The sequence below is a fragment of the Streptomyces polyrhachis genome, from assembly GCF_042663125.1.
GTDB classification, from domain to species: domain Bacteria; phylum Actinomycetota; class Actinomycetes; order Streptomycetales; family Streptomycetaceae; genus Streptomyces; species Streptomyces polyrhachii.
In genome coordinates this window covers 1-111591 of record NZ_JBHSZO010000014.1, presented here as the reverse complement: position 1 = coordinate 111591, position 111591 = coordinate 1, and the positions used below count along the sequence as shown (strand labels likewise).

The window sequence follows — 111591 nt, the reverse complement described above, 5'->3', positions numbered from 1 at the left end:
TCCTCGCACCAGACGTCCACGGCGTCCAGCAGGCCGGCGTCGTCGGGTTCGGGGTAGTCGCCTTCGCGGGGCTCCAGTTCGTCGGGGTCCAAGACGACGTCGGCGGCCCGTACGAGTGCGAAGTCGGCCTGGACGCCGACGGCGGTCAGCGGGCCCCGGCCCCAGCGCTCGGCCAGCGCGGCGTCGCAGGCGGCCAGCTCCCCTTCGCGGACGAGCTGGGCGAACGGGCTGCCGGGGAGGAGGAGTTCGCCGGCGGGGGCGAGTTCGCCGTCCTCGTCGGGGAGGGCGAGGGCGGCGAGCCAGGGCTCGTCGCCGGGCTGGAGGCCGGCGTCGCGGACGAGGGTCAGGACGAGGTCGGCCAGCGCCTCGGGGGTGGGGGCGGCGGGCTCGTCGTCGAACCAGGTGTCGTCACCCTCGTCGAGGGAGGCGGCGACGGCTGCCCGTACCTGCGGGGTGGTGAGGATCGCGCGCGCGGTGGCGGGGGTGGCGCCGAGGCGGGCGAGGAGGGGGTGGGCGGCGTCGGGGTGGACGATCCGCAGGCCCAGGCCCGCGAACGCGGCGGCGTCCGTGCCGGGTTGGGGCAGCAGGGTCTGGCGGGGGCCCAGGGCGGTGCCGCCGCCGGCCAGCGGGACGGGCAGGCCGGCGAGGCGGTCGGGGTCGGTGCCGGCGAGCGCCTCGTACAGCCGCCGCCACCAGGACGGCTCGCGCTCCACGCCGGCGAGGCGGTCGATCGCCTCGCCCAGGGTGAGGCGGGCCACCTCCAGGGTGCGCAGCTCGGGGCGGCGCTCCTGGCCGGCGGGCAGGAGCGCGGGGAACAGCTCGGCCAGGACGGCCGTCGTCCCGGCGTTCGCGCCCTCGATCAGCTCGGCGTCGCGGGGACGCAGGCCGGGGGCGTCCTCCCCCTCTTCGTTCGCGGGCGTCAACGCCGGGGCGAGGAAGGGGACTTCGGGCAGGCGGCGCAGGATGCGGGCGCGCAGTTCGCCGTCGATGCCGCCCCGGCCCAGGACGGCCGGGACCAGGTCGAGGACGGCGGGGTGGACGGGGCGCCAGTCGCGCAGCAGTTTGGCGTAGGTCTCGGCGGCGCGGTCCAGCAGGTGGTCGGTGAGCGGGCCGGGGGCGACGTGGCGGCGGGTGGGCTCCAGCGGCAGGGTGGCGATCAGCAAGGCGGGCAGGCCCAGGGGTTCGTCGGTCGGGGTGGGCGCGTGCAGCACCTCGGCGGTGCGCGGGCGCGCCGGGGAGCCGTCCTCGGCGACGGGGACGGCCCAGGTCACCGACCAGTAGGGGCGCAGCCGCTCCTCGACGGGGCGGTCGGCGAGCAACCGGGCGTCCAGTGGGCCGGATTCGCTCTCCACCCGCCAGCGGGTGGTGCGCCCGCCGTCCGTGATGACGACATGGGCGCCCTCCTGTGTACGGGTCAGGGTGCGGCTGCCCGCCGGGGTCTCGACGACCACCTCCGCCAGCCCGGGCAGGGCGAGGAGCAGCGCGTCGTCCACGCCGGCGGCGAGGCGGTGGGCCAGCTCGCGGGCGGCGGCGTCGCGGAAGGGGAGGACGACGGCGGTGTCGTAGCCCTCGGGCACCTCGCCGGTGGCGGGCAGCGGCAGGCGCAGGGCCGGGACGTGGCCGCCGCGCCGCGCCAACTCCTCGGCCAGTTCGGGGACTTCGGCGGCCCGCTCCTGTACGGCCGCGCGGGCCTCGGCGCGCGACCAGCGCACCCCGGCGCCGTCGCTGCGTACGATCGAGGGCGCGTCGGTGACGGCGAGGACGGCGTTGAAGCCCACCCCGAAGCGGCCCACGGAGCCCTGCGCCTCCCCGTCGCGCTTGGCGGAGGCGCGCAGGGTGGACAGGGAGGCGGCGCCCGCCGCGTCCAGCGGGGCGCCGGTGTTGGCGGCGGTCAGGCCCTCGTCGTCCAGCACCAGCCGCAGCCGCCCCGCGACCCCGGCGCGCACGGCGGCGTCGGCGGCGTTCTGCGCCAACTCCACGACCAGGCGGTCGCGGTAGCCGCCGAGCGCCAGGTCCTCCTCCGCGTTGGCGTCCTCCCGCAGCCGGGCGGCCGACGCGGCCCAGGCGTCGAGCGCGGCGGTCCGCAACTGCGCGGTGCGGAACGGGTCGGCGTGGGACATCGGGAACTCCTGTACGGCGCGGCGGCGGGCTGTCGGGGCAGCGTAGCCCCCCGGTGGAAACGGGAAATTCCGTGCGCGGCCCCGCGATAGCCTGAGGGCCTGTCGGCCCGACAGGGGCGGGAGTGCGGACGGCTTCGCGAGCGGCCGCCGGTCCCGCACCGCGACCGCGTAGGGACATCGTGGGTATCGAAGGCGACCAACTGATCCTCGACTATCTGAGCCGGGTCGGCGACCTGGCCCAGCAGCGCGCCCTGCCCTCCGGCGAGCGGGTGCGGCTGGTGACGCGGCTGCGGACGCGGATCGACCGGGTGCGGGCGGAGGAGGGTGCGTACAGCGCCGCCGAGGTGCGCCGTGTGCTGGAGCGCTTCGGATCGCCCGGGGAGATCGTCGAGGCGGCGGCGGACGATCCGGCGTCCGCGATCCCGGAGGTCGCCGCCCGGCCGCCGAAGCCGACGGGCCTCACGGCGCTCGCGGGGCGGCTGCCCAAGCCGCGCCCAGGGGCCGGCGGCCGGCTGCCGCGCCCGAGGGAGGAGGCCGAGGTGCCGCCGCCCTCGACGGCCGCCTCGCCGCCGCACCGGGCCGGGGAGGACGAGATAGGGGCGCCGTCGCCGGACTGGTGGCGGACGCAGCCGGGGCCGTTCGGCGCGGGTGCGGGGGACGGCCCCCTGGGCGACATGATGCCGGGCTTCACGGGGGGCATCGAGGTCCCGGAGCTGCTGCGGCCGCCGGAGGACGCGCCGGCCGCTCCCCCGGCCCGCGCGGTCCGCAAGCGCGAGGAGGCGGAGGCTGCCGGGCCCGCCGGCGAGGGCGCCGTGCGCCCCGCCCTGCGGCTGCTCGCCGCCTGCGGACCCCTGCAGCTGCTGGCGCTGGCCGCGCTGCTGGCGGGCGCGGTGCTGGGCCAGCCCCTCGCGGTGGGGGCGGGCCTGCTGCTGGCGTACGGCTCGCGGCGCCTGTCGCGTACGGAGGCGAAGTGGGCGGCGGCCGGGATCCCGGCGACGGTCGGGGCGCTGATGCTGGTCTGGCTGTACGGGCGGGTGGCGGGCCGGTGGGGCGCGCCGCTGCCGGAGAAGGCGTTCGGGGAGGCGCTGGGGGACGCCGTCCCGTGGCTGGTGCGGGCGGCGGCGCTGGCGTCGGCGGCCTTCCTGCTGTGGCGCACGCACCGGCGGGTGGTGGCGGAGGAGGCCGCGGCGGCTGCGGCGGACGAGGAGGGGTAGGCGCTGGCCTACCCTGGACGGGTGAGTACGCAGACGCCCGCCCCCGCCCCCGCCCTCAGCGCCGCCGACTGGCTGGTCCGGATCGGCGCCGTCGTCTTCGCCGTCGGGGCCCTGGGCACCCTGGTCACGCTCGTCCCGCTGTTCACCGGCGCGGACCCGCTGCCGACCGCCGCCTACCTGGTGTCGATGCTGATGGGCGTGGGCTTCGCCCTGGCCCTGGGCGGGCTGCTGGCGCAGGCGCGGTCGGGCGCTGCGGCACGGTAAGGGCCGGTCCGGCATCCTGGCCCGCACCTCCCTGGAAAGCAGAATCAACCGAGTCGAGTTCCGCCCATCCCACACCGCCGAGGCGTACCATGTTGAATATGAGTACACACAGCCTGCGGGACCTCCGCACCAACCTCGGCAGCACCGTCCGCCAGGTCGCCCTGACCGGAGAGGAGGCGATCGTCACCGACAGCGGTACCGAGATCGCTGTCATCATCTCCATGGAGGACTACGAGCGCCTCCACGAGCACGCCGACGTAGCCGACGCCCTGGGCCTGAGCACCCGCCGGAGCACCTCCGACGACTACCTGACCCTCACCGAGATGATCGCCGCCCTGCAGCAGGCCGAGCGGGCCTCCGCGTGAAACTGCTCTTCCACCGAGAGGTCTACGAGCAGCTCCGCCGACTGCCCCGCCAAGCGTTCGCCCCGGCCTTGGACCTCGTCACCGGTCTCGCCACCGACCCGCGCCCGCCAGGCGCCAAGAAGCTGGCCGGCCAGGAGCGTTGGCGGGTCCGGGCAGGCGAGTACCGCGTCCTCTACACGATCGACGACGCGGACCGAACGGTACGTATCGAGCGCATCGCCCACCGCAGCGCCGTCTACCGCGACTAGGTCCTGTACGGATGACCGCTGCGCCGCCCCCCTCTATCCCTGGTGACGCCCGCGCGCCTTTGGGATAACTTGCCAGTGGGTAGATACAGGGAACTGCGGCGCGGGTGCGGGGCAGGTCGAGAAGGGACAGTGCTTTGCCGACTGGCAAGGTCAAGTGGTTCAACAGCGAGAAGGGCTTCGGCTTTCTCTCCCGCGACGACGGCGCGGACGTCTTCGTGCACTCCTCCGTCCTGCCCGCCGGTGTCGAGAGCCTCAAGCCCGGCCAGCGCGTGGAGTTCGGCGTGGTCGCCGGCCAGCGCGGCGACCAGGCCCTCTCCCTCATCCTGCTGGAGGCGGCTCCCTCGGTGGCCGCCGCCCAGCGCCGCAAGCCCGACGAACTGGCCTCGATCGTCCAGGACTTGACCACGCTCCTGGAGAACGTGACCCAGCAGCTGGAGCGCGGCCGCTACCCGGACAAGGCCCACGGCCGCCAGATCGCCGGCATGCTGCGCGCGGTGGCCGACCAGCTCGACGTCTGACGCCCGCCCCTGCGGGGGCGTCCCGCGGGTACGCCGTAAACGCATCGACAGCGCCCCGCCCGTCGGGGATGCTCTCCCCGATGACGAGAATCGACGATATTCCGCCCGCCTGGGACGAACGCGCCCAGCTCACCACCTTCCTCGACTACGCGCGCGACGCCGTCCGTGCCAAGTGCGAGGGCGTCTCCGAGGAGAGCGCCCGCACGGCGCTGCTGCCGGGGTCGCCGCTGATGACGCTGAGCGGGGTGGTCAACCACCTGCGCTGGGTCGAGTACTACTGGTTCCAGGTCGTCTTCCTCGGCGAGGAGGACCAGGGGCCCTGGACGGAGGAGGACCCCGACCGCGAGATGCGGATCGCGGTCGACTTCCCGCTCGCCCAGCTGCTCAGCGAGTACGCCGAACAGAGCGCGCGCTACCGCGAGTTGGCCGCCGCACACGAGCTGGACACCCGGGCCGCGCGCCCCACCCGGGGCGACGTCCGCGTGGACCTGCGCTGGATCCTCCTGCACCTCACCGAGGAGACCGCCCGCCACAACGGGCACCTGGACATCCTGCGCGAGCTGCTCGACGGGGCGACCGGGCGCTGAGATCCGCCCGGGGGGCGCCGGCCCACCGGCCGGCGTCCCCCGCCCTACGCCGCCAGCTGCTCCGGCAGTTCCTCCGCGTGCAGCACCGTCAGGCCCGACACCGCGCGGGTCAGGCAGACGTACAGGCGCCGCAGGCCGGTGCGTTCGTCCGGTTCGCCCGCGACGATCGACGCCGGGTCGTCCAGGACCACGTAGTCGTACTCCAGGCCCTTGGCCAGGGAGGCCGGGACCAGGGTCAGGCGGGCGTCGGCGGTGGTCTCCTCACCCGGGGCGAGGTGGGGCAGGCCCGACTCGGTGAGTGCGGCGCCCAGTCGGGGGCAGCGGGCGTCCGCCGCGATCAGGCCGACCGAGCCCTCGCGCTCCAGCGCCGCCACGCAGGCCCGTACCACCTCGGCGTCCAACTCCCCGGCTGGCAGCGGTCGTACGACCAGGTCGCCCTCCGACTCCCGGATGGACGTGGCCTCCTTCAGACCCGGCGCGATCGACGGGAGCAGGCGCGAGGCGTAGGCGATGACCGCGCGCGGGACGCGGAAGCCCGTCGTCAGCTCCTCGACCTGCGCGCCCGCCTTGCCCAGGTGCTCCAGCGCCTCCTCCCAACTGGCCGTCGCCCACGGGGTGGTGCCCTGTGCGATGTCGCCCAGGACGGTCGCCGAGCCGGTGGTGCAGCGCCGGCCCACCGCCCGGTACTGCATCGGGGAGAGGTCCTGCGCCTCGTCCACCACCACGTGGCCGAGCGAGGGGGTGCGCTCGACCAGGTCCCGCACCTCGTCGATCAGCACGGCGTCCGCCGCGGACCACTTGGCGCTGCGGACCGAGCGCGCGGGCTTGTCCCACAGCAGCAGCCTCTGCTCCTCCTCGCTCAGTACGCCCGCCGCGCACCGCGCCAGGAACTCCGCGTCGCCCAGCAGCCGCAGCACCAGCTTCGCCGGGTCCACGGCCGGCCACGCCTCCTTGACCGCCGCCTTCACCGCCGCGTTGCGCGCCACCGCGTCCTGCACCCGGTCATCGGGGGCCTCCCCGGCCCGTTCCATCCGGACCAGGACGGCGTGCGCGATGCGCTGGGGCAGCGCCTCGCGGGCGGCCCCGTAGCGGATGTCGCGGTCGAGCAACTCGCGGACGGTCTCCTGCAGTTCGTACGCCGGTACGCGCCAGCGCCGCGAGCCCCGTACCACCACGACGGTCTCGGTCGGCATCGTCACGCCGTCGTAGACCGCCCGGCGCAGCACCTGCGCCAGCCGGGCGTCGCCCTTGAGCGTGGCGGTGGCGGCGGAGTCGCTGCCGCGTACCTCCACGTGCGCCACCAGGTCGTCCACGGTGGCCTGCTTGACCTCCAACTCGCCGAGCGCCGGGAGGACCTGCTCGATGTAGCGCAGGAAGGAGGCGTTGGGTCCGACGACGAGCGTGCCGGTGCGGGCCAGGCGCTCGCGGTGCGCGTACAGCAGGTACGCCACCCGGTGCAGGCCCACGGCGGTCTTGCCGGTGCCGGGCGCGCCCTGGACGCAGACGGTGCCGCCGATGCCGGCGCGGACGATCTCGTCCTGCTCGGGCTGGATGGTCGCCACGATGTCGCGCATCGGGCCGACGCGGGGCTTCTCGATCTCGCTTTGGAGGAGCCGGGAGGCGTGCGCGTCCTCGGTGGGGTCGGTGAGGTGCTCGTCCTCGTACGCGGTCAGCTCGCCGCCGGTGTAGCCGAAGCGGCGGCGCAGGGCGATGTCCATCGGCTCGGTCTTCGACGCCCGGTAGAAGGGCTGGGAGACGGGAGCGCGCCAGTCGATGACCATCGGGTCGCCCTCGGCGTCGTGGACGTGGCGGCGCCCGATGTAGAACTGCTCCCCCTCCGCCCCCTCGGCCTGCTCGGCCCCTGGGGCGTGCAGGTAGTCGAGCCGGCCGAAGAAGAGGGGGGTGTGGGCGAGGTCGGCGAGCGCCTTGATCCGGGCGTCGACCTGGCTCCGCAGCACGGCGGCGTTCACCCAGTTGGCGGTGACGTCGCGGATGTCGAGGGCCTCGACGTCGGCGCGCATGGCGCGCAGGGCGGCGCGGGACTCGGTGAGGTGGGTCTGTTCCCGCTGGAGGGGGTCGTGGCTGGGGTCGGACATGACGGTGGTGCCTCCGGGCGTACGCAGGGCGACGCGGCGCTGTGGGGCCTCAAGGTCTTGAGGAGCAGCACGGCGCCGCGTGCGGAGAAGCTTGCGGATTCCCGGCCGGTTTCCGTCCGGCCGGCGGCACTCGCGGCATGGGGCATCCCCTGCTCAAAGAGCTTGGGGAAAGCCGTCGAGGCGGGGCAGACGCGCGACCTTACACGAGTCCGCACCCCCGGGCGACCGGTTATCGCGGCCCTCCCGACTACGCCCCCGCCGGCCGCACAAGGGCGACGACCTCCACCAGGCCGTCCAGGCCGTGGAAGTCCTTCGGGTTCGCCGTGTAGAGAGGGAGTCCGTTGCCTGCGGCTGTCGCGGCGATCATCAGGTCGGCCGCACGGCTGCGCCGCTTGCGTCCCGCGGCGATCACGGCGGCGCACATCCGCCCGTACATCCTGGCCGCCTCGCGGTCGTACGGGAGGGGGTCGAAGGTGGCCTCCACATGCTGGAGCACCGCCATGCGCGCAGCCCGTCTGGCCGGGTCGTCGGTGGCGTGGGGTCCGTGGGAGAGCTCGCCGAGCGTGACCGCGGTGATCAGCAGCTCCTCCGGGAGCGCGGCGGGGTCGTAGGCTGCCAGCGCGGCGATGACGTTCGTGTCGAGAACGCCCTCGGGGTGGGTCACAGCCCCGTCCCCTCGTAGGGATCGCGCGTCTCCTGGGCCACGGTGGCGTCCAGGTCGCCGCGCAGGCCGTCGGCGTCGAGCAGCGGCGCTGTCGCGAAGATCGCGAGGGCCTCGTCCCTGGGGACGGACCGCCGACGGCGGATGGGAATCATCTGGGCGAGCGGCTCGCCGTTGAGGGTGAGTACGTAGGGACGACCCTGGCGCAGGCCACGCGTGACGGCGCCGGAGTCGGCGACGAACTGGCGCACGCTGACACCTGTGGGGGGGCGCTTGGGACCGGTCATGAAGCCAGGATAGCGTGGAGTACCACGCCGTGGTACGGGTGCGGGGCGTCGATCTCCGCTCGCTGGACGGCAGCGGCCCCGGCACGCGGTCCGCGCCGGGGCGCACCGCACACACGAAGGGGAGTCCCGGCCTCCGCCTCAACGCAACCTCAAACTTCGATCATGCCGTTGACCTGGGAAATCTCACGGTCCTACAGTCCGCGTACCGGCCTCTCCACTGGAAGGGCCCAGGGGGAGAGCAGGTCCCATGTCGCGTTCCGTCCAGCCCAGTTCCGCACGCCGCGCCCCGGCCATCGCGGTCGCCGTCCTCGCGGTCACGGCCGCTGCGGCCGGTTGCTCCGCGGAGGGTGCGCGCACCGCCACCCCCGAACGGCCGGCCGCCGCGCCCCGAGCCGCCTCCGCGGTCAGGGCGGCGGACCCCGTACCGGACGGCGGGGTGCACGCCGACTCCGTCACCAGGGCGCCCGCGCTCGTGGACGGGGAGCGCCTGATCGTGCGGGCCGCCGCGCGGCACGGAAGCGCCACCGTTCCCGTCGATCACACCCGCATCACCAGCGGGAAGGTGGCCGTCCTCATCAACTGCCAGGGCAGCGGCACCGTTCACGTCGCCCTCGGATCCGAGGTGGCATTCGACCAGCCGTGCACGGAGGGCGAGGTCACCGCCACCTACAACGTGGTGAAGGACACCCTCGCGAACGTCACCGCCCTCACCGTGCAGGCGCCCCCAGCCGTCCACTGGTCGGTAACCGTCGGCACCTGAGCCAACGCCGCCGACGCGGACAACTACTCCGCCAGGACCTCCGTCGCGTCCACGATCCGGTACGCGTAGCCCTGTTCCGCCAGGAAGCGCTGGCGGTGGGCCGCGAAGTCCTGGTCGACGGTGTCGCGGGCCACCACCGAGTAGAACGTCGCCTGGTGGCCGTCCTCCTTGGGGCGCAGGACGCGGCCCAGGCGCTGGGCCTCCTCCTGGCGGGAGCCGAAGGTGCCGGAGACCTGGATGGCGACGGTGGCCTCCGGCAGGTCGATGGAGAAGTTCGCCACCTTGGAGACGACCAGCACGCTGATCTCCCCCTCCCGGAAGGCGTTGAAGAGCTTCTCGCGCTGCGCGTTGGACGTCTCGCCCTTGATGACGGGCGCGTCCAGGTACTCGCCCAGCTCGTCCAGCTGGTCGATGTACTGCCCGATGACCAGCGTCTGCTGCCCGGCGTGCCTGCGCACCAGCGCCTCGGCGACCTTGCGCTTGGTGGCGGTGGTGGCGCAGTAGCGGTACTTGTCCTCCGTCTCGGCCGTCGCGTACGCCAGCCGCTCGCTGTCGGTGAGGTCCACGCGGACCTCCACGCAGTCGGCCGGCGCGATGTAGCCCTGCGCCTCGATCTCCTTCCACGGGGCGTCGAAGCGCTTGGGCCCGATGAGGGAGAAGACGTCCGACTCGCGCCCGTCCTCCCGTACGAGCGTCGCGGTCAGCCCGAGGCGGCGCCGCGCCTGGAGGTCGGCGGTGAACTTGAAGACGGGCGCGGGCAGCAGGTGCACCTCGTCGTAGACGATCAGCCCCCAGTCGCGGGAGTCGAACAGCTCCAGGTGCGGGTAGACGCCCTTGCGGCGGGTCGTCAGCACCTGGTACGTGGCGATGGTGACCGGCCGGATCTCCTTCTTCGCCCCGCTGTACTCGCCGATCTCCTCCTCCGTCAGCGAGGTCCGCTTGATCAGCTCGCTCTTCCACTGCCGCGCGGAGACGGTGTTGGTGACCAGGATCAGCGTCGTCGCCTTGGCCTGCGCCATCGCGCCCGCGCCGACGAGGGTCTTGCCCGCGCCGCAGGGCAGCACGACCACGCCCGAGCCGCCGTGCCAGAAGCCCTCGACGGCCTGCTGCTGGTACGGGCGCAGGGCCCAGCCGTCCTCGGCCAGTTCGATGGGGTGCGCCTCGCCGTCGACGTAGCCGGCGAGGTCCTCGGCGGGCCAGCCGAGCTTGAGCAGCACCTGCTTGACCTGCCCGCGCTCGGAGGGGTGCACGGCGACGGTGTCGGGGTCCAGGCGGGCGCCGACCAGCGGCTGGACGCGCTTGGAGCGCAGGATCTCCTCCAGCACCGGCCGGTCGGTGCTGGTCAGGACGAGCCCGTGCACCGGGTGCTTGCTGAGGGTCAGCCGCCCGTAGCGGGCCATGGTCTCGGCGATGTCGACGAGCAGCGCGTGCGGCACCGGGTAGCGGCTGTACTTCACCAGCGCGTCCACGACCTGCTCGGCGTCGTGCCCGGCGGCGCGGGCGTTCCACAGGCCCAGCGGGGTGACGCGGTAGGTGTGGATGTGCTCGGGCGCCCGCTCCAGCTCGGCGAAGGGCGCGATGACGCGCCGGCACTCGTCGGCCAGCTCGTGGTCGACCTCCAGCAGAAGCGTCTTGTCCGACTGGACGATGAGCGGTCCACCACCGGTCACGTGGGAGTCTCCTTGCGTCGCGGGGCTGTCGCGGGCGGTCCCGCACCGGCGCGGGGATCGCGCCGAGGCGGGGGCAAGCGTCCAGTGTCGCTCATCGGCGGGGCTGTGCGCGGACGGTACGGGCACGGACGGTACGGGCACGGGCGGTACGGGCACGGGCGGCCGACGGCCGGACGGCCCTCTGCCGGGCCCGGCGTCAGTCCGCCAGCTCCGCCACCCCCGTGATGCGGTGCAGCGGGTAGGTGCGGACCTCCTCCGCCGTGTGGTCGAAGCCCGTGACGAAGCCGCCCTCGACCCGCAGCGGCGCCAGCACGCGCTGGCTGGCGGCGCCCGCCGCGTCGACGTAGCCGATCCACAGCGGGGTCGCCGTCATGACCGCCGCCTGCATCGAGGCCAGGGTGTCGGCCGCCGAGGTGCGCGGGACGGCGCCGCCGCGGGCGGGCTCGGCGCGCAGGGGGGCCGTCGCCGCCCGGTCTCCGGCGCGCACGGCCCGTACCGCCGCGCCCAGCAGCGTGGCGTCCGGGTGCGGCGGGCCGTCGTGGACGGGGGCGGGTGCCGTACGCGGCGGGGTGCGGGCGGCGTCCGCGCGGGCGACCAGCACCGCGCCGTCGGCGGACTCCGCGGCGGGCGCGTAGCCCATCTCGCGCAGCCGCTCCAGCAGCAGGTCCGGGGGCGCCTGCGAGACGAGCACCGCCGGCGCCAGCCGCCGCAGCCGCAGCTCCGCCGAGCGCCGGTCGGCGAGGATCTCCGTGAGGGTGGCGTCGTCGTCGCAGCGCAGGTAGGCGGAGGCGATCCCGACCCGCAACTGCCCGTGCCGGCGTGCCACATCGTCGATCAGGTAGCTCAGGGGCTGCGGTACGGGCGTACGGGAGTGCGCCGCGAGGAAGTCGTGCAGCTCGGCGGCGCTGCGCCCGGCGTCCAGGGCGCGGCGCACGGAGTGCGGGGTGAAGCGGTAGACCGTCGCGCCGCCCTTGGACTCCACCTCCGCCAGCACGGCGAGCATCCCCGCCAGCGGGCGCTCCAGCGGGCCGGGGGCGATGGCGGTGAGGTCGGCCTGCAGGAGGATGTGGTCCAGCGGCTCGGGCAGCAGCGGGCCCAGGACGCGGGCGGCGGCCGTCTCGGCCGTCGCCGCCTCCAGGGCGGTGGGCGTCTCGCCCGGTCGGCCGAGCAGGGCGCGGCCCTGGGCGGTGAGGGCGCCGCGGCCGGTCACGCCGAGCAGCTCGGCCTCCTCCAGCGCGCTCAGCGCGAGGCGTTCGCGGGCGGCGGCGGCCTCCTCGTTGCGTACGGGACGCTCCCAGCGCAGCCGCGTCAGCAGCGCCTGGGCCGGGACGGCGCCGCCCATGGGGCCTCCCGTGCTCGGAGAACCTGGGGTGGGGGCGGGCGCGGCGAGCAGCTCCAGCATCCGGCGCCGCAGGAGCGGGGCCGCCCCCCGGTCCATGCCGTCGCCCAGGACGGCCAGCGCGCGGCCCTTGGCGTCGCGGCCGCCGGCCAGGGCGGGGACGCGGGTGGCGGTGAGCCAGGCGGCGGCCAGTCGCGCCCAGCGCTGCTCGGTGGGCCGCTCCAGCCAGTCGTCGTAGGCGGGGGTGGGGGCGTAGCGCTCGTCGGAGGCGCCGTCGGAGGCCAGCAGCCCGGCGGCGTAGACGAGTTCGACCCAGAAGGCGGCCACCGGCTCGGGTACGTCGAGCAGCACCGCCGCCCGCTTGAGGTCGCGCACGCTCAGGCCCCCGGAGCGCAGCACGGCCGGCGGGGCGCTGCCCCAGGCGGTGAGCAGCTCCTCGACGGTGCCGAGCGCGCCCAGCGCCTGCGCGGCGCCGGCGGCGTCGGCCTCCCCCTGTGCGATCACGGCGGGGTCGAGCGGCGGGGGCAGCGGTTCGGGCGTACGGTGCACGCGCCCGCCGCGCAGCTGGAGCCCGGCCTCGCGGGGCAGCACGACGTGGCCGGGCGCGGAGGGCAGCAGCAGCCCCCGGTCCAGCAGCCAGCGCACGGCCGGGGAGGGGGCGGCGGAGACGGTGCCGTGGGGCGGGCCCCAGGTGAGCCGGTCGAGGATCTCGATGGCCTCCGGCGGGGCGCCGGTCAGCAGCTCCACCATCCGGGGGCGGTCCTGGAAGAGGGCGCTGAGCGCCTCCCCGGCGGAGACCGGGTCGTGGGTGGCGGGCAGGCCGGCGGTGGACAGGATGGTCTGCAGCCGGCCCGGCGACATCCCGGCGACGGCCTCCCCGGCGGGCGGGCCCAGGCCGGTCGGCGAGGGCGAGCCGAGCAGTTCGCGCACGGTGCGCACCAGGCGCAGGCGCTCGTCGCCCCCCCAGACGAGGGCCCGTTCGCGCAGGGTCGCGACCGCGCGGGGCAGGGCTTCCTCGATCGCGCTGTCACCGCTGTCGCCGCTGAGGAGGCCGAGGAGTTCCTCGTACGAGCAGAGGTCCGGCGCGACGGCCAGCGCCTCCGCCGCCTGCAGGGCGAACCGGTCCAGGCCCTCCAGCGCGCGCAGCACGGAGGCGCGGGTGCCGGCCCGGGTCGCGAGCTGCGTCAGATCACCCGGAACGGGCGTCAGCAGATCGGGTCGGGCGCGAAGCAGCGCGGCAAGGGAGTCGTCGGTGCGGGATCGGAGATCCTCCGCGAGCGTACGAGGGGGGCTGCTCATCCGCCCCACGATACGTGGACGGCAAGGGGCGGACACCGCAACGGCGATTCCCCGGCCGGGTCCGGGGGCGCCGGGGCGCGGACGGGGAACTCCGTACAGGACCTACACGAGCGGGTCGGCGCCGAGGGAGTCCAGCACGGGCGGGGAGGGGCGCTGGGGCTTGGGGACGACGGCGGCCTCCGAGTGCGCGCCGCAGCCGTAGTCGAGGGCCACCACGCGGCCGTCGGCCGGGGAGAACTCGTTGGCGCAGACCCCGAACGCCTGCCGCAGCGAGCCGGCCATCGGCACCAGGAAGGCGCAGCTGATGCACGGCGCGGGGGCGGCCTGCGCCATCAGCGACTTGTTGCCGAACTCCTCCGACCAGCGGTCGGCCGCCGAGTACAGCCCGTAGCGGGAGAGGACCCGGGGGCGGGCCATGCCGATCTCCTCCGCGACCACGCCGATCTCCGCGCGGCGCGGGGACGCCTCGCCGGGGGCGGGCTCGGCGATCTCGGGGGCGGCGTTGGGCGGCGGGGCGTCCTCGCCGGAGACGCCCGGCTCCAGGCGCAGGTCGTCGGCCTCGGTGGGCAGCAGGTCGCCGGGGCCCAGGTCGCCCGGCTGCAGGCGCTCGCTCCACGGCACCCACTCGGGCGCGAGCATCGCCTCGGCGCCGGGCAGCAGCACCGCCTCGTCCAGGGTGACGAGCTTGGCGCGCGAGGCGCGGGCCACCGTCACCGCCCAGCGCCAGCCACGGTAGCCGGGCAGCGAGCAGGCGAAGAAGTGCGTGACGACGCGCTCGCCGTCGGGCTCGGCGATCACTCCGAGGTGCTCGCCGACCACCTCGAAGCCCGCCGTCTCCACGGCCGCCTCCCGGGCCAGCTCCACGGCCTCGGCACACAGGCGGTCGGGGGTGCGGCTTCGCATCGCAGCGCTCACAGGAATCGATTCTCTCGTCACTAAAGGGCCGGGCCGTCCGTCGCACATCAAGCTCGCAGCGGAGCGGACCGAGGGACCGCATCAACGCGCGCGCTCAATGACAACCGAACAACCCCTTCACCCTACCTCCCGCCGGTGAGTGCTTGCCGGGGTTGCGGCGCCCGGAGCACGCGGTGGGTTCCCCGGGCGCGGGGGCGGGGTGGGCTCCGTCGGCATCGCATACGGGGTGCCGTGCGGCACTATGGCTGGGTGGTCACGGACGAGACCGGCACGTCGGCGGACCGGCCCTCGCGGATGCGGCGGGCCGGGAGCGCGCTGCGCCGGGGCGGGCGGGCCACCGGGCGGGCGGCGGGCGCCGTGGGGCGGGCCGTGAGCCGGCCCGTCACCGGGACCGGGCGGCGTATCCGAAAAGCCACGCACGCGCAGGGCGCCGGGGAGACCGGGCTCGGACGGCTGATCGAACTGCACGCGGTGAACGCCGCCGGCGACATGATGATCACCATCGCCCTGGCCTCCACGGTGTTCTTCTCCGTCCCCACCGACCAGGCGCGCGGCCGGGTGGCGCTCTACCTGCTCGTCACCATGGCGCCCTTCGCCCTCCTCGCCCCCGTGATCGGCCCGCTGCTGGACCGCGTCCCGCACGGCCGCCGCGCCGCGATGGCGGCGACGATGCTGGGGCGCGCGTTCCTGGCGCTGGCGATGGCGGGCGCGGTGACGACCGGCTCGCTGGAGCTGTACCCGGCCGCGCTGGGCGTACTGGTGGCGTCCAAGGCGTACGGCGTGGTGCGCTCGGCGGTGGTGCCCCGGCTGCTGCCCCCGCGGATCTCGCTGGTGAAGGCGAACTCCCGGGTCACGCTCTCCGGGCTGCTGGCCACCGGCGTGGCCGCCCCCGTCGGCGCGGGGCTGCAGGCGATCGGGCCGCGCTGGCCGCTGTACGGGGCGTTCGTCATCTTCGTCATCGGCATGTTCCTGTCGTTCTCCCTCTCCCACGACGTGGACTCCGCGCGCGGGGAGGACCGGGCGCTGCTGGCCTCGGGGGTGTCCTCCGACCGGCCGGGCCCCCTGCGCGTGCCGCCCAAGCCCGGCCTGCGCACCGTCGGCCCCTCCGTGCTGCACGCCCTGCAGGCCAACGCGACCCTGCGCTGCCTGTCGGGCTTCCTCACCTTCTTCCTCGCCTTCCTGCTGCGCGGCCACCCGCCCGGCGGGCTCTCCCCGGAGCTGACGCTGGGTCTGGTGGTGGTCGCGGCGGGGGCGGGCAACGCGCTGGGCTCGGTGTTCGGCTCCTGGCTGCGCGACCGGGGCCCGGAGCTGATCATCGCGGTGCTGCTGGGCTTCGCGCTGAGCGCCGCCGTCTGCGCGGCGTTCCTCTACAGCCTGCCGGCGGTCGTCGGGCTGGCCGCCTCGGCGGGGCTCGCCCAGTCGCTGTGCAAGCTCTCCCTGGACGCCCTGATCCAGCGCGACGTGCCCGAGCGGGTCCGTACCTCCGCCTTCGCCCGTTCGGAGACGATCATGCAGCTGGCCTGGTGCGCGGGCGGCGGCATCGGCATCCTCCTCCCCCTCAACGGCACCCTGGGGATGGCGGTGGCCGCCGCGCTGGTGGCGGTGGGGGCCGCGGTGGCCGTACGCGGACTGCTGGACGCCGCCAGGCGCGGCACGCCCCACCCCCACGCCGCGTGATCGGACGAGACCGGTAGCCTGCCCCCTATGAGCACGCATCCCTTCCGCAGCCTCTCGCTCGGCACGAGCCGCCGCGTCGCCGCAGCCGCCGGTGTCGCCGCCATGTCCGTGGCCCTCCTCGCCGCCTGCGAGAAGCCGACGCCCGTCGCCCAGCTGACGGTCGGCGACCGGACCGTGACGTCGGAGGCGGCGTGCTACGGGCACGGGGAGCCCCTGGCGCAGGCGAAGCTCATGAAGTGCCTCACCAAGTCGGACGCGGAGTCCATCACCCTCTCCCCGTCCGAGGAGCTGCGCATCGGCGTGGACCCGGACGTCGCGGACACGGGCTGGTACCTGCTGGTCAACGGCAACCCGTACTACCCCGTGAAGATCAAGGACACGTACTTCACCCTCAAGGGCGAGAACGTGCTCTACGACCAGCAGGCCGGCGGCTTCGCCGACAAGGTGCGCATCCAGATCGTGGAGACCGGCGCCAAGGGCAAGCAGATCACCGGCGCCGAGGGCGTGTGGAACTTCGTGGTGAAGGGGAAGTCCTGACGGACTTCGGGGGCGGCTTTCCCGGGCCCGCGATGAGCGCGCCCCGTGTCCTGATCGCCACCGCCGTGGCCGCCGAGCGCGACGCCGTCGCGGCGGTGCTCGCGGGGCGGCCCTCCTTCGAGGTGCGGGCGGTGGGCGTGGGTCCCGCCGCCGCCGCCGCGGGGACGGCGTTCGCGCTGGCCGAGGCGGAACGCTCTGACCTGGGGGCGTACGCGCTGGTCGTCTCGGCCGGGATCGGGGGCGGTTTTCCCGGGCTCGCGCCGGTGGGCTCCCTGGTGGTCGCCGAGCGGATCGTCGCGGCGGACCTGGGGGCCGAGACCCCGGAGGGTTTCGCGTCGGTGGCCGAGCTGGGCTTCGGCGCCGTCGAGCACCTGCCGCCCGCCGCTCTCGTACGGGGGCTGCCCGGCGCGGTACGCGGGGCGGTGCTCACCGTCTCGACCGTCACGGGCTCCGCCCGCCGCGCGGCCGAGCTGCGCGAGCGGTGTCCCGGTGCGGTGGCGGAGGCGATGGAGGGCTTCGGGGTGGCGGAGGCCGCCGCCCGGTGGGGCGTGCCCGTACTGGAACTGCGCGGGATCTCCAACGCAGTGGGCCCCCGCGATCGCGGCGCCTGGCGGATCGGGGAGGCCCTCGCCGCGCTGGGGCAGGGCTGCGGCGCGCTGCCGGCGGCGGTGGACGCCTGGCTGACCGGGGCCGTACCCGGCGGGGAGCGCGACGGGGAATCCGACGGGGAATCCGACGAGAAGGAGCGCCTGCGATGAGCGACGACCGGCTGCGGATCGCCTACTCCCCCTGCCCCAACGACACCTTCGTCTTCCACGCCTGGGCGCACGGGCTGCTGCCCGAAGCGCCGCCGATCGACGTGGAGTTCGCGGACATCGACGTCACCAACGCGCGGGCCGAGCGCGGCGAGGGCGACATCCTGAAGGTCTCCTACGCGGTCCTGCCGTACGTCCTGGACACCTACGCCCTGCTGCCCTGCGGCGGCGCGCTGGGCCGGGGCTGCGGTCCGCTGGTGCTCACCCGCGGGCCGGCCGACCCCGTCGACCTGGCGGGCCGTACGGTCGCCGTGCCCTCCGAGCGCTCCACCGCCTACCTGCTCTTCCGGCTCTGGGCGGCGGCGGAGGTGCCCGGCGGGGTGGGCGAGGTGGTCGTCCTGCCGTTCCACGAGATCATGCCGGCGGTGCGCGACGGCCGCGTGGACGCGGGCCTGGTGATCCACGAGGCGCGCTTCACGTACCGGGACTACGGGCTGCACCGCGTCGCCGACATGGGCGAGCACTGGGAGGCCGCGACCGGGCTGCCGATCCCGCTGGGCGCGATCATCGCCAAGCGCTCGCTGGGCGGCGGGACGCTGGCCCGGCTGGCGGCGGCGGCGCGCGCCTCGGTGCGCCGTGCCTGGGCGGACCCGGAGGCGTCGCGGGAGTACGTGCGCGCGCACGCGCAGGAGATGGACCGCGCGGTGGCGGACCAGCACATCGGGCTGTACGTCAACGAGTTCACCGCCGACCTGGGCGCCGACGGCTACGCGGCGGTCCGGGGGCTGCTGACCCGGGCGGCGGCGGAGGGCCTCGTACCGGCGGTGGAGGCTTCGGCGCTGCGGCCGGTGGGCTGAGCCGCGGCTCAGCTCCCGCCGTCCACCAGCGTGCGCCAGCGGCGCACCGCCGCCGCGTCGACCGGGCCGCTCCAGCCCTGCGGGCGGACGGGGCCGCCGACGTGGAAGGCGTCGATGCCGGCCGCTCGTAGGGCGGGGACGTGGGTCTCCTTCAGGCCGCCGCCGACCAGGGTGCGCGGGATGCGGGGCCATGGGGTGTCCCCTGCTTGGGGAAAGGTCGCGGCCTCCGCGCGCAGGGTGTCGAGGCCGTGGGCGACGCCCTGCGCGGAGCCGGCGGTCAGGTAGGTGTCGAGGCCGGGGAGGCCGGCGAGGGCGGCGCGCAGTTTCGTACGGTCGGCGGCGCGGTCCAGGGCGCGGTGGAAGGTCCAGGGGGCGCCGTCGAGGGCTTCGGTGAGCGCCGTGAGGGCGGGCAGGTCGGGGGCGCCGTCGGGGGTGAGGAAGCCGAGGACGAACTCCCGTGCTCCGGCCGCCCGCAGCTCGCGGGCCGACTCCGCGAGAGCGTCCACGTCGCCCGCCGCGAAGCCGTCCGCCGCGCGCAGCATCACCCGTACGGGCAGGTCGACGGCCTCGCGGACGGCCGCGAAGACCGCCGGGTCGGGGGTGAGTCCGTCCGCGGCCATGTCCGCCACCAGCTCCAGGCGGTCGGCGCCGCCCTCCTCGGCGGCGCGGGCGTCGCGCGCGTCCAGGGCGATGACTTCGAGGAGCACTGGTCTAGACATGTATGCCAGCCTCCCACACCCGTGCGCGGCGCCACCTGCGGTGGGCACAATGGGCGCATGGTCCCAGCAGCTCCGCAGCCGCCGATCGATCCCGCCGCTGCCTCCGACGAGGAGGATCTCGTACGGCGCTGGGGCGCGACCGTCGTACGTACGGGCGCGCAGGACACCCCCGACCCCGCGCCGTACGCGCGCAAGCTGCTGGAGCGGTGGGCGGAGCCCCAGCGGCGCTATCACACGGTGGACCACCTGCGCGCCGTGCTGGACCGCGTCGCGGAGATCGAGGGCGCGGGGGCGTACGCGGACGACCGCGCGGCGGTGGAGCTGGCGGCCTGGTTCCACGACGCGGTCTACCGGCCCGACCGCAGCGAGAACGAGGAGCGCAGCGCCCACCTCGCCGAGCGGGCGCTGGCGGAGCTGGGGCTGGACGCGGGGCTGACGGCGGAGGTCGCCCGCCTCGTCCGCCTGACCGTGGCACACGACGCGGCCGACGGCGACCGCAACGGCGCCGTACTCTGCGACGCCGACCTCGCCGTGCTGGCGGGGACCCCGCAGGAGTACGCGGCCTACGCGGCGGCGGTGCGCGCGGAGTACGCCTTCGTACCGGACGCGGACTTCCGGGCCGGCCGCGCGGAGGTCCTGCGCCGGCTCCTCGCCCTGCCCCGCCTCTTCCGCACCCCGTACGGGGCGGAGCACTTCGAGCAGCGCGCCCGCCACAACGTACGCACGGAGCTGGAGCTGCTGGCGGCGGGCGGCTCCTAGGAAGCGGCCTCCGCCGTGCGCTCCAGCTCCGTCGAGCGCGCCACCACCCGGCTCCCCCGGCCCGCCCGCGATTGCAGCGCCACGCCGCCCACGCCCAGGGTCGCCAGCAGGGCGCCCGTCCACGCGGTCGCCGGGTAGCCCAGGCCCGCGCTGATGACCAGGCCGCCGAGCCAGGGGCCGATCGTGTTGCCGATGTTGAACGCCGAGGTGTTGGTCGCCCCGGCGAGGGTCTGGGCCTCGTGGGCGATGTTGAACATGCGGGCGTTGAGCGCGGGCGCCGTCATGAAGAGCGTGGCGCCCATCAGGCCGGTGAGGGAGACGACCGCCCAGGCGTACTCGGCGAGCAGCGCCACCAGCGCCAGGACCACGGCGGAGGAGGCGAGGCCCGCGTACATCGTGCCGATCAGGTTGCGGTCGGCGATCCGGCCGCCCACGACCGTACCGATCAGGGCGCCCGCGCCGAAGACGACCAGCACGACGGGCACCCAGCCCTCGCCCAGCCCGGTCACGTCGGTGAGCAGCGGGGCGAGGTAGGAGAAGAAGGCGAAGGAGGAGGCGGCGAAGAGGGCGATGGTGACCAGGACGAGCCAGACCTGCGGGTTGGCGTAGATCCGCAGCTCCTGGCGCAGGCGCGGCGGCTCCTTCGGTACGGGCACGCGCGGCACCAGCGTCAGCACGCCCACCACGGCCACCACCGTCATCAGCGCCACCGCCCAGAACGCCGAGCGCCAGCCCCAGAGCTGGCCGAGGACCGCGCCGCCGGGGACGCCGACGACGTTGGCGACGCTGAGCCCGCCGATCATGATCGCCATGGCCTTGGCGCGGGCGCTCGCGGGGACCATGGATATCGCCACCGCCGCGCCGACCGCCCAGAAGCCGGCGCAGGCCAGCGCGCTGACCACGCGGGTGGCGAAGAGGACGGCGTAGGAGTCGGCGACCGCGCCCACCACGTGCCCGGCGCCGAAGAGCAGCAGCAGCCCGGTCAGCGTCGCCCGGCGCGGCAGCCGCAGGGTGGCGGCGGCGAGCAGCGGGGCGCCGACGACCATGCCGATCGCGAAGGCGGAGATGAGCAGTCCGGCGCGGGGGATGGAGACGTCCAGGTCGCGGGCGACCTCCGGGAGGAGGCCGGAGAGCATGAACTCGCTGGTCCCGAGGGCGAAGACGCTGAGCCCCAGCACGTAGACGGCGGCGGGGACGCGGGCGGGCGGGGTGGCTGCGGGGGGTGGTGCGGGCATGAGGGTGCCAACCAGGTGCATCCGACATGTATTCCGGCGGCGGAGGCGGTGGCGGACATCCGCCCGCGGCGGGGGCGGCGCGCCGGTGCCGTGCCGTCCGGTTGCGAAGCCCGCTCACCGCGCTCGTTTACGGTGCCTGCTCACGGCGCCCGCCCACCGCGCCCGTTGACGAAGCCCGCTTGCGCCGCCGCAGTCCCGCCGCCGTGAGCCGGGCCACCAGCTCGCGGGAGCCGACCTCCACCGCGCCGAGCCGGACCGCGTCCGCGTACCGCGTCGAGGGCAGGTCGTAGTGGTCACGCTCGAAGGCGCGCGGCGGCACGCCCAGGCGGCGGGCGAAGTCGTGCAGCTCCGCCAGCGAGCTGTCGCTGACGAGGTGGGACCACAGCCGCCCGTGCCCCGGCCAGTCCGGCGGGTCGATCAGGATGGCCACCGGGCCGCCAGCCGCTCAGGCACGCCCGAAGAGCGCCGGGCCCAACCGCCCCACCGGCGCCACCGAGGTGCCGGTCTCCCCGCACACCCAGTGCGGGTCCGCGCCCAGCTCCGGCTCCACTTCCAGCGCGTGCGGCCCCTCGTCGTCGGTGTCCGTGCAGACGGGGCACAGCGGCCAGCGGCCGTGCTTGTCCTGCACGGCCTCCTTCACGTCCTGGGCGACGAGCCCCGTGACGTACGCCACGCCCTCGGGCCACTGCTCCACCCACCAGCGGCGGTGGGCCACCGACTCCTCCAGCATCGACACCGCGTCGGCGCCGGCGAGGTCGGCCGCGCCCAGGTCGGCCAGCACCAGCGCGCGGGCGAGGTGCAGGGCCTGCTCCAGGCCGGGGACGCCCGGGGCGCCGGAGTCGTCGAGGGCGGCGGGGGTTTCGCTCTCCATGGGGGCATTCTTCCCCACGGGGGACGGCGCCGCGGGGTTGTCCACAGGGGGGTTGACGCCCGCCGCGGCTGAAAATACCTTTCATGGCGTGAGCTACAGCGTGAAGGAAACTTTCAGTGCGCCGGGTCGGAGCCCCCTCCCGCCCCGGGGGGCCGTGCCGCCCGCCCCGGGCGCGCTCGCGGCCAAGGTGCGCACGGTGGGGCCGTCCATGACGCGCTCGATGCAGCGGGTCGCCGAGGCCGTCGCCGGCGATCCGGCGGGCTGCGCCGCGCTCACGGTCACGGGGCTGGCCGAGCGTACGGGCACGTCGGAGGCGACCGTCGTGCGCACCGCGCGGCTGCTGGGCTATCCGGGCTACCGCGATCTGCGTCTCGCGCTGGCCGCCGCGGCGGCCCAGCAGGAGGCCGGCCGCGCGCCCGCCGTCACGGCGGACATCGCCGTCGACGACCCGATCGCGGACGTGGTGGTGAAGCTCGCGCGCGACGAGCAGGAGGCCCTCGCCGACACGGCCGCCGCGCTGGACCCGGTGCAGCTGGAGGCGGCGGTCGCGGCGATGACCGGCGCCCGGCGCATCGATGTCTACGGGATAGGGGCGTCCAACCTCGTCGGCCAGGACCTGGTGCAGAAGCTGCTGCGGATCGGCGCGCTGGCCCACGCCCCCGCCGACCCCCACCTGGCCGTGACGAACGCGGTGCAGCTGCGCGCCGGCGACGTGGCGATAGCCATCACGCACTCGGGGCGCACGGCGGACGTCATAGAGCCGCTGCGGGTCGCCTTCGACCACGGCGCCACGACCATCGCGATCACGGGCCGCCCGGACGGCCCCGTCGCGCAGTACGCGGACCACGTGCTGACCACGTCCACGGCCCGCGAGAGCGAGCTGCGCCCGGCGGCGATGTCCAGTCGCACGGGCCAGCTGCTCGTGGTGGACTGCCTGTTCATAGGCGTGGCCCAGCGCAGCTACGAGCGGGCGGCCCCGGCGCTGGCCGCCTCGTACGAGGCACTGGCCCACCGCCACAGCGCGACCTGACGCGACGCCCGGCACGCACTCTCGCCGCACGGCGGCCTTGGACAGGTGGCTCCGCCACATGACCAAGACCACCGCACACCGAGAGCACGCACCGGACGCCGCTAAGCCCACCTAACGACCGAACTGACGAAAGAGCCGCCACCGTATGTCCACCACCGCTGACCCGGCAGAGCTGCGCCGCCAGTTGGAGACGATGACGACCGAGGCGTTCCGCCCCGAGCTGTCGGAGATCGACCGGCTGCCGACGCTGGAGATCGCGCGTCTGATGAACGGCGAGGACGCCTCCGTCGCCGCCGCCGTCGCCCGGCGGCTGCCCGAGATCGCCGCGGCCATCGACGCGGCGGCCGAGCGGATGGCCCGCGGCGGCCGGCTGGTCTACCTGGGCGCGGGCACGGCGGGGCGGCTGGGCGTGGTGGACGCCAGCGAGTGCCCGCCGACCTTCGCCACCGACCCCTCGCGCGTCGTCGGCCTGATCGCCGGCGGCGAGACGGCGATCCGCAGCGCCGTGGAGGGCGCGGAGGACAGCCGCGAGCTGGCGGCCGAGGCGCTGGACGCGCTGGGCGTCGGCCCCGACGACACGGTGGTGGGGATCTCCGCCTCGGGCCGTACGCCCTACGCGGTCGGCGGAGTGGAGCACGCCCGCGCGCTCGGCGCGCTGACCGTCGGGCTGTCCTGCAACGCCGGCTCGGCGCTGGCCGCCGCCGCGGACCACGGCATCGAGGTGGTCACCGGACCCGAACTGATCGCGGGATCCACGCGGTTGAAGGCCGGCACGGCGCAGAAGCTCGTCCTCAACATGATCTCGACGCTCACGATGATCCGGCTGGGCAAGACGTACGGGAACCTGATGGTCGACGTCCGCGCCTCGAACGAGAAGCTGCGCGCCCGCTCCCGCCGGATCGTCGCGCTGGCGACCGGCGCGGCGGAGGAGGAGGTCGAGCGGGCGCTGGCCGCGACGGACGGCGAGGTCAAGCCGGCCATCCTGACCCTCCTGGCCTCGGTCGACGGCCCCACGGCGGTGGAGCTGCTGGCGGCCTCGGGCGGCCATCTGCGGGCGGCGCTGCGGGCGGCGGTCTCGTAGGGGGCAGGGGGCGGGCGTACGGGACGGCCCGCCCGCGCGTACGTCAGCTCCGCAGCTCCGCGGAGGCCGCCGGCGCCTCCTGCGGGGTGAGTGCGCGCAACGACTCCTTCGTGAAGCCGAAGGCGTACGTCGCCATGAAGCCCGCGACATAGCCGGCGGCCAGCCCCGCCGCGTAGACCGTCGCGGCCTTCGCCAGGCCGTCGGCGCCCGACAGCAGCGGGAAGAGCGCCCAGCCCGAGGGGCCGATCGCGGTCGCGCCCGCCGGGGCGCCCCACATGCCGAGCATGCCCAGCACCCCGCCGCCGACCGCGCCGCCCACGCAGGCGGTGGCGAACGGCCGCCCGAGCGGCAGCGAGACGCCGTAGATCAGCGGCTCCCCGATGCCCAGCAGCCCGGCCGGGAGCGCCGATCGGATGGTGCGGCGGATCGACTCGTTGCCGCGCAGCCGCAGGTAGACCGCGACGGCCGCGCCGACCTGGCCGGCGCCCGCCATCGCCAGTACGGGCAGCAGCACGGTGTAGCCCTGCTGCTCGATGAGGGTGGCGTGGATGGGGATGAGCGCCTGGTGCAGCCCCAGCATGACCAGCGGCAGGAAGAGCCCGCCCAGGACGAAGCCGGCCGGCGCCCCGCCGGCGGTGAGCAGCCAGCTCGCGACGTGCCCGATGGCCTCGGCGGCCTCACCGGCGGCGAGCATCAGCACGTACAGCGTCGTCAGCCCGGAGACGAGCACCGTCAGCGTCGGGGTGACCAGCACGTCCAGCGCCTCGGGCACCCACCGCCGGCACCACTTCTCCACCTGGACGGCGAGCAGCGCCGCCGCGAGCGCGCCCAGGACGCCGCCCTGGCCGGGGGCGAGGTGGTGGCCGAAGACCTCGACCTTCGCCACGCCCGGGTAGACGATGACCGCCGCGACCGCGCCGCCCAGGACGGGGGTGCCGCCGAACTCCTTGGCGGTGTTGATGCCGACGAAGACCGCCAGCAGCGACATGAAGCCGGAGGCGACGGCGGCGAGCGCGGGGACGAGCGAGCCGGCCCAGGGGGCGTGGCCGGTGGTGTGCAGGTTGGCGAGCAGTCCCGCGAGGCCGGCGATGATGCCGCAGCCGATGAGCGCGGGGATGAGGGGGACGAAGACGGCGGCGATGCGGCGCAGCGCCAGCTTCACGGGGGTGGCGTTGCGCTGCTTGCGCGCGTCCCGCAGCGCGGCGCCCCGGGCGGCCAGTTCCTCGGCGCCGCGGGGGGTGTCGGCGGTGTTGACGGCCCCTGCCTCGGATGATGCCCCGTCAGAGCCGAGCAGCGTCTCGAACTCCTCGGTCACGCGGGCGACACGACCGGGTCCCAGCACCACCTGGTACGTGCCCTCGTCGACCACGACGCCCAGCACCCCGGGGACCTCCCGCACCCCGGCGTCGTCCACCAGGGCCGGATCGCGCAGGGACAGGCGCAGCCGGGTCATGCAGTGGGCGACCCCGGAGACGTTCGCGGGGCCGCCGACGAGCGCGAGCAACCGCTCGGCGGTGTCCCGGTGTTCGGCGCTCATCCGGCGGCCCGCTTCCCGTACCCGAGGTGGTGATCACGCAGCTCCATCCCTGGACGATAACCACACAAACCACGCGGGAAGGGCTGCCACGCCCCGGTGCACAGCACGAAGGGCGGCACCTCCCCGACCGGGGAGGTACCGCCCTCGTGAAGGACAGTCGAGTCGTCAGACTCAGAAGTCCATGTCACCGCCCGGCATGCCGCCGCCGGCCGGAGCGGCGTTCTTCTCCGGCTTGTCGGCGATGACGGCCTCGGTGGTGAGGAACAGCGCGGCGATCGACGCGGCGTTCTGCAGCGCGGAACGCGTCACCTTCGCCGGGTCGATGATGCCGTTGGCGATCATGTCGACGTAGTCGCCGGTGGCGGCGTTCAGGCCCTCACCGATGGGAAGGCTGCGCACCTTCTCCACCACGACGCCGCCCTCAAGGCCGGCGTTCACGGCGATCTGCTTCAGCGGCGCCTCAAGCGACTTGCGCACGATCTCGGCACCGGTGGCCTCGTCACCTTCGAGGTCGAGCTTGTCGAAGGCGTCGCCCGCCTGCAGCAGGGCCACGCCGCCGCCGGCGACGATGCCCTCCTCGACGGCCGCCTTGGCGTTGCGCACGGCGTCCTCGATGCGGTGCTTGCGCTCCTTGAGCTCCACCTCGGTGGCCGCGCCGGCCTTGATCACCGCGACACCGCCGGCCAGCTTGGCCAGGCGCTCCTGCAGCTTCTCGCGGTCGTAGTCCGAGTCGGAGGACTCGATCTCGGCACGGATCTGGTTGACCCGGCCCTGCACGGCCTCGGAGTCGCCGGCGCCGTCGACGATCGTGGTCTCGTCCTTGGTGACGACGATCTTGCGGGCGCGGCCCAGCAGGTCCAGGCCCGCGTTCTCCAGCTTGAGGCCGACCTCCTCGGAGATGACCTGGCCGCCGGTGAGGATGGCGATGTCGTTCAGCATGGCCTTGCGGCGGTCGCCGAAGCCCGGGGCCTTGACGGCGCAGGACTTGAAGGTGCCGCGGATCTTGTTGACGACGAGCGTGGAGAGCGCCTCGCCCTCGACGTCCTCGGCGATGATCAGCAGCGGCTTGCCCGTCTGCATGACCTTCTCCAGCAGCGGGAGGATGTCCTTCACGCTGGAGATCTTGGAGTTGGTGAGCAGGATGTAGGCGTCCTCCAGGACGGCCTCCATGCGCTCCAGGTCCGTGACGAAGTACGCCGAGATGTAGCCCTTGTCGAAGCGCATACCCTCGGTGAGCTCCAGCTCCAGACCGAAGGTCTGGGACTCCTCGACGGTGATGACGCCTTCCTTGCCGACCTTGTCCATCGCCTCGGCGATCAGGTCGCCGATCTGCGTGTCGGCGGCGGAGATGGAGGCGGTGGAGGCGATCTGCTCCTTGGTCTCCACGTCCTTGGCCTGCGCCAGCAGGGCGGCGGAGACGGCCTCGACGGCCTTCTCGATGCCGCGCTTGAGGGCCATCGGGTTGGCGCCGGCGGCGACGTTGCGCAGGCCCTCGCGGACCAGCGCCTGCGCCAGGACGGTCGCGGTCGTCGTGCCGTCACCGGCGACGTCGTCCGTCTTCTTCGCGACCTCCTTGACCAGCTCGGCCCCGATCTTCTCGTACGGGTCCTCGAGCTCGATCTCCTTGGCGATGGAGACGCCGTCGTTGGTGATCGTGGGGGCGCCCCACTTCTTCTCCAGGACGACGTTGCGGCCCTTGGGGCCGAGGGTGACCCGGACGGCGTCGGCGAGCTGGTTCATGCCGCGCTCGAGGCCGCGCCGTGCCTCTTCGTCGAACGCGATGGTCTTGGCCATGTGAAGTGGTCCTCCCAGGATGAGTGGGCATCCCCCGCCCGAACGGGTCGGGACGTGGGGACGGATTGCTCCGGACCGCGCTGGCGCCCGCGACGGACGGCCCGCGCCGGGGGCGGATCCCTGCTCCGCCCCTCGCGGACCTCACCGAACTCCGGTCCTGTCTGTTGTCACTCTCACGGGGAGAGTGCTAACGCCAATGATTAGCACTCGGGGTGGTCGAGTGCAAGCGGATCCGGGACGCACGCAGGGCCCGCACCGGCCCCGCGCAGGCCACAGGCCCGCATCCCTCCCCGGATGCGGGCCTGTGACCGTGCGCTGTCGTGCGGTTGTACGTAGCCGTGTGGTCGTGCCGTGGCCGAACGCGCTGCGAAGCTCAGCCCGCTGCGAGGCGGACCATGTCCGCCTGCGGCCCCTTCTGGCCCTGCGAGATCTCGAACTCGACCCGCTGGCCTTCCTCGAGGGTGCGGTAGCCGTCCATCTGAATCGCGCTGTAGTGGACGAAGACATCCGCACCACCGTCGACCGCGATGAAGCCGTAGCCCTTCTCCGCGTTGAACCACTTGACGGTGCCCTGAGCCATTCCTTACTCCCCTATTGCCGGCCCTTACACAGGTCCGCACTCCGCGGCCCCGGGTCAGACCTCACCCCCCGACCGCCTCCCAACACCTGGGAGGGGTACGCCGGAACGCGTCGACCGCCGCTGAATGTATCCGCACAGATGCCCAGTGCAACAGGCCATTCGGACGAGAAATCTGGACACGCCGGATCGCCCTTTGTCGCCTCAAGTACCGTATTGGCCGGGCAAATCGGGCCGGGCATAGCCCGCCAACACGACAATTCACGCACCTGTTCACGGCACAACTTGTCGCGTTCTCATATGCGTCGGGCATGGTCCATCCGGCGGACGTCCAACAGAGAGGCCGGGAACGCCCCAACCCTACCGCCACCGGGCCCGTGCCCCGTGCCATCCGGTGCTTCCCCGGCCCCGTCCGGCCGGCCGCGGACAGCACGACGCGCCCCGCCGGTACGGGAGTCCGGCAGGGCGCGTCGTACGAGGGGAGGACGGGTCAGCAGCCGCCCGCGACGGCCGGGATGATCGAGATGCCGGCCCCGTCGGGCGTCGCGGTCTGCAGGCCCTCGGCGAAGCGGACGTCGTCGTCGTTGACGTAGACGTTGACGAACCGGCGCAGTTTGCCCTGGTCGTCCAGCACCCGCGCGCCGATGCCGGTGTGCCGGCGCTCCAGGTCGGCCAGCACCTCGGCGAGGGTGGCGCCCTCGGCGGCGACCTCGGAGGCGCCGCCGGTGTAGGTGCGCAGGATGGTGGGGATACGGACGTTCACACTCATGGGGCGGTGCCTCCGAAAGGATCAGAAGTACGGGGAGGAGGAAGGGGGTGGGGGTGCGGCTCAGACGAGGCCGGCGGCGCGGAAGGCGTCCAGGCTGGGCTTGATGGTCGCGGCCAGGCCGGTGGTCGGCGCCACCGCGTCGAGCGTCTTCAGCCCGTCGCCGGTGTTGATCGCCACCGTCGTCTCATCCGGGGAGATCCGCCCGTCGGCGACCAGCCGGGCCAGTACGCCGAAGGTGACCCCGCCGGCGGTCTCGGCGAACACGCCCTCGGTGCGGGCGAGTTGCTTGATCGCCTCGACCACCGCCGCGTCGTCCACGTCCTCCACCGCGCCGCCGGTGCGCCGCGCGATGTCCAGCACGTAGGGCCCGTCGGCCGGGTTGCCGATGGCCAGGGACTTGGCGATGGTGTCGGGCCGCACCGGGCGTACCACCTCGTGGCCGTCCTTGTAGGCCCGCGAGACCGGCGAGCAGCCCTGCGCCTGGGCGCCGAAGATGCGGTAGGGCCTGTCCTCGACCAGGCCGAGCGCGATCAGCTCCCTGAGCCCCTTGTCGATCTTCGTCAGCTGGGAGCCGGAGGCGACGGGGATGACGAGGTTGTCGGGCAGCCGCCAGCCGAGCTGCTCGCAGATCTCGTAGGCGAGGGTCTTGGAGCCCTCGGCGTAGTACGGGCGCAGGTTGACGTTGGTGAAGCCCCAGCCCTCGCCGACCGGGTCGCCGATCAGCTCCGAGCAGAAGCGGTTGACGTCGTCGTAGGTGCCCTCGATGCCCACGACCGAGCCCCCGTAGACGGCGGCCATCAGGATCTTGCCCTGCTCCAGGTCGTGCGGGATGAACACGCAGGAGCGCAGCCCCGCGCGGGCGGCGGCGGCGCCCACCGCGCCGGCCAGGTTGCCGGTGGAGGAGCAGGAGAGCGTGGTGAAGCCGAAGGCGCGGGCGGCCTCGACGGCGATGGCGACGACGCGGTCCTTGAAGGAGTGCGTCGGGTTGCCGGAGTCGTCCTTGACGAACAACCTCCCCGGCCGGACGCCGAGTTCGGCGCCGAGGCGGTCGGCGCGGATCAGGCGGGTGAAGCCGGGGTCGAGGTTGGGCTTGTCCGCCACGTCGGCGGGGACGGGCAGCAGCGGGGCGTAGCGCCAGATGCTGCGCGGGCCGGCCTCGATGCGGGCGCGCAGCGCCTCGGGGTCGCCGGCCGGCAGCTCGTAGGCCACCTCCAGCGGGCCGAAGCACTCCTCGCAGGCGAAGACGGGGCCGAGCGCGACGCGGTGGCCGCACTCGCGGCAGGAGAGGGCGGCGGCGGAGCCGAGGTCGACGCCGGAGGCGGCGGACGTATCGGCGGACGTATCGGAGGAGGGGCTGGAAGCGGGGGCGCCTGCGGGGGCACCTACGGAGGCAACTGTCTGGACAGCCATGAGAGCGGAGGCCTTTCCTCATCTTCCCCACGGCGGATCTCGCCACGGGCCGGAATTGGCACCAACTCCGCCGGGGGCCTCTGCATCGCGTGCACAGGTGACCGGTCGGAGGGTTGCCGGGGCTTCAACGGGCCGTTCCCTCTGCCCCTCTGGATGAGCGGTATGAAGTTGTCTCGCGCCGGTGTCTCGCACCGGTGCGTGCTGGGTGACCCCGACATGCGGCGGCCACGGGCGCTGTTCAAGACTGTAACCGACACCCGTGAGGGTTGAGACAGACGTCCGAACCGCGAGACACGTCACATTCGAGGACCCCGGGAGGCGGCACCGTGCTGGACGAGGTGGAGCACTGGCTGCGCGCCCGCTCGTACACGGCGGCGGACCGGCCGCTTCCCGCCCTGCTCGCCGCCAAACGGGCGCTCGGGCCGCAGGGGACGGTCAGCGTGGTGCTGCCCGCGCTCGACGAGGAGGCCACCGTCGGCGCCATCGTCACCGCGATCCGTACGACGCTGATGACGCCGCACTGCCCGCTGGTGGACGAGCTGGTGGTGGTCGACTCCGGCTCCACCGACCGTACGGCCGAGGTCGCGGCGGCGGCCGGCGCGCGGGTGGTGCACCGCGACGCGCTGCTGCCCGCGCTGCCGGCGGTGGCCGGCAAGGGCGAGGTGCTCTGGCGCTCGCTGCTGGCGACCTCCGGGGAGATCGTCGCCTTCGTCGACGCCGACCTGCGCGACTTCGACCCGGTGTTCGTCTCGGGCATCGTCGGCCCGCTGCTCACCGATCCGCGCCTGGCCTTCGTCAAGGCCATGTACGACCGCCCGCTGGAGGGTCCCGCCGGCCAACTCCCCGGCCAGGGCGGCCGGGTGACGGAGCTGGTGGCGCGCCCGCTGCTCAACCTGCACTGGCCGCTGCTGGCGGGCTTCGTCCAACCGCTCGGCGGGGAGTACGCGGCGCGCCGCCCGCTGCTGGAGCGGCTGCCGTTCCCGGTCGGCTACGGCGTGGAGCTGGGCCTGCTGGTGGACACCCTGCACCTGGTCGGCCTGGACGCGATGGCGCAGGTCGACGTCGGGGTACGCCACCACCGCCACCAGGGCGGCCAGGCGCTGGGCCGGATGGCGGCGGCGATCTACCGCACGGCGCAGTCGCGGCTGGCGCGCGGGCCGCTCGTACGCTCCCGCCTCACGCAGTTCGACCGCTCGCCGCAGGGCGGCTTCACGCCCCGTACGCATGAGGTGGACACGCAGGAGCGCCCGCCGATGCTGGAGGTCGAGGAGTACGCGCGGCGCCGGGCGGCGTGATCCCCGCGGCTCGGGCCTACGTTTGACGCGGCGTCACGGGGGCTAGGCTCGCAGGCATGGTCGCTGAGCCCGGAGCACAGGTAGTCCTCGCGTCCAATCGCGGTCCCGTCTCGTACGCCCTGGGCGGCGACGGCGCCCTGAGCGCGCGGCGCGGCGGCGGCGGCCTGGTGTCGGGGCTGAGCGCGATCGGACCGGAGGCCGGCGCGGTGTGGGTCTGCGCCGCGCTCGGCGACGGCGACCGGGCGGCGGCGCGGCGGTACGGGACGCGGCTGGCGGCGGCCGACACCGGCGGGCAGGCCGTGCGGATGCTCGACATCGACCCGGAGGTCTTCGAGGCCGCGTACAACGGGATCGCCAACTCCACGCTGTGGTTCCTGCACCACATGCTCTACGACATCCCCCGCGAGCCGGTCTTCGACGCCGCCTTCCGCGAGCGGTGGGCGGCGTACGGGACGTACAACGCGGCCTTCGCCGACGCGCTCGCCCAGGAGGCGGCGCCGGGGGCGGCGGTGATCGTGCAGGACTACCACCTGGCGCTGGTGCCCGGGATGCTCCGCGAGCGCCGCCCCGACCTGCGCATCGGGCACTTCTCGCACACGCCGTGGGCGCCGCCGGAGTACTTCCGCCTGCTGCCCGACGACATCGCCGGGCAGCTGCTGCGCGGCATGCTCGGCGCCGACCGGCTCGGCTTCCTCACCGCGCGCTGGGCGCAGGGCTTCGCCCGCTGCTGCCAGGAGGTGCTGGGCGCGATGGAGTCCAAGGACCACAGCACCGCGCTGGCGGTCCATCCGCTGGGCGCGGACGGGGACTTCCTGCGCGAGCGCGCGCGGCGGCCGGACGTCGGGGAGCGGATGGCGGCGCTGCGGACGGAGATCGGGGGGGCGGAGCGCAAGGTGATCGTGCGGGTGGACCGCACCGAGCTGTCGAAGAACATCGTGCGCGGGCTGCACGCCTACCGCCGGCTGCTGGAGCTGCGCCCCGAGTGGCGCGGCCGGGTCGTCCACCTCGCCTTCGCCTACCCCTCCCGCCAGGATCTGGCCGTCTACCGCGACTACACGGCGGAGGTCTCCCGCCTCGCCCAGGAGATCAACTCGGCCTACGGGACGCCGGACTGGCAGCCGGTGCTGCTGCACCTGGAGGACGACTTCGCCCGCTCCCTGGCCGCCTACCGCATCGCGGACGTGGCGCTGGTCAACCCGGTGCGCGACGGGATGAACCTGGTCGCCAAGGAGGTCCCCGTCCTCTCCGACGAGGGCTGCGCGCTGGTCCTGTCCCGCGAGGCGGGCGCGGCGGCGGAGCTGTCCGAGGACGCGCTGATGGTCAACCCCTACGACGTCGAGGCGACGGCGCGGGCGCTGCACGAGGCACTGACGATGCCGCCCGGCGAGCGCGCGGAGCGCACCAAGCGGCTGGCGGCGGCGGCGACCGCGCTGCCGCCGCAGGCGTGGTTCACCGCGCAGCTGGAGGGGCTGACGGGCGCGCAGTGAGGCGCGCGCCGGCGCTCGGCGCGGGGCCGGGCGTCAGCGCTCGGCGCGGCGGGCCTCGCGCACCCGGCGCAGCCGGTTGACCGTCACCGGGTCGGCCGCCAGCGCCCTCCCGTCGTCCAGCAGGGCGTTCAGCATCTGGTAGTACGTCGTCGGGGAGATGCCCAACTCCTCTCTGATCAGGCGCTCCTTGATCCCCCGGGAGGGCCAGGAGCGGCGCTCGAAGGCGAGGACCGCCTGCTCACGGGGGGGCAGCGGGGCGGGGCGCGCCCCGGGCTCTCCCGGCGTTCCAGGTGTTTCAGGTGGCACGGATTCGACCCTACCGGCGGCCACTGACAGCGATAGGGTCAGTGGCCATGGGCAGCCCCTCCACCGAACCCGCGCTCTCCCACTCCGCCACCCCGACCTCGACCCCCGCGCCGGTGCCGCGCCCCGTGACCGCCGCCGGGCGCGCCGGGCTCGACGCGCTGCTCGCCGATCCCGCGGGCGCGCTCGTCGCCCTCGACTTCGACGGCACCCTCGCACCGATCGTCGCCGACCCCGACCAGGCCCGCGCCCATCCCGAGGCGGTCCCGGCCCTCGGGCGCCTCGGCCCCCTCGTCGGCTCCCTCGCGGTGATCACCGGCCGCCCCGCCTCCGTCGCCGTCCGCTACGGAGGCTTCTCAGGCGCGCCCGGCCTGGAGGAGCTGGTCGTCCTCGGCCACTACGGCGCCGAGCGCTGGGACGCCGTTACGGGCCTGGTCAGCGCCCCGCCGCCGCCACCGGGCGTCGCCGCCGCCCGCGCCGAGCTGCCGGGCGTACTGGACAAGGCCGGTGCCTGGCAGGGGACCTGGATCGAGGACAAGGGCGGCCGGGCGGTGGCCGTCCACACCCGCCGCGCCGCCGATCCGACAGCCGCCGTGGACGCCCTGCGCGCGCCCCTGGCCGCCCTGGCACAGGCCCACGGCCTGGTCGTGGAGCCGGGCCGCCTGGTGCTGGAGCTGCGCGCGGGCGGCACGGACAAGGGCGTCGCCCTGGCCGAGTTCGCCCGCGCCCGGGGCGCCCGCACCGTCCTGTACGCGGGCGACGACCTGGGCGACCTGGCGGCCTTCGACGCGGTCGACACCCTGCGCGCCCAGGGCGTCAACGGCCTCCTGGTCTGCAGCGCCAGCTCCCCCGAGGAGGGCGCCGCCCCCCTGGCCGCCCGCGCGGACCTGGTGGTGAACGGCCCGGAGGGCGTGGTGAAACTCCTCAACGCCCTGGCAGCAGACCTCAGTCCACACTGACAGGAGGAGCACGCCAGCCCGTCCGACCCGCGGACGGAGCCCGCTATCGGATGCAGCGAGGACGAGGCGCGCAGCGCCAATCCAGCCCGGCCGGCCCGCGGGCGGAGCCCGCTATCGAATGCAGCGAGGCCATGGCGCGAAGCGCCATTCCAGCCCGGCCGGCGCTTGAGGCCAGAGGCACGAAGTGCCGATCCGGGGGCCCGGGGGCGAAGCCCCCGCAGCGCGACGCGACCAGCCGGCCCCCCTGCAAACCTCCGCCCCCGCAGCGCGACGCGACCAGCCGGCCCGCGCTCACTCCTCGCGCTGCGTCTCCCGCTGTGCGAACGCCTGCAGGTCCCCCAGGATCCGCTCCGCGTTGCCCCCCGACGTCGCGGCCTTGCCGATCTGCTGCTTGATCTTCGCGCTGACCACCGACCACGTCGTCTTCTCGGCCGGATAGAACACCGCCGTGTCGAGCTGGCGCAGGAACGGCACCAGGTCCGGCCGCTTGGCGCGCAGCGTGTTCACGCCGGTGACGGTCGTCGGCAGCATGTCGTACCGCGCGGAGAACCGCAGCACCTGCTCGTCGCTGTAGACGAAGTCGAGGAAGTCCTTGATCGCCTCGCGGTGGCCGTTGGCCTTGAAGGCCATCAGCCAGTCCACGACGCCCATCGTGGACGAGGAGGGGCTGGACCGGCCGGGCAGCTGCTCGACGATGCCGAGGTCGATGCCGGCCTCCTTGGCCGCCCGCATCAGCGTGGGGTGGCCGAAGAACATCCCGACCCGGCCCTTGGTGAAGTCCGCGAAGACCTGCTCGCGGTCGGTCCCGCGCGGGTCCGCCGTCGCCAGTCCCTTGCCCGTGAGGTGGCCCTGGATCCACTGGAACGCCTCGATGTTCTCGGGGGCGTCCAGGTTGTAGCCGCCGACCTGGTCGGTGTAGCCGCCGCCGTTGCCGAGCATCCACAGCAGGGACTCCGCCTGCGCCTCCTCGGGGCCCAGCGGGAGCCCGAAGGGCGTCGCGATGCCGATGCCCTTCAGCGCCTTGGCGGCGGCCTCGATCCCGCCCCAGCTGCCGGGGCCCTTCGCCGCGTCCAGGCCGGCCCGGGTGAAGAGGTCCTTGTTGAAGAAGAGGAGCCGGGAGCTGGAGGCGAAGGGCAGCCCGTAGGAGGTGCGGTTGACCTGGCCGGCCTCCGCGAGGCTGCTGACGAAGTTCGACTCGGTGGCGATGGAGAGGATCTCGTCGGCGCTGTAGAGCAGGCCGGCGTCGGCGTAGTCGGCGTAACTGCCGGTCTGCGCCAGGTCCGGCGGGTTGCCCGCGTCGACCATCCGCTTGACCTCGGCGTCGACGTACTTCCAGTCGACGACCTTGACCTCGATCCGGGTGCCGGGGTGGCTCTCGGTGAAGGAGTCGGCCAGCTCCTCCCAGTAGTGCTTGGAGCCGGTCTTGCCGCCGGGCTTGCCGTACTCGGCGGCGACGAGCCGCAGCACCACGTCCCCGCCGTCGTCGCCGGAGGCCGCGCCGCAGCCCGTGAGGGATATACCACCCATCGCTGTGGCGGCTCCTGCCGCCGCTACCTGGAAGAACCGTCGCCGCTGCACAGTACCGCTCACCTCAAGCCGGGAAATTTGTTGCGGAGACACCATAGGCACACGGGGCACCCCCTCCAGAACCGCCCTCAGATCTACACCAGCCCCTCAGCTCCTCCGCAACGCCCCGAACCCGGATTTCGACGGATCGCCACCGGGCAACACCCCGAGGAACACCGGAACTTCATCCGGCCCCGCCGAACCGGCTCCGCAGCACACCCGCCGCATTCCACGCCCCCCGGTGTGAATTCCCTCACCCGTGCCGCGCTTCGTACCGGAATCACCCGCAGACTGGACTAGACCTCTCTCGTCCGGCAGGCGAGACTGTCCCCGTGAGACACGTCATCGCCCTGGATGTGGGCGGCACCGGCATGAAAGCCGCCCTGGTCGGGGCGGACGGCTCGCTGCTGTACGAGGCCCGCCGCGAGACCGGCCGCGCGCGCGGCCCCGAGGCGGTCGTCGAGGCGGTCCTGGCCTTCGCGGGCGAGCTGGCCGAGGAGGGGGCACGCCGCTTCGGCGAGCCCCCGGCCGCCGCGGGCGTGGCGGTGCCCGGCATCGTGGACGAAGCCCGCGGGACGGCGGTCTTCTCCGCCAACATCGGCTGGCGCGACGTCCCCTTCCGCGCCCTGCTCGGCGAGCGCCTCGGCGTCCCCGTCGCCCTCGGCCACGACCTGCGCTGCGGCGGGCTGGCCGAGGGCCGCCTGGGCGCCGCGCACGGCGTCGACCGCTTCCTCTTCATCGCGCTGGGTACGGGCATCGCCGCCGGTATCGGCATCGAGGGCCGTATCGAGCCCGGCGCGGGCGGCGCCTCCGGCGAGATCGGCCACATCGTGGTGCGCCCCGGCGGCATCCCCTGCGGCTGCGGCCAGCGCGGCTGCCTGGAGCGCTACGCCTCCGCCTCCGCCGTCGGACTCGCCTGGGCGCGGGCCGGCGGCGGCCCGGGCGCCACCGCCGCCGACTGCGCCCGCGCGGTCCGCGCCGGCGACGAGGCCGCCGGCGCGGTCTGGCAGCAGGCCGTGGACATCCTCGCCGACGGACTGCTCACCGCCCTCACCCTCCTGGACCCGGCGGCGATCGTGGTCGGCGGCGGGCTCGCGGAGGCCGGCGACACGCTCTTCGTACCGCTGCGGGAGGCGGTCGGGGAGCGCATCGCCTTCCAGAATCGACCCGAGATCGTCCCGGCGCGGCTCGGCGACACCGCCGGCTGCCTGGGCGCGGGCCTGCTGGCCTGGGACCTGCTCGCCGGGTCCGCGGGCCGTGACCACACCCGTCGTACGGAGGTAACCGCCTGATGCCCCAGAGCCCCCCCAGCATGGAGTTGACCGGCGCCCGCGTGGTGCTGCCCTCGGGGGTCGTGGACAACGGCACCGTCGCGGTGGCCGGTGGCCGCATCGTGGCGCCGGGGGCGGCCGGCGCGACGCGAGTCGAGCTCGCCGGGCACTGGATCGTGCCGGGCTTCGTCGACATCCACAGCCACGGCGGGGGCGGCGCCTCCTTCTCCGCCGGCGAGGCGGCCGAGGCGATGACGGTGATCGACACCCACCGCCGGCACGGCACCACCACCATGCTCGCCTCCACCGTCACCGGCGACCTGGGCGAACTCGCCCGCCAGGCGGCCGTGCTGGCGGAGCTGACCGAGCAGGGCGAGCTGGCCGGCATCCACTTCGAGGGCCCCTTCATCTCCCCGCACCGCTGCGGCGCCCACCAGCCGGGGCTGCTGCGCGACCCCGACCCGGCGGACGTGCGCAAGCTGGTCGACGCCGCGAACGGCGCCGCCCGGATGATGACCCTGGCGCCCGAACTCCCCGGCGGACTGGCCTCGGTGCGCCTGCTGGCCGAGCTGGGCGTCATCCCCGCGATCGGCCACACCGACGGCAGCTACGAGACGGCCCGCGAGGCCGTGGACGCCGGCGCGCGCGTCGCCACGCACCTGTTCAACGCGATGCCCCCGCTCGGCCACCGCTCCCCCGGCCCCGTCGCCGCGCTGCTGGAGGATGAGCGCGTCACCGTCGAGCTGATCAACGACGGCACCCATCTGCACCCGGCCGCCCTGGAGCTGGCCTACCGCGCCGCCGGACCGGACCGGGTCGTCTTCATCACCGACGCGATGGGCGCGGCCGGATCGGGCGACGGGAGCTACCGGTTGGGGCCGATGGAGGTCGAGGTCAGGGACGGCGTGGCCCGTATCCGCGACGACACGGGCGCCGGCTCCATCGCCGGCTCCACCCTCACCATGGACCGGGTGCTGCGCCGCGCGGTCACCGTCGACCGCATCCCCGTCGCGGACGCGGTGCGGGCGCTGAGCGCCAACCCGGCGCGGCTGCTGGGGGCGTACGAGCGGATCGGCTCGCTGGAGGCCGGCAAGGACGCCGACCTCGTCGTCCTGGACGGCGACTTCGCGGTGGCGGGTGTGCTGCGCAAGGGCGCGTGGGTCGTACGGCCCGCGGTCGGCTGAGGTACGGACCCGGCGTACGACACGAAGCGGTATCGAAAGCGGCGGCGGCCTGTCCCGGCCCTGGGCTGATCGCCGCCGCTTTGGCATGATCGGCTCGACGATGCTACTCACGGTTACTCTCAACGCCGCACTGGATCTGACGTATCGAGTGCCCCGCCTGCGCGCCCACGCCAGCCACCGCGTCACGGAGGCGGTGGAGCGGCCGGGCGGCAAGGGCCTGAACGTCGCCCGGGTGCTGGCCGCCCTCGGCCACGAGGCGGTCGCCACCGGCCTGGCGGGCGGCGCCACCGGCGCGCGCGTGCGCGCCCTGCTCGGCGACTGCGCCGGCGTGCGCGACGAGCTGGTCGCCGTCGCCGGCACCACCCGGCGCACCCTCGCCGTCGTCGACGGGTCCACCGGCGACACCACCCAGTTCAACGAGCCGGGCCCGCACGTCACCGCGGCCGAGTGGGACGCCTTCCGCGCCCGCTACACCGCCCTGCTCGCCGGCGCCGCGGCCGTCGCCCTGTGCGGCAGCCTGCCGCCGGGGGTGCCCGTCGGCGCGTACGGCGAACTGGTGCGCGCCGCCCGCGCGGCCGGTGTGCCCGTCCTGCTCGACACCAGCGGCGAGCCGCTGGTGCGCGGGATCGCCGCCCGGCCCGACCTGGTCAAGCCCAACGCCGAGGAACTCGCCCAGCTCACCGGCTCCACCGACCCCGAGCGCGCCGCCCTCGCCGCCCGCCGGCGCGGCGCCGGCGCCGTCGTCGCCTCGCTGGGCCCCGAGGGCGTGCTCGCCCTCACCGGCGAGGGCGCCTGGCGCGCCGCCCCGCCCCGCCGTATCGCCGGCAACCCGACGGGCGCGGGCGACTCCGCCGTCGCCGGGCTGCTCTCGGCGCTGGCCGAGGGGCTGGACTGGCCGCGGCGGCTGGCGCGCGCCGTCGCGCTGTCGGCGGCCACCGTGGCGGCGCCGACGGCCGGCGAGTTCGACCGCGGGGTCTACGAGACACTGCTCGACACCGTCGAGGTGGGCCCGTACCCCGCCTCCGTCCTCACGTGAACTGGAGCGGGACATGCCGCTGGTGCCCACCGCAGAGCTGATCGACCGCGCCCGCGGCACGGGCCGGGGGGTGGCCGCGTTCAACGTGATCACCCTGGAGCACGCCGAGGCCGTCGCGCGCGGCGCGCAGGCGGCGGGCGCCGCCGCGGTCCTCCAGGTGTCGGAGAACGCGGTGCGCTTCCACGGCGGCGAACTGGCGCCCCTCGCGGCGGCGATCGCGGAGGTGGCGCGCGGCGCGCAGGCGGAGCTGTCGCTGCACCTGGACCACGTGGTCTCCGCCGGACTGCTGCACCGGGCCGCGGAGGCCGGCTTCAGCTCGGTGATGTTCGACGCCTCGAAGCTGCCCTACGCCGAGAACGTCGCCGCCACCGCCGCCGCCGTGCGCTGGGGGCACGCGCACGGGGTGTGGGTCGAGGCCGAGCTGGGCCGCGTCGGCGGCAAGGCGGGGGACGCGCCGCTGGACGCGCACGCGCCGGGGGTCCGTACGGATCCGGTCGAGGCAGCCGCCTACGTCGCCGAGACCGGGGTGGACGCGCTGGCCGTCGCGGTGGGCAGCACGCACGCGATGGTCGAGCGCACGGCGGCGCTGGACCACGAACTGATCGCCAGGCTGCGGGAGTCGGTGCCCGTCCCGCTGGTCCTGCACGGCTCCTCGGGCGTCCCCGACGCGGAGATCGCGCGGGCGGTCGCGGCCGGCATGGTCAAGATCAACGTGGGTACGGCGCTGAACACGGCGTTCACGGGCGCGGTCCGGGAGTACCTGGCGGCGCACCCGGCGGCCGTCGACCCCCGGACGTACCTCGCCCCCGCCAGGGAGGCCGTGGCGGGGACGGTGGAGAGGTTCCTGCGGGTGGTGGCGGGCGCCTAGCGCTCCCCGGCCCTGACCTCCAGGCGGTCGAGGTTGACCTCGCACGTGTCGCCCGGCTGGCAGGAGAGGGCGATCGTGTTCGTACCGGCCTTCAGGTCGGCGAGGGCGTACGTGTACGTCCAGCCCTTGTCCCACTCGCCGGCCTTGGCGTTCGCGAAGTTCTTCATGTTGAGCTTGCGCGTCTGCGCCTCGCCGTTGACCGTCAGCGTCAGTGCCTGGTCCTTGCCGGGCACGCCGTAGTCGACGTAGACGTGGTAGCTGCCGGCCGCAGGCACCTCGACCGTCCAGGTCGCGGAGGCACCGGGCGCGGTGATGCCCGCGATGTACTGACCGCCCGCCGACTTCGCGCCGGGGATGTCCCCGGCCAGGACGGTCCCGCCGGCGAGGACTGCCTTGGCGGCGTCCAGCGGCGGCGAGAGCTTCGGCTTCGCGGCGTCCTTGTCCTTGCCGTCCTGCTTCTTCTTGGCCTCGCCCGCCGGGGCGGACGCCGTCGTGGCGGGGCCGGCGTCCTTCTTCTCGTCGTCCTTGCTGAACAGCATCGCCGCACCGATCGCGATCACGACCGTCGCGACGACGGCGATCGCACCGAGGAGCAGCGGATTGCCCTGCAGCCCGCCGCCGCCACCACCCGCGCCGCGCCGGCCGCCGCCGTGTCCCGGGCCCGGCCCGTAGCCGTCGCCCGGCTCGGGCTGCGGCCGGGCGCCCGGGCCGCCGTAGGTCTCGGGGGCCGCGTAGTGCGGCGCGGGCTGGCCGTACTGCCGCTCGCCGACGGTCCGCACCTGGTTGTACGAGGTCCGGGGCACTCCGGGCGCGTGGCTTATCGGCGCGGTCTCCTCCGCCGGAGCGCCGCCCTCACGCCGGTACAGGTGGGCGAACGGGTCGTCGTCCGCGGTCGGCTGGCCGCCCGGACCACCGCTGTAACCGTCCGTCATTACCTGCCACTCCTCTGTAGGTACCCGGCCCCCGGCACACTGCTGACGAGGGCCGAGCCTACCCGTTCGGGCTAAGACCGGGTTTCCGGACCCCTACGTTCCAGAGTCCGGATTCCGAACGCCCGGGGGCCGCTGTGCCGCCCAGGGCCGCCCAGGACCGCCCTATCCCGCCCTGCGGTGCGCCTTCCCCCGGCGCTTCTCGCGGTACATCAGCTGGTCCGCCGAGGAGAGCACCTCCTTGACCGACATCCCGCACGCCGCCCAGCCCACACCGACGCTGACCCCGACCCGTACCGCCCGGCCGTCGTCCAGGCCGATCGGCGGGATGATCGCGTTGCGCAGCCGGACCGCCAGGTCCGCCGCCTCCACCGTGCCCAGGCCGTCGGCGAGGACGACGAACTCGTCGCCGCCCAGGCGCGCCACGGTGTCGCCGTCGCGCACCGCGCCGGTGAGCCGGTGCGCGACCTCGACCAGCACCGCGTCGCCGGCGTCGTGGCCGTAGCCGTCGTTGATGGACTTGAAGCCGTCGAGGTCGCAGAAGAGCACCGCCAGCCCCCGGGCGGCGGCGTCCTCCTCCACGGGCGCCACGGCGTGCGCGTGATGCGCGTAGAGCGAGGGGTCGTAGGTCCGGTACTCGTACGTCGCGGGGCCCCAGTCCCCGTCGATCGGGAAGCCGCGGCCGCCGGTGTCGGAGACGTCCGGCAGCGGCGCGAGGTACGGGCCGCCGCCGGCCGCCGCGTACGGGTCCGGCGCGTGCTCGCAGAGCCGGGCGGTGAGCCGGGCGCGCAGCTCGGCGCTGTTGGGCAGGCCGGTGAGCGCGTCGTGGCTGGCGCGGTGCGCCAGGTGCAGCTCGCGGTGCTTGCGCTCCTCGATGTCCTCGACGTGCGTGAGCAGGTACTGCGGGCCGTCGGCGGCGTCCGCCACCACCGAGTTGCGCAGGGAGGCCCAGACGTAGCTGCCGCCGCGCCGCTTCAGGCGCAGCTCGGCGCGGCCGCCCTCGGCGAAGGTGCCCATCAGGGTGCCCACGTCGTCGGGGTGGACGAGGTCGGAGAACGACAGCCGCCGCAGCGCGGCCGGGGCGCGGTCCAGCAGCCGGCACAGGGCGTCGTTGGTACGGATCAGGCGGCCGGGCTGGTCGCCGCCCAGCTCGGCGACGGCCATGCCGCTCGGCGCGTACTCGAAGGCCTGGCGGAAGGACTCCTCGCTGGCCCGCAGCGCCTGCTGCTCGCGCTCCAGGCGGACCAGGGCGCGCTGCATGTTGGCGCGCAGCCGGGCGTTGCTGATGGCGATGGCGGCCTGGGAGGCGTAGAGCTGGAGGGCCTCGCGGCCCCAGGGGCCCGGTATTCGCCCGTTGGCCGGCATGTCCACGGACAGGACGCCCAGCAGCTCGCCGTCCGGGTCGTACATCGGGGCGAAGAGGCGGTCGCCGGTGCACCAGTCGACGGGGCTGACGGGCAGCGGGCAGGGGGGGTGGGTCTGCGGGACGTCGTCGGTGTCGAGGACCCAGCCCTCGGTGTGCGGGATGAAGCGCAGGTCGCCCCAGCGCTCGCCCATCGCCAGCCGGCGGTCCCAGGAGGCGCGCGAGCCGACCCGGCCCGCGAGGAGGGCCTCGGTGGTGGGGCTGCCGGAGATGGCGGCGACGACGAGGTCGCCGTCCTGGCGGACCAGGTTGACCACGACCTGCTCGTAGCCGAGAGCGGTCACCAGCCCGTCCGCCACGCTCTGCAGCGTGTCGGCCAGGCTCCACGCCGTGTTGAGCCGGCCCAGCACCTGGTGCAGCCTGCGCAGGCTGGCCAGGCGCACGTACGGCTCCGCCTCGGTGTCCATCAATGCTCTCCCTGAGCCCCCGCCCCCGTAGCAACTCCTGGATGTCTTCCCGAATCCTCCGCGTCCCCCGACTGCCTGCCCCACTGAATCACAGCGAGCTGCCCACTCGGTACACAGGGTCAGCGGATAACCGCCCTCTGTGACTCAAGTCACACCAGTCACAGGGGGGTTGGGCGGTGGTGCCTGTGTCGAAGGACACTGGTCCTAGGACCCGGCCTGGTCCTCATGCCCGATGTGTGCGGTCCGTGGCGGGATTACCGTGGCTGACGTGCTGCAGAAGACGCTTGAGGTGACCCATCCTGTCGGGGTGAGCGAGGACGAGTTCCGTGCCGCCATGTCCCGGCTGGCGGCCGGCGTGGTGCTGGTGACCGCGCGCGAGGACGCCGACCCCTGGGATCCCGCGGATCCCGGCGGTGGCGCGGGCGAGGACGTCGGGATGACCGCGACGTCCTTCCTCTCCGTGTCGCTCGACCCCCAACTGGTGATGATCTCCGTGCGCAACGGATCGCGGATGGACGACCTCCTGGAGGAGCAGCCGCTGTGGGGCGTCTCGGTGCTCTCCGAGAGCCAGCGGCACATCGCCGGGCGCTTCGCGATGAAGGGCCGCATCAGCGACCGGCTGCTCTTCGAGGACATCCCGTACGTACGCGGCGGGCTGACCGGCGCGCCCCTGGTGCGCGGCTCGCTGGCGACGCTGGAGTGCCGCACCGAGCAGCGGATCCCGGCCGGCGACCACACGCTGGTGCTCGGCGAGGTGCTCGGCGCCTCGGTGCCGAGCGCGGAGGGCGGACCGCTGGTGTACTTCCGCGGGCGCTACCGGACGCTGTCGTAACGCCGCGTCAGTCCCAGCCCCCGCCACCCCGGCCGCGCTTGGTCTCCGCGCGCTGCTTCTTCTCCCGCAGCCGCCGCTCGTTGATCCCGCGCGGGATGCGCGTGGCGCGCCGGGCCTTGGGCGGTGGGGCCGTCGCCTCCGCGAGGAGCGCGGTCAGCTTCACGGCGGCGGCCTCGCGGTTGCGCCACTGCGAGCGGTGCTCGCTCGCCCGTACCGAGACGACCCCGCCGTCCAGGAGGCGGCCGGCCAGGCGCTCCAGCGCCCGTTCCCTCCACACCTCGGGCAGCGCCCGGGTCGCGGCGAGGTCGAAGCGCAGCTCCACCTGGCTGTCGCTGGTGTTGACGTGCTGCCCGCCCGGCCCCGAGGAGCGGGAGAAACGCCACATCAGCTCGGCCTCGGGGAGCGAGACCGAGCCGCGGATTCGGTAGCGCTGGGGGGGCTTCGAGGCGTGGCCCCCGGCGGAGTGCGTCGGTCCGGACATGGAGCCATGATCTCGCTCAGCCGTACGAACTGTCATCCCGATTTGCGGAGGTCGTCGCCGCGGGCTGGAACCGGGGAAAGGTCCGCCGCGTTCGGATAGGTGACGGTAGCTTCGTATCGACCGACTGCCGGGAAACGACTCAGGAGGGGACTCTCCATGGCTGTAAGCCTGTCCAAGGGCGGCAATGTCTCGCTGACCAAGGAGGCGCCGGGGCTGACCGCCGTCACCGTGGGCCTCGGCTGGGACGTCCGCACGACCACGGGCACGGACTTCGACCTCGACGCCAGCGCCATCGCGGTGAACCCGAGCGGCAAGGTCTACTCCGACCAGCACTTCGTGTTCTTCAACAACAAGGCGACGCCCGACCAGACCATCGTGCACAGCGGTGACAACCTGACGGGCCAGGGCGAGGGCGACGACGAGCAGATCAACGTCAACCTGGCGGCGCTCCCGGCGGACATCGACAAGATCGTCTTCCCGGTCTCGATCTACGACGCGGGCACCCGCGCGCAGAACTTCGGCCAGGTCCGCAACGCCTACATCCGCGTCATCAACCAGGCCGGCGGCACGGAGATCGCGCGCTACGACCTGAGCGAGGACGCGGCGACGGAGACCGCGATGGTCTTCGGCGAGCTGTACCGCAACGGCGCGGAGTGGAAGTTCCGTGCGGTCGGCCAGGGCTACGCGGCGGGCCTCGCGGGCATCGCCCACGACTTCGGCGTCAACATCTGACGCGAGCGCACACGGACGTGGGGCCCCGGTCGGCGGACCGGGGCCCCACGTCGTGCGTATGCGCCAGGGGGCTCAGAACTCGCTGGTGTCGAGCTCGAAGTCGAGGGGGGCGGGGAGCCGGACCGCCATCCCCAGGCGGGCCTCCTCCATCCGGGTGTACGTACCGTCCTCCGGCTCGCTGTACAACCGGAAGCTGCCGGCCTCCCGGTCTACCAGCAGATAGGCGGGGATACCGGCGCCCGCGTAGCCCTGGAGCTTCCGCACCCGGTCGTTCGCCGCGGTGGAGGCCGAGGTGACCTCGGCCACCAGCAGAACGGCCTGCGGATCGTGCCACTCCAGGTCGTCGCGGAAGCTTCCCTTCGGCGCGAGCGTCAGATCGGGGATCACGCGGTGCGTCGGCGCGGAGCCCGGGAGCTCCAGCCCGATCCCGGTGTAGCTGCCGAGATCCCTGCGCTGGTCACGAAACTGTCCGCTCAGCTCCATGACGATTTCTTCGTGCTCGCCGTTCGCGGGTGGAGTCACGTGGAGTTGCCCTTCGATCAGTTCCACGCGCCAGCCCCGGGGGACAGCCGCGCTTGCCGCGAAGAAAGCGTCCTCGATCGGGTCTGTCACCACCACACGCACCTCGCGCTCCGGGGTTGTCAGTGCCACGGGCCACCTCCTTCGTGAGGGCGACTTTCCCAGCGTATGCGAGAAGGCCCGCGCGGAACCCGTGACCGTTCACCCGAACGGGCGTCCAGGGGCGTTTCTGCAGGCCACGCCCGGCCGTGGGACCATCACCCCGTGCTCGACATCGGCTACAGCCTCACCCCGCGCTTCCCCGACCCGCCGCAGACGGACTACCGCACCGCGGACGTACGGACCCTGCGGCACGACCTCTTCTGCGGCGACGTCTACCTCGCCGACACCGAGACCGACCGCGAGCTGGCCACGAAGTGGGGCTGGGTGCCCGTGCTGGACTTCGCCTGGGCGCTGTGCGACATCGCCGAGCAGCTGGACCGCGACCCGCTGGGCAGCCGCGCCGCCAACCCGCAGTTCGCGGAGCTGGACTTCACCGAGTCGACCGACTGCCTCACCTTCGAGCGCCGCTTCGGCTGGGTCGACATCCACGCCGACTGGCAGCGCGCCGGCGAGCCGCCGCTGCAGTTCGGGCACGCCGAACTGCGCCGCGAGGCGCGGGACTTCCTCCACGACCTGCTCGCCGACCTCACCGACATGCACGAGGGCCTGGCGGAGAACCCGGCGATCTGGGACCTGCAGCGGCGCTTCGCGCGGGTCTGACACGCGCCCGGCGCCCTCTCACCGTCCCCGCACCTCCACCCCTGCCCGCGCCGCGAACGCCGGGGCGAGATCGAGGAGCTGCTCCGGTGTGATCACCGCCCCGCGCATGCTCTCCAGCCCCCGGTCCACCGCCAACTCCCGCGCCCCGCGCAGGTCCACGTCCCGCAGCGCCGCCCCCGTCAGGTCGGCCCCGCGGATCGAGCAGCCCGGGAAGGCCACCCGGGTCAGCCTCGCCCCGCGCAGATCGGGCTCGACGAGGACGCAGTCCTCGAAGACCACGTCCGTCAGCCGCGCGCCGTGCAGATTGAGGAAGTCCGCCTTTCCCCCGCGCACCACCACCCGCTCAAGCACTGCCCCGTGCAGCTGCACACCGCCGAGGCGGGCCTCGCGCAGCTCCGTGTCCCGCAGGACGGCGTCCGCCACCTGCGCCCCCGTGGCCCGTATCCCCTCCAGCACGCAGTCCAGGAACCGCGCCCCCGTCAGCCGCGCGGCGTCGAGCACGACGCCGCGCAGCGCGCAGTCCAGGAAGCGCGCCCCGCTGCCGTCCGCGCCCGTCAGGTCGAGCCCGGCCAGCTCCAGCGCGTCGTAGTCCCCGTCCGGCTCCAGGCCGCCCTCGTACGCCCGCAGCGGCGGCAGGCGCACCTGCGGCCGGCGTGGGGCCTTGGGTGTCCGCTGTCGATCAGCCATGCGCCCATCCTGGACCAGGGGTCTGACATCACACTTGACCTCAACCTTGGTTGAGGTCGCAGCCTGGACGCACACACCCGCCACGGAGGGACCCCCATGCACGCGATCCGACTGCACGCCTTCGGCCCCGCGGAGAACCTCCGGTACGAGGAGGTCCCCGACCCCGAGCCGGGCCCCGGCCAGGTGCGGATCGCCGTCGCCGCGGCCGGCGTCCACCTCCTGGACACGGCCCTGCGCGCCGGCGCCCCGGGCCCGTACCCGCCGCCGGAGCTGCCGACGATCCCGGGCCGCGAGATCGCCGGCACGGTCGACGCCGTGGGCGCGGGCACCGACCCGGCGTGGCTGGGCACCCGCGTGGTGGCGCACATCGGGATGCGCCCCGGCGGCTACGCGGAGCTGGTCACCACGGAGGCCGAGCGGCTGCACGAACTGCCGCCGCACCTGGACGCGGCGGCGGCGGTCGCGATGATCGGCACGGGTCGCACCACGATGGCGTTCCTGCACGTCGCGGCGCTGACGGCGGACGACACGGTGATCGTCACCGCGGCGGCCGGCGGCGTCGGCTCGCTGCTGGTCCAGTACGCCCGCCACCTCGGCGCGACGGTGGTCGGCCTGGCGGGCGGCGAGGAGAAGACCGCGCGCGTACGGGCGCTGGGCGCGGACGTGGCGGCGGACTACACGGCGCCGGACTGGCCCAGGCAGGTCGAGGAGTCCCTGGACGGCCGCCGGGCGAGCGTGCTGCTGGACACGGTGGGCGGCGAGGCGGCCCGCCAGTGCCTCGACCTCCTGGCCCCGGGCGCCCGCCACCTGGTCCTGGGCTGGTCCTCGGGCGCGCCCCTGGAGCTGACACGGGAGGAGCAGCAGGCCCGGGCCATCACCTCGCTCCAGGTCCTGGGCCCGAACTGGCTCCAGTCCCTGGGCGGCGAGAACCCCCTGCGCCGCATGGAGGAGGCAGCCCTCACCGCAGCCGCCACCACCACCCTGACGCCCCTCGTCCACCGCTTCCCCCTGGCCCGGGCGGCCCACGCCCATCACGCCCTGGAAACCCGCCGGACCATCGGCAAAGTGGTCCTGGAGCCCTGACACCCCGCCCCGGAACGGAAGAAGGTCCAGGTCACCGCACGACCAGAGCCTTGGCACCGCAGTCGGAGACCGCACCGTGCGGCCTCCGACTGCGGTGGTCCTCAGCTGCTGAAATAGCCGCTGACGTCGGCGATCACCTGGACATCGCCCACTTGGTTGATGAAGGAGATCCGGCCGTCGACCACCGGCACGACCACCTCGTTGGTGATGGTGGACCCGCTCGGGTAGTTGAGCGCCGCCAGGGACCCCGAGAGCGACTTGCCGTGCGGCCAGACCGTCATCCAACTGTCTGCCGTGGGCGAGGCGGCCGTGACGTTGAGCACCACGGCCGTGACACCCGACGCGGGGATGCCGTTCACACCGGCGACCCGCGTACTCACGGTCCCACCCGGTCCGACGACGCCGGTGCGTGCGCCGAACCCGATGCCGGTGCTCAGCGTCCGTACCGGGTCCAGGGCCGTGTACGCGGAGCCGGAGGCGGTGAAGTACCCGGTGACGTCTCCGAGGATGTCCACCGTCCCCGCGCTGTTGCGCACGTCGATGGTCCCGTTGACGACCCGCACGACCGCCAGATTGCGGAGTGTCGTGCCCGTGGTGTAGTTGAGGCTGCGCGTCGTGGGTGCGGTGATGCCGTCGGGGTAGGCGGTGAGGTAGCCGTTCGTGCTGGGGCCGACCGCAGTCAGGTTGACCATGACCGCGGTGACGCCCGTGGCCGGAATGCCGCGTACGCCGGCCACCTTGAGCTTCACCACTCCGCCCGCGCCGACCCGCGCCTTCGGCGCACCGGTTCCGTTGCGGGTGTCCAGCAGACGCATCGGAGTGACCGCCGTCAGCGCCGAGCCGCTGGTCCCGCTCTTGTAGTAGCCGCTGACGTCCGCGATCAGGTCGACCGTGCCCGCGCTGTTGCGCAGGTCCACCACGCCGTTGCGTACCGCGACCGTCACGAGGTTGGAGATCGTCTTCCCGGTCCGGAAGCTGACGTCGGACGTGCCCGGCAGCGGCTTCCCGTCGGGGTAGACGGTGATACGGCCGCTGGTGGAGGGGGCGGCGACGGTCACGTTCATCACGACCGCTGTCACCCCGGTGCTCGGCACCCCGTTCACGCCGGCCACCTTGAGCTTCACCACTCCGCCCGCGCCGACCCGCGCCTTCGGCGCACCCGTGCCGTAACGGGTGTCCAGGAAGCGCTTCGGCGTGAGGGGGACGAAGCGGCTGCTGGTCGCGGCCGGCGCGGCAGTGACGGTGTACGCGTTCGGGAGGTACCCGGGAGAACGGGTGCCCGACGTGTAGCCGCCGTCGCCCACCGCGATGCCGTAGGCCCCCGGTGCGACGTCACGCGTGCTGAGCAGCACGGTCAGGCGCGTTCCGTCCGCGCTCGCGGACACGGGTTCGGCGGTGCCCGCTCCCGACTCGATGTCCCCGTCCACGAGGCGCACCGAGGTGCCCAGGTGGAGGCCGGTGCCGCGGACGACCACCTGGTTCGCGGTGCCGGCCGGTCCGCCGGCCGGGCTGACCGACGTCACGTCGGGCTGTACGGGCGGCTTCGCGCAGCCCTGTTCGCAGACGCCCTGGAAGGTGTACTCCAGTGGTGCCGCCGCGGAGCCGGGGCTCACCACCAGGACGTACTGGCCCGCAACGGCGGTCGAGTAGGTCGAGCATCCGACACGGAACTGTCCGGCGTACTGCACGCACTGGTAGTCCGATACGAACCCGGTGCCGTTGAACCCGTTGGCCCCGAGCAGCGTCGCCCACGGGCCGGAGCTGTTGCCGGAGCTGTAGGTGCCGTGCAGCGAGAATCGCTGCGAGGGCTTCAGCTGCATCACCGCGCAGTAGCCCGTGGCGGACTCCGTGAAGGTGCCGCTGCGCGGGACGAAGCCCTCGACCGAAACCGGATGAGCGGTGCACTCCGGGACCCAGCCGCTCGACGTGCCGACCTTCCAGGTGTCGAACCGCACCGCGATCGGGACGCCGGAGTACCCGGCGGCCAGGGCGAACACCGTGTACGAGGTGGAGCCGGTCGCGCGGCAGGGCGCCGTCGAGCCCGCGAGGGTCATGCAGACCACGCGGCCCGAGGCGTCCACGACGCCCATCTGGGTGCCCGTCCGGTAGGCCGCGGTCGGGGTCCGTGCGGTGAACCAGAACTTGTCCGTCGCCGCCGCGGTCACCCGCAGGCACGTGCTGTCCAGCGCGGACGTGAAGGTGTAGCCGGTCGACCGACCGCCGACGGCCGTGGTCGCGGGCTTCGCGCACGCGGCTGTCGGGGAGACGTCACGGCGCACCAGCTTGTAGGTGTCCGTACGGCCGGTGCCCATGAGGAGGGCGGTGTAGGCAGCGCCCGCCGTGTACCGGCAGGTGGTCGTGGAGCCGCCGACGGTGGAGCAGACCTGGTTGCCGGCGCCGTCGAACACCCGTACCGAGGCGTTCACCTGGTTGAGGGTGTTGGTGTAGTCGATCATCTCCGCGGTCGAGTGCTTGTCGGCCGGGAGGCCCAGGCAGACCCTCTGCGTGTCGGCGGTGAGCGCTACCTGCACGCCCCAGGAGCCGCCGAAGGCGGACTGCGGCCAGGAGGTGCAGCCCGCGGTGTTGTCGGTGCGGTGGTAGGCGTACCCGTAGGTTCCGGTGGCGGAGTGGGAGTTGGACAGCACGGCGTGGAACGGTGCGGTGCCGGTCAGCCTGCACACCGGAGCGCCGTTGGGGTCGCACGGCTGCTGCACACCCGTCGCGTCGTAGATGGGGCCGCTGACCTGTACGCCGCCACTCGCCGACCCGGGGATCAGGTGGATGCCGCGGCCCGCCGGCGTGGGCAGCACCATGCAGACCCGCTGACCCGCGCCGCTGAGGGTGCCCGTCGTGGGGCCGGAGACGAAGCCGTCGTCGCGGACGGCTGTGCAGCCGTCCGTCTGGTTCGTCGCGTAGAACCACAGGCCGAAGGCGGTGGGGGCCGTGTCGCGGCCCGCTCGCGCCCAGGTGTAGTCACCGGCTGGCAGCTCGCAGGTCGCGACCAGGGCGCAGGCCGGGCTGCCGGTGGCGCTGTAGAGGCTCCCGTAAACGCTCTCGCCCACCACGCCGTACACGTACGGGGCCCGGGTGGTCACGCGCAGGATGCGGCAGCGCGCCGAGGAACTGCTGTCGGGCACCGCGCCGAACGCCTGCGGCGTCACGACCGGGCAGCCGTCGGGGCGGGAGAGGCGGGAGAGGGTCGCCGTGTAGTCGACGGCCGCGCCGTAGAGCTGGCGGGCCAGCACCCGGAAGGGGGCGACGCCCTTGAGGGCGCAGTCGTAGTCCGACTCACCGCTGTCCACCGTGCTGCAGACCTCGGCACCAGTGGCGTCGTACACCGTCTCGGCCACCTGCCAGGCGGACACGTGGCTGCGCAGCACGTCACCGGTGGCCGAGGGAAGGGTGTAGCAGTCACCGGAGGAACCGGTGGGAAGGCTGCGGGTGAAGGAGGCCGGGGCGCCGAGCGAGGTGTCGGCGGCCGTGACCGCGGTGCAGGAGTCGCCGGAGAGCAGGGCAAGGTACGAGACGGTGAAGCCGCCGACGCCGTTCGCCCGCAGCGTGTACGTACCCGGCTGGTCGGTCGGGCAGCGCACTTCGCCGCTTCCGTCGCCGTCGCGGCGGGCGCAGGTGACGGCGGAACCGTCCGGAGCGGTGAGCGCCGGCAGCCCGAAGGTCCATTCGCTGCTCACCACCTGGACGACCACGAGATCGTGCGACGAGGTGAGCGTGAACGTGTAGTCCCCGGTCTGCTCCCCCGCGCACGAGTAGACCGTGTGCGGAGCGAGGGCACCGGAGCAGTCGTCCGCGAGATCGGCCTCTGCGAGCTCCGCCGCGGCGGTGGCGCGCAGCGCCTTGGGATCGCGCTTGGGTGCGACCGCCTTCGGCGCGGCCGCCGGGGGCTTCGACGTGGTCGCCGAACCCGACGCTGCCCGATCACTCCCGGGTTTCACCGTGGCGGCCAAGGCGGTGGAACTGTGCCCCCCGACGACGGCCATGACAGTGAGGAGCACCGCGACAAGCGCTGTGGCCGTCCTCGGTACGGGTCTCGGTGCATGCCGGTTTCCGGCAGGCGGCAGTGACATACGTCCCCCCCTGGGATCGCAGGCCCTGTCCCTACGAAGGCGAGGGACTACTGAGAGCAGCGGCAGCTTATACGGGAGGACGTCGGGCGTCTGTACGAATAAGTGGGTCCGCGCCCGAGGTGGCGGCCCACGACGGGGAAGCCCGGGAAGCAGGGCTCCGGAGCACTCCGCTCACACAAGCCGTCCGACACCTTCCCGCCATACGGCACGCCAGGCACCCAGCACGACGAAGGGCCGGGTCGCAAGCTATGCGACCCGGCCCTTCGTACGCGAGCCCCCTGTCGGAGTCGAACCGACGACCTACGCTTTACAAGAGCGTTGCTCTGGCCAGCTGAGCTAAGGGGGCGTGCCGCCGCAGTCTACCGGGCGGCACCGCGGGTCAGGACACCCCCGCCTCCCGGGCCGTCGCCGAGGCGAAGCCCAGCCAGGTGTGGCGGTTTCCGGCCCAGCACCAGCCGACCTTCGGGGCGTTGCGGCGCTCGCGGCCGTCGCGGCCCGTGCCGTTGCTGATCCAGAGCGCCGGGGTGCGGGCGTCGAGTGCGCCCTTGGGTTTGCGCAGGCGGGAGCCGATCGTCATGAAGCAGTGGTTACGGGCCAGCGCGGCCGGTTCCTGCAGCACCCAGTGGATGCCCTCCGTGAGCAGCAGCGGGGTGCGGTCCGCGGCGGTGAGGGCGGGCAGCGCCTCGTCGGGGCTCCAGTTCGCCATCGCGTCGCCCCGGTCCACGTCCGCCAGTACGTAGAGCGGGGAGTCGGGCAGGTCGATGCCGTCGAGCGGGGTGAAGAGGTCGACGTCGGTCATGTCGGTGACGACGAAGCCCTCCTTGCCCTCCCGCCGCAGCAGCGGCGCCAGGGCCGAGGCGGGGGCGCGCTCGGGGTGGACGGCGAGCAGGGCGCCGGCGGGCGCGGCGGCGGCCGACCCGGCGAAGGCGCGCACCTCGGCGGCGGAGAGCCCGGCGATCGCGGGCACCCCCAGCCCGATCAGGCGCTCGGCCTGCGCGGCCAGGGGCGGCAGGGCGGGGACGGCGGGCGCGGTCGGGGCGGAGACGGCAGGCGGGGCGGATACGGCAGGCGGGGCGGATACGGCGGGGACGGGTCCGGTCACGGTTCTCCCAGGGCAGATGCGGTCGGCCGACATCCCCCTGAACGAGGCGCCGCGCCGAAACATTCCCCCGTACGAAAAATTCCCCCGGGATAAACCTGGTGCGCAACCGCACGCCCGCCCGACGCTCCCGTGCCTCCGCCCGCCCACCCGGCCCCGTCCACAGGGGGCTGACAAACTCCGGCCCACCGGTTACCGTCAGCGACACGTTCACTCAAGTGGACTACACCTTTACTCGGACCGTCCGGCACGTTCCTGCCGGTGAAGGAGAGCGAAACCCATGGCCACAGTCACGTTCGACAAGGCGACCCGGATCTACCCGGGCTCCGACACCCCCGCCGTCGACGGTCTCGACATCCAGATCGAGGACGGCGAGTTCCTCGTCCTCGTCGGCCCCTCCGGCTGCGGCAAGTCCACCTCGCTGCGTATGCTCGCCGGCCTGGAGGACGTGGACGGCGGCGCCATCCGCATCGGCGACCGCGACGTCACGCACCTGCCGCCCAAGGACCGGGACATCGCGATGGTGTTCCAGAACTACGCGCTGTACCCGCACATGACCGTCGCCGACAACATGGGCTTCGCGCTGAAGATCGCCGGCCGTCCCAAGGACGAGATCCGGCAGAAGGTCGAGGAGGCCGCGCGCATCCTGGACCTCAGCGACTACCTGGGCCGCAAGCCCAAGGCGCTCTCCGGCGGCCAGCGCCAGCGCGTCGCGATGGGCCGCGCGATCGTCCGCCAGCCGCAGGTCTTCCTGATGGACGAGCCGCTGTCGAACCTGGACGCCAAGCTCCGCGTCCAGACCCGCACCCAGATCGCCTCGCTCCAGCGCCGCCTGGGCATCACCACCGTCTACGTCACCCACGACCAGGTCGAGGCCATGACGATGGGCGACCGGGTCGCGGTCCTCAAGGACGGCCTCCTGCAGCAGATCGACACCCCCCGCCACATGTACGACAAGCCGGCCAACCTCTTCGTCGCGGGCTTCATCGGCTCCCCCGCGATGAACCTGGTCGAGGTCCCGATCACCGACGGCGGCGTGAAGTTCGGCAACAGCGTCGTCCCCGTCGACCGCGACACCCTGGCCACGGCCTCGGGCAAGGGCGACACCACCGTCACCGTGGGCGTGCGCCCGGAGCACTTCGACCTGGCCAACGGCGAGGGCGCCTCCCTCTCCAAGGACGAGCCCGCCGGCCTGGCGGTCACGGTCAACGTCGTCGAGGAGCTGGGCGCCGACGCCTACGTCTACGGCACCTCGCACGTCGGCGGCTCCGACAAGGACCTCGTCGTGCGCGTCAGCGGCCGCGCCGTCCCGGAGAAGGGCTCGACGATCCACGTCGTCCCGCGCGCCGGCGAGACGCACGTCTTCTCGTCGTCCTCGGGCGAGCGCCTGGGCTGACCCCTCGGGTCGTACGACGGCGGTGGTGCCGCATCCGCTACGGGTGCGGCACCACCGCCGTTTTCGCGTCCCCCTCGACGCCAGGTGTCGACAAATCGCCCATGTCGCCACCGCGATCCAGTCGAAAACGGCGCCGCATAATTCGAAATCCAGGCCCCCGTTCACCCATTAGTGTGACGCAATGTCGCCAAATCACTACAGGTCGCTACGATCCGTCTGTGACCCAGGCAGCCCGCCGCATCGGCAGAACTCTCGCGTTCGTCCTCCCCGTCGTCCTCGTCCTCTCGGGGACGCTCGCCGTCGCCACCGTCCCCTGGGCGGAAGGCCCCGCGCACTCGCGGATCGCCACCGCCTCCGCCGCGGACGCCTCCACCAAGGCCGGCCCGCGCGCCCCCCAGGACGTGCTGCGCGAGCGGCTCATCGCCGAACTGCAGGAGAAGGACCCGGGCACGGCGCTCACCTCGCTGCAGCGGGAGATCACCGCCCGCCCCTCGCTGGCGCGGCACTGCGCCGGCCTCGCCCGCGCGCTGGGCCGCGCCGCCGTGGCCGCCTACGGGCCCGCCCGCGCCCAGGCCCACGCCCGCCCGGTCTGCGACACCTCGTACGCGGCGGGGGTCGCGGCCTCCCACTGAGGTCCGCCCGGGCCCGCAGCGCCTGCACGGCCCGGGGCCCGTATCCGCACACCGTGATTCCGGCTGTCAGACCCCTCGCATAGGGTGCGGGGCATGACTGAGCACTCGCGTCCGACGCAAGCCGTGGTCCTGGCCGGTGGCCAGGGCTCGCGGCTTCGTCCGTACACCGACGACCGCCCCAAGCCGATGGTCGAGATCCCCGGCACGGGGACGCCGATCATAGGTCACCAGCTGGCCTGGCTGGCCGCCGAGGGCGTGACGGACGCGGTGGTCTCCTGCGGGCATCTCGCCGAGGTGCTGCAGGAGTGGATCGACGCCGCCGACCTGCCGTTGAACGTGACGACGGTGGTGGAGAGCGAGCCCCTCGGCCGCGGCGGCGGGCTGAAGTACGCGGCGGCCTCGCTGCCCCGGCCCGACGAGTCCTGGTTCGCGACCAACGGCGACATCTGGACGCGCTTCTCGCTGCGCGAGATGGCCGACTTCCACCACGAGCGCGCCGCCGACGCCACCCTGGCGCTGGCCCGCCCGCGCATCCCCTGGGGCGTGGTGGAGACCGACGAGTTCGGCCACGTCCTCGACTTCATCGAGTCGCCCCCCTCGCCCTACCTGGTCAACGCGGGGGTGTACGTCTTCTCGGCGGCCTTCGCCAAGCTGCTCCCCGACCGGGGCGACCACGAGCGCACGACCTTCCCGCGCCTGGCCCGCGAGCGCCGGCTCGCCGGCTTCCCGCTGCCGCAGGGGGCGTACTGGCGGGCGATCGACACGGCGAAGGACCTCACCGAGGCCGCGAAGGAGCTGGCGGCGGCGCGGGGCTGAGCATCCGGGGCGGGCAGCGGGTCCTAGCCCAGCAGCCCGCCGATCAGGCCCGGCCTCTCCTCCGGGTCGTCGGAGCCGTCCCCGTCGCCCGAGCCGCCGCCCGTCGTGCCGTCCCCGTCGCCCGGGGGAGGCGGCGGCGGGGCGGGCGTCTGCTCCTGCGTGGGGCTCTGCTGCTGCGGAGCCGTGGGTTGTACGGGCGGGGCGGCGCCCTCGGTGCCGGTCGTCGGCGGGGCCTCGCTCGTCGTGCCCGCCGTGGGGCCGTCGGCGGCAGCGGACTCGGACGGGGCGGCGCTGTCCTCCGCCTCTGCCTCCGACGGGGAGGGGCTGCCCGCGCCGGCCGGACCGCCGCGGCCCTCGCTGCCCGGCGGGGTCGGCAGCGGCTCGCCCGGCAGCTGGTTGACGGGGGGCTCGCCCGGGCCCGGGACGTGCACCGTGGTCACCGAGCGCACCGCGGCGCCGAGCAGCGAGCCGAGCAGCAGCGTGAGGCCGATGACGACCGTCGCGTAGACCACGCCCCGGCGCAGGACGAAGCGGCGCAGCTCCCACAGCGCCGCGTGCGGCCCGAGGCGGCGCCAGGCGCGGCCGGCGAGGCGGGCGTCCACGGAGTAGACCGGGGCGCCGGCGGCGATCAGCGGCGCCCAGGCGGCGAGGTAGAGGAGCGCGGAGACCTCGTAGCCCGCGTGGGCGCGCCAGGTCATCGCGATGACCAGGCCGGCGGCGAGCAGCGCGCCCAGCGCGGCGGCGAGGCGCTGCCAGAGGCCGCAGATCGTGAGCACGCCGACGATGGTCTGCCCGAAGGCCACGGTCAGGCCGACGCCCAGCGGGTGCGCCAGCGCGAGGCCGTGCAGCGGCTCGGCGAAGGAGAGCGGACCGCCGGGCTCCAGGCCGTGCAGCCAACCGACCAGCCGGCCACGCTCGCCGGTCTCGAAGTAGAGCGGGTCGCAGAGCTTGCCCATGCCGCTGTAGACGGCGATGAAGCCGAGGAAGATCCGCAGGGGCAGCAGGACGACGCCGAGGTTGAGCCGGCGCCCGGGGTAGTAGGCGTGGCGGGCGGAGTCGGCCCCGACGACCCTGCGCCGCCGCGAGCGCGGGCCCGGCGCGGGCCCGTCGGGATCGGCGGGGACGTCAAGGGGCCGGGGCTCCACGTGGCCGTCGCCCGGATAGCGGGATTCGTCGAACTCCCGCAGCGGGGGCAGCAGTTGCGTCTCGTCGACGGCCGCGCGCGGCGCGACGACCACCGGCAGCGGCGCGGTCGCGTCGGGGTCGAAGCGGGGCAGCGACTGCGTCTCCGTGGCGTCCGGGCCGCCCCCTTCGTACGGGGAGGCGTCGTACGGGGAGGCGAACCCGGTCCCGTCCGGACCCTCGTACGCCGTGCCGTACGCCGGCTCCTCCACCAGCGTCACGCCCGACTGCCGTACGGCCTGCAGGAGTTGCCCGGCGGCCGGATCCCCCGGCGTGCTCCGCCCGCTCCACACCACCGGCGCCCGGCGCACCCGCGGCACCGGGACGCCCTCGGCGCCCACGGACAGGGAAGCGGCGACGGGGCGGGCCGCGGGCCGCGCGGCGAACGCCCCCGACGCCGGCCCGAGTCGCACCCGGAAGCTCACGCTGTTGACGCTGATCCGCGCCGGATCGCTGGGGACGCGCACCGCGCTCAACGCATCGGCGGCGTCCTCGAATCCCTGCGGGCGGCCGCCCCGGGGCGGGCGCGGCGATCTGGTGTCCACACTCCTCTAACCGAGTGACACCGCGTTAGGACACTGCCTGAGCCCCGGCGATCTGTCCGAGCACCGTCAAAGATCACCGGCCGCCGGGCCCCGAACGCCAGGTCAACACCCCTCCCGGCGCCCGCACTTCACACCGAGAACGCCGGGAACACCGAGGGGGCGGACAGCCTCACGCCCGCCGCCGCGCCGCCTCGTACAGCACGATCCCCGCCGCCACACCGGCGTTGAGCGACTCGGCGCCGCCCGGCATCGGGATGCGCACCCGCACGTCGCAGGTCTCGCCGACCAGCCGCCCCAGCCCCTTGCCCTCGGAGCCGATGACGATGCAGACCGGGCCCTCCAGCGCCGCCAGGTCCTGCACCTCGGCCTCCCCGTCGGCTGCGAGGCCGACCACGGTGATGCCCTCCTTCTTGTACGCCTCCAGGGCGCGCGTCAGATTGGTCGCCCGCGCCACCGGCGTACGGGCGGCCGTGCCCGCCGAGGTCTTCCAGGCACCGGCCGTCATCCCGGCCGCCCGCCGCTCGGGGACGACCACGCCGTGGCCGCCGAAGGCGGTGACGGAGCGGACGATCGCGCCGAGGTTGCGCGGGTCGGTGACGCCGTCCAGGGCCACGATCAGCGGCTCCTCGCGGGCGTCGTAGGCGGCGGCGCTCAGCTCGTCGGGCAGCGCGTACTCGTACGGCGGGACCTGCAGGACGAGGCCCTGGTGGTTGAGCCCGTTGGTCATCCGGTCCAGCTCGGGGCGCGGGGCCTCCATCAGGTGGATGTCGCCGCGCTCGGCGGCCAGCTGCAGCGCGCCGCGCACCCGCTCGTCGTTGTCGATGAACTGCTGCACGTACAGCGTCTTGGCCGGCACCCCGTCGCGCAGCGCCTCGAAGACCGGGTTGCGGCCGACGACCAGCTCGCTGTTGCCCTTGCCGCCGCCGGGGCGGCGCGAGGTCGGGCGGGCCTGGGCGCGGCGCGCGGCGGCGTTGGCCGCGCGCTGCTTGACGTGGCCCTTACGGGCGGAGGCGGGCGGCGTGGGGCCCTTGCCCTCCAGGGCGCGGCGCCCCTTGCCGCCGGAGCCGACGGTCGCGCCCTTCTTGTTGGACGTGCGTCGGTTGCGGCGCTGGCTGTTCCCGGCCATGGGGTCACCTGTCTCTGTTCTGCGTACGTACGTCAGTCACGAGTGTGCCGCCCGCGCGGGCGGGCGGCACGTCAGACCTCCGAAGGGAGGCAAGAGGGGCGCGGGCGCTCAGCCCAGCGTCCAGCGGGGTCCGTCGGGGGTGTCCTCGATGACGAGGCCCGAGGCCTGGAGCTGGTCGCGGATGGCGTCCGCGCTCGCGTAGTCCTTGCGGGCGCGGGCGGCCTCGCGCTGGTCGAGCACGAGGCGCACCAGGGTGTCGACGGCGCCGTGCAGCTGCTCGCCGCCGTCGTTGCCGCCCCCGGCCCACTGCTCGTCCATCGGGTCGAGCCCGAGGACGCCCAGCATGGCACGGACCTCCGCCAGCCGGGCGACGGCCGCCTCCTTGTCGTCGGCGGCCAGCGCGGCGTTGCCCTGGCGGACGGTGGTGTGCACGATGGCGAGCGCCTGGGGGACGCCCAGGTCGTCGTCCATCGCCTCGGCGAAGGCGGGCGGCACCTCGGTGGCGGGCTCGACCGCTCCGGCCTTCTCCACCACCCGCTGCATGAAGCCCTCGATACGGGCGAAGGCGGCCTCCGCCTCGCGCAGTGCCTCCTCGCTGTACTCGATCATCGAACGGTAGTGCGGGGTGCCCAGGTAGTAGCGCAGCACGATGGGGCGCCAGCGCTGGACCATCTCGGAGACCAGCACGGAGTTGCCGAGCGACTTGGACATCTTCTCGCCGGCCAGGGTCACCCAGCCGTTGTGCAACCAGTAGTTCGCGAAGGTGTCCCCGAACGCCCTGGCCTGCGCGATCTCGTTCTCATGGTGCGGGAAGACGAGGTCGAGGCCGCCGCCGTGGATGTCGAAGGCGGTGCCCAGGTACTTGTGCGCCATCGCCGAGCACTCCAGGTGCCAGCCCGGCCGGCCGGGGCCCCAGGGGGACTCCCAGGAGGGCTCGCCGGGCTTGGCGGCCTTCCACATCGCGAAGTCGCGCGGGTCGCGCTTGCCGGTCTCGCCCTCGGCGGAGGGCTGCAGGAGGCCGTCGAGGGTCTGGTTGGACAGCGCCAGGTACTCCGGGTAGGAGCGCACGTCGAAGTAGACGTTGCCGTCGGCCTCGTAGGCGTGGCCGCGCTCGATCAGGCCGCGCATCATCCCGACCATCTCGGTGATGTGGCCGGTGGCGCGGGGCTCGTAGGTGGGCGGGAGGCAGCCGAGGGCGTCGTAGCCCGCGTTGAACGCCCGCTCGTTCTCGTAGCCGATGGCGAACCAGGGGCGGTCCTGCTCGTGCGACTTGGCGATGATCTTGTCGTCGATGTCCGTGACGTTGCGGACGAACGTCACGTCGTAGCCCCGGTACGCCATCCAGCGGCGCAGGATGTCGAAGTTCAGCCCCGACCTGATGTGCCCGATGTGCGGGGCGGACTGCACGGTGGCGCCGCACAGGTAGATCGAGACGCAGCCCGGGGTGATCGGGGAGAAGTCACGGATCCGCCGGGCGCCGGTGTCGTACAGCCGAATAGTCACGTCTCCCAGGGTAGTGGCACCCGGGGACTGCCCCGGCCGTGTCCGGCGCCCGGGCGGGCGCCGGACATCCAATCGCAACGAACCGGCCGACGAGCGGCGCCGCGCGGCCTCAGATCCGGCCGAGGACCCTGCGCGGCGTCACCCGGACGACCACCCGGTCGGCCTCCTTGGCGGACTCGGGGTTGAACTCGGCGAAGGGCATCCCCGTGTACTTCATCGACAGCTCGTCGATCAGCTCGTCCCCGCCCTCCTCGGTCATGGTCGCCGTGCCGCGGATCTCCGCGTAGGTGTAGGGGGCGTCGAAGGGCTGCAGCAGCACCGAGACGCGGGGGTCGCGCTCCATGTTCAGGGTCTTGCGGCGCCCGCGCGTGGTGGAGAACAGCAGGTCGTCGCCGTCGCGCTTCACCCAGACCGGGGAGAGCTGCGGGCTGCCGTCGGGCTGGACGGTGCCGACGGTGACGAAGACGGGCGAGTCGAGCAGGGCCTTGAGCTGGTCGCTGAGCTGGTCGCTCACGGGGGGCTCCTCGGAGTGGGTCGGGGGATGGCGGAGGGCCGCCTCGGGGCGGGCGGACCTCCCCGCCACCCCTACCCGTCCGGGTGGCGCACACGCGGCTCCCGCGCCGGGCGCTTCCCCCGATCGGGGCCCGGTCGTACGGACGCCGGCTAGCGCGTACGGACCACCAGCGCCGTCGCCACGCCCATCAGCCCGTCCCCCCGGCCCGGGAAGCCCAGGCCGTCGGTGGTCGCGCCCGAGACGGAGACCGGCGCCCCGACCGCCTCGGAGAGCAGCGCCTGCGCCTCCGCGCGCCGCCTGCCGACCTTGGGGCGCGGGCCGACGACCTGCACGGCGACGTTGCCGATGGTGAAGCCCGCCTCGCGGACGATCCGCGCGCTCTCGCGCAGCAGCGTCAGACCGGAGGCGCCCGCCCACTCGGGGCGGCCCGTGCCGAAGTGGGCGCCCAGGTCGCCCAGGCCGGCGGCGGAGAAGAGGGCGTTGCAGGCGGCGTGGCAGACCACGTCCGCGTCGGAGTGCCCGGCCAGACCGGGCCCCTCGCCCTCCCAGCGCAGGCCCGCGACCCACAGCTCGCGGCCCTCCTCGAAGGCGTGGATGTCGGTGCCGATGCCGACCTGCGGCAGTACGGGCTGTGCGGGCTGTGCGGGCTGTGCGGGCTGTGCGGGCTGTGCGGGCAGGGCCGCCTCGGACGTCACAGCTGCCCCTCCCGCCGCGCCAGAACCGCCTCGGCCAGCACCAGGTCCAGCGGCCGGGTCACCTTGAACGCCTCCTCGTGGCCGGGCACCAGCACCACGGGCAGCCCCAGCCGCTCGACCATGCCCGCGTCGTCCGTGGCGCCCTCGCCGGCGAGGGCGATCTTCTCGTGCGCGGCGGCCAGCACCGCCCGGTCGAAGCCCTGCGGGGTCTGCACGGCCCGCAGCAGCGCCCGCTCGGGGGTGGCGACGACGGGCTCGGGGGCGCCGTCCTCCTGCGCACCGGTACGGGGGGCGATCTGCTTGACGGTGTCGGCCAGCGGGAGTGCCGGGACGACGGCCGGCGCTCCGGCCCGTACCGCCGCGGCGACCGCGTCGACCGTCGCGACCGGCACCAGCGGGCGGGCCGCGTCGTGCACCAGCACCACATCGACGTCCGCGGGGAGGGCGGCCAGTCCCCGGGCCACGGACTCCTGGCGGGTACCGCCGCCGGGGACGACGAGGAGTTCGGCGCCCGGCGCTGTGCCGCCGGCGGTCCCGGCGCCCCCGAGCGCCTGCGCGCACAGGGCCCGTACCTCGGCGACGGCCTCCTCCTCCGGGGGCGCCACGACGACGACCAGGGAGACGGCGCGGGCGCGGGCCATGGCGCGGACGGCGTGGACGAGCATCGGGACGCCGCCCAGGGTGCGCAGGGCCTTGGGGGCGCCGGGGCCGAGCCGCACGCCGCGTCCGGCGGCGGGGATGACGGCGGCCGTACGACCGGGGGCGGTGGGCGGATCAGGCTGCGGATCGGGCTGCGGATCGGACAGAGCCACGGTGATGAGGTTTCCCGTTCGAGGCGAGGTGGGTATGGCTGCTTATGGTCAGGGACACCCGCACCCGCCGGACGGCAGGCGCGAGGTGGGGCGCGGACGCTGCCGGCCTTCCGTGACGATCCGCACGGCAGCGACCCGCCCGAGCAGCAGGCGCACGGCAGCGGGCGCCGGCATGTGCCGCCGACACGTACACAGCAGCGACACGTACACAGCAGCGGGTACACACATGCCGCAGTGCCCGACGAAGTATCGGGCACCACGGCATGGGGGCGCTCACGCGGAGTCAGCGCTGGGTGCGGCCAGCGGAGACAACACCGGTGGAGCGGTCCTGATTCAGGCGGTCCTACTGCGTCAGGCGCTCCTGCTTCACGACGCGAGAACCTCGTCGAGGAGGGCCTCGGCCTTGTCCTCGTTGGTGTTCTCGCAGAGTGCCAGCTCGCTCACCAGGATCTGGCGGGCCTTGGCCAGCATGCGCTTCTCACCTGCGGAGAGACCGCGCTCGCGCTCCCGGCGCCACAGGTCGCGGACGACCTCGGCGACCTTGATGACATCACCGGAGGCCAGCTTCTCCAGATTCGCCTTGTAACGACGCGACCAGTTCGTGGGCTCCTCGGCGTACGGGGCGCGCAGCACCTCGAAGACGCGCTCCAGTCCCTCCTGGCCCACTACATCGCGCACTCCCACGAACTCCGCATTGTCCGCCGGTACACGCACCGTCAAGTCACCCTGGGCGACTTTCAGCACCAAGTAGGTCTTGTCCACACCCTTGATCTGGCGGGTTTCGATAGCCTCGATCAGTGCGGCCCCGTGATGGGGATAGACCACGGTGTCGCCAACCTTGAACGTCATGTGACAGGTACCCCTTCCGTGGCTATCCAGGGTAACACGGAAACGGCCGCTTCTGAATGGCGTTTTCGCAGGTCAGAGCCTATCTCGGGGCTTGACAACGACAGCCGTAACGTGCTGCGGGAGGGTCCGTCAAGCGGGTTTCCGCAGGTCGGGCCCCGTCTGGGCGCGCCCGGAAACACACCCGTCACGATGGTGTCAAACGCGACCGCGTGCACGATACGTCCGATTTGCCGGGGGCCGTATGGTGCACTTCACGTGCTCCGTTCGGACGCGAAGCGCGTGTCCGGAGTGAAAATCCGAAATTGATCATTCCTGGTGCACAACGGCGATCACCCCGGCAATAGCCAATGCCGGGCGGGCTGCGGGCGGGCCCGTCGGGGCGTGATCTCGGATTGGTTAATCCCGGGTGGCGCGGGGATTAGGACACCCGCTTGGTCACCCGTTGAGGTGGGTCGCGGATGAGGGCCGTGACGGGGGTCGGTAGTGTGATCGCGGAAACCTGTCAACACCAGCACGTCCTAGGAGTTGCACCTCCGTGAGCCTCTCCCGCACTCCGGCCGGGGGTGCCCCCCGCCTGCGACGCGGTCCCGTTACCGCCGCAGCCGGCGCCCTGCTCGCCCTCCCCCTGGCCCTCACCGGCTGCGCGGCCGGCACCGGCGCCGAGACCGGCAAGATCCGGCCGGACAACGCCGCCGTCACCGTCTCGGGCCTGAAGGTGCAGAACGGCCTCGTCATCACCTCCACCGGGGGCGACGGTCCGGCCGTCGTCTCCGCGCGCATCTTCAACACCGGCAACGGCCCGCGGACCCTGGAGCGGATCACCCTGCCCGGCACCGACCTCACGGTCGAGCTGCGCGACGCCGGGGGCAAGGCCGCCCCGGTCACCGTGCCGGCGTACGGCTCGGTGCTGCTGGGCGGCAAGGGCAACCCCTCGGCGTCCGTCGCGGACAGTGCGGAGGGCTTCCAGGACGGCGCCGTGCAGAAGGTCGTCTTCGACTTCGACAAGGCCGGCGCGGTCTCGCTGGAGGCGATGGTGACGCCGGCCGAGGGCACGTACCGGGAGTTCGGGCCGAGCGCCCCGGCCTCGTCCTCCGCCTCGCCGTCGCCGAGCGCCTCCGCCTCCGCGGGGACGGAGCCGGTGCCGTCCGAGGCGGCGACGCAGTACCCGGGCTCCACCGAGGGCGCCGACTCCCCCTCGGCGGGCGCCGGCCACTGAGGCCGGTTCGACCCGTACCCCGTACGGCCGCGGACACGCGAACGGCGGTGGGAGCCCTTCCCGGCTCCCACCGCCGTTCTTCGTCTACGGGCACGCGCCCGTCTCCCGCCGGTTTACGGCTCGAACTTGTAGCCCAGACCGCGCACCGTCACCAGGTAGCGCGGCGCCCCCGGGTCGGGCTCGATCTTCGCGCGCAGCCGCTTGACGTGCACGTCCAGCGTCTTGGTGTCGCCGACGTAGTCCGCGCCCCAGACCCGGTCGATCAGCTGCATCCGGGTCAGCACCCGGCCGGCGTTGCGCAGCAGCATCTCCAGCAGGTCGAACTCCTTCAGCGGCAGGTCGACCTTGCCGCCGGCGACGGTGACCACGTGGCGGTCGACGTCCATCCGGACGGGGCCGACCTCCAGCGCGGCCGGAGCGACCTCCTCCGGCTCACCGCGGCGGCGCAGCACCGCGCGGATGCGGGCGACCAGCTCGCGGGAGGAGAAGGGCTTGGTGACGTAGTCGTCGGCCCCTATCTCCAGCCCGACGACCTTGTCGATCTCGCTGTCCTTGGCGGTGACCATGATCACCGGCACGTTGGAGCGGCTGCGCAGCTGGCGGCAGACCTCGGTGCCGGGCAGTCCCGGCAGCATGAGGTCGAGCAGGACGAGGTCGGCGCCGTTGCGCTCGAAGTCGTCCAGGGCCTCGGGGCCGGTCGTCGCGATGGCGACCTCGAAGCCCTCCTTGCGGAGCATGTACGACAGTGCGTCGCTGAACGATTCCTCGTCCTCGACCACTAGCACTCGGGTCATCGTTCGGTCTCCGGTCGGTGAGGGGCAACGGGCTCGACCACTGACGCTCGGGTCATGGCGGGGCCTCCGGGGTGGGATGCGTGCTCGTATCCGGGGTCGCCGGCGTCCTCGTCGACGCCGGAGGGTTCGATCAGGGCGCCGCTGATCGCACGGCCGCCGCCGGTGCGGGGCTTGGCCGCCTCGGGCAGGCGCAGGGTGAAGGTGGAGCCCTGCCCCTCGGCGCTCCACACGCCGACCTCGCCGCCGTGGGAGGCGGCGACGTGTTTGACGATCGCCAGCCCCAGGCCCGTACCGCCCGTGGCGCGGGAGCGGGCCGGGTCGACGCGGTAGAAGCGCTCGAAGACGCGGTCGCGGTCGCGCTCGGAGATGCCGATGCCCTGGTCGGTGACGGCGATCTCGATCAGGTCGCCGCCGGGGGCGGGGACCTGGCGGGCGGCGATGCCCACCCGGGTGCGGGCGGGGCTGTAGTTGACGGCGTTCTCCACCAGGTTGCCCAGGGCCGCGGCGAGCTGGCCGCGGTGGCCCCAGACGGTGAGGCCGTCGATGCCGCCGGCGGCCATGGTGATGTGCTTGGTGGAGGCGGCGTGCCGGCAGCGGTCGATGGCCTCGGCGACCAGCTCGTCGACGCGGACGGGCTCGGCGTCCTCCAGCGGGTCGTCGTTCTGCACCCGGGAGAGGTCGATCAGCTCCTGCACCAGGTTCGTCAGCCGGGTGGCCTCGATCTGCATCCGACCCGCGAAGCGGTGGACCGCCTCGGGGTCGTCGCAGGCGTCCATCACGGCCTCGGAGAGCAGGGACAGGGCGCCGGTGGGGGTCTTCAGCTCGTGGCTGACGTTCGCCACGAAGTCGCGGCGCACCGCCTCGATCCGGCGGGCCTCGGTCAGGTCCTCGACCAGCAGCAGCACCAGGCGCGAGCCCAGCGGGGCGACGCGGGCGGAGACCGCGAGGGCCTCGCCGCGTCCGCTGCGGCGCGGGAGGTCCAGCTCGACCTGGCGTATCTCGCCGTCGCGGCGGGTCTGGCGGGCCATGGCCAGCATCGGCTCGACGGCCAGCCGTCCGCCCCGTACCAGCCCCAGGGCGTACGCGGCGGAGCTGGCCTTGACCACGGAGTCCTCCTCGTCGAGGACGACCGCGGAGGAGCGCAGCACGGACAGCACGGTGTCCACTCCGGGGGGCAGGACCGCCTCGGTGTGCAGGGAGCTGCGGGTCGGGCGGGCCTGCTCGCGCTCGCTCCAGCGGAACGCCAGCATCGCGATCACGCCGGTGCACAGCCCGGCTATCGCGGCGGCGGCGGCGACCGCCGTGTTCAGGTCCATGTCTCCAGGTTAGGCATGCTGCGGGGGCGCGACCCACCCTTCCGGGAGTGACCTCGAACTCCAGTCGCCAAGAGTTCACCCCCAGGTCGGCCCTGATTCATAAAGTGGCACGGGTACCGCCGGATGGTGGATGCTGCCGGAAGCAGGCGAAACGGGCCGCCTCCGGAAGCCGCCCGTCGGGCCGGACCGCCTCAGGACTGTGGAGAGCCGGTCGGGTGCCGTACGGAGGGCTGCCGGGCGGGCCGGCGGGCAGGTTGGTGGAAGGACTGGGATGCGGGACACATACCACGAGGAACTGGACTCGATCGGCGAGGGGCTGGTCGAGATGGCCCGCCTCGTCGGGTCGGCGATGGGCCGCGCCACGACGGCGCTGCTGGACGCCGACCTGAAGCTCGCGGAGACCGTGATCGAGGGCGACCAGAAGGTCAACGACCTGCAGCAGGAGCTGGAGGCGCGCGCGATCCAGCTGCTCGCCCGCCAGCAGCCGGTCGCCACGGACCTGCGGATCGTCGTCACCAGCCTGCGGATGAGCGCCGACCTGGAGCGCTCCGGGGACCTGGCCAAGCACGTGGCCAAGCTGGCGCGGCTGCGCTATCCGAAGTCGGCGGTGCCGGGCCACCTGCACTCCACGATCATGGAGATGGGGCAGCTGGCGCAGCGGCTGATGGCCAAGACGGCGGACGTCATCACCACGAAGAACGTCGACATGGCGCTCGAGATGGAGACCGACGACGACGCGATGGACGCGCTGCACCGCAAGCTCTTCCAGAGCCTGATGGACGACCGCTGGAAGGACGGCATCGAGACGGCCGTCGACGTCACGCTCTGCGGCCGCTACTACGAGCGCTTCGCGGACCACGCGGTGTCGTGCGCGGGCCGGGTGGTGTACCTGGTGACGGGCGAGCACGCGGACGAGATCAACACGGGGGACTGAGCGGACGGTCGACGGCGCGCGGGTGGTGCTTCGCGCCACCGCGCGCCGTTGACGCGCCCGGTGGATGGGGAGGACCGTGAAGGTATCTGCCCACTTCCAAGGAGGCCATCCCATGGCGGACTCTCCCCCCTCGACCCCGCGCGAGGAGCCCCCGGCCCCGGAGCCCCGGCACCTCCCCCTGGTCGGCGCCTGCGGCTGCGGCTCGGGCTGCGGCTGCGGCTGCCAGTCGGGCGGCGCGTGCCGCTGCGGCGGCTGAGCTCACCGGGGTCCCCGGCGGACCCGGGACACGACAGTGCCCCCGACCCGCGCCGTGTGCGCGGGTCGGGGGCATGATCGCGGAACCTACTTCTTCTTGCCCTGGTTCTTGACCGCCTCGATCGCCGCCTTCGCGGCCTCCGGGTCGAGGTAGCGGCCGCCCTTGTGCAGGGGCTTCATGTCCGCGTCCAGCTCGTAGGCGAGCGGGATGCCGGTGGGGATGTTCAGGCCGACGATGTCCTCGTCGGAGATGCCGTCGAGGTGCTTGACCAGGGCGCGCAGGCTGTTGCCGTGGGCCGCGACCAGGACCGTGCGGCCCGACTCCAGGTCCGGGACGATCTCGTCGTACCAGTACGGCAGCATCCGCTCGCCGACGTCCTTCAGGCACTCCGTCAGCGGGCGCGCCTCGGGGGGCAGCGCCGCGTACTGCGGGTCGTTGAACTGCGAGAACTCGGAGTCCTTGGCGATGGGCGGCGGCGGGGTGTCGTAGGAGCGGCGCCACTCCATGAACTGCTTCTCGCCGAACTCGGCGAGCGTCTGCGCCTTGTCCTTGCCCTGCAGCGCGCCGTAGTGGCGCTCGTTGAGGCGCCAGGAGCGGTTGGCGGGGATCCAGGCGCGGTCGGCGGAGTCCAGCGCCAGGTTCGCGGTGCGGATCGCGCGCTTCTGCAGCGAGGTGTGCACGACGTCGGGGAGCAGCTCGGCGTCCTTCAGCAGCTCGCCGGCGCGGACCGCCTCCTTCTCGCCCTTGTCGGTGAGGTTGACGTCCACCCAGCCGGTGAACAGGTTCTTCGCGTTCCACTCGCTCTCGCCGTGGCGGAGGAGGATCAGCTTGTACGGTGCGTCGGCCATATGCCGAGCCTACCGAGGGGGCCGGGGGGATGCGCGACCGTCCCCCGCGGGCGTCCCCCTACAGCCGCAGGGCGCTACGCAGTGTGCCCGCGTAGTAGCCGTTGCCGTCCAGGCGCGAGGTGCCGCCCTTGTCACCGATCGTGGGGCCGTTGACCTCTTCCCGGCTGGAGATGAAGATCAGGTGGCCGTCGGAGTCGTTGCCCAGCACGATGCCCGTGTGGTCCAGCCTGGAGCCCGTGCGCTGGTCGAGCTTGAAGAAGACCAGGTCGCCGGGCTGCAGGATGTCGATCGAGGTCGGGCGGGTGTACCAGGGCGCGGCGCCGGTGAGCTTGATGATCGGCGCGCCGAGGCCGGAGCGGGCCATGCCGTTGGCGGTACGGGGCAGACCGTCACCCTGGCCGTCCGCGGGGGCCAGGGGGTAGCGGGCGCGGTAGCCCAGCACGGCGCGTACGAAGCCGGAGCAGTCCATGGAGCGGGCGCGCATCGGCTCGGACCGCAGGGTGGTTCCGTTGCGGAAGGTGTAGGGGGTTCCCAGGTAGTCGTAGAAGTCCGACTGCTCCAGGCGCAGGTCGGCGCCTTCGCTGCCGTTGGGGTTGATCGGCCCGAAGTCGGCATCGCCGGCGTAGGCCACGCCCTGCGCGTCCTTCTTCACCGGCGCGCCCTCCACGTACTGGAAGGCGATGGCGAAGAGGTCTTCCTCGTCGCTGCCGTAGAACTCCTTGAACCAGTCCTTGAACCACTTCGTGCTCTGCGCGCCCTCCTTCCACTCCTCGGGCATGAAGCGCACCCAGTTCTCCGTGACCACCCGGGTCTTGGTGTTCGCAGGCTCGGAGAAGGTGCGGCTGGGCCCGGTGAGGGTCGCGGTACGGGCGCCGTCGGTGAAAGTCGCCAGCACCTTGCCCCGGGCGTCACGGAGCACCGAGCGGGCCGGGTTCTTCAGCCGCTCCCAGCGCTGTTCGGCCGCCTCGGGAGCGGGGCTGCCCGAGTCGGTGACCCCGGCGGGCCTGTCGGTGACGAGTTGGACGGCAGGCGCCTTGGCCTGTTCCTCCTTGCGCAGTTCCACCGTCAGATAGGCGCTGGCGCCCAGCAGCGCCACGACGGTCACGGCGTGCAGCACTCGGCGCGCGCCCCTGTTGGCTTTGCCTGTCATGGTTGCGGCTCCGTAGTGGTCAGGCGGACGGCAGGGCGCCCAGGAGGATGCCCGCGGTGAGGACGACGTAATTGAGGAGCGTGACCGAACCGGTGGCCAGCACGGTGGCCCCCTTGGGCTGGCGGACCAGCTGGTACGCGATCAGGCCCGGCACGATGAAGCCGAGCGTCTGGTTGGCGTAGAGCAGGGGGAACTCCATCTGGAGCACGATGATCAGCGTGCCCTGCAGCATCACGCCGATGAGCACGACCGCGGCGAAGAGCCGCTTGCCGTAGAGGATGACCAGGCGCTGGACCAGCAGCGTGGTGGCGTAGGTGAGCACGGTGACGCCGACGACCATCGCGGCACGCTGGAGGTCCTCGACCAGGGTCAGGGCCAGCCAGCCCGGGGTGATCATGCCGCCCGGGGAGAGGTTGGTGGTGAGGTAGCAGACCAGGGAGAACAGCAGACCCAGCGCGATGCCGATCGCGGCGATCTCCGGGGTGAGGACGGCGGGGATCAACGGGGTTCTCCTGAGTTGTGCACGGACTCGGGGTACGGCTGCCGGAGCGGGGGGTGGGTGCCGGAGGCGTCGGGCTGCGGCAGCCGGCCGTGGTCGGGTTGGGGCAGGGGGTGGGACGCCTGCCGCTCCGCGTACTGGCGGGCCCGCCGGGGCAGTGGCACCTGGCCGCTGTCCTCGGGGAACGCCCAGCTGGGGCGGTGGAAGGGCTGGTAGCGCTCTTCGTACGTCGGGGTGTAGGAGAGGTACGGGTCGATGTGCGGCGCGTACAGCCCGACCGTCTCGGGGTCGTCCACCCTTGCCGGCACCGCCTCCTCATCGTCCGCGGGCAGTTCGGCGAGGTGCTCCAGCAGGAGTTCGCCCTGGCCGTGGATGTTGCCGATCGCCACCAGCGAGGAATCCGGGCCGAGGTGGCCGAGGAGTTCGCGCGTAAGCGCCTCGGGGTCTCGCCGGTCACCGCCCAGGTCGACGGCCCGCTCCCGCCAGCCCGCCGGGATGGCGTCGATGGCGGACTTCGCGGGGTGGCCGATGACGAAGACCTGCTCGGGGTCGAGGTCGGGGATGATCGCGCCCATCTGGCCGTTGCGCTCCACGCGGTCCGGGCGGCAGTTGATCACCACGTTGAGCGGGCGGTGGATGGCTCCGAGGTCGAGGAGCTGGTTGATGTTCATCACCGTCGACTCGGGGTCGTTGGCGGCGAAGACGTTCGCGAAGCGCAGCCGCTTGCCCTCCGGGGTGCGGTAGCGCTCCACCGAGAGCACACCGGGGTCCGGCGGGGCGTCGTACATGCCCTGGAGTGCGGTGGCCCGGTCGATGCCGAGCAGCTCGGCGACTGTCAGGGCGATCGCCACGTTCTCCTTGAAGGTGAACCAGGAGAAGCCGCGCAGCTCGGCGTCGCTGACGATCTCGGGGTCTGCGTAGACCAGTTCGCAGTCCCGCTTGCGGGCCTCCTCCAGGAGGATGTCCCAGCGGTCGCGTTCGGCTGTGACGCAGATGCCGCCCTCGGGCATCGAGCGCGAGAGGGAGCGGGCCACGTCGTCAAGGGTGGGGCCCATCTCCTCGAGGTGGTCCTCGCGGACGTTGCAGAGCACGCCGATGGTGGAGCGGATGAGCTTGGACTGGTTGATCTCCTGCAGCGCCGGCATGACCGCCATGCACTCGATGACCAGTACGTCCGGGTCGTAGGCGGCCGCGCGCCGTACGATCCCGATCTGCTCGACGACGTTCGCGATGCCGAACTTGCGGTAGACCGGCTCCTCGGTGGCGTCGGGGTGGATGAAGCGGGCGGCGGTGCCGGTGGTCTTGGCGACGGTGACCAGGTCGCCACCACGCAGGGCGCCCGCGCACAGGCGGGTGATGGAGGACTTGCCGCGGATGCCGTTGACCAGCACCCGCGTCGGTATCCGCTCCAGGTTGGTGAAGTGCCGCCGCTGCTCGACGATGCCCGCGACCAGCAGGACCGCGCAGCACACGACGAGGACGGTGTAGAGGAAGAGCACGGCCTGTCAGCTCCTTCCCGCCGGGGTGGCGGTGTGCCGCGGCTGCTGCTGGAGCTGCTGGCGGATGAGTTCGAGGCTGCGGGCGACCGCGCCGACCTCGTCGTGGTTGTGCGGGAAGAGCACGGTGCGGCGATCGCCGTCCGCCAACTCCTCCGCCTGGCGGGCCAGCGTGCGCAGCGGGCGCACGATGACGATCTGCAGCCAGCCGAGGCAGGCCGCGGCCGCGGTCAGGCCGAGCAGGCCGGCCAGAGTGGTGCGGTTCTGCAGGCGGTACTCGGGGATGGCCAGGGCGGAGGCGGGCTGCCAGCTCACCACCGTCCAGCCGAGGGACTTCGCGGCGCCGCCGCCGACGAACGGGGCGGCCGCGGCGATGCTGACCCTCCCCCCGTCACGGAACATCGCGGAGCCTGCCTTGGCGGAGATGCCCACCTTGATCCGGGAGCCGATGACGAGGTCGTCGAGGTCGGTGGAGTCCAGCCGCTCGAAGGCCCGGTATCCGGTGTCTCCTGCGATGACCCGCAGCTGGGAGTCGACCACGCGCACCTCGCCCAGGCCCGGGGCCTTGAGCAGGGAGTTGAGGAAGCCGATCCGGAACTCGCCCACCAGGCGGGCGCCCTTGCGGGCCGGGACCTTGGTGACGGCCGCGATCTCCGGCTCCCGGCCGGACTGGTTGAGCAGCGTGATGCCGGCCCGGTCGGGCAGCCGCCGAGTGGTGGGCTGCCCGCCGGCCCTGGCCACCACGGTGCCGTCCGCGTCCAGCAGGTAGACCGAGCGGTAGCGCATGTGCTCGTTCATCAGCAGACCGAGGTCCTTCTCCAGCCCGGGTCGTCCCGAGTCCGCGCTGAGGAAGGAGGCGAACGAGGCGAGGTCGCTGTGCCCCTCGTTGAGGGCGCGGCGGGTCCGGTCGGTGAGGGTGTCGGTGCGTTCCCGCTGGTCGTTGACGACCTGCTGCGGAACGATCAGTTCGCTGTCGGCCCTGTTGAGGCCCAGACCGAGCGCCGCGGACCAAGCGAGCAGCAGGACCGTGCACAGCACCAGGAGGGTACGGGCGCCGGGGCGGCGGACACGCTGGGCGGGCGGCGGGTCACCGGGGTCGTCGCCCAGCAGCTGCCGACGCAGCCGCTCCAGTGCGGCGCCGATCCGGGCGGTCTCGGCGCAGCCGGGGACGGCGACGGGGCGGCGCAGCTCACCGCGGCCGAGTCGGCGGCTCTCCAGGAACAGCCGCAGCAGCGGGCGCTGCAGCAGTCCCAGCAGCAGCGCCGCCACGACGGCGCCGATGGCCAGCAGGGCACCGGCCGAGGCAAGCCCGAAGAGCGGACCCGCGGGGTTCCTGGTGTCCTCGGTGACGGGCACCATCGCCACGACGGTGAGTCCGAGGCCGGTGGCGTCGGTGAACTCCCCGGCCTTGGGGGCGGCGAGGGCGGCGTAGCCGGCCACGAACCGCTCGCCGAGATACTTGTCACCGGTCAGCCGGCCGCTCGTACCCAGATAGCCGCCCGCGCCGGGCTCCTTGGACCGCAGCGGGTGGCGGTCGGCCTGCTGTACGGCCCGCTTGGCGAAGGAGCGCAGCTGGCGGTGGGAGTTCTTCACCTCCTCGCGCTGCAGGTCGGTCAGCACCTGCTCGGGCTCGGGGATGCCGTCGGTGCTGAGGATCTGCCCGGTGGAGTCCAGCACGGCGATCGCCCGGAAGTTGCCCAGGGCGATGCCGGGGAAGCGCAGGCTGCTGGAAGCGACCAGCAACTGCTGCGGCGTGCCTGGCCAGGAGAGCAGCGAGAAGGTCAGCAGCCGGGTCTCGCCGTTCTCCAACCGCACCATGCGCGGGGCGAGACCCTTCTCGCCGCTCATCTTGGCGGTGTCGACGGCCGGCAGCGGAACCGTCTCGCCGCGAGCCGCGAGCAGCCGGCCCGACTCGATCTCCAGGATGGCCGTACCGCGCCACTTCTGGTAGACGTCGCCGAGCTGGTCCAGCACCTCGTCGGGCTGGGCGGCCGGTCCGGCGTTGAGCTGGGCCGCGGTCCGGCCAAGATCGGTCATCCCCTCGTCGAGGGAGGCCCGCAGGGCGATAGCGCCGTCCTCCGCAAAGTGCTGCTGGGAGGCGAGGACGGCCTCGGCCACCCGAGGGCGGTCGTCGCGGCCCAGGCTGAAGGCGGTCAGGGCCGCGACAGCCAGCAGCAGCACGCACAGCAGCGCGATGGGTGGGCGGATACCGCCGACGAGCGACATGTCTGCCCGGCGACGGATCTTGTGCCGCCGCGGCGCGCGCGATGCAGCCACGTCAGGCTTCCTTTCGGGGTGATGCGAAGACGGTGAGGATTCGGAAATCCGTTTCAAGCCAGCACGTGCGACCGCGTCGCCGCACGGATGGTTGCACGTGCGGACGCCGGTGACCGGTCACTCGGACGGCAGCGGGTGCAGGGGGGCGAGGCCGTCGGCCTCGGCGCCCCGGTTGAGCACGGTGCCCTCGGTGCGCTTGAAGGCGAGGCGGAAGCGGGCGCGCTGCTCGGGGGTGAGGTCGTCGCCGGCCAGGGCGAGCGCGACGACCCGCAGCCGGTGCTCGGGGGCGCCGGGCAGCGTGGCGCTCGCCCCGTCGGGGTCGCCCTGCTCGGTGTCGCCCGGGATCTCCGTGAGCGTCGGCTCGTAGCGGGCCGCCACCTCCCACTGCCCGGCGCGCTTGGTGAACTCGAACCAGGCGATCATCCCCTCCTCGGTCAGGCCGATGGGGATGTCGTGGCGGGCCACCTGGTTGCCCAGGCCGTACGCGACCCAGGTGCCGTTCACCTTCTCCATCGGCTGCACCACATGGGCGTGGTGGCCGATGATCAGGTCGATCCCGGTCTCGGCGGTGAGGCGGCGGGCCAGTCTGATCTGCGAGGCGCTCGCGTTCGGCTGCTGCTCGCGGCCCCAGTGGATGCTGAGGATCACGACCTCCGCCCCCGCGTCGCGCGCGGCGCGCTCGGCGCGCTTGATGGCGTCGAAGTCGATCTGGTTGGCCAGCCAGGGCTTGTCGGCCGGAAGGGTGTGGGCGTTGAACCCGTAGGCGTAGGAGAGCTGGGCGACCTTGACGCCCTTGACGTCCATGATCAGGGGGGTGCGCGACTCCTTCTCCGTGCGGAAGGTGCCGGTGTGCTTCACCCCCGCCCGGTCCAGGGTGTCCAGTGTCCGCTTGACCGCCGGGTAGCCGTGGTCGAGGGAGTGGTTGGAGGCCGTGGAGCAGGTGTCGTATCCGACGTTCTTGATCGCCGTCGCGAGCTGCGGCGGCACGAGGAAGTCCGGATAGCTCTGGAAAGGCCCGTCGGCGTCTCCCATCACCGGCTCCAGATGGCAGATACCCAGGTCGGCCTTGCTGATCACCGGCTTGATACCGGCCAGCAGCGGCCTGAAGTCGATCCCCTTCCTCCCCGCCCGCCGGGCGTCCTTGCGGGCCTGGTCGGTCAGCTGCGGGTGGATGAGGAGGTCCCCCGCGGCGGCGACCGTGAAGGAGGGGCCGCCGCCCTGCGCCGCGGAATCGTCCGGCCGCAGCCCGCAGCCCGCGGTCATCCCCGCGACGAGGATGAACACGGCTGCGCACGCACGGGTACGGCCGATCGATCGAACCTGGTCTGTCACCAGAGTATTTTTAACCGACCATGAGTGTATTTCGAAGTCGGTATGTAACAATCCGGACCGCAGGTCTGTCGATAGCTGTGATAGGGGCCCTTGTTGCTCTTCTCACACCCTGGCTGGCGCAACCTGCCGACAAGCCTCCGCTCACGTCCTCCGCGGGCCGCATCGGCGTCGACCTGACCGCGCGGATCGCCGATTTCTCCGCCGGAATGGACCGGGACGCCGGCTACCGGCCGCCCGGTCGCACCGAGCGGGACACGGTCGCCGAGGGCGTCGGCCTCCTGCTCGACGGGGACCGGCCCGCGGCCGAGAAACGGCTCTCCTCGGTGGACTTCGCCGTGCGCACGGTGACGGACCGCGCCTCCGGCCGCCGCTACGCGGAGGTCGCCGACGCCGCCGAGGGCGGGGAGAGCCGGCGCGGCTGGGGACGCGTCTATCTCGAGCTGGGCCAGCGCGCGCGGTGGAGCGTACAGGTCCCGCACCCCTCCTCCGACCTCCACACCGATGTGCTGGGCAGCGCCGTCCTGCGCGGGTCCCGGAACGGCGTGCTGGTGCTGGCGGGCGCCCACCGCCGCGCCGGGAGCGGCGACGCCGCGGACGGCGCGCACCGCGGCGACACCGTCTTCGCGGCCGTCTGCGCCGAACTGCTCGCCCGCAAGCTCCCCGCCCTGCAGCTCCACGGCTTCGCCGACGACTCGGTCCCCGGCTACGAAGCGGTTGTGGCGACCGGCAGCACCTCCCTGGGACGCGGGACCGCGCGGGAGCTGGCCCGCGGGCTGGAACGCGGGGACCTGGCCGTCTGCCGCGCCTGGGCGCACCACTGCAAGCTGGAGGGTCGCGACAACGAGCAGACCCGCGAGGCAGCTCGGGAACGGGTGCCCTTCCTGCACGTGGAGCTTTCCCGGCGCGTCCGCAAGAGCGAGAGGCAGCGGGCGGTCGCGGCCCGGGAGCTGGCCGCGGCGGGGCAGGAGCTGGCCGGGCGCGGGGCGGCCGCCCCGTAGGCAGGCGCGGGGCAGCCGCCCCCGGGCTGCCGCCGGAAATCAGGTGGCCTCCCTCCCGGGCAGGAACGTAAGCTGCGCATGCGTATTTCGACGCTTACTTCTCGGGGGTTGCCTTGTCCGTCCGCTCGCCCATCGACCGGATGGGGTCGGCCCTGCGGGAGAGCGTGCGGGGGCTGCCCCGGGCGTTCTGGTGGCTGTGGACCTCGACGCTGGTGAACCGGCTCGGGGCGTTCGTGGCCACCTTCATGGCCATCTACCTGACCCTGGAGAGCGGTTACTCCGCCTCCTACGCCGGCTTCGTCGTCGCCCTGCACGGGCTCGGCGGGGTCGTCGGCTCGGTCGGGGGCGGGGTGCTCGCCGACCGGCTGGGGCGGCGGCCGACGCTGCTGCTCTCGCAGGGCGCCACCGCCGCGACCGTGACGCTGCTCGGCTTCGTCCAGCAGCCGGCCGCCATCGCCGCCGTCGCCTTCGCCGTGGGGGCGACGTCGAACGCCTCGCGGCCGGCCGTCCAGGCGATGATGGCCGACCTCGTACCGGAGCGCGACCGGGTGCGGGCCTTCTCGCTCAACTACTGGGCCATCAACCTCGGTTTCGCCGTCTCCGCCACCGGCGCGGGCTTCCTCGCCGAGTACAGCTACCGCGCCGGCTTCCTGGTGGAGGGCGCGATGACGCTGCTCTGCGCGGTGCTGGTCTTCGTCAAACTGCCCGAGTCGCGTCCCCCGCACGGCAGTCAGGCCAAGAACGCGGGGGGCGGCGGAAGCGAGGTGGGACTGCGGACCGTCGCCCGCGACCGGCGCTTCATGGGGATGGTCGGGCTGTCCTTCCTGATCTCGCTGGTCTTCTGCCAGGGCGGCCTCACGCTGCCGGTCGCGATGGGCGCCGACGGCTTCACCAGTTCCGACTACGGGCTGGTCGTCGCGGCCAACGGCGTGCTCATCGTGGCCCTGCAGATCCCCCTGACCCGGGCCATCGAGCACCGCGACCCGCGCCGGCTGCTGATCGTCTCGGCGCTGCTGGCCGGTTACGGCTTCGGGCTGACGGCCTTCGCCGGCTCACTGGTGGTGTACGCGCTGACGGTCTGCGTCTGGACGGTCGGCGAGATGATCAACGCGCCCACGCAGGCGGGGCTGGTCGTGCGCCTCTCGCCGGTGCACGGGCGCGGGCGCTACCAGGGCGTGTACTCGATGTCGTGGTCGGTCGCCGCACTGGTCGCCCCGCTGCTCGGCGGCTGGGCCATCGACGCCTTCGGCGCCGGCTGGCTGTGGGCCGCGTGCGCGGTGCTGGGGACGGTGGCGGCGGTGGGGTACGGGCTGCTGGTGCGGGGGCTGCCGGCGTCGGCGCGGGCGGCCGAAGCCGGGCCTGCGGACGCGGAGTCGGAGTCGGAGCGTGCGGCTTCCGTGAAGGGCTAGGCGTCCTTCGTCAGGCGTCCTTCGTCAGGTGGCCGAACGCCTCCAGGTTGCGCGTCGACTCCCCGCGCGCCGTGCGCCAGGCGTACTCCTTGCGGATGGCCGAGGCGAAGCCCAGTTCCAGCAGGGTGTTGAAGCTGCCGTCCGCGTTCTCCAGCACCGTGCCCAGCAGGCGGTCGATCTCCTCGGGGGTGACGGCGGCGAGGGGGAGTTTGCCGACGAGGTAGATGTCGCCGAGCTTGTCGATGGCGTAACCCACGCCGTACAGGCGGGTGTTGCGCTCCAGCAGCCAGCGGTGCACGCCGTCGGCGTTCTCGTCCGGGTGGCGGATGACGAAGGCGTTGACCGACAGGGAGTGCCGGCCGACGATCAGCGAGCAGGTGGTGGAGAGCTTGCGGGTGCCGGGCAACGTGACGACGTAGGCGCCCGGTCGGGGGCTCTCGAAGTCCAGGCCCGCCTCGGTCAGGGTCTTCTCGATGACCGTACGGGCGCGGGCCCCGTCCGTGGCGGGCGGGTCCGGCGGCTCGGGAGACCTGTCAGTGGACATGGCCCGATCGTAGGCGACGGCGCCGCTCGGCGAGCGCCGCGGCGTACACCTCCGCCGTGGCCCGCGCGGTGGCGTCCCAGCCGAAGCCCCGGGCGTGCTCGGCCGCGGCCCGCGACATGCGCGCGGCCAACGGGGCGTCGGCGGCCAGGCGTTGCAGGGCGGTGGCGTAGTCGGCCGGGTCGTGGCCGTCGATCAGCAGGCCGCTCACCCCGTCCCGTACGGCCACGGGCAGCCCGCCGACCGCCGCCGCGACGACCGGTGTGCCGCAGGCCTGCGCCTCGACGGCGACCAGTCCGAAGGACTCCGAGTGCGAGGGCACCACCAGCGCGGAGGCGGCGCGGAACCACAGCGCGAGGCGGTCCTGCCCGACCGGCGGCACGAAGCGCACCACGTCGGAGATGCCCAGCCGCGCCGCCAGCTTCTGCAGCGCCTCGGGCCGCTCCAGCCCGCTGCCGCTGGGGCCGCCCACCACGGGCACCAGCAGCCGGGGGCGCAACCGCGGCTCCCGGCGCAGGAGTTCGGCGGTCGCGTCGAGCAGCACGTGCGGGGCCTTGAGCGGCTGGATGCGCCCGGCGAAGAGCGGGATGAAGGCGTCGGCGGGCAGCCCCAGCGCGGCGCGGGCCCGCGCCCGGCCCGTCTCTATGCCGTCCGGGCCCGGGCTGAAGAGGTCCAGGTTGACGCCGGGGTGCACGACGGCGACCTTCGCCGGGTCGGCGTCGTAGTGGCCGATCAGGTCGCGCGCCTCGTCGTCGGTGTTGGCGATGAGCCGGTCGGCGGCCCGGACGATCTGCGTCTCGCCGATGACGCGGGCGGCCGGGTCGGGGGTGTCGCCGGCGGCGAGGGAGGCGTTCTTGACCTTCGCCATGGTGTGCATGAGATGCACCAGCGGTACGCCCCAGCGCTCGGCGGCCAGCCAGCCGACCTGGCCGGAGAGCCAGTAGTGGGAGTGCACGAGGTCGTAGTAGCCGGGCCGGTGGCCGGCCCAGGCGCGCATCACGCCGTGGGTGAAGGCGCACAGCTGCGCGGGCAGCTCCTCCTTCTTCAGCCCCTCGTACGGGCCGGCGTCGATGTGCCGCACCAGCACCCCGGGCGCCAGCTCGACCGCGGGCGGCAGCGCGGCGGAGGTGGCGCGGGTGAAGACCTCGACCTCGATGCCCTGGGCGGCGAGGCGGCGGGCCAGCTCGACGATGTAGACGTTCATACCGCCCGCGTCGCCCGTACCGGGCTGGTGCAGCGGCGAGGTGTGCACCGAGAGCATCGCGATGCGCCGGGGCCGGCGGGTCGCGGCGCCCAGCACCGCGTCGAGCACGGGCGCGCCCAGCCTGCGCTTGGGAGGCCGCGGAGTCCTGGCGGCGGTGGCGGTGCGGGTGCGCAGGCTCACGGGGTGGGCCCTTCTCGTACGACGACAAAGCTGTGCTGATCCCCCCTCCATGGTGGAACCGGGGACGCGTTCTCCGCATTCCCGCACCCTCAATGCCGCTCTACGCTGGGCTTATGAGTGCTCCCTCCCGCCCGGTCGGCTCGATCACACGCGGGACGACCAACCCCAACCGGCTGCGGCGCATGGACCGCTGGATCGCCGCGGTCCACGGCCGCGCGCTGCGGCTCGCGCAGGCGCCGCTCGCCGTCGACCTCGGGTACGGGGCCGCGCCGTGGACGGCCGTGGAGCTGCTGGCGCGGCTGCGGACCGTGGCGCCCGGGGTGCGGGTGACCGGGGTGGAGATCGACCCGGAGCGCGTCGCGGCCGCGCGCCCGTACGAACGCGCGGGCCTGGACTTCGTGCGCGGCGGCTTCGAGGTCCCCGTCCCGGGCCGCCCCGCGCTGATCCGCGCGGCGAACGTGCTGCGCCAGTACGAGGAGGACGCCGTGGCCGCCGTCTGGGAGCGGCTGTGCGCCCGGCTGGCCCCGGACGGGCTGCTGGTGGAGGGCACCTGCGACGAGATCGGCCGCCGGCACGTCTGGGTCGCGCTCGGCCCCGAGGGCCCGCGCACGGTGACCCTCGCCGCCCGCCTCGCCTCCCTGGGCACCCCTTCCGACCTGGCGGAACGCCTGCCGAAGGCGCTGATCCACCGCAACGTCCCCGGGGAGCCGGTGCACGCCTTCCTCCGCGACTTCGACCGCGCCTGGGCGGCGGCGGCCCCCTACGCCCCCCTGGGCGCGCGCCAGCGCTGGCTGCGCTCGGTGGCGGCGCTGGCGGCGGACTGGCCGGTGGTGGACGGGCCGCGGCGCTGGCGCCAGGGGGAGGTCACGGTGGCGTGGGAGGCCCTCGCCCCGCGTGGGGCGTAAGTGACGGGTGAGGAAGCCGCGTACCGAGGATCGGGCGGCCCGATACCCTTGCCGACATCATGCGCGCACTCCGGATCGGGCTGATCGTCCTCGCTGTCCTCGCCCTCCTCGCCGCGGTCGGCGACCGCGTCGCCGTGCGGCTCGTCCAGGCGGAGGCAGGCGACCGGATCCGCCAGGAGTACGGCCTCTCCGAGTCGCCGGAGATCCGCATCAAGGGCTTCCCCTTCCTCACGCAGGTGCTGGACAAGCGCTTCGAGGAGGTCACCGTCGACCTCAGCGGCATCACGGCCGACGGCGCGAACGGCAGCGACCTGACGCTCGCCCGGGCCGACGCCCGGCTCTACGACCTCCGCGTCCAGGGCGACCGGTGGGACCGCGCCACCGCCGCCCGCGCCGAGGGCCGGGTCCGCTTCGGCTACGAGGACATCTCGCGCGCCCTCCCCGGCGGCGTGGTCACCGTCTCCTACGGCGGAAAGGACGCGGCCGGCGACGGCCTGGTCAAGGCGACGGTCGGCGCCACCTTCTTCGGGGAGAAGGTCGAGAACAGCGCACTGGTGCGGATCAGCGCGGAGGGCGGGAACACCATCCGGCTGCAGACCGTGAAGATCGAGGGGGCGGACGTGGTCCCGGGCCTGGAGGAGCTGCTGCGCAGCCGGCTCGACTACGAGTGGAAGATCACCGACCTCCCCCGCGGACTGCGCCTGGGCGCCGTGGAGATCACCGAAGAGGGAATCACGGTCACGGGCTCGGGCCGCGACGTGGAACTGGCGCCGTAGCGGAGCCCGCCCCCGCCCACCCGTATCAACCACTGAGACCAACGCTCCCAGAACGCGGATACACCGCAGCCGCAGCCGCCCGGCCCCCCGCCGCCGGCCCTCCCCCTCCCATCCACGTCTCATGCCTCAGACGATCTCGTCTCACCATCCGACACACTGATGACAGAAGCGCGCCCCGGTCCCTAGCATCGGACCATGATGCGACAGGCGGATCTCACCAAGCGGCGGGCAGTGGACCTGTGTCGCGTTGCCGCCATGCTCTGTTGCCCGTAAGCCGCCGCCCCCGGTTCCGCGTCCCCAGCCGCTGAACGGCCGCCCGCCGCACGGTGCCTCCCCGCACTCCGCGCCCGCGTCCGGCGGCCCCCGCCATCCCATCCCGCGCGAGCCGCGCGCCGTATCGGCGTGTGCCGCGCGCGCTGCCGCACCTGCCCCGGAGGAGATCCGAATGAGCCGCACTGACGTCCTGGTGGACGCCGACTGGGTCGAGGCCAACCTCGACAACCCCCAGGTCGTGATCGTCGAGGTCGACGAGGACACGTCCGCCTACGAGAAGAACCACATCCGCAACGCGATCCGCATCGACTGGCAGCGCGACCTCCAGGACCCGGTCCGCCGCGACTTCGTCAACCAGGAGCAGTTCGAGGCGCTGCTCTCCGAGCGGGGCATCGCCAACGACTCCACCGTGGTGCTCTACGGCGGCAACAACAACTGGTTCGCCTCGTACGCCTACTGGTACTTCAAGCTCTACGGCCACCAGGACGTCAAGCTCCTCGACGGCGGCCGCAAGAAGTGGGAGCTGGACTCCCGCGACCTGGTCGACGAGGTCCCCGTCCGTGCCGCCACCGCCTACACGGCGCAGCCCCAGGACACCTCGATCCGCGCCTTCCGCGACGAGGTCGTGGCCGCGATCGGCGTCAAGAACCTGGTCGACGTGCGCTCCCCCGACGAGTTCTCCGGCAAGCTGCTCGCCCCCGCGCACCTGCCGCAGGAGCAGTCGCAGCGCCCGGGCCACGTGACCGGCGCCCGCAACATCCCGTGGTCGAAGTCGGCCAACGACGACGGCACCTTCCGCTCCGACGAGGAGCTGACCGCGCTCTACGAGGGCGAGGGCGTCGACCTGGCGAAGGACACCATCGCGTACTGCCGCATCGGCGAGCGCTCGGCGCACACCTGGTTCGTGCTGCACGAGCTGCTGGGCCAGGAGAACGTCAAGAACTACGACGGCTCGTGGACCGAGTACGGCTCGCTGGTCGGCGTGCCGATCGAGCTGGGCCCCGCCAAGTAACCCCTCACCCCACGGACGTAAAGGAATCATCCCCATGTGCGGAGCCAAGGCAGGCGGCCCCGACGCCGCGACCGTCAAGGCCGGCGAGACCACCATCCAGGGCCAGGTGACCCGCGACGGCGAGCCCGTCACGGGCTACGTGCGACTGCTGGACGCCACCGGCGAGTTCACCGCCGAGGTGCCGACCTCGGCGACCGGCCAGTTCCGCTTCTACGCGGCCGAGGGCACGTGGACCCTGCGCGCGCTGGTGCCGGGCGGCACGGCCGACCGCACGGTGGTGGCACAGGAGGGCGGCCTGGCCGAGGTGGCCATCGCCGTCTGAACCACCACCGCCCCAGGACGTACGAGGGCCGGGCGCTCCGCAACGCGGAGCGCCCGGCCCTCGTACACATCTCACCCCCCAGCACGAACTAAGCGGCACTGCCCCCCTGTTGACCCCCCTGCTGATCCCCCACCGCCCACTGCGCCACCCGCTCCAACAGCGCCTCGGGCGCCGCGTTCTCCGCATGCCCGAAACCCGCCTCCACCCACAACTCCGCACCAGGCGCCGCAGCCGCCAGCGAACGGGGGTGGTCCAGCGGAAAGTACGCGTCCCGATCACCGTGGACGATCAGCAGCGGCGCGGTGATCAGCGGAGCCGCCGCGACCGGCGACAGCGGCACGGGATCCCACCGCCGCGCCGCGATCCGCGTACGAAGCGCCACCCGCGAAACCACCCGCCCCACGGGCAGCTCCACGGCCCAGTGCAACCGCCGCATCGGGGCGGTCCCCCGGTAGTACCAGCGCGCGGGAGCGCTCACCGCCACCACCGCATCCGCATGCGCTCCCGTACGCCCCCCGCCATCCCCCCGATGCAGCGCCGCATGCCGCACCACCACGGACCCACCCATCGAAAAGCCCACGGTCACCACCCGCCCGTGCCCCAGCCGCCGCGCCCACGCCACGGCGGCGGCCAGATCCTGAACCTCCAGATCCCCCACGGTCGACCGCCCCCCGGACCGCCCGTGCCCCCGAAACGAAAAAGCAACAACAGGCGCGTACCGCCCGAAAACCTCCACAGCCCGCCGCACAGCAGGCCGATCCACCGACCCGGTGAAACCGTGCGCCACCACAATCGCCGGCACCCCCACCGGCCCCGGCACATAAACCGCCTCGATAGCGGTCCCATCCTCCGCAAGCAGGGTCGTACCCACCCGCGCACCCATAGCGTCAACCACCCACCCACGATAAGTGGCCGCACACCCCTCCCCACGAAGTGAGACAAGCGCAACAGGAAGCCGGCCGACCCAAGTGAGGGGCCCGGAGCGACGACTCCGAAAAGACGCACCGCAACGCAGGCCCCCGACAGAGCAGCAAATCGACCGATGGCAAGTCAATCCCTATGGCTTTTCGGAGTTGTCGCGGAGAGGCCCCGCCCCAGCGACGCAAAGCCCCCCGCCCGCCCCAAAAGCGCGAAGCCCCACCCCACACGAAGAGGCCCCGCCCCCACACAAAGAAGAAACCCCCGTGTCCGCCATGTGACACCCAGCTGCACACCCCCCACCCGTCGGCTATCCTGCTGAACGAAGGACCCGGGCAACGATGCCCCCGGGTCCTTTCGTGCTTCAAAACGCGCCAGACCGGAGGAGCCCCATGAGCTCGCTGCTGCTGCTGACGAACGCCCTCCAGCCCTCGACGGAGGTGCTGCCCGCACTGGGCCTGCTCCTGCACAACGTCCGGGTAGCGCCCGCCGAGGGCCCCGCCCTCATCGACACCCCCGGCGCGGACGCCATCCTCATCGACGGCCGCCGCGACCTCCCCCAGGTCCGCAGCCTCTGCCAGCTCCTGCGCTCCACGGGCCCCGGCTGCCCGCTGCTCCTGGTGGTCACCGAGGGCGGCCTCGCCGCCGTCACCGCCGACTGGGGAATCGACGACGTGCTGCTGGACACCGCGGGCCCGGCCGAGGTCGAGGCCCGCCTGCGCCTCGCGCTGGGGCGCCAGTCCGCCCCCGCCGACGACAGCCCGATGGAGATCCGCAACGGCGACCTCTCCGTCGACGAGGCCACGTACTCCGCGAAGCTCAAGGGCCGCGTGCTGGACCTGACCTTCAAGGAGTTCGAGCTGCTGAAGTACCTCGCGCAGCACCCGGGCCGCGTCTTCACCCGCGCCCAACTGCTGCAGGAGGTCTGGGGCTACGACTACTTCGGCGGCACCCGCACGGTCGACGTCCACGTCCGCCGGCTGCGCGCCAAGCTCGGCGTGGAGCACGAGTCGCTGATCGGCACCGTGCGCAACGTGGGCTACCGCTTCGTGGCGCCCGAGAAGCCGGAGCCGGCCGCCCCCTCGCCCGCCGACGCCGCCACGGCCGAGGCGGAGTCGGTGGTCAGGCGTGCCGTCGAGCGCTCCGTCCGCCGCCCCTGACGCCCTTTCGGCCGGGCTTGTCCGGCCTTGATCACCCCTCTGGGGGAGTCCGTGCAATCCGCGTAGACTGCCCCGCGTGGCCAAGGTGACGCGTGACGATGTGGCACGGCTCGCGGGGACCTCGACCGCGGTCGTGAGCTATGTGATCAACAACGGACCCCGTCCGGTGGCCCCGGCCACCCGCGAGCGGGTCCTCGCGGCGATCACGGAGCTGGGCTACCGCCCCGACCGCGTGGCGCAGGCGATGGCCTCGCGGCGTACGGACCTCATAGGCATGATCGTCCCCGACGCGCGCCAGCCCTTCTTCGCGGAGATGGCGCACGCCGTCGAACAGGCCGCCGCCGAGCGCGGCAAGATGGTCCTCGTCGGCAACTCCGACTACCTCGACGAGCGCGAGATCCACTATCTGCGGGCCTTCCTCGGTATGCGCGTCTCCGGCCTGATCCTGGTCAGCCAGGGGCCGTCCGACGCCGCCGCGGCGGAGCTGGACGCGGCCGACGCCCGCGTGGTGCTGCTGCACGAACGCCGGGACTCCGCCGAGGACTTCGTGGTCGTCACGGACGACATCGGCGGCGCGCAGCTCGCCACCCGGCACCTGCTGGAGCACGGGCACCCGTACGTGGCGTGCCTGGGCGGCATGGCCGGGACGCCGGTGGTCGGCGACCCGGTCACCGACCACGTCCAGGGCTGGGAGCGCGCGATGCAGGAGGCCGGCCTGTCCACCCAGGGGCGCCTCTTCCAGGCCCCGTACAACCGCTACGACGCCTACCACGTCGCCCTGGACCTGCTGGCCGGCCCGGACCGGCCCCCCGCGATCTTCTGCAGTACGGACGACCAGGCCATCGGCGTGCTGCGGGCGGCGCGCGAGTTGCGTATCGACGTCCCCGGCGAGCTGGCCGTGGCCGGCTTCGACGACGTCAAGGAGGCGGCGCTCACCGATCCGCCGCTGACGACGGTCGCCTCGGACCGGCCGTCGATGGCGCGGGCGGCGGTGGACCTCCTCCTGGACGACGCGCGGCCGATGTCGCGACGCGAGCGGACCCGGCAGTTCCCGAGCGCGCTGGTGGTACGGCAGTCCTGCGGCTGCTGAACGGGGCGGCACGAAGCGTCTTTACATAGGGCATACAGCCTTCTGCCGGACTTCTCAGCCTCTCCTCAGAGTCCTCTCATCCGCAGCGCGGAGAGTCGCCGGTATGAGTGATACGCAGAACTGGCCGGCCCCCGACCCCCGTCACCGCGCCCCCGAGGCGCCCCCTGCCGCTCCCCCCGCCCTGCCCCCGGCGCCGCCCGCGCCGCCCGCGCCGCCCGCCCCGAGCCGCCGCCCCGTGACCCTCTTCGCCGCCGTCGCCCTGGTCGCCGCGCTGGCCGGCGGCGGCACCGCCGCCCTCGTAAGCCAGTGGACCGGCGACGACGGCCCCGCGAGCAGCGCGTACAACAGCGCCATCGGCTCCCCCGCCTCCTCGGCCAAGGGTGCCTCCGGCGTCTCCGCCGTCGCCAAGGCCGTCTCCCCCAGCGTCGTGGAGATCAAGGCCGCCGGGCAGCGCGGCCAGGCCACCGGCTCCGGGGTGGTCGTCACCGCCGACGGCGAGATCGTCACCAACAACCACGTCGTCTCCGGCGCCCAGGAGATCACCGTCCGCTTCAGCGACGGCTCCACCGCCCGCGCCGAGGTCCTCGGCACGGACCCGGACAACGACCTCGCGCTCATCAAGGCGGTCGGCAGGAGCGGTCTGAAGGCGGCCGTGCTCGGCGACTCCGACGCGGTGGACGTCGGCGACGAGGTCGTCGCCATCGGCTCCCCCGAGGGCCTGACCGGCACCGTCACCAGCGGCATCGTCTCCGCCAAGAACCGCGACGTCACCGTGCGGAAGGACCAGGACCAGCAGCAGCAGAGCCCCCGCCAGGAGTGGCCCTTCGGCTTCGGCGGCGAGGAGTACAACGGCGACCTCGGCTCCGGCGCGACCACCACGTACAAGGCCCTGCAGACCGACGCCTCCATCAACCCCGGCAACTCCGGCGGACCGCTGGTCGACCTGGACGGCCGGGTCGTCGGCATCAACTCCGCGATCTACTCCGCCGGCAGCGGTGCGGACGCCGGCAGTGTGGGCCTGGGCTTCGCCATCCCCGTGAACGACGTCAAGGCCTTCGTCGGGAAGCTGCGGGACAATTGATCCCGTGACGAGCGACCACCCCCGCATCCTGATCGTCGACGACGAGCCCGCCGTCCGCGAGGCCCTGCGCCGCAGCCTCTCCTTCGAGGGGTACGGCACCCAGCTCGCCGTCGACGGACTGGACGCCCTGGAGCGCGCCGCCGCCTACGACCCGGACCTGATCGTGCTGGACGTGCTGATGCCCCGGATGGACGGCCTGACCGCCGCCCGGCGGCTGCGCACCTCGGGGGTGCGCACGCCGATCCTGATGCTCACCGCCCGCGACACGGTCGGCGACCGGGTGACGGGGCTGGACGCGGGGGCCGACGACTACCTGGTCAAGCCCTTCGAGCTGGACGAGCTGTTCGCCAGGATCCGGGCGCTGCTGCGGCGCTCCTCGTACGTGCGCGAGGGCGGCGGCGGGGAGTCGGCGGGGCGGGTGCTGGAGTTCGGCGACCTGCGGATGGACCCGGCCACCCGCGAGGTGACCCGGGCCGGTCGCCAAGTGGAGCTGACGCGCACGGAGTTCACGCTGCTGGAGCTGTTCCTCACCCATCCCCGGCAGGTGCTGACCCGCGAGCAGATCCTGCACGCGGTGTGGGGCTTCGACTTCGAGCCCTCCTCCAACTCCCTGGACGTGTACGTGATGTACCTGCGGCGCAAGACGGAGGCCGGCGGCGCGCCCCGGCTGGTGCACACGGTGCGCGGGGTGGGGTACGTGCTGCGGGCGCCCGAGGGGGGCGGGCGTTGAGGAACCTGCGCTCCCTGCTCTCTTCGCACTCCGCCGCCCCGCACTCCGCCACCCCGCACTCCGCCGCCCCGCGCCCCCAGCCCGCCCTGCGCTCCCGCCTGGCCCTCCTCACCGCCGCCGCGGTGGCCGTCGCGGTGGCGGTCGCGGCGCTGGCCTGCTGGGTGATCACGCGCGACCAGCTGATGGAGGAGCTGGACCGCTCGCTGATGGAGGCGCCGGGGGTGCGCCGGGTGGAGCTGGGCATGCGCTTCGAGTGCGTGGCCGAACTCCCCAAGCCGCTGGACGAGTTGACCCCCGACGGGCCGAAGTCCGCACCGGTGGTGTGGGGGAACACCACCTCGCAGCTGGTGCTGGCGGACGGCACGACCTGTCTGACCGGCGGCCGGCGCACCATCGCCGCCACCGATGCCGACCTGGCGGTCGCGCAGGCCGCCGGACAGGGGGTGCCGGGGCAGCACGTCATCCACACCGTGGACTCCGCGGGCGGCCCCTGGCGCGTCTACACGCGCGGGCTGGCCGGCGGGGTGAGCGTCGGTGCGCAGCCCGCGCCGCAGGGCACCGCCCTCAGCGTCGCCCGCCCGCTGAGCGAGGTCACCGACCCGCTGACCACGCTGGCCTGGGTACTCGCCGGGGTGGCGGGAGCGGGGGTGCTGGGCGCGGGCGCGGCGGGGCTGTGGATCGCGCGGGCGGGGCTGCGGCCGGTGGACCGGCTCACCACGGCGGTGGAGCACATCGCGCGGACCGAGGACCTGGGGGTGCGCATCCCCGTCGCCGGGGACGACGAGATCGCCCGCCTCTCGCGCTCGTTCAACGCGATGACCGAGGCGCTGGCCTCTTCCCGGGACCGCCAGCAGCAGCTCATCGCCGACGCGGGGCACGAGCTGCGCACCCCGCTGACGAGCCTGCGTACGAACGTCGAACTCCTGGTCCGCAGCGAGGAGTCGGGGCGCGCGCTGCCGCCGGCCGACCGCACGGCGCTGCTGGCCTCGGTGAAGGCGCAGATGAGCGAACTGGCCGCGCTGATCGGCGATCTGCAGGAGCTCTCGCGCCCCGACGCCGATCCGGCGAGCGGGCCGCCGCAGGTCATGGGCCTGCACGAGGTGGCCGCGCGGGCCGTGGCGCGGGCCCGGCTGCGCGGGGCGGGGATCGCGATCACCACCGCGCTCACCCCGTGGTTCGTACGGGCCGAGCCGGCGGCGCTGGAGCGGGCGCTGGTGAACCTGCTGGACAACGCGGTGAAGTTCTCCCCGCCGGGCGGGACGGTGGAAGTGTCACTGGCCGGCGGCGAGTTGTCCGTACGCGACCACGGGGCCGGGATCGCGGCGGCGGACCTCCCCCACGTGTTCGAGCGTTTCTGGCGCTCCCCCGGTGCGCGGAGCCTTCCGGGCTCGGGCCTCGGGCTGTCGATCGTGGCGCGGACGGTCCAACAGGCGGGTGGAACAGTGCAGTTGATGCCGGCCCGGGGCGGCGGCACCCGGGCCGTGCTGCGGCTGCCGGGCGCCGCGGAGCCGCCGCCCGAAACGCCCCCTATCGAGTGACGGTCCCCTCCGCCGCTGACGGCGCACGGTATCCGTTGTCCCATGCGAAACACCATGCGCAACACCAGCCTCGTCGCGGCCGGTTCGGCCGTCGCCGCCCTGCTTCTCGCCGCGCCCGCGCTGGCCGCCGACACCGCCGCCGGGCAGCCGCCCGTCCCCGGCGACCTCCTCAGCACCCTCTCCGTCGGCCACTCCCCGCTCGCGGTGAGCGTCAAGCCGCCGAAGGGCACGACCACTCCGGCCGAGGTCGCCCACACCAAGGCGACCAGCCTGCTGCTGGCCACCCAGCGCCTCGGGAGCGACGAGCCGCTGGACGTCGCGTACCTGAACTGCGAACCGGCCGGGGGCACCCACCCCAAGGCCGCCAAGGCGTGCAAGGCGCTCCGGGCGGCCGGCGGCCGCTTCAACGCCCTCAAGCCCGCGCAAGGTGCGTGCACGATGGAGTTCGCGCCGGTGCGCGTCTACGCCTTCGGCCACTGGAAGGGCAAGCCGGTCGCCTGGGTCTCCGAGATCCACGCCAACCGCTGCGCGGCGAACCTGGCGACGGCGAAGGTCTTCGACTACTGAGCCCGCACGTCTGACCCGGGCGGCGTCTTCGGCCGCCGATCCGCAGGGCCCTCACAGCAGAGGCCGGCCGGTGCCACGGGGCACCGGCCGGCCTCTTCGCTCGTACGGGAGCGTGAACAGCCTCCCGGTCGGCGCGACTTACTTGACGACGTTCACCCGGTCCGCGGCCGGCGGCTGCAGCGGGGCGGTCGCGGAGGAGTTCGCGGTCAGGTACTGCTCGAAGGCCGCCAGGTCGTCCGCGCCGACCAGCGGGTTGGTGCCCTTGGCCAGCTCGGCGAAGCCGTCGCCGCTGCCGGCGAGGAAGGAGTTCACCGCGACGCGGTAGGTCGCGGCCGGGTCCAGCGGGGCGCCGGCGACCAGGACGGAGTCCGCGACGATCCGGTCGGCGCCGGCCTTGGTGAGGTCCAGCGTGTAGGCCACGCCGGCGGGCTGGAGGATCTTCGGCGCGGCGGCGTTGAGGCCGGAGACCTGCTGCTGCAGGACGGTGAGCAGCTGGGCGCCGGTGAGGTCGAGCAGGTTGACCGTGTTGGCGAAGGGCTGCACGCTGAACGCCTCGCCGTAGGTGACCACGCCGTCGCCCTCACCGACCGGCGAGGAGGCGTAGACCAGGTCGGTGCGCACGCCGCCCGGGTTCATCAGCGCCACCGACGCCCTGGGGTCCAGCGACTTGGCGTGGGCGAGCTGCGCGTCGGCGATCAGGTTGCCCAGGGGCGAGTCGTCGACCGCGTTCGTCCGCAGGATGTCGGCGCCGATGTGGCCGATGGGGCGGTTGGCGATGGGGGCGGCGAGGGCCTTGTAGCGGCCGATGAGGTCCGTCATGTCCGACGCGGGGTCCTTGCGGTACACCACGTGGTTGGCGGAGGCGACCGAGGTGCGGACGATGTCACCGCTGCGGCGGTTGTACGTCAGCGTGGTGTCGGTGTAGAGCCGGCCGAAGGAGGCGGCGGAGGTCACCGTGCGCGGGTTGCCCGCGGGGTCGGGGATCGTGCAGGCGTACGCGGTGTGCGTGTGGCCGGTGACCAGCGCGTCGACCTTCGGGGTGACACCCTTGGCGATGTCGACGATCGGGCCGGAGATGCCCGAGCCGGCGCCGGCCGCGTCGCAGTCGTAGTTGTACGCGCCGGAGGCCGGGAAGCCGCCCTCGTGGATCAGCGCGACGATCGACTTCACGCCGCTCTTCTGCAGCTTCTCGGCCTGCTTGTTGATGGCCTCGATCTCGTCGTGGAAGGTGAGGCCCTTGATGCCCTCCGCACTGACGATGTTCGGGGTGCCCTCCAGGGTCACGCCGATGAAGCCGATCCTGACGCCGTCCTTCTCCCAGACGTACGTCGGGTCCAGGATCGGCTTGCCGGTCCTGTCGTCCGTGACGTTCGCGGCGAGGAAGGGGAACGTCGCGCCCTCGAAGGTGCGGCCCTCCGCGTAGCAGCCGTCCTTCGGGTGGCAGCCGCCGTCCTGCATGCGCTGCAGTTCGGCGCGGCCCTCGTCGAACTCGTGGTTGCCCACGCCGGCCACGTCCAGACCCAGGCCGTTCATGGCCTCGATCGAGGGCTCGTCGTGGAAGAGCGCCGAGGTGATGGGGCTGGCACCGATCAGGTCGCCGGCCGCGGCGGTCACGCTCAGCGGGTGGCCCTCGCGGGCCTTGCGCAGCGAGCCGGCCAGGTACTCCACACCGCCGACGCCGTCGATGGTCTTCACGCTGCCGTCGGGCTGTACCTCCGTGAGGCGGCCGGAGGAGCCCGAGGGGGCCTCCAGGTTCCCGTGGAAGTCGTTGAAGGACAGCAGCTGCACGTCCACCGTGTTGCTGCGCGCGGTGGTGCTCCCGCTCTCCTCCGCGCCGGCGGTCTGGGCCGCGCCGAGCAGGCCGGCGGCCGTGGCCAGCAGGGCCACCCCGCCCACGTAGGTCCGAGCCTTCATGAATCTCCCCTGGGACAGAACACGACACGATGCGGGGGCAGCTTAGGGTTTACGCGCGTAGCGTGTCACCGGTCCAGCATGAAATGTGAGCGACGTCTTGGTCAGGACCCGGTAACGGCGTGGATTGACGCCAGGCCCTACCATCGCTGCATGAGTGACTCCGGGGACGCGGTGGCTCCCTCCTTCCGTCGGGTGGGGTTCCACGACGAGCTCACGCCCTCCCAGGTCTACGCGGTGACGGGGCTGCTGGAGAGCGCCGCGCGCACCGACGGGCGCCAGGCGGTGTCGGAGCAGGGCCGGCTGCAGCTGCGCGGCGGGCGGCGCCCCGGCGTGCGCCACCTCCTCGTACACGACCGCTCCGCGCTCGCGGGCTACGCGCAGCTGGAGGAGACCGATCCGATCGAGGCGCCGGCGGCCGAGCTGGTCGTCCACCCGGCGTTCCGCCGGCACGGGCACGGGCGGGCGCTGGCCGAGGCGCTGCTGGCGGGCTCCGGCCACCGGCTGCGGGTCTGGGCGCACGGCGGGCATCCGGGGGCGCGGCACCTCTCGCAGCTGCTGGGGCTGGCGCTCTTCCGCGAACTGCGCCAGCTGCGGCGGCCGTTGACCGGTCTGGAGCTGCCCGAGCCGGTCCTCCCGCCCGGCGTGACGGTGCGCACCTTCCGCCCCGGCGCGGACGACGCGGCGTGGCTGGCGCTCAACGCGGCGGCCTTCGCCCACCACCCCGAGCAGGGCTCGTTCAGCCAGCGCGACCTGGACGACCGCACGGCGCAGTCCTGGTTCGACCCGCGCGGCTTCTTCCTCGCCGAGCGCGCGGGGCGCCTGGTGGGCTTCCACTGGACCAAGGTGCACAGCGCGGAGCGGCTGGGCGAGGTGTACGTGGTGGGGGTCGACCCGGCGGAGCAGGGCGGCGGCCTGGGCAGGGCCCTGACCACGACGGGCCTGCGGCACCTGGCCCGCAACCGCGCGATGCCCACCGCGATGCTGTACGTGGACGCGGACAACGCGGCGGCGGTGCGGGTCTACGAGGGCCTCGGCTTCACCACGCACGAGACGGACCTGATGTACCGCACGGAGGGGTGAGGGAGGCGATGGAGGGGTGAGGGGGCCGTACGCATCCCGCGCCCCTTCCGCTCCTCGCCGCCTCCCGCCCCCGCCGCTCACTCCGGCCGCAGCACCGCCAGTGCCTCGTCGACCAGTTCGCGGTCGCGCTCCTGCCCGAGGCGGCGGCGGGCCATCTCCGGGGGGAGCCAGATCAGGTGGTCCACCTCGTCGTTGGGGCGAAAGCGCCCCCGCAGCGCCTCCGCCTCCCAGTACTGCACCGTCTTGGGGCGGCCCGCCACCTCGTAGAACGCCGAGGGCAGCCGCACCCCGGGCTGGCACTGGTAGCCCGTCTCCTCCTCGACCTCGCGCACCGCCGCCGCGAGGGGCTCCTCGCCGTGCTTCAGCCTGCCCTTGGGGTGCGACCAGTCGTCGTAGCGCGGTCTGTGCACCAGCGCGATCTCGATCCCCCGGCCGACCGCCGCGGGCCGCCACAGTACGCACCCCGCCGCGCGGATCGCCTGTCCGTCCGCCATCTCCCTTGACCCCTCCCCGAGTTGCGGTCCCCGCCCGCCGGATCCCGCCCGCGCGCTCATCCCGCGCCCCGCCGCCAGAGCCTGCCGAAGGCGAACCTGGCCGCCTCCACCTCCTGGCGCTGGTCGGCGTGCAGCACTCCCAGCGCGTACGCGGTGGCGGGGGTGATGCGCGGGGTGCGGGCCGCCGCGGCCGCCTCCCGCGCCGCCTCCCCGGCGTCGCGGTGGCCGTTCAGCGCCCGGCTCGCGGCGGTCAACCGCACCGGCGCCGCGGGCGCCAGCACCTCGTGGGCGTAGCGTGCCCGGCGCAGCAGCGCCCGTACCCGCTCCCACGGGGCGTCCTGCTCGGCCGCCGGGCCCAGACCGCGCGCCAGCGCCTGCGCGTTGTACGGCTGCGCGGCCACCTCCAGCGGCAACGAGGCTACTTCCCGCGCGAGTTGGCGCTCAACCCCGGCCAGCGCCTCGTGCAGTACGTCCGTGGAGCCGGCCTCCCGCAGCGGTGCCTCCGAGGCCAGCAGCGCCACCGCGTCCACCGCGGCGTGGAAGCGCGCCGAGCCCAGCGCCTCCAGCGCGGCGGTGTGCGCGCGGCTGCGCGCCAGGCCCAGGCGGCGCTGGAGCAGCGCGGCGGCGCGGGCCGTACCGGCGCCCCCGGGCGTACGCAGGCCGGGATCGTCGGGGCCGGCCAGGCGGGCGACGGCGCCCAGCAGCCGCTCCAGGCGCTCCGCGTAGGCGTGTTCGCGGACGATCTGCTCCGAGAGCCACTCCAGCTCCGCGCCCAGCTGCCGGGCCCACTGCGGCTCGCTCAGCTCCGGGTACGCCGCCAGCGCGGCGGAGATCCGGCGCGCCGCGCCCCGTACGAGCCGGGCGGAGGCGGCCGCGGAACGGCCGCCCGCCTCCTCGTACCCCCGCAGCCCGCGCAGGAGTTCGGTCGCCTGGGCGCCGAGGTGCCGCTCCAGTACGGTGCGCGCGCCCGCCCGTCCGGGCCGTGCCGTCGGGTCAGCCTGCGCCACGCCTGCGCCTCCGGGCGTCGATGAGCATCTCCTGGACGTTGGGCAGCCGGTGGCCCTCCGCGTCCTGGTCGTGCCGCTCCCAGTCGCCGTCCGGGCCCAGGTGCCAGGAGTCGACCGCGTCGGACATGCCGGTGTCGATCATCCGCACCAGCGAGGCGCGGTGGGAGGGGTCGGTGACGCGCACCAGGGCCTCTATGCGGCGGTCGAGGTTGCGGTGCATCATGTCGGCGCTGCCGAACCAGACTTCGGGCTCGCCGCCGTTCTCGAAGATGAACACGCGGGAGTGCTCCAGGAAGCGGCCCAGGACGCTGCGCACCCGGATGTTCTCCGAGAGGCCGGGGACGCCGGGGCGCACCGCGCAGATGCCGCGCACCCAGATGTCGACCTCGACGCCGGCCTGCGAGGCGCGGTAGAGGGCGTCGATCACGGCCTCGTCCACCAGGGAGTTGATCTTGAAGCGGACGTGGCCGGGGCGGCCGGCGCGGGCGTTGGCCGCCTCCTTGTTGATGCGCTGGACCAGGCCGTCGCGCAGGGAGGTCGGGGCGACGAGGAGGCGGCGGTAGGACTCGCGGCGCGAGTAGCCGGAGAGGCGGTTGAAGAGATCGGAGAGGTCCGCGCCGACCTGCGGGTCGGCGGTGAGCAGGCCGATGTCCTCGTACAACCTGGCCGTCTTGGGGTGGTAGTTGCCCGTGCCGACGTGGCTGTAGCGGCGCAGTGTGTCGCCCTCCTGGCGGACGACCAGGGAGAGCTTGCAGTGGGTCTTCAGGCCGACCAGGCCGTAGACCACGTGGCAGCCGGCCTCCTCCAGCTTGCGCGCCCACTTGATGTTCGCCTGCTCGTCGAAGCGGGCCTTGATCTCCACCAGGACCAGGACCTGCTTGCCGCTCTCGGCGGCGTCGATCAGGGCGTCCACGATCGGGGAGTCGCCGGAGGTGCGGTAGAGCGTCTGCTTGATCGCCAGCACGTCCGGGTCGGCGGCGGCCTGCTCCAGGAACGCCTGCACGGAGGTGGAGAAGCTGTCGTAGGGGTGGTGCAGCAGCACGTCGCGCTTGCGCAGCGCGTCGAAGACGTCCGGCGGGGAGGCGGACTCCACCTCGGCGAGGTCGCGGTGGGTGCCGGCGACGAACTTCGGGTAGCGCAGCTCGGGGCGGTCCTGGCCGGCGATGGCGAACAGGCCGGTGAGGTCCAGGGGGCCGGGCAGGGGGTAGACCTCCGCCTCGGAGATCTTCAACTCCCTTACCAGCAGGTCCAGTACGTACGGGTCGATCGACTCCTCGACCTCCAGGCGCACCGGCGGGCCGAAGCGGCGGCGCATCAGCTCCTTCTCCAGCGCCTTCAGGAGGTTCTCCGCGTCGTCCTCCTCCACCTCCAGGTCCTCGTTGCGGGTGACCCGGAAGGTGTGGTGCGCGAGGATCTCCATCCCCGGGAACAGCTCCTCCAGGTGCGCCGCGATCACGTCCTCCAGCGGGACGAAGCGCTGCACGCCGCCGTGGTTGCCCACCTCCAGGAAGCGCGAGAGCAGCGGGGGGACCTTCACCCGGGCGAAGTGCTCGTGGCCGCTGACCGGGTTGCGTACGACCACGGCGAGGTTGAGGCTCAGGCCCGAGATGTACGGGAAGGGGTGCGCCGGGTCGACGGCGAGCGGCGTCAGGACGGGGAAGATCTGCTGGCGGAAGAGGGTGAACAGGCGCGCCTGCTCCTTCTCCGTCAGCTCCGTCCAGCGGATCAGGTGGACGCCCTCCTCCGCCAGGGCGGGGGCGACGTCCTGCTGGTAGCAGGCGGCGTGCCGGGCCATCAGCTCGCGCGAGCGCGTCCAGATCAGCTCCAGCACCTCGCGGGGCTGCAGGCCGCTGGCGCTGCGCGTCGCCACGCCGGTGGCGATGCGGCGCTTGAGGCCGGCGACGCGGACCATGAAGAACTCGTCGAGGTTGCTGGCGAAGATCGCCAGGAAGTTCGCGCGCTCCAGGAGGGGCGTGGCGGGGTCCTCGGCGAGTTCGAGCACCCGCTCGTTGAAGGCCAGCCAGCTGCGCTCGCGGTCCAGGAAGCGGCCCTGGGGGAGGTCGATGTCCTCGTCGCCGCCGTCCGCGTAGTCGTCGGCGTCCGCGTCGATGTCGGGCTCCAGCTCCCGGGCGACGGCGGCGACCGCCTGGGGGCGGTGGGCGGCTATGGAGCCCACGGAGGGCTGCGTACGCGCGCTACTCTCCGCGGATTGCGCGCGGGACGCGGGATGCGGGGCGGGCGCGGGGTGCGCGGCGGACTCCGGGGCGGCGTTCGGGGCGGCGACGTCTTCCATGGCTTCATTGTTCCGTGCGTCCGCGCTTCGCGCGTCGTCGGTACGCGGGTCGGGTACGCGGCCGAGGGGGGCCGGGCGTCGGCGCTGCATCCGATGATGTTCGCAGCGCCGTCTGAACCAATGGTGACGGTGGGGTGGCGGCCAGGCTGCGGGCGGGTGGTGCGCGCGTTGTACGCGGGCGCCCCGCAAGCCCCCGTCTACGGATGCACCTTCTCCCCCCTGGCCAGCATCCCCACGTACTTCTCGATCCGCCGGGCCCGCGTCTCCGCCCTCTTCGCCTCCTGCACGCGGTACAGGACCGCGTACCTGTTCTGCCGGTCCAAGGTCTCGAAGAACGCCGCCGCCTTCGGCTCCGCCGCCAGCGCCGCCGCCAGATCGTCCGGCACCACTGCGGTGCGCGAGCCGTCGTACGCCGCCTCCCAGCGCCCGTCCGCCCGGGCCCGGTCGACCTCGGCCTGCCCCGCCGCCCGCATCCGCCCCTGCGCGGTCAGCGCGGCCACCTTGTCCCGGTTGACCTTGGACCACGTGCTCCGCGCCGTGCGCGGGGTGAAGCGCTGGAGCCACCACCGCTCGTCGTACGCGGCCTTCTGACTGTCGATCCAGCCGAAGCACAGCGCCACGTCGAGCGCCTGCCCGTAGTCCAGCGCGGCGACCCCCGCCTCCTTCTTGCGGAGCCTGAGCCAGATCCCGGCCGAGACGGCGTGGTTCTCCGCGAGCCACGCCTCGAAGTCCTCGGCCGATTCAAAGGTGACGGTCTCCAGATCCCGGGTCATCACAGCAGCGAAGCACACCGGCCCCGGCGCTGTACGCGGGTTGCCTCCTCCGGGGCAGGGGCCTTCGCACGCTACGGGGCCGGGCGCGTCACGCACCCGGCCCCGTCCTACCGATCCCCCGTTACGCCAGCGCGCTGCCCAGGACGTACACCGGGGCCACCGACAGCGTCAGCGGCAGGGCCGCTCCCGCCGTGAGGTGGACGAAGCGCGAGGGGTAGTCGTAGCTCGCCACGCGCAGCGCCAGCAGGGACGTGGCGCCGCAGGCCAGGCCCAGGAGGGCGCCCGCGATGCCGATCGAGGTGAAGGCGCCCGCCACCGCGCCCAGCAGCACCGCCGCCGCCAGGGTGACCAGGGGGGAGGTCTTCGGGGGGAGCGGGACCGCCCGTACGCCCGTGGCCGCGGCCACCGACAGGGCGCCCACCACCACCGCCGCGGACGGTGCCGCCAGGTAGCCGGCGGCCAGCACCGCCAGCGCCGTGGCCGCCACCGTCGCCGTCAGCGACTGCAGGCGCTCGTCGCCGGGCGCCGTGCTGCGCAGCTGCGCCGCGATCGCCAGCAGCAGCCAGACGCCCAGGGCGGCCAGCGCCGCGTTGGGGGCGTCCTCGCGGCCCGTGAAGAGCATCGCCAGCGACGCCGTCAGGGCGCCGCCGAACGCCACCGCGATGCCCTGGCGGGCCGGCCACATGCCGTTCAGGCGGAACCAGCCCGCCGCCGTCAGCGCCTGCAGCGCCACCACGGCCAGCGCCAGTCCGGGGCGGGCCAGCGGCGCGGTGACGGCCATCAGCAGCGCCAGGCCCGCGGTGATCGCGGCGGGCTGGGGGCCCGGGGCGATCATCGAGGCGCCGCCGCTCTCGCGCAGCTCCTGCGCGGAGGGCAGCGGGCGGCGGCGGGCGGGGGCGCCGTAGACCGTGGGCTCGCTCTCGTTTTGGAGGAGGCCGGGCGTACCGGGGGCGCCGGGTGCGCCGGACTCGTGCGACGGGGACGCGGGCGGCTGCTGGGGCTGGCGGGGCTGCTGGGGCTGCCGAGGCCCCCCCGACCGCTCCCACCCCTGCGGCCAGCCGCCGTCCGCCTCCGGCTGGGCGGGGACGGGCGGCATGACGGCCGTCATCTCCACCTGCGGCTCGGGGGACGCCGGCACCGGCGGGAGGTACGCCGTCTGCGCCGCGTCCGCCGCTCCCCCGTGCTCGGGGGGATAGCCCGGGCCGGGGGTGTGGCCCGTGCCGCCCGGGTACGCGGGCGGCTGCGCGTACGCCGCCTGCCCCTCCCCGTACGGGGCGTGGCCCGCGGGCTGGGGCGCGGCGGCGTACGGCGCGGCGGCGTAGGGGTCCGCCGGGGGCTGGGCGGCGTACGGATCGGCCGGGAGCCGGGCGTACGGGTCCGCCTGGGACTGGGCGGCGTACGGGGCGTAGCCCTGCTGGGCCGCCGGGTCCGCCTGCCGCTGGGCGTACGGGTCCGCCTGCTGCGGGGCGTAGCCCTGGTGGGCGGGCTCCTCGTACGGCTGCCACGGGGCGGGCGCCTGCGCGTACGGGTCCGCCGGGGGATTGGGGTATGGATCCTGGCTCGTCATCGCGGCCTACCCTCCCGCGAACGGCGGCAGAACCTCAACCGTGCCGCCCGTGACAAGCTTCACCGTCGCGTGGTCGCGGGTACCCACCGGGCTGCCGTCCACGAGGAACGCACACCGCAGCAGCACCCGCGCGAACTCCGGCCGCTCCGCGTGCCGCGCCCGCGCCGCGTCGAGCGCCTGGGCGAGTGTCTCCGCCTCGTACGCGTCCTCGTCCGTACCGGCCGCGGACCTGGCGGCGGCCCAGTACCGGATCGTGCCTGTGGCCGTCATCAGACGGCTCCCTTCGTCGTGCGTGCGGCATCCATGATGCGCCATCACCCGGCACAGGCCCGCATTCCGGTGGCCGGCCCCGAGCTTCAAGGCGCGGCAAAATCCCGGGGCCGGCCCCGAAAACCAGTGGTCCGCGCCTGCGGCCCCCGCCATAGGGTGCAGTGTGCTTGTCCGAATCTGCCGTACCTTCCTGCAGCCCTACCGGTCCGACATAGCCAGGGTCGTCCTCCTTCAGCTGCTCTCCACCCTGGCCGTCCTCTACCTCCCCACCCTCAACGCCGACATCATCGACAACGGCGTCCTCACCGGCGACACCGGCCACATCCTCACCGTCGGCGGCTGGATGCTGGCCGTCACCCTCGCGCAGGTCGCCGGCGCCGTCGGCGCCACGTACTACGGCGCCCGTACCGCCATGGCGCTCGGCCGCGACCTGCGCGCCGCCGTCTTCGAGCGGGTGCAGTCCTTCTCCGCGCGGGAGGTCGGGCGCTTCGGGGCGCCGTCGCTGATCACCCGGACCACCAACGACGTCCAACAGGTGCAGATGCTCTGCCTGATGGCCTTCGTGATCATGGTCTCCGCCCCGATCATGGCCGTCGGCGGCGTGCTCATGGCGCTCAACCAGGACGTCCCGCTCTCCGGCCTGCTGCTCGCGGTCATCCCCGTGCTGGCCGTCGTGGTCACGCTGATCGTGCGCCGGCTGCGGCCGCTCTTCCGCGGCATGCAGGAGCGCATCGACACCGTCAACCGCATCATGCGCGAGCAGATCACCGGCATCCGCGTCATCCGCGCCTTCGTCCGCGAGGAGCACGAGCAGCGGCGCTTCGCCGAGGCCAGCGCCTCGCTGATGGACGTGGCGGTGCGGACCGGGCGGCTGATGGGGCTGATGTTCCCCCTGGTGATGCTGGTGGTGAACCTGGCCGGCGTCGCGGTGGTGTGGTTCGCCGCGCACCGCATCGAGGACGGGCAGATGCGGGTGGGGGCGCTGACGGCGTTCCTGGCCTATCTGATGTACATCCTGATGGCGATCATGATGTCCACGTTCATGCTGATGATGCTGCCGCGCGCCGAGGTCTGCGCCGAGCGCATCCAGGAGGTGCTGGACACCGACAGCTCCCTCACCCCGCCCGCCGATCCGGTACGCGAGCTGGCGGTACGCGGCCGACTGGAGCTGCGCGGCGTGGAGTTCCGCTACCCCGGCGCCGAGGAGCCCGTACTGCGGGAGGTCGACCTCACCGCCGAGCCCGGCCGCACCACGGCCGTCATCGGCTCCACCGGCAGCGGCAAGTCCACCCTGCTGGGCCTGGTCCCGCGCCTCTTCGACGCGACGGCGGGCACGGTACGGGTCGACGGCGTCGACGTACGCCGGCTGGACCCCGCGCTGCTGGCGCGGACCGTCGGCTACGTACCGCAGAAGCCCTACCTCTTCGCCGGCACCGTCGCCTCCAACCTCCGCTACGGCCGCCCCGACGCCAGTGACGAGGAGCTGTGGCAGGCCCTGGACACCGCCCAGGCACGGGAGTTCGTCGAGGCGCTGGAGGAGGGGCTGGCCGCGCCCGTCGCCCAGGGCGGCGCCAACCTCTCCGGCGGGCAGCGCCAGCGCCTGGCCATCGCGCGCACCCTGGTCCGCCGCCCGGAGATCTACCTCTTCGACGACTCCTTCTCCGCCCTGGACTACGCCACCGACGCCCGGCTGCGCGCCGCGCTGGCCCGCGAGACCGGCGGGGCGACGGTCGTGGTGGTGGCCCAGCGGGTGGCGACCATCCGCGAGGCGGACCGGATCGTCGTCCTGGACGAGGGCCGGGTGGTCGGCAGCGGCACCCACCGGGAGCTGATGGCCGGCAACGGCACCTACCGGGAGATCGTCCTGTCCCAGCTGACCGAGGAGGAGGCGGCATGAGTTCCACCGACGACAAGACCGGTGGTACGGCCGGTGGTACGGCCGGTGGTACGACCGCCGCACCGCGCCGGGGCCCGGCCCCCGCGATCGGTCCCGCCCGCTTCATGGGCGCCCAACCCGCCGAGCACGCCCTGGACTTCAGGGCCTCCTCGCTGCGGCTGCTGAAGCTGCTGCGCCCCGAGCGCGGGGTGCTGGCGGTGGTCGTGGCGCTCGCCACGGCGAGCATCGCGCTGACCGTCGTGGGCCCGAAGCTGCTGGGCGACGCCACCGACCTGGTGGTCACCGGCATGCTCGGCCGCGGCGTGGACTTCGGTGCCGTCGGCCGGGTGCTGCTGTGGGTGGCGCTGGTCTACGCGGTCGCGGCGGTGCTCGGCGTCGTCCAGGCGCGCATCGCGGCGGTCGTCGTCCAGCGGGGGGTCTTCCGGCTGCGCGGGGAGGTGGAGGCCAAGCTGGCCCGGCTGCCGCTGTCGTACTTCGACCGGCAGTCGCGCGGCGAGATCCTCTCCCGTACCACCAACGACATCGACAACGTGGGGCAGTCGCTGCAGCAGACGCTGAGCCAGGTGCTCGCCTCGCTGCTGACGGTGGTGGGCGTGCTGGCGATGATGTGCTGGATCTCGCCGCTGCTGGCGCTGGTCGCGCTGGTGACCGTGCCGCTCTCGGCGAAGCTCGCCGCGCGGATCGGCAAGCGGGCGCAGCCGCAGTTCGTCGCCCAGTGGCGGACGACCGGCAAGCTCAACGCGCACGTCGAGGAGATGTACACCGGCCACGCGGTGGTGAAGGTCTTCGGGCGCGGGCGCGAGGCGGCGGAGGTCTTCGCCCGGGAGAACGAGGAGCTGTACCTCTCCTCGTTCCGGGCGCAGTTCATCTCGGGGCTGATCCAGCCGGCGATGATGTTCCTCGGCAACGTCAACTACGTGCTGGTCGCGGTGGTCGGCGGACTGCGGGTCACCTCGGGGGCGCTGTCGATCGGCGACGTGCAGGCGTTCATCCAGTACTCCCGGCAGTTCAGCCAGCCGCTGAGCCAGCTCGCCTCCATGGCCAACCTGGTGCAGTCCGGCGTCGCCTCCGCCGAGCGGGTCTTCGAGCTGCTGGACGCGCCCGAGCAGCGCCCGGACGCCGACCCGCCGCTGACGCCCGACGTCACGCTCGGGCGCGTGGAGTTCGAGCACGTCTCCTTCTCCTACGATCCCGCCAAGCCGCTCATCGGCGACCTCTCCCTCGCGGTGGAGCCCGGCCACACGGTCGCCATCGTCGGCCCGACGGGGGCGGGCAAGACCACGCTGGTCAACCTGCTGCTGCGGTTCTACGAGGTCGACGGCGGCCGTATCCTCCTCGACGGCGTGGACACCGCCCGGATGACCCGCGACGAGGTGCGCTCGCGGATCGGCATGGTCCTGCAGGACACCTGGCTCTTCGGCGGCACGATCGCGGAGAACATCGCCTACGGCGCCCCCGCCGGCACCACCCGCGAGGCGGTCGTACGGGCCGCGAAGGCCACCCACGTCGACCGCTTCGTGCGCACGCTGCCCGAGGGCTACGACACCGTCCTGGACGACGAGGGCACAGGCGTCTCGGCCGGCGAGAAGCAGCTGATCACCATCGCGCGGGCGTTCCTCGCCGAGCGCTCGATCCTGGTGCTGGACGAGGCGACGTCCTCGGTCGACACCCGCACGGAGGTGCTGATCCAGCAGGCGATGGCCGAACTGCGCACCGGCCGCACCTCGTTCGTCATCGCCCACCGGCTCTCCACCATCCGCGACGCGGACGTGATCCTGGTGATGGAGGACGGCACGATCGTGGAGCAGGGCACGCACGAGTCGCTGCTGGCGGCGGGGGGCGCGTACGCGCGGCTGTACGAGGCGCAGTTCGCGGCGCCGGTGGCGGAAGGGTAGGGGGAGGCGGAGGGGTAGGCGGAGGCGGCTGGGACGCCCGGGGCCACTGGGGCGGCTTTATACGTTCGATACATAAATCGCACAACCTTTCCCCGGGCTGGCTGGTCTTGATCGGGACATTGGCCGGATCAAGAGCCCTGGGGGGGCCGTGACGGACACGAACGACCCGGAACCGACTGCTGCGGCAGCACCGGCGACGGCTGAGGCGCGGGCTGCGGCGGAGACACCGGCGCAACCCGCGCCGCGCCGCCGACGCGGCCGCACCACGCTGCTCATCGCCGCCGCGCTGGCCCTCGGCGCGGTAGCGGGCGTCTGCGGCGGCTACGTCGTCCAGGCGGACCGCGAGCCGACGCCGCTGGCGCCGCTGGCGCAGGCGAGGTTGGGGGTGGACGAGAACGCGGTGGTGAGCGGGGACGAGGCACCGCGCGACCCGGCCACGCGGGAGCTGCGCAAGCTGCTGATCAGCAAGCCGAAGGGGGCGGGCAACTCCTCGGGACGGGCGGGCGGCGAGTGGCTGGCGCTGTACCAGTACGCGAACGAGTACAAGAGCCCCAAGAGCATGTTCGCCAGCCTGCGGAACAACGGCTTCCAACGTGCCGTGAGTACCACTTGGGAGCAGAGCGACCGCCACACCGAGGTGGTGCTGGTGCAGTTCCGGGCCGGCAGCGGTGGCTCCCACGACCATTTCAGGGACCAGCTGGCCTACACGCCCTCCTCCGAGTGGGCGGGCAACGACGGCAAGCCGATCCCCGGCTCCGCCACGGGTCGCGCCTTCGTCTTCAACAAGCCTCAGCGCAAGGCCGGTTACCTCCCGCTGTACCGGGCGCGGGCGATCGCCAGACGAGACAGCGTGGTGATGGACATCTGGGTGTACGACAGCAAGCCCATCAGCGAGTCCTACATCCGCGAGCTGGCCAAGAAGCAGTTGGAGAAGCTGTGACGACCGACGACCCGACCCCGCCGGCTGAGGAAACCGCCCCCGGCGCTCCCGCTGACGAGGTGGCGCCCGCCGGCCCGCGCCGCCGCCCGCTGCGTCGACTGCTGCCCGCCGTCGCCACACTCGTCGTTCTCGGCGTTACCGGCGCCGGCGTCGCGTACACCGCCGACCGGGTGGGCAAAGCCGACAAGACCTCCCCCACCGCGTACTGGCAGGGGATGGCGGACACCAAGCAGCAGAGCCCCAAGGAGGGCGCACAGCACCGGAGCCTGGGCAAGCTGCTACTCCCCATGCCCACCTCTTACACGCCGGGTCCGGATATCGAACAGTTCGGCAACGACGTCGAGTTGACCGGCAAGCAGGCCGTGGCCCTGATGAAGCAGAGCGCGCACGGCCTCCCCGGACCGCTCCGCCGATCGATGAACCGGATCCTGGAGAAGCGGAAGATCGAGGGGCAGGCGATGCGCTCCTACTCCGCCTCCGTCGACGACCTCGTGGTCGAGATCCAGCTGACGCAGATGGCGAAGAAGGCGGCGAAGGATTCGGCCGCCTTCCAGAAGGAGCTGGTCGGCATCCTGGACTCACTGCGGCGAGGACCGAAGGTCAAGGGCTACAAGGATGCCGTCTGCTTCCTGGCGCCCAAGGACGCCTGGAAGGAGCAGGACGTCATGACCTGCACCGCCGCCAAGGGGTCCGTCCTGGTGAGCGTGACCGCCTACGGTCCGCGCACGATGGACCAGAAGGCCGTGGCCGGCCTCCTGAAGGACCAGCTCGACCGCATCACCGACGGGGAGTCCGCATGACCGAGATCCAGACGGCCGCGACCGTCGGGGGGGAGCAGCCCGCTGAGGCGCCCGTCCCGCAGGAGATACCGGCTCCCGCCACCCCGCGCCCGCCGCGCCGGGTACTGCGCGCCTTCGCGCGGTGGACCTGTGCGGTGCTGGCCTTCGCCGGCGCTGCTGCCGGGACCGCGTACGTGGTGGCAGAGAAGGAGCGCACCGAGCTGCCCGGACTGGCCACCGAGAGCGACGGGCGCTGGGACTACCCGGCTCTCAGGCTCCCGTCACTGGCCAAGGAGCAGCCCGGCCCGTTCGCGACGGGCAACGAGCCCGAGGTCCACCACGCCGATCTGCGGACGCTGCTGCTGCCCGCGCCGAAGGGCGCCAAGGTGGACAAGGGGCTGCCGGGGCGCGGTGGTTGGCTGAGTCTTCCGTCCTTCCTGGAGGCGTACCGCAAGGGCGACCGCGCCGAACTGGGCAAGGAGCTCACCGAGGAGGGCGTGAAGCACATCGCGGCCACCGGGTGGACCATGCCGGACGGCACCCGTACCCGCATCTACCTGCTGCGCTTTTCCAGTGACGACGTGGCCGGCCGGGTGTCCGGCTCGGTTCTGGGCGCCGGCTACGTACCGAACAAGCTCTTCCCGGAGTCCGAGGTACTGAAGCCGAACGACTCCTGGGCACCCGAAGCGGGGATGGAGAACGTCAGCGTCTCCGTCTTCGGTGAGGACGGCGAGACCGGCAAGGTCGAACTGCACCAGGCCCACCTGCTCGCCGGCGACCTGGTGGGCGTCATCGTCCAGGAGAAGCCCGGCAGGGCGCCGGAGGTCCCCTTCCACCAGACGGTGATCCTGCAGAGCCAGCTGCTCGGCTAGGGAGTACGGGAGTTGGGGGCGCCCCCCTGGGATGCATCCCCGACTCCCGGCGCCCCCGCGCCGGTCGGCGCCCCCGCGTCAGTAGACCAGCGCCTGCGCGTCCGGTTCCATGACCTCGCTGACGAAGACCTGCGCGCCGGCGATGCGCACGCCCTCCAGGACGTCCTTCTCCTCGATGCCCCGCCGCGTCGCGCACTGCGTGCACAGCGTGACGCGGCCGCCGGCCAGGATGCCGTCGAGGAGGTCGGGGAGGGGGGCGGCGTGCGGGAGGTCGAACTCCGCCGCGCGGCCCGGCAGCGCGAACCACGCCGACTCACCGGTCAGCCAGAGCGACACCTCCACGCCGCTGGCGGCGGCCACCGCCGCCACCGTGAACGCCTGCGAGCAGCGCTCGGGGGCGTCGGCACCGGCGGTCACCTTGATCACGAGTTTCCTGCGTGCAGCCATGCGGCCACCTTAGGGGGTGCTCCGGGAAGCACTCCGGCCCCGCGCGATACGGACGGCCGTTCGAGGGGCGGGTGGGTCGCAGCAACACGCGCGTGACGAAATCAAACATTTGAACGCTGTAAGGAGTGCGGCACGCACCGCATGACCAGCAGCACAACGCCGCCCCACGACCGGCGGCACGACAGGGGGATCGTGGAGTCGAACCGAGGAACCGGCAGCTGGGACGCCTTCGGCGCCGGCGCCCCGGGCCCGGCGGAGGACCCGCCGACAACCCGGCTGGCGCGCATCGAACCGGACGCCGGACCCGGCGCCGGCGCCGGACCGGCGCCGCAGCGGTCCCTCCAGTACCCGCAGTACCCGCAGTACCAGCACGCGCACCCGTACCCCGCCGGAGAGCCGCACCAGGCCCTCCCGCACCCGGGCTGGGCCCCGCCGCCCGCACGCTCCTCCGCCCGCCCCCACCGCCCCGCCCGCGCCCTCGCGCTGCTCGCCGTCGCCGCGCTGCTCGGCGGCGTGGCCGGGATCGGCTACGGCTACCACGTACAGGCCGGCGAGCCGCCCACCGCGCTGCCGCCGCTCTCCCAGCCGGGACTGAAGCGCCCGGCCCCGCTGGCCGCCGGCGTGCGGCAGGAGCCCCTGCCCGCCGCGCAGGACCACCGCGCGAGGACCGGCGGCGACCTGCGCAAGCTGCTGGTCGCCGCGCCCAAGGGGACGAAGAAGCCCGACTTCCTTCCCGGCGAGGGGGGTTGGGTCTCGGCCTACGAGTTCGCGGACGACTACGACGAGTCCGACTACATCTTCGAGTACCTCCTGGAGAACGGCTACCGGCGCACCGCCCAGACCGCCTGGACCCGGGGGCCCGGCCATGCGGTGATCGTGCAGCTCATCCAGTTCCGCGACGAGCAGTCGGCGGGCTCGGCGGACTACGCGGAGGAACTGCTGACGTACCTCCCCGAGAACGAGGACGCCGGCGACGACGGCACGCCCATCCCGGGCTCCGGTGACGGCCGGCTGTACGTCTTCTCCGAGCCGCACGTCGAGGCCGGTTACGAACCGCTCTGGCAGGCGCGGGCCATCGCCCGGCGCGGGGACGTCGTGATGGACATCCAGTTCCTCAACACCTCCAAGGTCAGCGCGAAGGACGCGATGGACCTCGCGCGCAAGCAGCTGGAGCGCCTGTGAACCCCTACGGCTTCCCCCCGGAGGCACCCCGCACCCGCAGGCCCGTGGCGCTGATCGCCGCCGCCGCCCTCGCGCTGCTCGCGGCCGGCGGCGGCCTCGGCTACGCCTACCTGGAGGCGGACGGCGCCGACCGGAGCGCCAGGACCCGGGTCTGGCAAGCGCCCCCGGCCGCCAAGGACACCGACGGGAGCAGCGGTGAAGCCACCGCGCACACGGGGCTCGGGCGCACGTTGCTGCCCGTGCCCGAGGGTTACACCTCCGGACCGGACATCGGCGAGTTCGGCAACGACGTGGAGCTGAGCGGCAGGCAGGCCGCCGCCCTCTTCAAGCAGGGCGGCCGGGGACTGCCGAACAGCGATCGGCGGGAGTTCACGCGCCAGGTGGACCGGATGAAGCTGGAGGGCCTGGCGATGCGCTCGTACACCAAGGGCACCCGGCTGACAGTGGAGATCAACATCGCCCGGATGAGCCCCCGCGCCACCCGCGACTTCGCCGCCTTCAAAACGCGGCTCAACCAGCGCCGCAGCAGCACCAGGGGCCCGGCGATCGAGGGCTACAAGGACGCCCGCTGCTTCGTCATGAAGACCGAGTCGGACGACAAACTGCAGGTCATGGACTGCACGGTGGCCAAGGGCGACACCCTGGTCACCTTCACCGCCTACGGCGTGAAGCCGCTGGACCGAAAAGCAGCCGCCGCCCTCCTGGCCAAACAGCTCGACCACATCGACTCCCCGGGAGAGGCCGCATGAGCCACCCGAGCACACCGGAAGCCATGAACTACCCGAGCGCACCGGAAGCCATGGGCTACCCGAGCGCACCGGAAACCCAGCCGCCCCGCCCCTCCGGCGCCCTGCTGCGCCGGATACTCACCTGGACCGCCGCCGCGCTGCTCTTCACCGGCACCGCGACGGGCATCGGCTACGCGCTCACCCACACCGAGCGCAGCGACCTGCCACTGCTGGCCACCGAGAGCGACGGCCGCTGGGACTACCCCGGGCTGAAGCTCCCCGCCCTCCCGCACGGCGCCCCCGCACCCCTGGACGACAAGGCCAACCCGGCCGGCATCCACCACGTCACCGACCTGCGCCGGCTGCTGCTGCCGCAGCCCGCAGGCGCGAAGCCGGACACGGACGCCGCTGCCGCGAAGATCAAGGACGGCTGGATCTCCCCCGCCGACTTCACGGCCGTCTACGCGAAGGACGAGCGCGAGGCAGTCCGCCAGATGCTCACCGACGACGCGGTACGCCACGTCGCCGCCCGCGCCTGGACCATGCCGGACGGCACCCGCACCGGGATCTACCTGCTGCGTTTCAACACCGGCGCCCTCGCCGGCCACTTCTACGACGAGGTGCTCACCGGCGGCGTCAGCGCGGGCCGCGAGCTGGCCGAGGCCCCGAACACGGTCCTGGACGAGAGCTGGCCCACCAAGGCCCGCCTGGACGGCGTGGACCTGTACGTCTACGACGAGGAGAAGCCGTACGGAGCCACCCACGCCCGCCAGGCGTACGTCGTGGCGGGCGACACGATCGCCCTGGTCGTGCAGTCCCGCGCGGGCGGCGCCGCGAAGGTCCCCTTCCAGCAGACGCTGGCCCTCCAGCAGCAGCTGCTGGGCTAGGACCTGCACGGATTTCCCCCGATAGGCCACCGAAGCGGGGCATTCCCTCCCGGAGTGCCCCGCCCGACCGGGGCAACTACACTCGAAGGCGGTCCGCCCGTCCATCACGCTCGGAGGAGCGCACGTGATCATTTTCTTCGAGGCACTGCTCGTTCTCGTCGCTGTCGCCACCCTCGCCTTCGCGGGCCTCACCGTGAAGAAGCTCTACCAGGGCCAGCGCTGATGTTCGAGATCCCGTCCGACATGAAGTCGGAGCTGGTCCCGCTGGCCTGGCTGCTGGGCAACTGGGAGGGCGCGGGCGTCTTCGACTTCCCCGGCGCCGAGAAGTGCAACTTCGGCCAGGAGGTCGTCTTCGGCCAGGACGGCGGCGACTTCCTCTTCTACGTCTCCCGCACCTGGGTGCTGGACGACGAGGGCAAGAAGGTCCGCCCGCTGGAGTCGGAGACCGGCTACTGGCGCGTCGGCGAGGACCGCAAGGTGGACGTGGTGATGGTCCGCGACGACGGCGTCGCCGAGAACTGGTACGGCGAACTGGCCGAGGGCAAGCCCCAGATCGACCTGGCGACCGACGCGATCCTGCGCACGCCGGACGCGCCGCCGTACTCGGCGGGCAAGCGGCTCTACGGCTACGTCAACGGCGACCTGATGTGGGTGGGCGAGAAGGCCACCCCGGACATCGAGCTGCGGCCGTACATGTCGGCGCAGCTGAAGAAGGTCGTCGACCCCAGCGAGTGGGCCAAGGACATCAAGGACCTCCCGGACGACGGAGTCGCGTTCTTCCGGTAGACCCGCACCGCACGGCTCCACACCGCACCACACCGCACCGCGGTCCGTCACCCACGGACCGCGGTGCGGTGCTTTTCGGCCAAGTCCCGCCCCGGGCCTCACCGTTCGTATGCGAACCCTTGCCGTCCGTATCCCCCGCCTCATAGCCTCACTCCCGCACCTCCGACAATGGTTCGAATCCTTCAGGAGTGAGATGCACATCCGAAAGCTGATCGCCGCCACGGCGGTCATGGCGGGCGCGGTGGCGGGAACCCTGGCGACGGCCTCCCCGGCATCCGCGGCGGCGCTCAGGTACGACTGCCGCAACAACGGCGAGGCATGCCTCTACTACAACTCCAGCACCTACGGCTTCGGCGCGTACTTCAAGCAGACCTGGGACGTCAGCAGCTACGCCGGCTTCTACTTCAAGTCGGGCGCCAAGGGCGGCGCGGGCGCGGGCGTCGAGGTGAAGAACAACGCGGCGGCGGTGGACAACAACACCCCCGCCCGCTTCCGCGTCTACTACAACAGCAACTGGAGCTGCTCGTTCGCCTGCCAGACCTTCAACGAGTACAGCTGGGGCAACCTCAACCCCACCATGAAGAACAACAACGCCTCGGGCCGGGTCGTCGGCTGAACGAGCACGCCGCCGGCCCCTGAGTCCGGCGTTCCGGGTCCTGTCGTACGGGCTCCCCCCGGCCCGTACGACAGGACCCGGCCCTTCCCCCGACCGCCGCGAAGAGCGGCCGTCCCCTGCCGCACGACGACGGAAGAGAGCCCAGCGATGCCCGCCCGCCCCCGCACCGCCGCCCTGATCCTGGCCTGCGCAGCCCTCGCGCTGGCGGGCTGCTCCGCCGAGGAGGGCGGCACACCCGCCGCCGGAAAGCCGACCGTGCCGCCCAAGGTCACCACTACACCCAAGCTGACCTCGGCCAACGACAAGGGGCTCCCGCTCGACCCCTACCTGCTGGACCCGGCGGAGCAGGAGAAGCTGAGCAGCGCGTACCGCGCACTCGTGGGCCGCTGCATGAAGCGCTTCGGGCTGACCTACCAGGCTCCCCAGCTCCCCCGGCAGCCGCAGTCCGAGGGGCCCGCCACCCGGGTGGACGGCCGCTTCGGCCCGCAGAGCGCGAGCCTCGCCGCCAGGTGGGGCTACCACCCGCCCGGGGGGCCGCCGAAGCAGTCCAAGGGCGCCTGGGCCTCCGACCTGCAGAACCTTCCCCCCGACTACGAGCTCGTCCTGTCCGGCTCCGACGGCAGGGGCGCGGAGGGTACGAAGTCGGCGGTCAACGGGCAGCCCGTCCCCAAGGGCGGCTGCGACCAGGAGGCGAGGCAGCAGATCGCCGGCTCCACCAAGCCCCGCGAGAGCGTCGACGCCAAGATCGCCGACGACCTGAAGTTCGCCACCCTCGTCAAGGCCCAGCAGGACGAGCGCACCCGCGCGGTCTTCGCCAAGTGGTCGGCGTGCATGGCGGATCGCGGCTACCAGTACGCCGACCCGATCGCCGTCGCCAAGGACGAGAAGTGGACCACCACCCCCCAGCCCACCGCCCAGGAGATCCAGATCGCCGTAGCCGACCAGGACTGCCGCACGAAGCACAACGTGGTCGGCATCTGGTTCGCGGTGGACGAGGCCTACCAACGCCAAGCGGTAGAGGACAACGCCGAAGCCCTGGCAGAAGTCCTCAAGGAGAACGAGTCCCAACTCAAACGCGCGGCGGACGCACTGACGGGCTGAGAACCGCCCCCAGCCCGCCCGGCCCGCGGGCGGAGCCCGCTATCGAATGCAGCGAGGCCAAGACGCGAAAGTCCCACCCCAGCCCGTCCGGCGCCTGAGGCCAAGACGCGAAAGCCCCACCCCCAGCCCGTCCGGCGCCTGAGGCCAAGACGCGAAAGCCCCACCCCCAGCCCGTCCGGCGCCTGAGGCCAAGACGCGAAAGCACCACCCCCAGC

107 protein-coding genes, 1 tRNA gene and 1 riboswitch (1 of these 109 only partly in view) are annotated in these 111591 nt (G+C 73.5%); of the genes, 56 read left to right on the top strand and 52 right to left on the bottom strand.

Translation table 11 applies throughout. From position 1 onward, the window contains the following. Window positions 1-2120: the 5' portion of a sacsin N-terminal ATP-binding-like domain-containing protein gene (locus ACFQLX_RS11360; protein ID WP_386414190.1), read on the bottom strand. Its footprint begins 991 nt before the window's first position; the window shows 2120 of its 3111 coding nt (coding positions 1-2120); it begins with the start codon at window positions 2118-2120; its stop codon lies beyond the left edge, outside the window. 179 nt (window positions 2121-2299) lie between these two features. On the opposite strand from ACFQLX_RS11360, the gene ACFQLX_RS11355 reads away from it, so the two are divergent. The 6 genes from ACFQLX_RS11355 to ACFQLX_RS11330 all read left to right on the top strand — a co-directional run bounded on the left by ACFQLX_RS11355 (window position 2300) and on the right by ACFQLX_RS11330 (window position 5316). Then, window positions 2300-3334 (top strand): hypothetical protein, encoded by a 1035-nt coding sequence (locus ACFQLX_RS11355; RefSeq protein ID WP_386414188.1) that lies wholly within the window; start codon window positions 2300-2302, stop codon window positions 3332-3334. Window positions 3335-3355: 21 nt separating this feature from the next. Next, the gene (locus tag ACFQLX_RS11350) at window positions 3356-3598 is read left to right on the top strand and encodes a hypothetical protein (protein ID WP_386414187.1); all 243 of its coding nucleotides are present in this window, start codon (window positions 3356-3358) and stop codon (window positions 3596-3598) included. Between the two features lie 98 nt (window positions 3599-3696). Continuing rightward, complete coding sequence (locus ACFQLX_RS11345) at window positions 3697-3963, top strand: type II toxin-antitoxin system Phd/YefM family antitoxin (RefSeq protein ID WP_386414186.1); 267 nt, start codon at window positions 3697-3699, stop codon at window positions 3961-3963. Further along, the gene (locus tag ACFQLX_RS11340; RefSeq protein WP_386414185.1) at window positions 3960-4211 is read left to right on the top strand and encodes a type II toxin-antitoxin system RelE family toxin; all 252 of its coding nucleotides are present in this window, start codon (window positions 3960-3962) and stop codon (window positions 4209-4211) included. Before ACFQLX_RS11345 ends, ACFQLX_RS11340 begins: the two co-directional genes overlap by 4 nt. A gap of 134 nt (window positions 4212-4345) precedes the next feature. After that, on the top strand, window positions 4346-4729 hold the full coding sequence (locus tag ACFQLX_RS11335) for a cold-shock protein (RefSeq protein WP_386414183.1): 384 nt from the start codon (window positions 4346-4348) through the stop codon (window positions 4727-4729). 80 nt (window positions 4730-4809) lie between these two features. Further along, on the top strand, window positions 4810-5316 hold the full coding sequence (locus ACFQLX_RS11330) for a DinB family protein (RefSeq protein WP_386414182.1): 507 nt from the start codon (window positions 4810-4812) through the stop codon (window positions 5314-5316). A gap of 44 nt (window positions 5317-5360) precedes the next feature. Here ACFQLX_RS11330 and ACFQLX_RS11325 read toward each other — a convergent pair whose 3' ends face one another. The 3 genes from ACFQLX_RS11325 to ACFQLX_RS11315 all read right to left on the bottom strand — a co-directional run bounded on the left by ACFQLX_RS11325 (window position 5361) and on the right by ACFQLX_RS11315 (window position 8360). Then, a complete protein-coding gene (locus ACFQLX_RS11325) occupies window positions 5361-7412 on the bottom strand; it encodes a HelD family protein (protein ID WP_386414181.1) in 2052 nt (683 codons plus the stop codon). Window positions 7413-7659: 247 nt separating this feature from the next. Then, window positions 7660-8076 (bottom strand): type II toxin-antitoxin system VapC family toxin, encoded by a 417-nt coding sequence (locus ACFQLX_RS11320; RefSeq protein WP_386414180.1) that lies wholly within the window; start codon window positions 8074-8076, stop codon window positions 7660-7662. Beyond that, window positions 8073-8360, bottom strand: a complete 288-nt coding sequence (locus ACFQLX_RS11315; protein ID WP_386414178.1) for a hypothetical protein — start codon at window positions 8358-8360, stop codon at window positions 8073-8075. The genes ACFQLX_RS11320 and ACFQLX_RS11315 overlap by 4 nt, the downstream gene beginning before the upstream one ends. A 247-nt stretch (window positions 8361-8607) precedes the next feature. On the opposite strand from ACFQLX_RS11315, the gene ACFQLX_RS11310 reads away from it, so the two are divergent. Beyond that, window positions 8608-9120 (top strand): hypothetical protein, encoded by a 513-nt coding sequence (locus ACFQLX_RS11310; RefSeq protein ID WP_386414176.1) that lies wholly within the window; start codon window positions 8608-8610, stop codon window positions 9118-9120. Window positions 9121-9143: 23 nt separating this feature from the next. On the opposite strand, the gene ACFQLX_RS11305 is transcribed toward ACFQLX_RS11310, so the two are convergent. From ACFQLX_RS11305 to ACFQLX_RS11295, 3 genes are all read right to left on the bottom strand, one after another. Next, a complete protein-coding gene (locus tag ACFQLX_RS11305) occupies window positions 9144-10790 on the bottom strand; it encodes a DNA repair helicase XPB (protein WP_386414175.1) in 1647 nt (548 codons plus the stop codon). Window positions 10791-10986: 196 nt separating this feature from the next. Further along, window positions 10987-13428 (bottom strand): helicase-associated domain-containing protein, encoded by a 2442-nt coding sequence (locus tag ACFQLX_RS11300; protein WP_386414174.1) that lies wholly within the window; start codon window positions 13426-13428, stop codon window positions 10987-10989. 102 nt (window positions 13429-13530) lie between these two features. Further along, entirely contained in the window at window positions 13531-14331 is an 801-nt protein-coding gene (locus ACFQLX_RS11295; protein WP_386414215.1) for a DUF3027 domain-containing protein, read from the bottom strand. Between the two features lie 306 nt (window positions 14332-14637). Here ACFQLX_RS11295 and ACFQLX_RS11290 point away from each other — a divergent pair, with 306 nt between their 5' ends. The 4 genes from ACFQLX_RS11290 to ACFQLX_RS11275 are packed head-to-tail and all read left to right on the top strand — an operon-like array spanning window position 14638 to window position 18169. Further along, entirely contained in the window at window positions 14638-16020 is a 1383-nt protein-coding gene (locus ACFQLX_RS11290; RefSeq protein ID WP_386414214.1) for an MFS transporter, read from the top strand. A 27-nt stretch (window positions 16021-16047) separates the two neighbouring features. Beyond that, entirely contained in the window at window positions 16048-16557 is a 510-nt protein-coding gene (locus tag ACFQLX_RS11285) for a DUF2771 domain-containing protein (protein ID WP_386414172.1), read from the top strand. Window positions 16558-16589: 32 nt separating this feature from the next. Beyond that, window positions 16590-17315 carry a futalosine hydrolase gene (locus ACFQLX_RS11280; protein WP_386414171.1) on the top strand — a complete coding sequence of 242 codons (726 nt, stop codon included), beginning with the start codon at window positions 16590-16592 and terminating at the stop codon, window positions 17313-17315. Further along, window positions 17312-18169, top strand: coding sequence for a 1,4-dihydroxy-6-naphthoate synthase (locus tag ACFQLX_RS11275; protein WP_386414169.1), 858 nt, complete (start codon window positions 17312-17314; stop codon window positions 18167-18169). Before ACFQLX_RS11280 ends, ACFQLX_RS11275 begins: the two co-directional genes overlap by 4 nt. 8 nt (window positions 18170-18177) lie before the next feature. Here the strand turns inward: ACFQLX_RS11275 and ACFQLX_RS11270 are convergent, their stop codons facing one another. Then, entirely contained in the window at window positions 18178-18888 is a 711-nt protein-coding gene (locus tag ACFQLX_RS11270; protein WP_386414168.1) for a copper homeostasis protein CutC, read from the bottom strand. Between the two features lie 57 nt (window positions 18889-18945). On the opposite strand from ACFQLX_RS11270, the gene ACFQLX_RS11265 reads away from it, so the two are divergent. Further along, window positions 18946-19647, top strand: coding sequence for an HD domain-containing protein (locus ACFQLX_RS11265; protein WP_386414167.1), 702 nt, complete (start codon window positions 18946-18948; stop codon window positions 19645-19647). Here the strand turns inward: ACFQLX_RS11265 and ACFQLX_RS11260 are convergent. The 3 genes from ACFQLX_RS11260 to ACFQLX_RS11250 form a co-directional block, all read right to left on the bottom strand. Continuing rightward, window positions 19644-20882, bottom strand: a complete 1239-nt coding sequence (locus ACFQLX_RS11260) for a Cmx/CmrA family chloramphenicol efflux MFS transporter (protein WP_386414165.1) — start codon at window positions 20880-20882, stop codon at window positions 19644-19646. The genes ACFQLX_RS11265 and ACFQLX_RS11260 overlap by 4 nt on opposite strands. 127 nt (window positions 20883-21009) lie before the next feature. Next, window positions 21010-21312, bottom strand: coding sequence for a DUF4031 domain-containing protein (locus ACFQLX_RS11255; protein ID WP_386414163.1), 303 nt, complete (start codon window positions 21310-21312; stop codon window positions 21010-21012). A gap of 15 nt (window positions 21313-21327) precedes the next feature. Then, the gene (locus ACFQLX_RS11250) at window positions 21328-21753 is read right to left on the bottom strand and encodes a hypothetical protein (protein ID WP_386414162.1); all 426 of its coding nucleotides are present in this window, start codon (window positions 21751-21753) and stop codon (window positions 21328-21330) included. An 88-nt stretch (window positions 21754-21841) separates the two neighbouring features. Here ACFQLX_RS11250 and ACFQLX_RS11245 point away from each other — a divergent pair, with 88 nt between their 5' ends. Together ACFQLX_RS11245 and murQ are read left to right on the top strand one after the other, a co-directional pair. Continuing rightward, window positions 21842-22783 carry a MurR/RpiR family transcriptional regulator gene (locus ACFQLX_RS11245; RefSeq protein ID WP_386414161.1) on the top strand — a complete coding sequence of 314 codons (942 nt, stop codon included), beginning with the start codon at window positions 21842-21844 and terminating at the stop codon, window positions 22781-22783. A 145-nt stretch (window positions 22784-22928) separates the two neighbouring features. Then, window positions 22929-23864 (top strand): N-acetylmuramic acid 6-phosphate etherase, encoded by a 936-nt coding sequence (gene murQ / locus ACFQLX_RS11240; RefSeq protein ID WP_386414160.1) that lies wholly within the window; start codon window positions 22929-22931, stop codon window positions 23862-23864. A gap of 43 nt (window positions 23865-23907) precedes the next feature. Here the strand turns inward: murQ and ACFQLX_RS11235 are convergent, their stop codons facing one another. From ACFQLX_RS11235 to thrC, 5 genes are all read right to left on the bottom strand, one after another. Beyond that, the gene (locus ACFQLX_RS11235; protein WP_386414159.1) at window positions 23908-25401 is read right to left on the bottom strand and encodes a PTS transporter subunit EIIC; all 1494 of its coding nucleotides are present in this window, start codon (window positions 25399-25401) and stop codon (window positions 23908-23910) included. Between the two features lie 171 nt (window positions 25402-25572). After that, window positions 25573-27195, bottom strand: coding sequence for a chaperonin GroEL (groL, locus tag ACFQLX_RS11230; RefSeq protein ID WP_386414158.1), 1623 nt, complete (start codon window positions 27193-27195; stop codon window positions 25573-25575). 373 nt (window positions 27196-27568) lie between these two features. Next, window positions 27569-27775 carry a cold-shock protein gene (locus ACFQLX_RS11225; protein WP_005486335.1) on the bottom strand — a complete coding sequence of 69 codons (207 nt, stop codon included), beginning with the start codon at window positions 27773-27775 and terminating at the stop codon, window positions 27569-27571. A 487-nt stretch (window positions 27776-28262) separates the two neighbouring features. Then, complete coding sequence (locus ACFQLX_RS11220; protein ID WP_386414157.1) at window positions 28263-28541, bottom strand: MoaD/ThiS family protein; 279 nt, start codon at window positions 28539-28541, stop codon at window positions 28263-28265. Window positions 28542-28601: 60 nt separating this feature from the next. After that, window positions 28602-29951, bottom strand: a complete 1350-nt coding sequence (gene thrC, locus ACFQLX_RS11215) for a threonine synthase (RefSeq protein ID WP_386414156.1) — start codon at window positions 29949-29951, stop codon at window positions 28602-28604. A 15-nt stretch (window positions 29952-29966) separates the two neighbouring features. Next, a riboswitch (SAM riboswitch) is annotated at window positions 29967-30111 on the bottom strand. Window positions 30112-30277: 166 nt separating this feature from the next. Here thrC and ACFQLX_RS11210 point away from each other — a divergent pair. Beyond that, window positions 30278-31246, top strand: coding sequence for a glucosyl-3-phosphoglycerate synthase (locus tag ACFQLX_RS11210; protein WP_386414155.1), 969 nt, complete (start codon window positions 30278-30280; stop codon window positions 31244-31246). A gap of 56 nt (window positions 31247-31302) precedes the next feature. Continuing rightward, entirely contained in the window at window positions 31303-32733 is a 1431-nt protein-coding gene (locus ACFQLX_RS11205; RefSeq protein WP_386414154.1) for an alpha,alpha-trehalose-phosphate synthase (UDP-forming), read from the top strand. Between the two features lie 33 nt (window positions 32734-32766). Here ACFQLX_RS11205 and ACFQLX_RS11200 read toward each other — a convergent pair whose 3' ends face one another. Further along, the gene (locus tag ACFQLX_RS11200) at window positions 32767-33039 is read right to left on the bottom strand and encodes a DUF3263 domain-containing protein (protein WP_386414153.1); all 273 of its coding nucleotides are present in this window, start codon (window positions 33037-33039) and stop codon (window positions 32767-32769) included. 47 nt (window positions 33040-33086) lie between these two features. Here ACFQLX_RS11200 and otsB point away from each other — a divergent pair, with 47 nt between their 5' ends. Continuing rightward, window positions 33087-33995, top strand: a complete 909-nt coding sequence (otsB, locus tag ACFQLX_RS11195) for a trehalose-phosphatase (RefSeq protein WP_386414152.1) — start codon at window positions 33087-33089, stop codon at window positions 33993-33995. 291 nt (window positions 33996-34286) lie between these two features. On the opposite strand, the gene ACFQLX_RS11190 is transcribed toward otsB, so the two are convergent. Further along, window positions 34287-35522, bottom strand: coding sequence for an extracellular solute-binding protein (locus tag ACFQLX_RS11190; protein WP_386414151.1), 1236 nt, complete (start codon window positions 35520-35522; stop codon window positions 34287-34289). Window positions 35523-35893: 371 nt separating this feature from the next. Here ACFQLX_RS11190 and ACFQLX_RS11185 point away from each other — a divergent pair, with 371 nt between their 5' ends. From ACFQLX_RS11185 to ACFQLX_RS11170, 4 genes are all read left to right on the top strand, one after another. Continuing rightward, window positions 35894-36853 (top strand): ROK family protein, encoded by a 960-nt coding sequence (locus ACFQLX_RS11185; protein ID WP_386414150.1) that lies wholly within the window; start codon window positions 35894-35896, stop codon window positions 36851-36853. Then, window positions 36853-38016: an N-acetylglucosamine-6-phosphate deacetylase gene (gene nagA / locus ACFQLX_RS11180; RefSeq protein WP_386414149.1), complete on the top strand. Its 1164-nt coding sequence runs from the start codon at window positions 36853-36855 to the stop codon at window positions 38014-38016. Before ACFQLX_RS11185 ends, nagA begins: the two co-directional genes overlap by 1 nt. Window positions 38017-38116: 100 nt before the next feature. Continuing rightward, window positions 38117-39052 carry a 1-phosphofructokinase family hexose kinase gene (locus ACFQLX_RS11175; RefSeq protein WP_386414147.1) on the top strand — a complete coding sequence of 312 codons (936 nt, stop codon included), beginning with the start codon at window positions 38117-38119 and terminating at the stop codon, window positions 39050-39052. Between the two features lie 13 nt (window positions 39053-39065). Further along, window positions 39066-39920, top strand: coding sequence for a class II fructose-bisphosphate aldolase (locus ACFQLX_RS11170; protein ID WP_386414146.1), 855 nt, complete (start codon window positions 39066-39068; stop codon window positions 39918-39920). Here ACFQLX_RS11170 and ACFQLX_RS11165 read toward each other — a convergent pair. Both ACFQLX_RS11165 and cdgB read right to left on the bottom strand, forming a co-directional pair. Then, the gene (locus ACFQLX_RS11165) at window positions 39917-40852 is read right to left on the bottom strand and encodes a carbohydrate-binding protein (protein WP_386414145.1); all 936 of its coding nucleotides are present in this window, start codon (window positions 40850-40852) and stop codon (window positions 39917-39919) included. The two genes, ACFQLX_RS11170 and ACFQLX_RS11165, sit on opposite strands and share 4 nt — an antisense overlap. Before the next feature lie 162 nt (window positions 40853-41014). Continuing rightward, a complete protein-coding gene (cdgB, locus tag ACFQLX_RS11160) occupies window positions 41015-42679 on the bottom strand; it encodes a diguanylate cyclase CdgB (RefSeq protein ID WP_386414144.1) in 1665 nt (554 codons plus the stop codon). A 232-nt stretch (window positions 42680-42911) separates the two neighbouring features. On the opposite strand from cdgB, the gene ACFQLX_RS11155 reads away from it, so the two are divergent. Continuing rightward, window positions 42912-43511, top strand: coding sequence for a flavin reductase family protein (locus ACFQLX_RS11155; RefSeq protein WP_386414143.1), 600 nt, complete (start codon window positions 42912-42914; stop codon window positions 43509-43511). Window positions 43512-43518: 7 nt separating this feature from the next. On the opposite strand, the gene arfB is transcribed toward ACFQLX_RS11155, so the two are convergent. Further along, the gene (arfB, locus tag ACFQLX_RS11150) at window positions 43519-43992 is read right to left on the bottom strand and encodes an alternative ribosome rescue aminoacyl-tRNA hydrolase ArfB (RefSeq protein WP_386414142.1); all 474 of its coding nucleotides are present in this window, start codon (window positions 43990-43992) and stop codon (window positions 43519-43521) included. A 156-nt stretch (window positions 43993-44148) separates the two neighbouring features. On the opposite strand from arfB, the gene ACFQLX_RS11145 reads away from it, so the two are divergent. Then, the gene (locus ACFQLX_RS11145) at window positions 44149-44724 is read left to right on the top strand and encodes a TerD family protein (RefSeq protein WP_386414141.1); all 576 of its coding nucleotides are present in this window, start codon (window positions 44149-44151) and stop codon (window positions 44722-44724) included. A gap of 72 nt (window positions 44725-44796) precedes the next feature. On the opposite strand, the gene ACFQLX_RS11140 is transcribed toward ACFQLX_RS11145, so the two are convergent. Beyond that, window positions 44797-45375 (bottom strand): Uma2 family endonuclease, encoded by a 579-nt coding sequence (locus ACFQLX_RS11140; RefSeq protein WP_386414140.1) that lies wholly within the window; start codon window positions 45373-45375, stop codon window positions 44797-44799. A gap of 132 nt (window positions 45376-45507) precedes the next feature. On the opposite strand from ACFQLX_RS11140, the gene ACFQLX_RS11135 reads away from it, so the two are divergent. Continuing rightward, window positions 45508-46005 carry a hypothetical protein gene (locus ACFQLX_RS11135; protein ID WP_386414139.1) on the top strand — a complete coding sequence of 166 codons (498 nt, stop codon included), beginning with the start codon at window positions 45508-45510 and terminating at the stop codon, window positions 46003-46005. 18 nt (window positions 46006-46023) lie between these two features. On the opposite strand, the gene ACFQLX_RS11130 is transcribed toward ACFQLX_RS11135, so the two are convergent. Continuing rightward, on the bottom strand, window positions 46024-46692 hold the full coding sequence (locus ACFQLX_RS11130; RefSeq protein WP_386414138.1) for a pentapeptide repeat-containing protein: 669 nt from the start codon (window positions 46690-46692) through the stop codon (window positions 46024-46026). A gap of 96 nt (window positions 46693-46788) precedes the next feature. On the opposite strand from ACFQLX_RS11130, the gene ACFQLX_RS11125 reads away from it, so the two are divergent. Beyond that, a complete protein-coding gene (locus ACFQLX_RS11125) occupies window positions 46789-47775 on the top strand; it encodes a zinc-binding dehydrogenase (RefSeq protein ID WP_386414136.1) in 987 nt (328 codons plus the stop codon). A gap of 101 nt (window positions 47776-47876) precedes the next feature. On the opposite strand, the gene ACFQLX_RS11120 is transcribed toward ACFQLX_RS11125, so the two are convergent. The 3 genes from ACFQLX_RS11120 to ACFQLX_RS11110 form a co-directional block, all read right to left on the bottom strand. Further along, complete coding sequence (locus ACFQLX_RS11120) at window positions 47877-51770, bottom strand: hypothetical protein (RefSeq protein ID WP_386414135.1); 3894 nt, start codon at window positions 51768-51770, stop codon at window positions 47877-47879. Window positions 51771-52129: 359 nt separating this feature from the next. Further along, window positions 52130-52203 (bottom strand) — tRNA-Thr (locus ACFQLX_RS11115). Between the two features lie 33 nt (window positions 52204-52236). Beyond that, window positions 52237-52869, bottom strand: coding sequence for a DUF5701 family protein (locus ACFQLX_RS11110; protein ID WP_386414213.1), 633 nt, complete (start codon window positions 52867-52869; stop codon window positions 52237-52239). Between the two features lie 367 nt (window positions 52870-53236). On the opposite strand from ACFQLX_RS11110, the gene ACFQLX_RS11105 reads away from it, so the two are divergent. The 3 genes from ACFQLX_RS11105 to ACFQLX_RS11095 all read left to right on the top strand — a co-directional run bounded on the left by ACFQLX_RS11105 (window position 53237) and on the right by ACFQLX_RS11095 (window position 55800). Beyond that, window positions 53237-54352: an ABC transporter ATP-binding protein gene (locus ACFQLX_RS11105; RefSeq protein ID WP_386414133.1), complete on the top strand. Its 1116-nt coding sequence runs from the start codon at window positions 53237-53239 to the stop codon at window positions 54350-54352. A 218-nt stretch (window positions 54353-54570) separates the two neighbouring features. Continuing rightward, the gene (locus ACFQLX_RS11100) at window positions 54571-54984 is read left to right on the top strand and encodes a hypothetical protein (RefSeq protein ID WP_386414132.1); all 414 of its coding nucleotides are present in this window, start codon (window positions 54571-54573) and stop codon (window positions 54982-54984) included. Window positions 54985-55077: 93 nt separating this feature from the next. Further along, on the top strand, window positions 55078-55800 hold the full coding sequence (locus ACFQLX_RS11095) for a nucleotidyltransferase family protein (RefSeq protein ID WP_386414131.1): 723 nt from the start codon (window positions 55078-55080) through the stop codon (window positions 55798-55800). A 23-nt stretch (window positions 55801-55823) separates the two neighbouring features. Here the strand turns inward: ACFQLX_RS11095 and ACFQLX_RS11090 are convergent, their stop codons facing one another. From ACFQLX_RS11090 to ACFQLX_RS11060, 7 genes are all read right to left on the bottom strand, one after another. Next, on the bottom strand, window positions 55824-57527 hold the full coding sequence (locus ACFQLX_RS11090) for a DoxX family protein (protein WP_386414130.1): 1704 nt from the start codon (window positions 57525-57527) through the stop codon (window positions 55824-55826). 169 nt (window positions 57528-57696) lie between these two features. Further along, window positions 57697-58653, bottom strand: a complete 957-nt coding sequence (rlmB, locus tag ACFQLX_RS11085) for a 23S rRNA (guanosine(2251)-2'-O)-methyltransferase RlmB (RefSeq protein ID WP_386414129.1) — start codon at window positions 58651-58653, stop codon at window positions 57697-57699. Window positions 58654-58761: 108 nt separating this feature from the next. Beyond that, window positions 58762-60156: a cysteine--tRNA ligase gene (gene cysS / locus ACFQLX_RS11080; RefSeq protein WP_386414128.1), complete on the bottom strand. Its 1395-nt coding sequence runs from the start codon at window positions 60154-60156 to the stop codon at window positions 58762-58764. A 109-nt stretch (window positions 60157-60265) separates the two neighbouring features. Continuing rightward, a complete protein-coding gene (locus ACFQLX_RS11075) occupies window positions 60266-60670 on the bottom strand; it encodes a PPOX class F420-dependent oxidoreductase (RefSeq protein WP_386414127.1) in 405 nt (134 codons plus the stop codon). A 149-nt stretch (window positions 60671-60819) separates the two neighbouring features. After that, window positions 60820-61347, bottom strand: a complete 528-nt coding sequence (gene ispF / locus ACFQLX_RS11070) for a 2-C-methyl-D-erythritol 2,4-cyclodiphosphate synthase (RefSeq protein ID WP_386414212.1) — start codon at window positions 61345-61347, stop codon at window positions 60820-60822. Window positions 61348-61361: 14 nt separating this feature from the next. Continuing rightward, window positions 61362-62171, bottom strand: a complete 810-nt coding sequence (ispD, locus tag ACFQLX_RS11065; protein WP_386414211.1) for a 2-C-methyl-D-erythritol 4-phosphate cytidylyltransferase — start codon at window positions 62169-62171, stop codon at window positions 61362-61364. 372 nt (window positions 62172-62543) lie between these two features. Continuing rightward, on the bottom strand, window positions 62544-63026 hold the full coding sequence (locus ACFQLX_RS11060) for a CarD family transcriptional regulator (protein ID WP_153452678.1): 483 nt from the start codon (window positions 63024-63026) through the stop codon (window positions 62544-62546). 535 nt (window positions 63027-63561) lie between these two features. Between ACFQLX_RS11060 and ACFQLX_RS11055 the strand changes: the two genes are divergently transcribed. Then, window positions 63562-64242: a DUF461 domain-containing protein gene (locus ACFQLX_RS11055; RefSeq protein ID WP_386414126.1), complete on the top strand. Its 681-nt coding sequence runs from the start codon at window positions 63562-63564 to the stop codon at window positions 64240-64242. Between the two features lie 113 nt (window positions 64243-64355). On the opposite strand, the gene phoP is transcribed toward ACFQLX_RS11055, so the two are convergent. Both phoP and ACFQLX_RS11045 read right to left on the bottom strand, forming a co-directional pair. Next, a complete protein-coding gene (phoP, locus tag ACFQLX_RS11050; RefSeq protein WP_386414125.1) occupies window positions 64356-65036 on the bottom strand; it encodes a two-component system response regulator PhoP in 681 nt (226 codons plus the stop codon). After that, window positions 65033-66352 (bottom strand): sensor histidine kinase, encoded by a 1320-nt coding sequence (locus ACFQLX_RS11045; RefSeq protein WP_386414124.1) that lies wholly within the window; start codon window positions 66350-66352, stop codon window positions 65033-65035. Before ACFQLX_RS11045 ends, phoP begins: the two co-directional genes overlap by 4 nt. A 271-nt stretch (window positions 66353-66623) precedes the next feature. Between ACFQLX_RS11045 and phoU the strand changes: the two genes are divergently transcribed. Together phoU and ACFQLX_RS11035 are read left to right on the top strand one after the other, a co-directional pair. After that, on the top strand, window positions 66624-67286 hold the full coding sequence (gene phoU / locus ACFQLX_RS11040; protein WP_386414122.1) for a phosphate signaling complex protein PhoU: 663 nt from the start codon (window positions 66624-66626) through the stop codon (window positions 67284-67286). 112 nt (window positions 67287-67398) lie between these two features. Continuing rightward, on the top strand, window positions 67399-67542 hold the full coding sequence (locus tag ACFQLX_RS11035) for a hypothetical protein (RefSeq protein WP_386414121.1): 144 nt from the start codon (window positions 67399-67401) through the stop codon (window positions 67540-67542). An 86-nt stretch (window positions 67543-67628) separates the two neighbouring features. Here ACFQLX_RS11035 and ACFQLX_RS11030 read toward each other — a convergent pair whose 3' ends face one another. From ACFQLX_RS11030 to ACFQLX_RS11005, 6 genes are all read right to left on the bottom strand, one after another. Further along, window positions 67629-68390 (bottom strand): phosphoglyceromutase, encoded by a 762-nt coding sequence (locus ACFQLX_RS11030; RefSeq protein ID WP_386414119.1) that lies wholly within the window; start codon window positions 68388-68390, stop codon window positions 67629-67631. 58 nt (window positions 68391-68448) lie between these two features. Further along, window positions 68449-69540 (bottom strand): C40 family peptidase, encoded by a 1092-nt coding sequence (locus ACFQLX_RS11025; protein WP_386414118.1) that lies wholly within the window; start codon window positions 69538-69540, stop codon window positions 68449-68451. 19 nt (window positions 69541-69559) lie between these two features. After that, complete coding sequence (locus ACFQLX_RS11020) at window positions 69560-70042, bottom strand: poly-gamma-glutamate biosynthesis protein PgsC/CapC (protein WP_386414117.1); 483 nt, start codon at window positions 70040-70042, stop codon at window positions 69560-69562. Beyond that, complete coding sequence (gene pgsB / locus ACFQLX_RS11015) at window positions 70039-71538, bottom strand: poly-gamma-glutamate synthase PgsB (RefSeq protein ID WP_386414116.1); 1500 nt, start codon at window positions 71536-71538, stop codon at window positions 70039-70041. The genes ACFQLX_RS11020 and pgsB overlap by 4 nt, the downstream gene beginning before the upstream one ends. A 6-nt stretch (window positions 71539-71544) precedes the next feature. Continuing rightward, window positions 71545-73812 carry a HAMP domain-containing protein gene (locus ACFQLX_RS11010; protein ID WP_386414115.1) on the bottom strand — a complete coding sequence of 756 codons (2268 nt, stop codon included), beginning with the start codon at window positions 73810-73812 and terminating at the stop codon, window positions 71545-71547. Between the two features lie 117 nt (window positions 73813-73929). Further along, window positions 73930-75075, bottom strand: coding sequence for a CapA family protein (locus ACFQLX_RS11005; RefSeq protein WP_386414210.1), 1146 nt, complete (start codon window positions 75073-75075; stop codon window positions 73930-73932). Window positions 75076-75350: 275 nt separating this feature from the next. Here ACFQLX_RS11005 and ACFQLX_RS11000 point away from each other — a divergent pair, with 275 nt between their 5' ends. Both ACFQLX_RS11000 and ACFQLX_RS10995 read left to right on the top strand, forming a co-directional pair. Then, window positions 75351-76142 (top strand): hypothetical protein, encoded by a 792-nt coding sequence (locus tag ACFQLX_RS11000; RefSeq protein ID WP_386414114.1) that lies wholly within the window; start codon window positions 75351-75353, stop codon window positions 76140-76142. A gap of 140 nt (window positions 76143-76282) precedes the next feature. Beyond that, window positions 76283-77551 carry an MDR family MFS transporter gene (locus tag ACFQLX_RS10995; protein ID WP_386414209.1) on the top strand — a complete coding sequence of 423 codons (1269 nt, stop codon included), beginning with the start codon at window positions 76283-76285 and terminating at the stop codon, window positions 77549-77551. A 10-nt stretch (window positions 77552-77561) separates the two neighbouring features. Here the strand turns inward: ACFQLX_RS10995 and ACFQLX_RS10990 are convergent, their stop codons facing one another. After that, complete coding sequence (locus ACFQLX_RS10990; RefSeq protein WP_386414113.1) at window positions 77562-78095, bottom strand: type III secretion system chaperone family protein; 534 nt, start codon at window positions 78093-78095, stop codon at window positions 77562-77564. Continuing rightward, the gene (gene mshA, locus ACFQLX_RS10985) at window positions 78085-79476 is read right to left on the bottom strand and encodes a D-inositol-3-phosphate glycosyltransferase (RefSeq protein ID WP_386414112.1); all 1392 of its coding nucleotides are present in this window, start codon (window positions 79474-79476) and stop codon (window positions 78085-78087) included. Before mshA ends, ACFQLX_RS10990 begins: the two co-directional genes overlap by 11 nt. Window positions 79477-79589: 113 nt before the next feature. Here mshA and ACFQLX_RS10980 point away from each other — a divergent pair, with 113 nt between their 5' ends. The 5 genes from ACFQLX_RS10980 (at window position 79590) to ACFQLX_RS10960 (ending at window position 82764) form a co-directional block, all read left to right on the top strand. Then, window positions 79590-80381 (top strand): class I SAM-dependent methyltransferase, encoded by a 792-nt coding sequence (locus tag ACFQLX_RS10980; protein ID WP_386414111.1) that lies wholly within the window; start codon window positions 79590-79592, stop codon window positions 80379-80381. Window positions 80382-80440: 59 nt separating this feature from the next. Continuing rightward, the gene (locus ACFQLX_RS10975; RefSeq protein WP_386414110.1) at window positions 80441-81157 is read left to right on the top strand and encodes an LmeA family phospholipid-binding protein; all 717 of its coding nucleotides are present in this window, start codon (window positions 80441-80443) and stop codon (window positions 81155-81157) included. A gap of 195 nt (window positions 81158-81352) precedes the next feature. Beyond that, window positions 81353-81430: an Ms5788A family Cys-rich leader peptide gene (locus ACFQLX_RS10970; protein WP_386414207.1), complete on the top strand. Its 78-nt coding sequence runs from the start codon at window positions 81353-81355 to the stop codon at window positions 81428-81430. A gap of 172 nt (window positions 81431-81602) precedes the next feature. Next, the gene (locus ACFQLX_RS10965) at window positions 81603-82442 is read left to right on the top strand and encodes a sulfurtransferase (protein ID WP_386414109.1); all 840 of its coding nucleotides are present in this window, start codon (window positions 81603-81605) and stop codon (window positions 82440-82442) included. A 34-nt stretch (window positions 82443-82476) separates the two neighbouring features. Next, entirely contained in the window at window positions 82477-82764 is a 288-nt protein-coding gene (locus tag ACFQLX_RS10960; protein ID WP_386414108.1) for a DUF1416 domain-containing protein, read from the top strand. Window positions 82765-82852: 88 nt separating this feature from the next. On the opposite strand, the gene ACFQLX_RS10955 is transcribed toward ACFQLX_RS10960, so the two are convergent. After that, window positions 82853-83647, bottom strand: a complete 795-nt coding sequence (locus ACFQLX_RS10955) for an alpha/beta hydrolase (RefSeq protein ID WP_386414205.1) — start codon at window positions 83645-83647, stop codon at window positions 82853-82855. A gap of 427 nt (window positions 83648-84074) precedes the next feature. Here ACFQLX_RS10955 and ACFQLX_RS10950 point away from each other — a divergent pair, with 427 nt between their 5' ends. The 6 genes from ACFQLX_RS10950 (at window position 84075) to ACFQLX_RS10925 (ending at window position 89848) form a co-directional block, all read left to right on the top strand. After that, window positions 84075-84842 (top strand): response regulator transcription factor, encoded by a 768-nt coding sequence (locus tag ACFQLX_RS10950; RefSeq protein WP_386414107.1) that lies wholly within the window; start codon window positions 84075-84077, stop codon window positions 84840-84842. Window positions 84843-84918: 76 nt separating this feature from the next. Further along, window positions 84919-85932, top strand: a complete 1014-nt coding sequence (locus tag ACFQLX_RS10945; protein WP_386414105.1) for a LacI family DNA-binding transcriptional regulator — start codon at window positions 84919-84921, stop codon at window positions 85930-85932. Window positions 85933-86035: 103 nt separating this feature from the next. Further along, window positions 86036-87013, top strand: coding sequence for a S1C family serine protease (locus ACFQLX_RS10940; protein WP_386414103.1), 978 nt, complete (start codon window positions 86036-86038; stop codon window positions 87011-87013). Window positions 87014-87017: 4 nt separating this feature from the next. Further along, the gene (locus tag ACFQLX_RS10935; RefSeq protein WP_386414101.1) at window positions 87018-87743 is read left to right on the top strand and encodes a response regulator transcription factor; all 726 of its coding nucleotides are present in this window, start codon (window positions 87018-87020) and stop codon (window positions 87741-87743) included. Between the two features lie 86 nt (window positions 87744-87829). Further along, window positions 87830-89281: a sensor histidine kinase gene (locus ACFQLX_RS10930; protein WP_386414203.1), complete on the top strand. Its 1452-nt coding sequence runs from the start codon at window positions 87830-87832 to the stop codon at window positions 89279-89281. A gap of 42 nt (window positions 89282-89323) precedes the next feature. Then, entirely contained in the window at window positions 89324-89848 is a 525-nt protein-coding gene (locus tag ACFQLX_RS10925; protein WP_386414100.1) for an SSI family serine proteinase inhibitor, read from the top strand. 138 nt (window positions 89849-89986) lie between these two features. Here ACFQLX_RS10925 and ACFQLX_RS10920 read toward each other — a convergent pair whose 3' ends face one another. Further along, complete coding sequence (locus ACFQLX_RS10920; RefSeq protein ID WP_386414098.1) at window positions 89987-91762, bottom strand: bifunctional metallophosphatase/5'-nucleotidase; 1776 nt, start codon at window positions 91760-91762, stop codon at window positions 89987-89989. A 150-nt stretch (window positions 91763-91912) separates the two neighbouring features. Here ACFQLX_RS10920 and mshD point away from each other — a divergent pair, with 150 nt between their 5' ends. Then, a complete protein-coding gene (gene mshD / locus ACFQLX_RS10915; protein ID WP_386414097.1) occupies window positions 91913-92842 on the top strand; it encodes a mycothiol synthase in 930 nt (309 codons plus the stop codon). A gap of 77 nt (window positions 92843-92919) precedes the next feature. Here the strand turns inward: mshD and ACFQLX_RS10910 are convergent, their stop codons facing one another. The 6 genes from ACFQLX_RS10910 to ACFQLX_RS10885 form a co-directional block, all read right to left on the bottom strand. Further along, window positions 92920-93336 carry an NUDIX hydrolase gene (locus ACFQLX_RS10910; protein WP_386414095.1) on the bottom strand — a complete coding sequence of 139 codons (417 nt, stop codon included), beginning with the start codon at window positions 93334-93336 and terminating at the stop codon, window positions 92920-92922. Between the two features lie 56 nt (window positions 93337-93392). Next, window positions 93393-94343 (bottom strand): CHAD domain-containing protein, encoded by a 951-nt coding sequence (locus ACFQLX_RS10905; protein ID WP_386414093.1) that lies wholly within the window; start codon window positions 94341-94343, stop codon window positions 93393-93395. Continuing rightward, entirely contained in the window at window positions 94330-96726 is a 2397-nt protein-coding gene (locus ACFQLX_RS10900) for an RNA degradosome polyphosphate kinase (RefSeq protein WP_386414091.1), read from the bottom strand. Before ACFQLX_RS10900 ends, ACFQLX_RS10905 begins: the two co-directional genes overlap by 14 nt. A gap of 107 nt (window positions 96727-96833) precedes the next feature. Further along, the gene (locus tag ACFQLX_RS10895) at window positions 96834-97409 is read right to left on the bottom strand and encodes a YdeI/OmpD-associated family protein (RefSeq protein ID WP_386414090.1); all 576 of its coding nucleotides are present in this window, start codon (window positions 97407-97409) and stop codon (window positions 96834-96836) included. A 121-nt stretch (window positions 97410-97530) separates the two neighbouring features. Continuing rightward, window positions 97531-98976 (bottom strand): hypothetical protein, encoded by a 1446-nt coding sequence (locus ACFQLX_RS10890; protein ID WP_386414089.1) that lies wholly within the window; start codon window positions 98974-98976, stop codon window positions 97531-97533. 6 nt (window positions 98977-98982) lie between these two features. Further along, window positions 98983-99246: a MoaD/ThiS family protein gene (locus tag ACFQLX_RS10885; protein WP_386414087.1), complete on the bottom strand. Its 264-nt coding sequence runs from the start codon at window positions 99244-99246 to the stop codon at window positions 98983-98985. A gap of 163 nt (window positions 99247-99409) precedes the next feature. Between ACFQLX_RS10885 and ACFQLX_RS10880 the strand changes: the two genes are divergently transcribed. The 5 genes from ACFQLX_RS10880 (at window position 99410) to ACFQLX_RS10860 (ending at window position 105629) form a co-directional block, all read left to right on the top strand. Next, a complete protein-coding gene (locus ACFQLX_RS10880) occupies window positions 99410-101143 on the top strand; it encodes an ABC transporter ATP-binding protein (RefSeq protein WP_386414086.1) in 1734 nt (577 codons plus the stop codon). Next, the gene (locus tag ACFQLX_RS10875; protein ID WP_386414085.1) at window positions 101140-103038 is read left to right on the top strand and encodes an ABC transporter ATP-binding protein; all 1899 of its coding nucleotides are present in this window, start codon (window positions 101140-101142) and stop codon (window positions 103036-103038) included. The genes ACFQLX_RS10880 and ACFQLX_RS10875 overlap by 4 nt, the downstream gene beginning before the upstream one ends. Before the next feature lie 148 nt (window positions 103039-103186). Then, window positions 103187-103978, top strand: coding sequence for a hypothetical protein (locus ACFQLX_RS10870; protein WP_386414083.1), 792 nt, complete (start codon window positions 103187-103189; stop codon window positions 103976-103978). Next, window positions 103975-104778 carry a hypothetical protein gene (locus ACFQLX_RS10865; RefSeq protein ID WP_386414082.1) on the top strand — a complete coding sequence of 268 codons (804 nt, stop codon included), beginning with the start codon at window positions 103975-103977 and terminating at the stop codon, window positions 104776-104778. The genes ACFQLX_RS10870 and ACFQLX_RS10865 overlap by 4 nt, the downstream gene beginning before the upstream one ends. Further along, window positions 104775-105629: a hypothetical protein gene (locus ACFQLX_RS10860; RefSeq protein ID WP_386414081.1), complete on the top strand. Its 855-nt coding sequence runs from the start codon at window positions 104775-104777 to the stop codon at window positions 105627-105629. The genes ACFQLX_RS10865 and ACFQLX_RS10860 overlap by 4 nt, the downstream gene beginning before the upstream one ends. A 78-nt stretch (window positions 105630-105707) precedes the next feature. Here ACFQLX_RS10860 and ACFQLX_RS10855 read toward each other — a convergent pair whose 3' ends face one another. Continuing rightward, the gene (locus ACFQLX_RS10855; protein WP_386414080.1) at window positions 105708-106076 is read right to left on the bottom strand and encodes a DsrE family protein; all 369 of its coding nucleotides are present in this window, start codon (window positions 106074-106076) and stop codon (window positions 105708-105710) included. 141 nt (window positions 106077-106217) lie between these two features. On the opposite strand from ACFQLX_RS10855, the gene ACFQLX_RS10850 reads away from it, so the two are divergent. From ACFQLX_RS10850 to ACFQLX_RS10825, 6 genes are all read left to right on the top strand, one after another. After that, window positions 106218-107258 carry a hypothetical protein gene (locus ACFQLX_RS10850; protein ID WP_386414079.1) on the top strand — a complete coding sequence of 347 codons (1041 nt, stop codon included), beginning with the start codon at window positions 106218-106220 and terminating at the stop codon, window positions 107256-107258. Continuing rightward, on the top strand, window positions 107255-108007 hold the full coding sequence (locus tag ACFQLX_RS10845; protein ID WP_386414078.1) for a hypothetical protein: 753 nt from the start codon (window positions 107255-107257) through the stop codon (window positions 108005-108007). The genes ACFQLX_RS10850 and ACFQLX_RS10845 overlap by 4 nt, the downstream gene beginning before the upstream one ends. Next, complete coding sequence (locus ACFQLX_RS10840) at window positions 108004-108873, top strand: hypothetical protein (protein ID WP_386414076.1); 870 nt, start codon at window positions 108004-108006, stop codon at window positions 108871-108873. Before ACFQLX_RS10845 ends, ACFQLX_RS10840 begins: the two co-directional genes overlap by 4 nt. Window positions 108874-109095: 222 nt before the next feature. Next, window positions 109096-109659, top strand: coding sequence for a heme-binding beta-barrel domain-containing protein (locus ACFQLX_RS10835; RefSeq protein WP_386414074.1), 564 nt, complete (start codon window positions 109096-109098; stop codon window positions 109657-109659). Window positions 109660-109852: 193 nt separating this feature from the next. Beyond that, window positions 109853-110275, top strand: a complete 423-nt coding sequence (locus ACFQLX_RS10830; protein WP_386414073.1) for a hypothetical protein — start codon at window positions 109853-109855, stop codon at window positions 110273-110275. Window positions 110276-110422: 147 nt separating this feature from the next. Beyond that, window positions 110423-111376 carry a hypothetical protein gene (locus ACFQLX_RS10825; protein WP_386414072.1) on the top strand — a complete coding sequence of 318 codons (954 nt, stop codon included), beginning with the start codon at window positions 110423-110425 and terminating at the stop codon, window positions 111374-111376. The last annotated feature ends 215 nt before the right edge of the window (window positions 111377-111591 follow it).

Coding starts and splice junctions, on each gene's coding strand:
- phoU (WP_386414122.1), top strand. CDS start 66,624: ATGCGGGACACATACCACGAGGAACTGGACTCGATCGGCGAGGGGCTG.
- ACFQLX_RS11205 (WP_386414154.1), top strand. CDS start 31,303: ATGGTCGCTGAGCCCGGAGCACAGGTAGTCCTCGCGTCCAATCGCGGT.
- ACFQLX_RS10955 (WP_386414205.1), bottom strand. CDS start 83,647: ATGGGTGCGCGGGTGGGTACGACCCTGCTTGCGGAGGATGGGACCGCT.
- ACFQLX_RS11300 (WP_386414174.1), bottom strand. CDS start 13,428: ATGAGCAGCCCCCCTCGTACGCTCGCGGAGGATCTCCGATCCCGCACC.
- ACFQLX_RS10860 (WP_386414081.1), top strand. CDS start 104,775: ATGACCGAGATCCAGACGGCCGCGACCGTCGGGGGGGAGCAGCCCGCT.
- ACFQLX_RS11235 (WP_386414159.1), bottom strand. CDS start 25,401: ATGAGCGCCGAACACCGGGACACCGCCGAGCGGTTGCTCGCGCTCGTC.
- ACFQLX_RS11000 (WP_386414114.1), top strand. CDS start 75,351: ATGGACCGGGACGCCGGCTACCGGCCGCCCGGTCGCACCGAGCGGGAC.
- ACFQLX_RS11125 (WP_386414136.1), top strand. CDS start 46,789: ATGCACGCGATCCGACTGCACGCCTTCGGCCCCGCGGAGAACCTCCGG.
- ACFQLX_RS11315 (WP_386414178.1), bottom strand. CDS start 8,360: ATGACCGGTCCCAAGCGCCCCCCCACAGGTGTCAGCGTGCGCCAGTTC.
- ACFQLX_RS10830 (WP_386414073.1), top strand. CDS start 109,853: ATGCACATCCGAAAGCTGATCGCCGCCACGGCGGTCATGGCGGGCGCG.
- ACFQLX_RS11045 (WP_386414124.1), bottom strand. CDS start 66,352: ATGGACCTGAACACGGCGGTCGCCGCCGCCGCCGCGATAGCCGGGCTG.
- ACFQLX_RS10895 (WP_386414090.1), bottom strand. CDS start 97,409: ATGACCCGGGATCTGGAGACCGTCACCTTTGAATCGGCCGAGGACTTC.
- ACFQLX_RS11175 (WP_386414147.1), top strand. CDS start 38,117: ATGCTACTCACGGTTACTCTCAACGCCGCACTGGATCTGACGTATCGA.
- ACFQLX_RS11170 (WP_386414146.1), top strand. CDS start 39,066: ATGCCGCTGGTGCCCACCGCAGAGCTGATCGACCGCGCCCGCGGCACG.
- ACFQLX_RS10825 (WP_386414072.1), top strand. CDS start 110,423: ATGCCCGCCCGCCCCCGCACCGCCGCCCTGATCCTGGCCTGCGCAGCC.
- ACFQLX_RS11260 (WP_386414165.1), bottom strand. CDS start 20,882: ATGCCCGCACCACCCCCCGCAGCCACCCCGCCCGCCCGCGTCCCCGCC.
- ACFQLX_RS10835 (WP_386414074.1), top strand. CDS start 109,096: ATGTTCGAGATCCCGTCCGACATGAAGTCGGAGCTGGTCCCGCTGGCC.
- ACFQLX_RS10940 (WP_386414103.1), top strand. CDS start 86,036: ATGAGTGATACGCAGAACTGGCCGGCCCCCGACCCCCGTCACCGCGCC.
- ACFQLX_RS10980 (WP_386414111.1), top strand. CDS start 79,590: ATGAGTGCTCCCTCCCGCCCGGTCGGCTCGATCACACGCGGGACGACC.
- ACFQLX_RS11295 (WP_386414215.1), bottom strand. CDS start 14,331: ATGCGAAGCCGCACCCCCGACCGCCTGTGTGCCGAGGCCGTGGAGCTG.
- ACFQLX_RS11105 (WP_386414133.1), top strand. CDS start 53,237: ATGGCCACAGTCACGTTCGACAAGGCGACCCGGATCTACCCGGGCTCC.
- arfB (WP_386414142.1), bottom strand. CDS start 43,992: ATGTCCGGACCGACGCACTCCGCCGGGGGCCACGCCTCGAAGCCCCCC.
- ACFQLX_RS10910 (WP_386414095.1), bottom strand. CDS start 93,336: ATGGCGGACGGACAGGCGATCCGCGCGGCGGGGTGCGTACTGTGGCGG.
- ACFQLX_RS11095 (WP_386414131.1), top strand. CDS start 55,078: ATGACTGAGCACTCGCGTCCGACGCAAGCCGTGGTCCTGGCCGGTGGC.
- ACFQLX_RS11190 (WP_386414151.1), bottom strand. CDS start 35,522: ATGGGTGGTATATCCCTCACGGGCTGCGGCGCGGCCTCCGGCGACGAC.
- ACFQLX_RS11310 (WP_386414176.1), top strand. CDS start 8,608: ATGTCGCGTTCCGTCCAGCCCAGTTCCGCACGCCGCGCCCCGGCCATC.
- ACFQLX_RS10925 (WP_386414100.1), top strand. CDS start 89,324: ATGCGAAACACCATGCGCAACACCAGCCTCGTCGCGGCCGGTTCGGCC.
- mshD (WP_386414097.1), top strand. CDS start 91,913: ATGAGTGACTCCGGGGACGCGGTGGCTCCCTCCTTCCGTCGGGTGGGG.
- groL (WP_386414158.1), bottom strand. CDS start 27,195: ATGGCCAAGACCATCGCGTTCGACGAAGAGGCACGGCGCGGCCTCGAG.
- ACFQLX_RS11285 (WP_386414172.1), top strand. CDS start 16,048: ATGAGCACGCATCCCTTCCGCAGCCTCTCGCTCGGCACGAGCCGCCGC.
- ACFQLX_RS11120 (WP_386414135.1), bottom strand. CDS start 51,770: ATGGCCGTCGTCGGGGGGCACAGTTCCACCGCCTTGGCCGCCACGGTG.
- ACFQLX_RS10850 (WP_386414079.1), top strand. CDS start 106,218: ATGACCAGCAGCACAACGCCGCCCCACGACCGGCGGCACGACAGGGGG.
- ACFQLX_RS11025 (WP_386414118.1), bottom strand. CDS start 69,540: ATGACAGGCAAAGCCAACAGGGGCGCGCGCCGAGTGCTGCACGCCGTG.
- ACFQLX_RS11225 (WP_005486335.1), bottom strand. CDS start 27,775: ATGGCTCAGGGCACCGTCAAGTGGTTCAACGCGGAGAAGGGCTACGGC.
- ACFQLX_RS11060 (WP_153452678.1), bottom strand. CDS start 63,026: ATGACGTTCAAGGTTGGCGACACCGTGGTCTATCCCCATCACGGGGCC.
- ACFQLX_RS10890 (WP_386414089.1), bottom strand. CDS start 98,976: ATGACGAGCCAGGATCCATACCCCAATCCCCCGGCGGACCCGTACGCG.
- ACFQLX_RS11265 (WP_386414167.1), top strand. CDS start 18,946: ATGGTCCCAGCAGCTCCGCAGCCGCCGATCGATCCCGCCGCTGCCTCC.
- ACFQLX_RS10875 (WP_386414085.1), top strand. CDS start 101,140: ATGAGTTCCACCGACGACAAGACCGGTGGTACGGCCGGTGGTACGGCC.
- ACFQLX_RS10840 (WP_386414076.1), top strand. CDS start 108,004: ATGAGCCACCCGAGCACACCGGAAGCCATGAACTACCCGAGCGCACCG.
- ACFQLX_RS11275 (WP_386414169.1), top strand. CDS start 17,312: ATGAGCGACGACCGGCTGCGGATCGCCTACTCCCCCTGCCCCAACGAC.
- ACFQLX_RS11005 (WP_386414210.1), bottom strand. CDS start 75,075: ATGACCGCGGGCTGCGGGCTGCGGCCGGACGATTCCGCGGCGCAGGGC.
- ACFQLX_RS10855 (WP_386414080.1), bottom strand. CDS start 106,076: ATGGCTGCACGCAGGAAACTCGTGATCAAGGTGACCGCCGGTGCCGAC.
- ACFQLX_RS11220 (WP_386414157.1), bottom strand. CDS start 28,541: ATGAGTGTGAACGTCCGTATCCCCACCATCCTGCGCACCTACACCGGC.
- cdgB (WP_386414144.1), bottom strand. CDS start 42,679: ATGGACACCGAGGCGGAGCCGTACGTGCGCCTGGCCAGCCTGCGCAGG.
- ACFQLX_RS11345 (WP_386414186.1), top strand. CDS start 3,697: ATGAGTACACACAGCCTGCGGGACCTCCGCACCAACCTCGGCAGCACC.
- ACFQLX_RS10995 (WP_386414209.1), top strand. CDS start 76,283: ATGGGGTCGGCCCTGCGGGAGAGCGTGCGGGGGCTGCCCCGGGCGTTC.
- ACFQLX_RS10965 (WP_386414109.1), top strand. CDS start 81,603: ATGAGCCGCACTGACGTCCTGGTGGACGCCGACTGGGTCGAGGCCAAC.
- ACFQLX_RS10975 (WP_386414110.1), top strand. CDS start 80,441: ATGCGCGCACTCCGGATCGGGCTGATCGTCCTCGCTGTCCTCGCCCTC.
- ACFQLX_RS11330 (WP_386414182.1), top strand. CDS start 4,810: ATGACGAGAATCGACGATATTCCGCCCGCCTGGGACGAACGCGCCCAG.
- ACFQLX_RS11030 (WP_386414119.1), bottom strand. CDS start 68,390: ATGGCCGACGCACCGTACAAGCTGATCCTCCTCCGCCACGGCGAGAGC.
- ACFQLX_RS10960 (WP_386414108.1), top strand. CDS start 82,477: ATGTGCGGAGCCAAGGCAGGCGGCCCCGACGCCGCGACCGTCAAGGCC.
- ACFQLX_RS11165 (WP_386414145.1), bottom strand. CDS start 40,852: ATGACGGACGGTTACAGCGGTGGTCCGGGCGGCCAGCCGACCGCGGAC.
- nagA (WP_386414149.1), top strand. CDS start 36,853: ATGCCCCAGAGCCCCCCCAGCATGGAGTTGACCGGCGCCCGCGTGGTG.
- thrC (WP_386414156.1), bottom strand. CDS start 29,951: ATGGCTGTCCAGACAGTTGCCTCCGTAGGTGCCCCCGCAGGCGCCCCC.
- ACFQLX_RS11250 (WP_386414162.1), bottom strand. CDS start 21,753: ATGGAGAGCGAAACCCCCGCCGCCCTCGACGACTCCGGCGCCCCGGGC.
- ACFQLX_RS11290 (WP_386414214.1), top strand. CDS start 14,638: ATGCGGCGGGCCGGGAGCGCGCTGCGCCGGGGCGGGCGGGCCACCGGG.
- ACFQLX_RS10970 (WP_386414207.1), top strand. CDS start 81,353: ATGATGCGACAGGCGGATCTCACCAAGCGGCGGGCAGTGGACCTGTGT.
- ACFQLX_RS11280 (WP_386414171.1), top strand. CDS start 16,590: ATGAGCGCGCCCCGTGTCCTGATCGCCACCGCCGTGGCCGCCGAGCGC.
- phoP (WP_386414125.1), bottom strand. CDS start 65,036: ATGACCCGAGTGCTAGTGGTCGAGGACGAGGAATCGTTCAGCGACGCA.
- ACFQLX_RS10900 (WP_386414091.1), bottom strand. CDS start 96,726: ATGCAGCGCCGACGCCCGGCCCCCCTCGGCCGCGTACCCGACCCGCGT.
- ACFQLX_RS10990 (WP_386414113.1), bottom strand. CDS start 78,095: ATGTCCACTGACAGGTCTCCCGAGCCGCCGGACCCGCCCGCCACGGAC.
- ACFQLX_RS11325 (WP_386414181.1), bottom strand. CDS start 7,412: ATGTCCGACCCCAGCCACGACCCCCTCCAGCGGGAACAGACCCACCTC.
- otsB (WP_386414152.1), top strand. CDS start 33,087: ATGGGCAGCCCCTCCACCGAACCCGCGCTCTCCCACTCCGCCACCCCG.
- ACFQLX_RS10920 (WP_386414098.1), bottom strand. CDS start 91,762: ATGAAGGCTCGGACCTACGTGGGCGGGGTGGCCCTGCTGGCCACGGCC.
- rlmB (WP_386414129.1), bottom strand. CDS start 58,653: ATGGCCGGGAACAGCCAGCGCCGCAACCGACGCACGTCCAACAAGAAG.
- ACFQLX_RS11130 (WP_386414138.1), bottom strand. CDS start 46,692: ATGGCTGATCGACAGCGGACACCCAAGGCCCCACGCCGGCCGCAGGTG.
- ACFQLX_RS11155 (WP_386414143.1), top strand. CDS start 42,912: ATGTGTGCGGTCCGTGGCGGGATTACCGTGGCTGACGTGCTGCAGAAG.
- ACFQLX_RS11035 (WP_386414121.1), top strand. CDS start 67,399: ATGGCGGACTCTCCCCCCTCGACCCCGCGCGAGGAGCCCCCGGCCCCG.
- ACFQLX_RS11270 (WP_386414168.1), bottom strand. CDS start 18,888: ATGTCTAGACCAGTGCTCCTCGAAGTCATCGCCCTGGACGCGCGCGAC.
- ACFQLX_RS11145 (WP_386414141.1), top strand. CDS start 44,149: ATGGCTGTAAGCCTGTCCAAGGGCGGCAATGTCTCGCTGACCAAGGAG.
- murQ (WP_386414160.1), top strand. CDS start 22,929: ATGTCCACCACCGCTGACCCGGCAGAGCTGCGCCGCCAGTTGGAGACG.
- ACFQLX_RS10885 (WP_386414087.1), bottom strand. CDS start 99,246: ATGACGGCCACAGGCACGATCCGGTACTGGGCCGCCGCCAGGTCCGCG.
- ACFQLX_RS10950 (WP_386414107.1), top strand. CDS start 84,075: ATGAGCTCGCTGCTGCTGCTGACGAACGCCCTCCAGCCCTCGACGGAG.